The sequence below is a fragment of the Schaedlerella sp. genome, assembly GCF_056796775.1.
The window spans coordinates 57,672-173,014 of the sequence record NZ_JBQIKP010000002.1 but is presented as its reverse complement, the minus strand read 5'-3'; the positions used below and the strand labels follow the sequence as shown (position 1 = coordinate 173,014).

The following is a 115,343-nucleotide window of genomic DNA, read 5'->3' as shown; positions in this document are numbered from 1 at the left end:
GATCCTGCCGCGGAAGTACTGGCACCTTGCCAACAACAGCTTCCTGCTCCACGGATATCACAATTATCACCATCTGCTCCTGATCGAAAAGGACGGCCATTACTGGCTTGGTGTCCCAGGCATCTATGATCCCCGGGAAGCCAGAGCCGCCAGATTGTTTGGTTTTCCGCAGTTTACCGATTCCTACAATGATTCCCTGCAGCTCACGGATGACGAGTGCAGTCCACAGGAAAACTTTGGATACTGGTGCTGTTTCCTGAAATAAATGTATGCAGCATCATTCATACGATCCCATTCAGTTCCTGGTACAGCCGTTTTGCATAGCTGTCCGTCATGCCGCAGACATAATCAGTCACCAGAAGCAGGCGGAGATAGAGCTTCTCCGCTTCGCTTTTTCCCTTAGCCTGATGGTGGTAGGCATTCACATAATTATCTGATATAAAGGAAAATACTCTTGTATCCATGGAGGTCGGCTTTTTCCCGGTGTCGTAGTAAAGCACCGCCGATACCAGCTTATCCATCAGGAAATCCAGGATCACACCCTCCGCGATCTCCATCTTATAAATGTCATTGGAGCAGAATACTTTTTTATAGGCCATTTCCCCGAGCAGCTTCATCAGCTTTTCTCCGCAGGTTCCGCAAAAAAGGGTTCTGTCGTATTCGCCTGCCATGATCCTCTCATAATTAGACGTAAAACCGTCGGTAGCACAGGTAATCAGCACGCCCTGAAGCCGGACTACCCAGTTTTTGACCGCATAGCTTTCCGGGTTCCAGATCCCTTTTTCCAGCCCTCTCTGGTAGTAGACCTGCAGCTTTTCCAGCGCGTCAAATCCGGGACAACAGCAGCCTTCGCCCAGCCTTTTCAGTTCTTCCACCAGCATGTTGTAGGTAATATAGCCTTTTACAAATGCATCCTCAATATCTGCCGTGCTGTATGCCAGGTCATCCGCCGCTTCCAGGATATAGGTCAGAGGATGCCTGTTGGAGCCGGTACCCGTCTCCCGGGAAATCTCCCTGTAGATCTCCTGCTCTGCGTAATAATACCCCATCTTCCCGTCCTTGATATTTCCCGTCGTTTTATCAATTCCCGTGGACGGAACCGGATATTTGACAATGGTATCCAGCAGGGCGCAGGTCAGATTCATCCCATTTTCGTCCACCAGATAATGCAGCTTCGTGACAAGCCGCAGAGCCTGCGCGTTTCCCTCAAAATGGTAAAAATCTTCCTTCATCTGGGGTTTCAGGATATCCTCCACGGGCTTACCGTAATATTCCAGTCGTTTCAGATTCCTCTCAAACCACTCCCGGATAGCCAGCTCTCCAAAATGTCCGAAGGGCGGATTGCCGATATCGTGGATCAGGCCGGCGCACTGCAGGATATGGCAGATATCCTCCTTCATCTGCATCGTAAACCCGGGATCCATCTCCCCGGTCAAAAGCTTTTGTCCGATATTCTGTCCCAATGATTTCGCAAAGGAAGAGACCTCCAGGGAATGGGTCAGCCTGGTCCGGATGAAATCACTTTTGTCCAGTGGAAAAACCTGGGTCTTGTCCTGCAGTCTCCGAAAAGACGCGCTGCCGATGATACGGTGATAATCCTTTTCAAATTCACTTCTCAGGTCGGCCGATCGTTTCGCCGTATAATAGCCGCCCCGCATACGCTTTGCGGAAAGCAGTGTATTCCATTCCATGATCTGTCTTCTCCCTTCCTTCGTCTCCGCACGGAAAGCCTGCCGCCCGCAGACTTTCCTCATACGATGATATACAGAACATCAGCCCCATATAGAATGGGGCTGTTCTGTTTTTTCATAATTCCTGATGTTCCCGCATTTTAATCCAGATAGATCGGCGGCTCATAATCTCTGCCGAGAAGCGTCTTCTTCCGTTCCTGATACCCAAGGAATGCCCACTCCGTCATGTCTGTCCAGCCATGCTGGAAACGGTCATAGACCTGTACATAGCCGATCCTGGTAGGATGCATCCGCACGCTGTTGGTCTGGTATTCACGACCGGTATACGGATTCATCTCCCCCAGCTCCAGGTTTTCCTCTGCATCCTCATATCGGATGACCGGTTCAAAGTCTTCTGGCTCCGGGTCTTCCTCCTCTTCCACCTGCCTTACCGCAGGAACCGGCTCCGGCACTGCCGGAACCGCCGGAACGGCCTGGGCAGAAGGTGCCATGCCCGTATTCACATTCGGATGGATGCTCTCCTCCAGCTCGTCCAGTTCCTTATGGATCATGTACAGCTCTCCGATCGTCATATCCCGCTCTTCCGCAGCCGCGGTCTCCTTCGGCGTTCCCAAGTCCTGCCTCTGCTCTTCCCTGTCATAGCGCATTTCTGGACCGGCATCCGGCTTCTGCTCTTCCATGTCATAGCGCGCTCCTGTACCGGCGCTCGGCTTCTGCTCTTCTATGCCATAGCGCACTCCTGTACCGGCGCTCGGCTTCTGCTCTTCTATGCCATAGTGCGCTCCTGTACCGGCGCTCGGCTTCTGCTCTTCTATGCCATAGTGCGCTCCTGTACCGGCGCTCGGCTTCTGCTCTTCCTCGCCGCCATACATCCCTGGACTGTTCCCGGTTTCCATACCGTCCCCGGACTTGTGCTCTTCTGCGCTGCTATCCTCCTCCGCACGGTCTGCGGTTCCTGTTACGGCATCCCATTTTTCCTTCTCCGCTTTTTCCGCCGCGGCAAGGATCGCCTTCCTGTCAATCCTCTTTGTTTTGAAGCCTCCGTATAAAAGATCCGCCTCATCCAGATCCTCGGAATCCTCCGGATCCAGAATATCCAGCTCCAGCAGATCCTCGCCGTCATCATAATCTGACGTCTCTCCCGATTCATCGGCATATGCGTCTTCCATCGACGCGTCCCGGCTGCCGACAGGCGCTGCCTCCTCTTTGCCCTCAGTCATTTCCATCATTTCTCCCGCAGACGGCATCCGGTCCGCATCCTGAGGCACAGCCGCTTCCTCTTTCCTGTCCGGCTCTTCCGCCGCTGTTTCCGGCGTATCCTGGTCAAATACAAGCACCTGCTGGTAAAAACCATCGTCCTGGGTTTCTTTTTTCTTCTTCGGCTGCACCTTCGGATGCTTTACATATTTCAAGAGGAGTTCTTCCATCGGCTCTGTCTTTTCTCCTGCCTCATTTTCCACCGGGAAAATGCTCAGCTGAAAGGGGCATCCCAGGATCTTCGCAATCATACGCATATCCTTTTCCTGGAAATTATCTCTCCCAAGCCGCTGCGTCAGATTCTGCCGGGACATCTTCTTCCCCGTAGTATCCTCGATCAATTCCGCCAGTTCTTTTATTGTCATACCCTTACGGCTTAAAATGATCTTGACCTGTTCGCCAAATGACAAAACTTCCATGGTCTTCCTCCTCTTTCATTTCCGTATATTTTTACTATGAAGAACACCCTCATAGAAATTTTTCCGTTTCAACTGCACTTTTTTCATTTTATCAAATCACTTTTTAACCGTCAACAGTTCTTGTCAAAATCCGATAAATCAAAGGAAAAAAAAGACGGCGTCCCCACGGTATTCCAGTGGGAACGATCGCGCCTTTTCTCAGATCACTTTTTTCCGCGACGCGGATTTTTTACCGCAGCCGATCGGAACAGCTGTCAGGTTCCGCCGCTATAATTTTTCCAGTGTCTCATTGGAGCCTATGAGCATCAGAATCATATCCTCTGTCAGCGGCACGTCCGGATTGGGGGTGATCTCCACACGGTCCCCCTCCTTGATTCCCACCACGTTCACTTCATGGGATCTTCTCACGTCCAGCTCCTTCAAAGTCTTTCCCACCCAATAGGAGGGTGTCCGGATCTCTACCACACTGTAATCCGGCGATAAGGAGATCCAGTCTGCAAAGTTTGCGGACAGCAGGTTCTTCGCGATCCGCTTTCCCATCTCCACCTCCGGAAATACGATCGTATCCGCGCCAATCTTCCGCAGCACCGCCGCATGCCTGTCATCCCGCGCCTTGCACAGCACACGGGGAATCCCGATCTCCTTCGCTACCAGGGTCGCCATAATGCTGGCCTCCATATCCTCTGCCACGGCCACCACCACCCCGTCAAAATTGTTCAAACCCAGGGACGGGAGCAGATCCGGGTTGCCAATATCCGCCTGCATGGCATAGGTCACCAGGTCCGCCACCTCATTGACCCGCTCCATATCCATATCCACCGCCACAACATCGCATCCAAGCTGCTGCAGCGTAACCGCCACGCTTGCTCCAAATCCTCCCAGTCCCAATACAATGAATTGCTTCTTCATAATCCGTTCCTTTCACGACATTTTCCTTTATTCCTGTGAAGCAACGAGCCAAATAGCCATACTCAGAGGCCATCCGGCCGTTTCACAAGGTATATCTGCATGGATATTTGGCGGCTGCCCCGTCATCCCACCATGATCTGCTCCTCCGGCAGACTCCGGATCCGGTCCCTGGGATGTGTCTTTCCGGCAAACATCAGCGCCATCGTCAGAGGGCCCAGCCTCCCGATATACATCATCACCATCAAAACATACTGGCTGGCTCTGCACAGCCGGGGCGTCAGATCCGCGGTCAGCCCCACGGTCCCTACCGCGGATGCGGTCTCATAGATCACATTTTCCAGCAGGATGCTGTCAGGCTCCAGAAAGAGCACCGCGATCGTGCCTGCGATAAATACGGCAAAAGCGACCATCACAACCGCAAAGCCTGTCCGAAAATTCGCCACCGTGATTTTTCTTCCCATGCATTCCGTGTCATTTCCTCCCCGAACAAATGTCAGGCAGGCAAGAAACAGCATGGCAAAGGTGGTCGTCTTGACTCCGCCCGCGGTTCCTCCGGGAGACCCACCGATAAACATCAGGATCGCGCAGAACAGCTTGGACTCCGTATGCAGCGCCCCCTGGGAAACGGTACAGAATCCGGCAGTCCTCGTCGTCACAGACTGGAACATGGAGGCCATCAGCTTCTGGCCCATGCTCAGTTCCCCGATGGTATCCGGATTCCCGTATTCCGCCAGAAATACGAAAACAGTTCCGGCAAGGATCAGAAACACCGTCATCATGATAGCCAGCTTGGACTGCAGCCGCAGCCTGGTAAACCACCAGCGTTTCGGTACTTCCCCCCGGATCAGCCTGCGGTTGTTGTCGATCACGTCAAACCAGACCGTAAAGCCGATACCGCTTAAGATAATCAGCAGGATCGTCGTTACATTGATGACCGGATTGGTCACATAACTGCTCAGGCTGCCGCTCCCCAGGATGTCGATCCCCGCGTTGCAGAATGCGGAGACCGCATGAAAAACAGAGTATCCAATCCCCCGGACCAGTCCGTACTCTGGAATAAACTGGAAGGCATACAGCACTGCTCCGGCGCCCTCCACCGCAAAGGTGCCCAGGATCACCTTTCTCACCAGCCTCACGATCCCGCCGAGACGGTCCGCCCCGTAAGCTTCCTTAAGCACCACTCTTTCCTGGATGGTGATCTTTTTGTTCAGCAAAAATAAAAACAGCGTCCCGCAGGCGATCACCCCAAGCCCGCCGATCTGGATCAGCAGGAGCAGTATGACCTTGCCGAACAATGTAAACTGGGACGCCGGGACTACCGTTACCAGTCCTGTCACGCACACCGACGTTGCCGACGTAAACAGCGCATCCGTAAATGCGATCGGCTGCGTGTTGCTGACCGGAAGGTATAAAAGCACCGCTCCAAGCAGGATCACGCCCAGGAAGCCTGCCGCCGTCACACGCAGCGTATTCCATCTGGTATTTCTCTTTTTCCTCATAATTTCATCTCCTGATAGTATTCTACTAGAAGAAGCACGAACCGTCAAGAAATGAAATCATGCAGAGCATACAGAAAGCCTGTTACAGGTCACGCCTTGACCAGGCGTGCCCTGTAACTCAGGCCGCCATTTAAAACTGCCTGTGGCAATGGACGGCCTGAATCCCAGCTTTTATGTGCATCCTCCTGACCAATCAGCGTAGCGATTGGTCAGTGTGTGACATGTAACGAAAGCCTGCCGCCGGCAGTCTATTCCGCATACGTTGATATGCAAAATGCGCACCCATAAAAGAGTGCGCATCCATATCAAGCTCTATTCTACATCCTGCAGCGCCGCAAAATCTTCTTCTCCGGTTCGGATCTTCACGACCTTATCCACATTGTAGACAAAGATCTTTCCATCTCCGATATGGCCGGTATAGAGCGCCTTCTTGGCCGCTTCTATGACAGAATCCACCGGAATCTTGCTGACCACCACCTCGATCTTGACCTTCGGGAGCAGTGTCGCGTCCATCTCTACTCCACGGTACATCTCTCCGGCTCCCTTCTGGATCCCGCAGCCCATCACCTGGGTCACGGTCATGCCGGTAACGCCCAGGTCGTTCATCACCTTCTTTACCTTCTCATATCTGGACAGCTTGGAGATGATGACCACCTTGAAAATACCCGCAGCAGATGCTGCCGCCGCATCCGGCATCTTCACCACCTTGACAGCCGCGTTTTTCTGTACCGCAGATGCCGACTCGTATTCCGCATTTCCAAGATCCGTGTTTTCGTTGACCTCCATCGTCATCGTGTTGGAGATATCCATGATGCTGAAGCCTGCATACGCGGATGGCAGTCCGTGTTCGCAGGAGTCCAGCCCGACGATCTCTTCCTCTGCAGTCACACGCAGGCCGGCCGTTGCATTTATAATGAAAAACGCGATCGTGATCGTGACTGCCGTCCATGCGCAGACACTGACCACACCGACGATCTGTTTTCCCAGCAGATCAAATCCGCCGCCGTAGAACAGTCCCACGAAGGTATCATTTCCAGGAGCAGAGGTTGTGGCAAACAGGCCCACTGCCAGGGTTCCCCACACCCCGTTCATGAAATGAACCGCCACTGCGCCTACCGGGTCATCCACTGCCAGCACATAATCCAGGAACCACACGCCGAATACCACCAGAACACCTGCCACCGCGCCGATGATGATGGAGCCGAAGGCATCCGCCACGTCACAGGGCGCTGTGATCGCTACCAGCCCGGCCAGAGAAGCGTTCAGGCACATGGAAACATCCGGCTTGCCGAATCGGATCCAGGTAAATATCATACATACCACCGTGGCAACCGCCGGAGCGATGGTCGTCGTCACGAAGATCGAGCCCAGCTGCGCCACACTTGTCGCTGCCGCGCCGTTAAAGCCGTACCAGCCAAGCCAGAGGATAAACACGCCCAGACAGCCAAGCGGAAGGTTGTGTCCCGGAAATGCGTTAACCTTGGTCACCTTCCCTGACGCGTCCCTGGAAAACTTTCCGATACGGGGTCCCAGGATCTTTGCGCCGATCAGCGCGGACAGACCGCCTACCATATGGATCGCGCAGGAACCCGCAAAATCATGGAAGCCCATCTGCGCCAGCCAGCCGCCGCCCCAGATCCAGTGCGCTTCAATGGGATAGATCAGCGCAGAGATCGCACCGGAGTAGATGCAGTAGGACAAAAACTTCGTCCTCTCTGCCATGGCCCCGGACACGATCGTTGCGGTGGTCGCGCAGAATACCAGGTTGAATACAAAATTGGACCAGTCAAAATCCGCATAGCTCGTGAAAATATCGAAACCCGGCTTTCCGATCAGCCCCATCAGGTCTTCTCCCAGAAGCAGCCCGAAACCAATCAGGATAAACATCACCGTGCCGATGCAAAAGTCCATCAGATTCTTCATCAGGATATTGCCCGTATTCTTTGCCCTTGTAAATCCCGCCTCTACCATGGCAAAGCCTGCCTGCATCCAGAACACCAGCGCCGCGCCGATCAGGAACCAGACGCCGAATAATTCGCCGTCCACTGCCATCAAAATTTCTTCCGTCATAATTATTCCTCCTTCATCTTTTCTGCCGGACAGACATTTCTATCCGTCCGCAAATGCAGAACCTCTGCCGCTGGCAGCTTTTCTGCAAACAATGGTATAAAAATGGCGGGGCAAAGTCTTCCTTTACAAAAGAAGCGCCTTTGCTCCGCCATATGATACCAGCCAGGGTAAAAATACCCGTAAAACCCAAAAAAGAGGCTATGAACTGTTTCATAGCCTCTTTGCTTTACGGATAGCATCATACCACTGTATTTCCGGATTGTCAATACTTTCACACAGCGAAAATTTACATATATTTTATATTTGTAAATTTTCTATAAACCAGTACTTGAATAAATCCTGATTTTTTCTATATTTCACAATGAAAAATTCCGTCTGTACGGTTGGATTCTCTAAAGAACCTCCAGCAGACTCATTCAGATAGAAAAATCTCATTGTGCCAGGTATTCTTCCAGAGTTATGTCCTTCTCCATGATCTCCTTTGCCGCGTCCTTCCCCACATAACGATAATGCCACGGCTCGAAGACGATTCCTGTGATTTCGGATTTATCCAGAGGATAGCGAAGAATAAATCCATACTTCCAGCAGTTATTTTCCAGCCATTTAGCCTCTTCCGTCTCCGCCTGCTTCTCATCCAGCTCGCCGTACTGCCCGGAGGTAATGTCCATCGCAAGGCCGCTGGCATGCTCGCTGGTCCCCGGGACCGCCACGGACTTCTTGGTCTCCTCATAAGCTTCCAGCGGAGTGGAACCCTGTGAGATCCATTGCGTCATCGTAGTATTGAATACCTCTCTCTGCGACTCATAATCACGGTGCGCGGAAACAATGTACATGTTCAATCCTTCCTTTTCCGCGTCTTCCAGCATCTTTTTGGCATCCTCCACAATCCGCGCGTCAACAAAGGAGCCTTCCCTGACAGCCTCCAGCTCCGGTCTGTACTCTGTATCCAGGGGATGATCTTCATTGATCAAAACCAGACTCCAGGTTTCCTTTTCGGAAGAAAGCTCATCAGCGCTGGCCGCGACATCTGTATCCGTATTCTTTCCCGCGCTGCCTGACTTGATCTGGCTTGTCAGCTTTTCATTTTTTTCCGTAAGCTCCGTGATCTGTGCCTCATATTTCTTATCAATCCCGCCAAACCTGATCCTGTTTATGACCGCGTTCAGCAGAAAACAGACAAGCAGACCGGCCGCAAATCCTACGATCAGTACCTTTTTCAGCCGTTGCTCATATTTCTTAAGAAACCTCGCCCTACTATTATCTATACGCATATCGCCCTCCTGATATGAACTGTATATCTCGGTGATGTCTCCCCCGCTTTATCTCTGCAAATCCCTCAAATCCGCCTGTATGATCTCCTCAATCACTGGATCCGTGGAGCATACCGCAGCCCGGTACCTGCCGCCCACGAATGCTTCCCTGTAATGATATTCTTCTGGATATTTTTCCGGCTGCTGTATCAGGACCGGCGGGCTCCCCAGAGCAATCTCAAAGGTATCCATCCCAAGCGCCAGTCCTTCCCTTGTGGCTTTTGCAAAACTCTCCTTAAGCACCCAGTAGCGGTAAAAATACTCCTGCCGCAGCGTCCCGTTTTTTTCCCCGGCGATCTGTTCGTACTCGGCCGGACAGAAAAAGCGTCGCGCAATCTTCAGATTCGGCTCCTTCATCTCTTCGATGTCACAGCCCACCTTCGTATCCTGCCCGGTACTAACAGAACACAGCACATAGTCCCCCGAATGCGAAAGATTATATGCTGTATCCTCCTTTATCTCATATTCTCTTTTCATCCATTCATAGAGAAGCCATACGCCGATACTCTGCGCGCGAACCTGTTTCCCCTTCATACGATCCGCCTTTTCTCTGCGGAACGCGGGAGCCTGTCCATAGCACAGCCGGTAAAAGCTTTCCTCATATAATGGAGCAATACTGGCCGTCCATGTTCTGATCATATCGCGTACCTGCTCTTATCCCTTCAGATACCTGACCTCAAAGGTCTCAATGGTGATCGGTTTGTTAAAAAGCGTACCCTGAACACAGTCACAGCCCATCTCCTTTAAAATGTTCAATTGATCCTGGGTGTCTACTCCCGAAGCCGATACCGTAACCCCCAGCCGTCTGCACACGTCGATCACTGCCTGGGACACGATCTGACTGCGCCGGTTGCCCACGATGTTGTCAACCAGGCTGCTGTCCAGCTTCAACCCGTCAAATTCCATCAGCGATAGTATGGTAAAGCTGGAATTCTTCGCGCCAAAGTGATCCAGCACCACCCGGACATTGGCTTTGCGGATCTTATTGCCAGTCTCGGCCAGCATCTCCTGATTCATATCTCCCCGTGATTCTGACACTTCTATCTGAAGATACTCGCAGGACACATGATACTTTTCTACGATCGCCTGCATCTTCTCTGTAATATCAGGCTTGCGCAATGTGGAAACCGCAAAATTCACAGAAACAGGGATCATCGGAAGATCCTCCCGCTCCCACCGCTGCAGGGTCCTGCACACTTCCTCAAATACATGCAGGTCCAGGTGATAGGACAGCTTCGTCTCCTCCAGCAGCGCGATGTAACGCTCCGGATTCATGATGCCCAGATCCTTGTGATGATAACGAACCAGCGCCTCGGCCCCCACGACTTCGTTGGAATGCGCATCCATAATTGGAAGGAGACATACGATAAAATTGCCGGACTTGAGGTCATCAAGCAGATCCTGCTTGATGATCGGCTCATGATGCCCCTTGCGCAGGTTCTTATAGTACTTCTTCTTCTCTTCCCGCATCATGTCTTCCGCATCGGAAACAAGGACATCTACATCAATATTGGCTTTTTCCCAAGCATAACCCAGGGTCACAAGCCCGAGACTGATATTCTCCAGCTTGGTATGGGCCGCCTGCACGCCTTTCATAAACTTTTCGTAGGAAATATTCTCAACGATTGCCAGGTATTCATCCCCCGTCAGCCGGTATACGTTGGCGCTCCGGAAGAACTCCTCCAGGATCTCGCCTACGCGGATCACGACTTCATCGCCGTACTCCCTGCCGAACTCCTTGTTAAAATTCTTCAGGCCGTTGATATCCGCGGACAACGCGCCCACTGACTTGAGCTGCTTCTTCTTCGCCTCTGCCAGATATGCCACGAAGCTGTTCCGGTTGAGAAGCCCTGTCAGATCATCATGATAGCTCAGATACTCCTGCTGCTTCTGGGTCTTGTGCAGGATGATGGCCTGGGAAATATACGGCAGAACCGCCCGCATCAGTGAAAGGTCACAGCCGCCCCTGCGTACATTGACCACAGCCAGTATGGCTGTAATCCCTTCCTCCAGTCCCTGGAATACGCTGTAGCACTCATCCCGGGTATCCGTGATCTCATGCTGTACCCAACGCGGCAGTTGTTCCGGCTCCAGCATCTTGATCCGGTCTCTCTGCCATGGAATATTCTCCGCGCACCACTCATATATTGTCAGTATCTCGTATTCATCCTTTTCAATATAATAAGCATATTCCGAATCATAATAATCTCTTACCGTACTCAGAACATCATTCATAATCTCAAGGATAGAACGCATCTTATTGTTTTCACTCATAAAACTACTCTCCCTTACCCCTGTAGAGAACTGCTTCAAAATAATCTGTACATTTATGCGCCGCAGACTCACTGCTCCAAATAACATACAGCGCGGTAAACACGCTTTATTATTCTGGACAGTAATATAACTTTTTCCTATTGCACAGGTACATTTGTTACGATTCCCAAGCTGTCTATACATAGAATATTGTAGTATAATGGTTGTGAAATTGCAACCAGAATCACAAAAAAATATAATTTTACAATAAATTATTTTGTTTCCCGAATACGGGCCGATATATATATTATATGGAAAAACAGGATTTGAAATGAGAATGTTGTCCGCCTGTGAGCACGATACAGGCGTGGAGCATAGCACGATTTACTCAGAGGAAAGGAGGGTATTTTATGAGAGTCACTATGAGGAACTGGCAGTCAGCCGCCGACAGTTATAAGTATCAGACCCCGGCCGCGGCAGGCACCGGCAATTCCGGGAAGCTTCCCGGCGCTCCGACGCAGACAGAGACAGCGGCGGACCGCTATCACAATACAAGGGACCCGGCTGTAGATGATTTTTACGGTTCGATCCGCGGACAGGTGCAGGACCAGTCCCTATTTTTAAATTCGTTGCTGGGAGAGGATCAGGAGGATTTTTTCAGTTCCCTGCTTGGGAAGGACGAGAGGAGCTTCTTAAACTCCCTGCTGGGAGAGGACGAGAAGAGTCTATTAAGCTCCCTGCTGGAAGAGGATGAGAAGAGTCTATTAAGCTCCCTGCTGGGAAACCAGGAGGAGGAAAGCTTTCTGGATTCTTTACTGGCGCAGGTAAAGGAGAGCTCGAACTTCAAGATGTCCGTTTCCATGCCGGATGATTCTACCGGGCAGCTTGCAACCGAGCTCGCCCGTTCGGAGACAAAGATGAACGTGCTGCAGGTTTCCTCCAAGGCCATACGCGCGCTGGGCACTCTAAAAATAGCGTACGCACTCAGCAGCGGCGAAGATAAGGAGAAAATCGGGCGGATGATCCGGCGCATGCAGAAGCTGACCCGGCAGATCCAGAAAAAATTGAAGAATCTGAGTAAGGAGGAACAACTGGAGCTGCAGAGAAAGCGTGCCGAAAAACGGCAGCAGCAGGAAAAAGAGCTGGAGATCCGCAAGGAGATCACCAAACGAAAGAGAAAACGCCGCAGGGAAGAGAACCACTATGCGTCCAAGGAAGTCATGCAGGACCGGAAGGAAGCGCTGCAGGAGACCCTGGATTCCATTGCGGGCCTGGGCAGTTCTTCCGCGGCAGCGGCGGCGGCAGAAGGTCTGGTTTCCGCGGCAGCAGCGGGAGCCGGGAGCGGCGCTGTTTCCGCAGGAACCTCCGTAGCGGCGGCAGGCGGCGTAACGGCTGGAACCGTCTCCATGGATGCGGCAGCAGCAGATGCCGCAGCGGATGTCGCGGTCTGACCAATGCTGAAAAACGTACCAGAGATTTAAGACAGCCCGTCACGGTTATCCGTTGCGCGGGCTGTCTTTTTCTCTGAAGAGAAGTTCTCAAAAATGGATTATCTGGTCACAATATCAACCGGCACATTAAAGATCTTCGCCACCTTCAGGATCGTATCGATATGCCTTCCTGTCGCCGCCGCGAAGTGGTGAGTCGGTCCGCATTCGCTCCACTGGTTCACGAACTCCCTTGCCCCACAGGTGAAGCGTGTCCGCATGTTGGTATCACCGAAGGAAAGGATCTTGCCTTCCTCATTGACGCCCTCTGCCACGATGAACTTGAAGTGTCCGTCCCCATCCTGGGTGATGGCAAGGTAGGTCACCGGTCCTGTATAGGGATAGAACTGGGTCAGGTAGCCGCCGCCGGTCTTTCCGTGGAATACCTTCACGATCTTCATGGTCGGCTTCTTGTCGGAGATGTCCGCATCCCCGGAGCCGCTGTGCCCGATGATGGCGATATCGTCGTTGAAGTCGATGGAGTACATTTCCGCAAGCTGGCCTGTACCGGAGATGGTCTTTAAGATGCTCATTGCCATGGCGACCTTCATATCCCCTTCTACCGCGCAGGCTGTTCCCTGCTTGATCAGCATGGAGAATGCCGGGATCAGCATACTGTCAAGGACGCCTGCCTTGCCCTGTGCAAATCCGTCATAGTGGGAAGCAACCAGTCCGAGCTTCTCATCCTTCACCCACTGCTCGAAGGCTACCACGTATTTTGCCATTTCCCATACTTCCTCAATGCTTCCACCGCCCTCAATGTCGAAGGTATCCAGGATATCCTGTGCCTTTGCGCGTATCGCGTCCTCATCCGTAATGTCGTCGGCGATGGCCCACATCTTCTCCCAGTCAAATTGCTTGGTATACAGGTGCATTCTTCTGTACAGGTTGGACTCGTCAATATAAAGATCCATCATACCCGGATATGGTCTTCCGATCTGTGCGATGTTGGTATCCCGGAATCTCCTTCTGACCTGGGCAGCCCGGCACCATTCCTCGATCTCCGCCTGAACGCCCGGATCTCCGCCTTCTACAACGCCTGTGATCACCGCATGACGCTTGCCATATCTCTCCAGGTCCGCCACCATCTCGCCGACAGCGCCGCAGGCATAGCCTTCGCCCAGCCATGACGCGATATCCGTATGGTCGTAGTCCAGTGCTTTTAACTTCTGTACATTGACCAGCACCACCGGAACATCCAGATCCCGGACCGCCGGAAGCATGTTGTAGGATGTCGCGTAGGTCAAAAGCTGCATAAATACCAGGTCCACATCTGCCGCGCGGAACTTATCTCCCGCTTCCTGTGACTGCTCCTTGGTTGTCACCATTCCGCCGTCAATGATCTCTACCGTGTCCGGCAGAGTCTTCTTGAATGCGGCATACTGTGCTTCAAATTCCGGCACCAGTGACGGAAACTGGGGCAGATACGCACCCAAAGCGATGGAAAAAACACCTACTTTTGCTTTTGTTTCAACTAACATATGATCTCCTCCTGTTTTTTGATCTATTCGTAATATTTGATATCAAATGATTCCCCGATGCAGGTCCGCGCCTCCGGCAGATCCGCGAATACACCGTCCTGCAGCATCTGGACCGCGATATTTCCGATGGCCGTCGCCTCTGTCGGTCCGGCCGACACCTTTTTGCCGGTGTATTTTGCGGTCAGCTCGTTCAGATAGCCCGCATTGGCGCCGCCGCCTACAACATAAATGGTGTCATATGTATTGCCGGTGATGTCCTCGATCTCCTTCACCGTCTCGCCATAGCAGTATGCCAGGCTGTTGTAAACCACCGCGGAGATCTCTCCGACCGTCCGGGGCACCTGCTGGTTCGTATTTGCGCAGAAATCCTGGACCGCCTTGATCATGCTCTCAGGAGCAAAGAAACAATTGTCATTGCAGTCTACGATGGAGTCGATCTTTTCTTTGGAAGCACGCTCGCAGATCTCCCCGAAGGACAGGTCCTCTTCAAATTCCTTCTTGACTGACTGGATCATCCACAGTCCCATGATATTTTTCAGGAAACGGAACCGATGGTCATAGCCGCCTTCGTTTGTAAAGTTGGCCTGCATGCTTGCCATGGAGCAGTCGGCTTCCTTTCTCTCGATCCCCATCAGCGACCAGGTGCCGGAGCTGATGTAGATCGCGTTGTCGTCATTGGTCGGAACCGCCAGCACTGCAGAGCCGGTATCGTGTGTGGCTGGAAGCACAACCGTACAGTCGAATCCAACCTCATCCTGAATCTCCTTTGTGAAGTTCCCTACCACCGTTCCGGGCATGGACACCGGCTGGAACATTTTGGAGTGATAGCCCAGCATATCGATCAGCTCATAATCCCAGTCGTTGGTCCTGGGGTCTACTAACTGGGTGCTGGTGGCATTGGTATATTCCATCTTTTTCACGCCGGTCAGCAGGAAGTCAAAATAGTCCGGGATCATCAGTATGGACTCCGCCTGCTCCAGATATTCCGGATGGAATTCCTTCACTGCCATCAGCTGGTAAATGGTATTGAAGATCTGCTTCTGGATCCCGGTCCTGGCATATAAAGCGGAAAGTGAGATCGTCTCATAAACCTTGTCATCCATCCCGTTGGTGCGGCTGTCACGGTAGCCCGCGGTATCTCCCAGGATCTGATTCTCCTTGTCAAGCAGGACATAGTCCACTGCCCATGTGTCAATCCCCATGAAGGAAGGAATCCTTCCCAGCTCTTTACACTTTTTCAAGCCATTTTTGATCTCGGTAAACAGCCGCTTCACATCCCAGCACAGGGTTCCGTTCACATTGTCCATCCCGTTCGGGAAGCGGTAGATCTCTTCCAGCTTCATCCTGCCGTCTTCCATAGAGGCCAGCATATGGCGTCCGCTGGATGCCCCGATATCTACGGCCAAATAGTACTTCTCCATTTTGTGCCTCCTTTATATTTTTTTAACACTAATGTTATTATAATTAGTAAAAAAGCACAAAAAAAGGTCGCTATTTACTAAAAAATAGGACCTTATTTGCATTTCTATTCTGCTATGGTCGAAAATATCAGCGGATATTTCGCAATGTTCTTTAACTTGCACTCATAAACCACATCTTCCGCCTTTGACATGATCTCCTCTAGGGTAAGCTCGTTCTCTTTTCCCTGGATCTCCAGGACGCCGTAGCTGAAGCTGCACTGGTACTTTCTGTAGACCTCCTCCTGAAATTCCTTCAGGATCTCCGCCAGCTTCCGGTTGATCAGCTCTGCCATATTACCGGAAAGAATAACGCAGAACTCGTCCCCGCCGATCCGGGTAAACGTATCGCCGCCACGGAAATTCTTCTTGACGATCTCAACAAAATTCTGGATATAGACATCTCCTTCGTGATGTCCAAATGTCTCATTTACATATTCCAGCCCGTCAAGCTGCAGATAGCAGAGTGTCGCGTCCAGCTCATCCCGCAGGACGATTCCCATATATTCCTCAAAGAACCTGCGGTTCTTGGCTCCTGTCAGCGGATCGTGGTAGGCTTCGCTGTCCAGGTTGCGGGCATTGCGCTTTTCATCTGTAATATCAATCACGACATGTACAAAGGAGGAGCGCTCTTTCCATTCCATCGGAAAAGATGTGACACGGTAGGATGTACCAGCCTCGCCCTCCATCTCCCATACCTTATACTGTTCCCTGCCGTTCCAGTTCAGCAGATCGGAATGGAAAGAAAGACGGCGTTTGCATGTTTGACAGAAGGAACCGTCAATCCCTCCTAACTGCTTTCTCTTATTACAATATATGATCTCCTTGCTGTCTCTATCCACAACCAGAAGCCATTCCTTTCGCCTGCTCAGCATCTCGATCAAAAATTCATTGTAGCCCTCAATCATCTCCGCCCGGCGTTCTGCCTTCTCCGCAACTTCTTTGAGCTGTTCTTCCCTTTCCTTAAGCTGTTTGGTCATCTCGTTAAACGCATCGGAAAAGTCTCCCAAAAAGGCAACATGCTGAGAATAATCTCCCTTTGTGACCTGCTGCGCCTGCCATGTGAGATGATTCAGATTCGCATGGAGATTCTTCAGGTTCTCACACAGGAAATTATACTCCTTCGGAAATTCCACAGACAGATTGCCCTTCGAAAGCTCCGAAGAATATGTCACCAGTTCGTTTACCGCATTCTGCATGATCTGGAGCCCCCGTCCCAAATCCTTAAAAGGCTCGCTCAGCGCATTGACTTCAATGTTCTCAATCCAAGAATCATAAAGGATCCCCCGCATATATTCAAATAAAAGCTCGCAGTCTTTATTCGTGTCTGCACTCAAGACTATGTCCTCCTTATTCATCAATATCTGCCCGGAACCGGCATACCCTGTCGCCGGTCGCCCAGCAGTTTACTTCCGTCGCATTGTACGGCTTCCCCGTATACGAGGTAAGAATCCCTGCTAAAAATCCCTCGTCATAATTGCATACGGTCTCCCCGAGAAGCGGCAGTCCGGAACAATCGGCATCCTCAGAAACCGTAAGGACCATTTTCCCCGTCTCCTCATCAAACTTCTCAATCCGGAGGACACCCATCTTGAATTCTTCCAGCCGCTTCTGAAGCTGTGCGGTAAATTCGGACAGTTCCAAAGACGAGTCCAGATATTTTTCCGCAAAATATGTTCCCGCCCGATAACCGGCGCTCCGGAAAATATCAATCTGCTCTTCTTTTCCAAGCCTTGATGTCAATTCCTCGCGAATGGAATATTCCAAGAGCCTGTACACAGCAACCGGAAGCTCTGTTCCCAGATTCTCCCTGCCGTTTTCCTGTGCCTCCATATAATCCGTAAGAGAAAGCGCTTTCCTGTTTTTCAAAAAAATATTGTCTTCCATCATGTTTCCCTTTCTGTAATATCGAATAATCGGCGTATTCTTTCCTATCTGTCAGATACACCGACTTTTTTATTATAACGTATTCCCTCTGCTTTGCCAGCACTCTTTTATTGCAATTCACGGCCTGACCGGCCGTGAATTGCAATAAGCTTTTTTCTTTTCTCCTTACTGCTGCAGCTCCTGGGCAACCCGCTTCATCAATTCCTGCGGCATAAATGGCTTTTTCAGGTAATTCACCGCCCCCAGTTTGATCGCGCTCATGACGTCATCCTCGTCTCCCGACGCAGTCAGGAAGATCACAGGGATATTGATCGAGTTCTTCTTCATGCGTTCAAAGACCTCCATCCCCTTCATACCCGGCATCTCTATATCAAGAAGGACCAGATCGACCTCCTCATTCCTCAGCTTATCAAGCGCCTCTATTCCTGATTCCGCAAGAAGCACCTCATAATACTTCCCCAGGATCATCTTCGTCCTTACCAAATTCATCGAATCATCATCTACTACCAAAATACGTCTCTGCATACAGCCGCCTCCCTGTTTTTTTGTCGGGGACTTCCCCAAACTACATATTCCTTATTGTAAAGCAGAATTTCAATAAAATCAAGCCTGAAAGAACTACTGTGAACAAGCCCCTCCTTCTTTCCGGTACTCCTTCGGGCTGACTCCATATCTTTCTTTGAACTTCCGGTAAAAATAACTCGTATTGTCATACCCCACGGACTCTATGATATCCGCTACAGGCAGCCGGCTGCTGGTGAGCAGATAAGCCGCCTGGTTCATTCTCTTTGCCTGGAGAAGCTCCTTGTAAGTTCTGCCGGTACGTTTCCTGATCTCCCGGCTGAGCCAGTACAGGTCATAATTCATGCTTTCTGCCAGATCGGAAAGACTGCCGTCCTTATAGTGCTCCTCGATATAATTCAGTACATTTCCGGTCAGCTCCGTATCAAAGCGTGAGCTTCCGGTCTCCATCTTATCCATATAATTCAAAAGCTGCAGCAGAAGCAGCCCCATGGTGATCTGGTTGCAGCTGCGCTTATTTCCCATGCCGTAAAAGACCGTCCAGACCATATTTTCCACTAGGTTCTGGATCGGCAGGACATCCGCTACATGGAAATACAGATACGAGGTCTGGTCATTCTTGCCGCAGAGTGTCCCCACCAGAAATTCCCTCAGTGTATTTTCCTCTGTTCCCATCATGGAAAATGCCATATTGAAAAACTCGGGCAGGATGATGAAGTTCACCGCAATATCCGCTTCCCCGGCGGGCAGAATCTCCTGCTCCGAATTCTGGTTCAGAAACAAAAGGTCGCCTGGTTCCAGAACGACCTCATTTCCGTCAATATAATGTGTCGTAGTCCCCTGGCACATGTAGATCACTTCTACATAATTATGCCGGTGCCGGGGAAACTTTACGAAACGGGTGTGGGGTCTCACCTCGATCAGCTTTCCCCGTTTGAGCAGCTTCTCGCTATCTACGACCAGCTCCTTTTTCTCCGTGTAAAGCTGCTGGTCGATGCCCTGCCGCCCGTCCAAAATACTCTGCTCTTCTTCCGTGATGACTGATAATTCCCTGATCAAATCCTGATGCATATCTTCTGGCTCCGTTGTATCACTTTCCGTGTCCTCCCTCGAATCTTCGCGCGATCTCCTCCGTCAATTCCATATATTCCTTCGCGCTGCGGCTGTTTTTCTTATAAGCCATGATCGGCACGTGGTTGTCCTGGGACCATTCCACCCCGCTGTCCACCCGGATATAGGTGTCAAATACCTTCACCCCGTCCAGCTCTTTCAGCGTATCCAAGGTCTGACGAAAATAGCTTTTCCGGGTATCTACCTTTGTGATCACCACGCCGCCCGTCCGAAGCTCCGGAGCGATCTGCCGGACCTCGCCCAAAAATTCGAACATATTTGCCAGGCCGAACATGCCCCATGGACTGGACTCTACCGGGATGATCACCGCGTCCGAAGCGCACAGGATGTTCATCACCCATCCGCCCAGAGTGGGCGGCGCGTCGATCAGGATATAATCGTATTCCCCGGAGGACATGATATTTGCCAGACATTTTTTGAGGATATATTCCCTCTGCCATTTGGTAAACAGCTCATATTCGATGGAGCACATCAGAGTGGAGGAGGGGATCAGATCCAGGTTTTCAAAGGGGGAACGCACGATAAAATCCGTCAGGTCGGATTGTCTGCGGATCCCTTCGTAAAGGTTTTTCTCACTGCGCGCGAAGTTCAGCACCTGATCCTCCTCAAACAGGGACAACGACAGGTTCAGCTGCATATCTCCGTCCACCAGGAGCACCTTTTTCCCCAGGACCGACAGGCCGTAGCCGATGTTGGAGCATGTGGTGGACTTCCCGCTCCCGCCCTTGTTATTTGCAAAACAGATGACGTTTGTACCGCTCATTTGCCTCCCCTCCTTTTCTTTTCCTCTTTCCACTCCAAAGATGCCGGCGCGTCTCCGAAATGCTTCCTCACCAGACGGCAATATTCCTGAAATGCCGGAACATCCTGAAAGTCTTCCTGCAGCGCTTCCATGACGCCCTTATAATACCAGCCGATGGCCTGCTTGCTGTGCATCCGAAACTTCATCCACAGGCCTTCCCCCAGGACCGGATAGTCCCGGTCAATATCCCGCATGTTGGACAGCTTGTCCGCCAGGGCGATCATCTGCAGCTCTCTGGATTCTGTTTTTAAATGCCGTATCGTCGTGCTTTTGCGTTCCTCCCAGGTTTTGGATTTGTCTTCGCTTTCCCCCGCGACCAGTTCTGCCACACGTTCTCCGAAGCGGCTGCGCAGGATTTCCTCCGTTACCCCTGTGCAGTCCTCAATCGTATCATGCAGGACCGCGGCACAGAGCACCTCCTCATCCGATGTCATGGCCCTGACGATCTCCGCCACCTCGATCGGGTGGACGATATATGGTTTCCTTGTTCCTTTCCGTACCTGCCCTTCATGCGCCTTCGTCGCAAACTCCACTGCCTCCTGAAACATATCCCGGACCTCCCTTATTACTCCTCTTCCTCATGGATCTCTTCCATGTAATCCTCTAAGCTGTCTTCCATTCCTTCTTTCAGTCTTGCCTTTTCCCTCTTTCGGAACAATCCGTATATACAGGGCACCACGAACAGGGTCAAAATCGTGCCGTAGGTCAGGCCACCGATCGTGACCACCGCCATGGGCTGTACCATATCCGCGCCGGATCCCACTCCCAGCGCCATCGTAGACAATCCCAGAATCGTGGTCAGCGCCGTCATAACGATGGGCCGAAGCCTGGTCCTTCCGGCCTCCACAAGCGCCTCCGTCATCTCGTATCCCGCAGATATCAGCTGATTCGTATAATCGATAAATACGATCCCGTTGTTGACAATGATCCCGGAAAGCATAACAAATCCGATCATGGCGATCACGCTCATCAGGCTTCCGGAGACCAGCAGTCCCAGGAATCCCCCGGTAAATGCCAGCGGCACCGTAAACATGACGATGAATGGGGAGCGCAGGGACTGGAACTGCGCCACCATAATCAGGTACATGAACACCACGGCCAGGGCCAGCATTTTCAAAAGCTCGATCATCGTTTCCCGGATGGTCTCGTCTTCCCCGGTCATCTTCACCGTATAGCCCTCCGGGATCCGATATTTATTCAGCTCCTTCTGGATCCGGTTGCTGACCAGCCCCACGTTGTCGTCCTCCGCCACCTCGGCGCTGACATTGATGTACCGGCTCTGGGCATCCCTGGAAATAGCCTGCAGCCCTTCGCCGTCCTCAAATACCGCAACGTCCTTAAGCGCCAGCTTTTCCGTCGTCCCGTCTTCCTTTTTCACATCCAGCACCAGGTTTTGGATCTCCTCCCTTGTCAGCTCCTGATTCTTCTGCTCCGCCACCACGATCCCGATGGTGGCGGTATCCATCTCCAGATTGGTAGAGGAGGTCTGGTCCCGCAGCCTTGCCGCCAGATCCTGATAAACCTGAGCCACCGTCAGATTGTGGGCGATAGCCTTCGCCTTGTCCACCACGATCCGAAACTCTCTGGTCACCTCCTCCATCCCGTCGGACACGTTTTGGGTCCCTTTTACATTTGACACGATCTCCGCCACTTCTCCGGCGATCCTGCGCAGGGTATCCAGCTCATTTCCCTTGATCTGTACGGAAATGCCGGAGCTTCCCAGGGCGCTCATATCCATATTGGACATGCTTACGTTGATCTCCAGACCCTGGTCCCGCGCGGCTTTTTCCAGCTCCTTCTGCAGCTTCTGGTCGGACATGGCGCGGTCCTCGCTGACCAGAGCGTAAAACTGCACCTCATTGGTAGAGGAAGAGCCCATTCCAAGTCCCCCGGAGTCTCCTGCCATTCCGCCCACGTCCTCCACATCGGCGATCTCCCCGATCTGTTCGGCAAACGCGTCCGCGGCCCGGGCTGTTTCTGCCAGCGGAGTTCCGTCCGGCGTGGAAACGCTCATGCTGATCTCCGTGCTCTGCATGGAAGGCATGAACTGGGTCCCCCGGGCGAACAGCAGTGCACCGCTTAAGAAAAACAGGGCAAGCGCTCCTGCCAGTACGACGATCTTTCCTTTCAACGCAATCCGGAGCAGCCTCTCATATACATTCTGGATTCCCGCATACAGGCGGCTCTCCTTCTGCTGGGTCTTCCGCAGAAGCCCCGCGGACATCATAGGCACCAGACTCAGCGCCACTACTAGACTGGCCAGCAGAGAATAGCCGATGGTCAGTCCCATATCCACAAACAGCTGTCTCGCGATGCCTTCCGTAAATACAATAGGAAGGAATACGCACACCGTGGTCAGAGTGGAGGCCGCAATGGCGCCCGCCACTTCCTTTGCGCCCTGGATCGCCGCTTTTTTGGCCGATGCTCCTTCCTCATTGCGCATCCGGTAAATGTTTTCGATCACGACGATGGAGTTGTCCACCAGCATCCCCACGCCCAGAGCCAGTCCGGACAGGGAGATGACATTCATGGTCACCCCGCTGAAATACATCAGAACGATGGCTGTCAGGATACTGATCGGGATGGAGCATGCAATAACGAAGGTCGGCCGGATATCCCGCAGGAATACCAAAAGGATCAGGATCGCAAGCACCGCGCCGAACACCAGGTTCTGCAGCACGGAGCCGATCACCATGTCGATATAGACGCCCTGGTTCATCAGCACTACGGTATGGATGTCCTGATTGTTCTTCTCGATCTTTTCCAGGCGGTCCAGCACCCGGTCTGTTACGTCCCCGGTGGAGTATCCAGTCTGCTTCTGGATCTGGAACAGGATCCCGTTCTCCCCGTTGATCTTGGCGTAGGTTTCGTCCGAATTATCCTTCCGCTCCACATCCGCAATGTCGGAAAGCCGGATGGGATTGATCCCTTCCCGCTCTACCAGTACCAGCTTGCGCAGCTCTTCTATGGAAGAAAACTTATCGCCTACCCGGATCAGGTAATCAATTCCGTCCTCCTTCACATAGCCCGCGGGCATGTTGAAGTTCTGCGCCGTCAGCAGCGTCTGTACGTTCTCGGCCGTCAGCATGGCTTCCATGTCCGCGGCAGCGCTGGCCGTGTCCTTTGCTTTTTTGAGTTCCTCCTCCTGTGCCTTGATGGCCGATTCTCCCACCGCAAGCTGGGCGGATACGCTGCTCATCTCCAGGGCTGCGGTCAGCTGGGCCGCTCCCAGCTGGGCTCTTGCCTGGGCCAAAGACAACGTCCCCGCGTTCAGCTGCTCTTCCGCCTGATCCAGCATCGTCTGGGCCATATCCAGCTCGGCCTGCTTGTCCGAAATGATCTGGCGGTTTGCTCCAATCTGTCCCAGTCCTTCGTTGATCATCCCCATAGTGGAATCGTACTGGTCCAGCAGCGCAAGCTGGGAAGCCAGGGCCGCCTGGGCAAGCTGCAGCTGAGCCAGCTTCTCCAGATCGGTGCCGTCCGGTACGGAAATGTCAGGAATCCCGCCCGGCAGGTTGATATTGGGGATCGTGATGGTGGTGCCGTCCGGCAGGGTAATCTCCGTGCCGCCGATTCCCTGGGAGAAATCCGGAATATTTCCGCCCGGGACCGTCGCTCCGCTTCCGCCCGTCCCGTTTCCGCCTGTTCCCGGATTGATCGTGCCGCTTCCGCCTGCACCCGGGTTGATCGTTCCGGTCCCGTCTGCTCCCGAGCTGCCTGTCCCGCTTCCGCCTGCTCCCGGTGTCACGCTTCCGTCTCCTCCCGCTCCCGGATTCCCGGTGCCGTCCCCGGAGGCATCCCCATTTCCTGAGCCGTCAGCCGGGGGAACCTGTCCCATAGAGGCCAGCAGCTCCTGGATCTCCTTCTGCACCTGCTGGTATTCCGCTTCGATCTCACCTCTCCGGCTGTTAAAATCCTCCAGCTCCTGCTTCTGTTCATTCAGTGCCTGTTCGCTGGCATCCAGCCCCGCCGCCGCGATCTGAAGAGTCGTCCGGGCAAGCTCCAGCTGGCTTTTCTTTTCCTTGATCTCCAGCCGGCCCTGCGTCAGCTCCGCGTCTCCCTGGGCGATCTGCTGCTCTGCCGCGCCAAGCTGGCCTGCCGCCGCTCCCGCTCCGGCCTCCATCTGGTTCTTGCCGTCCTCGACCTGGGCTTTGGCCTCGGCCAGCGCATCCTCCGCTTCCTGGAACTGCCGGTCCAGCTGGTTCTGAACACTGGCGTCCACGCTGCTGACCTTGGCCTTCTTGATGGTCACCTGGATAGTCTCCTCCACATCCCCGTACATGTTGACCGAAGCCACGCCTTCCAGACTTTCCAGCTCAGGCAGGACCTCCTCCTTGATGATCCGGGTGGTCTCCGCCGCGTCCGCTCCTTCCACACTGACTGCGGGAACCATCACGGGCAGCATGGTGGGATTCAGTTTCATGATAATGGGATTTCCCACCGTATCCGGCCAGTACCCTTTGATCTGGTCCAGGCTTTCCCGCATCTCAATGGTCACGGAATCCATATTAGAGGTCTGTTCAAATTCCAATATGACTGTAGACGCGTTTTCCATGGAGGAAGAGCTCACATTCTTGATGTTGCTGATGGTCGCCATGGCCTGCTCCACCGGCCTTGTCACCGTGGCCTCCACCTCCTCCGGGCTGGCTCCCGGATAGGTCGTCATAACCACCGCATAGGGCAGGTTCATGTCCGGCAGCAGGTCTACCGTCATCTTGTCAAAGGACACATAGCCCAGGATCAGAACCAGGATCACCGCAACCACTACGGTATATGGCTTTTTAACACTGAATTTTGATAGCATGAGTTTTTCTACCTCGAATCTTCATATAGTAAATCCGTAATCGGTAACTCACGGACTCCGTTTTCCCCTCATCGGGATGGTGACTCATTCGTAACTCTCTTCTCTCTTCCTCAGACTCTCCCTGACAGATAGATTTCTTTCGGTACATATGCCTTGACGGCAATTCCTTCCGGAGTATATTCTTCTTCCAAAAGCTGTCCGCTGGCGCGGATCACCTGGACCTTTCCCGCATCCTCAAAGGGATACAGCCGTTCAATATAAACCTGGTCTTTTTGAAGAATCTCCGACAGGGCTCTTTTCAGTTCTTCCAGCCCCTGCCCCGTCCTGGCAGACGCGGATATCGTGTAATCTGCCTGAAAATCCCGGAAATGCCCCGGCTCAGCAAGCAGGTCCTGTTTGTTGAACAGCGTGATCACCGGCTTTCCTTCTACTCCGAGCTGGCGCAGGGTGTCGTAAACCACATACATCTGGGTGTCCATCTGAGGATTGGAGGCATCCACCACGTGAATGATGATGTCCGCGTACCTGGCCTCCTCCAGTGTACTCTTAAATGCCTCAATCAGGTGATGAGGCAGCTTCCGGATAAATCCTACCGTATCGGTCAGCAAAATCTTCTGCTTTCCTTCCAGCTCCAGAACCCGGGTGGTGGTGTCCAGCGTAGAAAACAGCATCGCGTCCTCCAGGATCCCTGCGTCTGTCAGGGCATTTTCCATACTGCTCTTCCCCGCGGAGGTATAACCAACCAGTGCCGCCACCTTCATGTTGGAGCGCTTCCTCTGGGCGCGGATCAGTTCCCGGTGCTGCTCCACTTCCTTCAGCTCCCGTTTTAAACGGCTGATCCTCTCCCGGATCAGCCGCCGGTCCATCTCCAGCTTTTTCTCTCCCGGGCCTCTCGTCCCGATCCCGCCGCCCAGACGTGAAAGGGAATTGCCGAGTCCGGTGAGCCGTGCTGACCGGTAACGGAGCTGGGCCAGCTCTACCTGGATCTTGCCTTCTCCGGAAACCGCATGTGCGGCAAAGATATCCAGAATCAGCAGTGTCCGATCAATGACCTTGCACTCCAGCTCCTGCTGCAGATGATTGAGCTGCGCCGCGGAAAGCTCGTCGTCGCAGATGATGCCGGATGCGTCCTCCTCCCAGATCAGGTCTTTCAGCTCTTCTATTTTTCCTTTTCCGATATAGGTTTGGGGATGCATGGCCTCCCGGTTCTGGATCAGCCGTCCCGCGGCCGCGGCCCCTGCCGTCCTGGCAAGCGCCTCCAGTTCGTCCAGAGATTCCTCCGCAAGCTCATTGTCACCCAGCTGGATCCCCACCAGGATGAAGCGCTCTTCCTCCTGTTTCAAATCATATAGTTCCATGGTTCTATTCTCCCTTATCCAAGCGGCAAGCGCTCGGCATATTTTCCTGCATTCGGCACTGATTCAGATAAGCAAGATGCGGCAATTCCTAAATTACAGCGCCTTACCTCAGAGCCGTATGATAAAAGCCGGAAGGGGCGGATCATTTCCGCGGTTGTAGTAGCTGCTGACGATGACCAGCCATTTTCCGGAATCCAGTTCCTTTAAAAACTCAAGCAGCGCGTCCCGCTCTTCATATCCGGTATCCCCGCCGCTGTAAATACACAGGCTCATGACACCACCCGGCTTTAGCAGCTCCAGACCCTGGCTGACCGCCCGGATGCTTGTCTCCGGCCGTGTGGAAATACGATGGTCGCCGCCCGGCAGATAGCCGAAATTAAATACGATCGCCGAAACGGGCTCTTTTACATAATCCTGCATGTGCTCGTGTCCGTCCCGGATCAGGACGGCGCATGGAAGCAGTCCGGCAGTCTCCAGCCGATTCCTGGTATGCTCCAGTGCTTCTTCCTGAATGTCAAATGCATAAACCTTACCGCCCGGCCCTGTCATGCGGCATAAAAACTCTGTGTCATTGCCGTTTCCTGCCGTCGCGTCCACACAACAGTCATTCTCCGCGATATAATCCTGCAGGAAACGGCGGCAGAACTCCGTGATCTGATATGATCTCTTCATATTATATTGTCCTTTTCAGCCAGTTTCGTGACCGTAATGAAAGTTATTTTGCAGAGTTCCTTAACGTGTACTAAGAAATTCCGCTTCCTTCTGCGCCTCCGCATCATCCGGATACTGGCTTGCGTACTCTGCCATGGCCGCCTTCGCATTTTCCCAGTCCAGCTTCTTTTCGAAGCAGACAACCCGATTGAATTTCATTTCCCGGATGACCTCGCTGTAATCCGCCTCCGTCTCCTGCTTCGTTCCCCGGGAAACAGTTCCGCTCTCCGGCAGCTCGATCCCTTTACTGAATGCGGCAAGCGCGCCGTCGTAATCTTCCAGCTTCATGGAACTGACTCCGATCAGATTATAGATCACAGGCGTTTCCAGGCCGCCCTCATCCAGAGCCTTCTGAAGATTCTGACGCGTCCCCTCATAATCCTCCTGAGCATAGCAGGCCATTCCGATCCCCCGGTAGGCTTCCGGTGCCCGGTCTCCCTCTTTTTCCGCGTCCTCTGCCGCCTGCTCAAAGGCGGTGACTGCTTTTTCATAGTCTCCCTGCTCCAGCTGTTCTGTCCCTTCCTTGATCAGGTTTTTGGAACAGGCTGTCAGGAGGCAGACTGACGCAATCGACAAAACCAGATATTTTATTTTTCCAGTGCTCATGTACACAACTCCTTCTATTGATACCATGATTGATCGTATCTGCTCAGTACCTCCGCAGATACTCCGCAGTCCCATAAAAACAGCCCGACGGCAATGGGAATCGCTTTTGCGGTTTATATGTTTTCGTATGGATATCCAATGATCTCCTCATCATTCCGGAAATTTCAATACCCAGAACGAATTCAGCAGGCCGATCGCCAGGACTGCCACGTCGACGATCACCGCGTCTCCCATAGTAACTCCTCCGAAAAATGCAAGTCCCAACAGGATCACTTTGATGAAAAGGGAAAAGTACAGGTTTTCTTTCACCGCCCGGACCGTCCCCCGTGAAATCCGGATGGCATTGATGATCCGCGAGGGTTCATCCTCCATCAGGATGATATCTGCCGCCTCCAGAGCCGCGTCCGATCCCAGGCCGCCCATGGCGATCCCGATATCCGCCCGCGCAAGCACCGGAGCGTCATTGATCCCGTCCCCCACAAATGCCAGCTTTTCCGATTCCAGCTGGGCGCTCATGATCTCTTCCAGCTGGGCAACCTTATCCTGGGGCATCAGATTCGCATAGACATATTCAATACCGAGTGACCTTGCCACATCATTTGCCACATGCTCGTTGTCTCCCGTCAGCATCATCACTTCCATGCGCTGCTGACGCAGCCACCGGATCGTATCGTTGACGTCTCCTCTTACCCGGTCCGAGATCAGCACATAGCCCACATATCTCCTGCCCACGGCGGCATGAACCGCTGTACCGCTGCCCTTCACCTTCTGCGTCTGAATCCCCAGCGCTTCCATGAACCTGACGTTGCCGGTATAGACCCGCATCCCGTCGATCACAGCCTCAATCCCCAGACCGGAGCGTTCCTGTATGTAGCCAATTCTGGACGTATCAATTCCTTTTTCGTAGGCATCCCGGAGAGACAGCGCGATAGGGTGGCTGGAATAGGCTTCTGCGTAGGCTGTGATCTCCAGAAGCTGGGCCGCAGTGATTCCCTTGGGACAGATTTCTTTTAAGCCAAATGTCCCTTCCGTCAGCGTCCCTGTCTTATCAAAAATAAATGTGTCTGTCTGAGACAGAGCTTCCAGATAGCTGCCGCTCTTAATCAGAACTCCCTGCCTGGACGCCGCGCCGAGGCCTCCCAGAAACGCAACGGTCACCGAGGCCAGCAGCCCGCTGGGGCAGGCAGCCGCCAGAAATATCAATCCCCGATAGAACCAGGTCTCCGGCTCCTGTCCTGAAAGCAGCACAGGCGGAAGGAGCATCACCAGGATTCCAAGTATTGTTACAATGGGGCTGTAGAATCGGGTAAACCTTTCCGCCAAACTCTGGCTTTCCCCTTTATTGCTCATTGCGTCTTCCACCATACTCAGAATCTTTGCAGCCGTAGACTCCTCATAAACCCGGGTCACCCGGGCGTCCAAAACACCGTCCATGTTGATGCTGCCGCTGTAGATCCTGCTGCCCATGCTGACGCTTCTGGGCTGAAATTCTCCTGTCAGCGCCTTTTCGTCAATATTGCCGAGGCCCCGCATGACCACCGCGTCAACCGGAATCTTCTCTCCTGGCCGGATCACGATGATCTGTCCGATCCGGAGCTCCTCCGGGCTGACTGTCTCTTCCCCCAGCCCCCGCTTCCGGTTCGCGAAGGCTGGCCGGATGTCCATAAACTTCGCGATGGACCGCTTGGTATGATCCAAAGTCTGCGACTCGATCAGCTTTCCGATATGAAAGATCAGCATCACAGCTGCTGCTTCCGTATGTTTTTCCAAGTACAGCGCACCGCCGGTTGCAAACAGCATGAGCAGATTTTCATCAAAGAGCTGCAAATGCCTGAGCTTTTTTGCTGTCTGCCAGCATGTGTCTGCCGCAAGTATCACGTATGCAGCCATAAACAGTACCGGCTCCATCTCTTTCGTGACTGCCAGATTCCAGTAATCATACCGCCCTCCGATCAGAAGGCCGAGATACAGTACGGAACCGGCGGCAAGCTCGACAAGCCTGATCTTTATTTCCTTTGACATTCCTTACTCCTGTATATGCTCCATACCCTGATTGATGATCGTCCTGATATGTCCGTCCGCCAGGGAATAGAAGACAGTCTTGCCTTCCCTCCGGTTCGTCACCAGCTTCATCTGCTTCAGCACACGGAGCTGGTGGGAAATGGCGGACTGGGTCATGTCCAGGGTCTGCGCCAGATCGCAGACACACATTTCGCCCCGGAGCAGGATGCACAGGATACGGATTCTCGTAAAATCTCCGAACACCTTGTAAAAATCCGCCAGCGCCTGCAGCTGCTCCGTATCCGGCATATGCTCCCTGACATCCTTCACAATGTCTTCATGAACATGCACAAAGTCACAATGCTCCACTTCTATCTTATCCATAGTTGTAATCTCCTTTACAAGTTTTTATTATACGTGAAATACGCAGGCGGGTCAAGAAAAGCCGCGGCTTTTTCCAACCGCGGCTTTCATATCTTTTTCACATTTCCTGTCGAGCTTACTGTTTTTGGTAGCTATGAGCACTTAGCGGATGTTCTTTATCCGCTTACGCGCGATGCGTCAAGAAACAGTTAGCGAGGTTTTAGCGAGCTTACTGTTTTTGGTAGCTATGAGCACTTAGCGGATGTTCTTTATCCGCTTACGTGCGATGCATCAAGAAACAGTTAGCGAGGTCTTAGCGAGCTTACTGTTTTTGGTAGAGGATGCGGATGGAATTTAAGATGCACAGCATCGCCACGCCTGTATCCGCAAAGACCGCCATCCACATATTTGCCAGTCCTGCCAGGCCCAGCACCATGACCGCTGCCTTGATGATCAGGGCGAATATCACATTCTGCCGCGCGATCCGTCCGGTTGCCCTGGCGATGGACAACGCCTGCGGGATCGCATTCATAGCGGAGGTCATGAACACCACATCCGCCGCTTCAATTGCCGCGTCCGCTCCGCTTCCCATAGCCGCTCCCACATCGGCCCCGGCCAGTACAGGCGCGTCGTTGATGCCGTCCCCGACAAACATCACACTGCCGTGTGTGCTGCGGATGCGGGTCAGCTCCTGAACCTTTTGTTCCGGAAGCAGCTTCGCGTGGACTTCATCGATCCCTGTCTCAGCCGCAACCGCGCGGGCTGTTTCCGCCGCGTCTCCGGTCAGCATGGCGGTCGCGATCCCCTGCCGCTTCATTGCCTGAACCGCAGGCTTCGCGTCTTCCTTCACCGTATCCGCAATGACCAGGCATCCGGCATACTTTCCATTGACTGCCAGAAGCACCTCGGTTCCATAGCTGCCTGCCTGCCCCTCTTCCAGTGTGATGCCATCCTCCACGAGAAGGGACCTGCTTCCGCAGAGAAGTGTACCGGCTTCCGTGACTGCTTCCACACCCTTTCCCGCAATTTCCTTGACAGAGTCCGGGCGGGGGCATGTGATCCCCTGTTGTTCTGCCGCCGCCATAATGCTGGCCGCGATGGGATGGGTCGAGTTCTGTTCACAGGTTCCTGCCAGCGCAAGTACCTGTTCTTCCGTAAATCCTTTTGCCGGGATCACTCTTTGAAGTTCAAAGTTCCCCTCCGTAACGGTTCCGGTCTTATCCATGACAACCGCCCTGACATCCTGCAGTGCCTCGATGGCAATGCCGCCCTTGAAGAGAATCCCCTGCTTCGAGCCAGCTCCTATCCCTGAGAAAAAGGCCAGCGGTACACTCAGGACCAACGCGCACGGACAGCTGATGACCAGGAAGGTCAAAGCCGTATAGATCCAGTACTGCCAGTTACCGGTCACCAGGGACGGCAGGATCGCCGTTGCCGCCGCCAGACCTACCACGATAGGCGTATAGATTCTGGAAAACCGTGTGATAAACCGGTCGATCTTCGGTTTGCTTGCGGCCGCGTTTTCCACGGAATCCAAAATCTTCGTTACCATGGAATCTTCCAGCGCTTTTTCTACACGAATCTTTAAAAGTCCGGAAGTGTTCACACAGCCGGAAATCACACTGTCGCCGGTTCCTGCCGCTACAGGAACCGGCTCCCCGGTCACAGGAGATGTATCAATTCGGCTCTCTCCTTCCGCGATCGTACCGTCCAACGGGATCCGGTCGCCGGGGCGTACCAGCAGAAGGTCGCCGGGCTTTGCCCGCTCTGCCGGAATCACCTGTACTTCCCCGCCATGCACCAGATTGACCACCTCAGGCCGCAGGTCTACGGCATCCATGATCTGGCTTCTGCTGCGCGCAACAGCAATGTCCTCGAACAATTCCCCGACGCGGTAAAAGAGCATGACTCCCACTGCTTCCGTATAATCCTGTATGGCAAACGCGCCGAGGGTGGCAATGCTCATCAGAAAATTTTCGTCAAACACATGGCCCTTTATGAGATTTTTTCCGGCTGTTAAAAGAACATGCCTGCCCAGTATCAGGTACGCAATGATCAAAAGAACTGCCGATGCCGTCACGGAATAACGCTCTGTCACGACTCCCGCAGCCATAAGCACCGCGCCGATACCGAGCTCCCAGATGTCCTTTTTGTTCTCTCTGGCTTTCTCCTTTTCTGCTTCCTTCCGTTCCGACGCGGCCTGCTTGGTCTCCTGCTTTGTTAGAGTCACACCGTCTTCGATGGAAGCACAGATTTCCTGGAATACGGGAAGGAGTTCCTCGCTTGTATTCGTCACGATCTGGAGCTGTTTGGTGGCATAGATCAGGTTGGCATAATCCACCTGGGGCAGCTCCTGGATCTTTCGCTCCATCTTCGCCGCGCAGTTGGCGCAGCCCAGGTTCTCGATGATGTAAATCTGCTTTTTCACACCGTCAAACGCGTGATTGACCGGGCGGCGCTCTATCGGCTCGTGGTGGTGGCCCTCGTGGTCGTGATGACCTTCATGACCGTGATCGTGGCCGCAGCCGCAATGCTCTCCGTGAACATGATGATGCTCATGGAATTCGTGAATATGTTCCTCATGATCATGGCCGCAGCCGCAATGTTCTCCATGGTCATGATGATGCTCATGGGATTCGTGAATATGTTCCTCATGGTTGTGGCCGCAGCCGCAATGTTCTCCATGGTCATGAACATGCGACTCATATATCTCATGATTGTGATTCCGATGTTTCCTGCCTTTTTTTATGATTTCTTCATTTTGAATTGCTAATTCTCCCATAGTATCCCTCCCAAATGATATCGCAATACATATGAGTAATTGCTCATATGTTCATGTAAGCACAAAAGGAGGAATTTGTCAAGAGGTATTGTGAAATAAGCCTAAATTACTGTAACACTACGTAGGATATGATGCTGCTATTTCAACTTGTTTTCACAATCCTGCAATTCATAAACTATACGGTCTGCAAAGACAGTATGACCTTCCACTCTATACAGCAGAAAATACCGCTGCCGCAAAAAATGAGTCCGCTTGTATCCGTTCTTTTTTAATGCAGGGCTTTCGCAGTCCTGTAAACTGTCCGCCGTAACAGGGCAGTCTCTGAATCGTTTCTTCAAAATCATTCAATACATTATAGTCCATATTTCGCCCTCATATCCGCAACCGCGTCTTCGGCATCTCTGTATTTTCCCTGGGCAGCATGTTTTCTTGCAGTATCAAGCCGGGATAATAATTCCTTTTCTGAAAAAGGCCGATATGGATTATCTGAAACTTCTGAGACGCGCATGATTTCAAATGGAATACCGTTTCTCATAACTGCCTGTGTCAAAAACTTTCTGATCGCAGTTGTAGTGTCAGTTCCCAAATCTTTAAATAACACATCGGCCTTCATTTTTAAATCTACTTCCTGACTTGACCCTCGCGGCAGTCGCCAAATATCCATGCAAGCATGTCTGCTTAGCTCATTGCTTCGCAGGAATAAAAAAAGGATGCATCTGCTTATCACGGCTTTTGCATCCTTTTAACTAAGGAACTCTACGGAAACAGCTTATACAGTTCCTAAACTCAAAACTTCGACAATTTCAATTTCTCTTCCAGATACTTCTCCAGCCGTTCCTGCACGAACATGGGAACCTCCAGCATCTTCAGCGGCCTTCCGTCGCCCTCAGTCTTCTTCACATATTCCGTCACCGCGTCATAGTACACGCCCAGGAACTCGGTCCCCACATTAAACTTATTGATTCCTTTTGTAAATGCAATCTCCAGCTGGTCGTGAGGGATCCCGCTTCCTCCGTGAAGCACCAGCGGCACATCCGTCGCCGCATTGATCTCCTCCAGCCGGGCAATGTCCAGATGGGGCGTTTCCACATAGACGCCGTGGGCATTTCCGATAGCAATGGTCAGGGAATCACATCCGGTCTCCCGGCAGAATCGTTCGGCGGCATCTGCCTTTGTATAAAAATCACTCTTGTCGCCGTCGCAGTCCTGAGCAAGTCCTACGTGCCCGATCTCCGCTTCCACATCCACGCCGAAAATGTGCGCCGTCTCCACTACCTTTCTGGTCACGGCGATATTTTCGTCCAGCTCATGGGCGGACGCATCGATCATCACAGAGTCAAATCCCCCGCGGATGGCCTGCATCACAGATCTGTAATCATAGCTGTGGTCCAGATGCAGTCCCACCGGAACCTTCACCGAGGCCGCCAGTTCCTTTGTCATCTGTGCAAATCCGCTGACATTCATGGTATTGTTCATTTCCACATGCTCCGGCAGCAGCATCACGATGACTGGTGTATTCGTCTTTTCCGCAGTCGTCACGACCGAATATACCATATTATAATCCGTACAGATAAATGCAATCACAGACGTATTGCACTGATCCGCAAGCTTCAAAATATTACTGACCTTCTCCAACATAATCCTTACCTCTTTCTCCTACACCTGAAATCCAACCGATGACATCGCGTCAGTTCCCCAGCACCTCCGAAAACGCCCGGAACAGATAGCTCACAGACACCGCTCCCGGATCCGGAAGCCCAATCGCCTCCTCCCGGAAGTTCTTGCTGCGTCCCACCTTGGGCAGGATGCCCTTACTCTTCTCCGCGCCTTTTGCCGCCGCCTGATACGCCGCCGCAAGCATTTCGCCTGCCTGTGTCCCCGCATGCTCCTTCAATGCACAGACAGCAGGATACAACGCATCCAGCATGGTCTTCTGCCCCGGCTTTGAGCGGCCCCTGCGTTCAATGGCCTGCTCGCCGTCATAAAAATAATCCGCCAGTTCTTCCGTTGATACCGCGTCTCCATGCGGTAGTCTGCCGATCCCGCCGAAGAACATGGTCCCGAAGATCACCCCCGAAGCTCCGCCCATGCTTTTGATCAGTTCCAGACTGACCGCCTGGCAGAGCTCATCTACATAGTGAAATTTCCTTTCGCAAAGCATCATTTTCACTGCGGAAAATCCCCGCTTCATCCCGGTTCCGTGATCTCCGTCCCCGATCACCGAATCGATTTCCGTCAGCCGCGGTTCCTTTTCGATGATCAGCTCTGCCCCATGAAAAAACATTTCCTGAAGTGTTTCTACGTTAATCTGCCCCATCCTTATCCCCTCTCTCAGACCGTAAAATCATAGCCTGATGCTTTTCCCAGGCAGGCTTTCATCTCCTCATCCACAGCCAGCAGCGAGATCATGCAGCCGTTGGAATCAAACACATCAAAATACGTGCCCACTGAGCTGCCGCACACGGCAATCCCTTTTTTCTGCAAACGCCGAACCGCCGCGCGGAGCACCACAAAGCCCTCGGTAAAGCACATCCGCCGCAATCGGTTGACGCACAGGAACACCTCCTTCGGGCCGTAAGGCTCCAGCTCCGCCAGAAGCCTGTCAACCGCCAGAGAAACCAACTGGTCCGCCGATTCAAAAGGCACGCTCTCCACCGGAGGCTCCCCGGAAAATCCCGGTCCAACCAGGAGCTTCCCCTCTTCCTCCACCTTCATCGTGACAGAGCGCAGCCGTTCATTGCCCTTTTTCGCCAGACGCCACACCTGTTCCAGAGAATCCCCCCGGCCCGCGGCTGCGGATGCCAGCTTCGCAACCTGGGCGATGCCGTGAAGTCCGCCCCTTGACTCTTTTTCCTCGCCGATACAGCTGCACACATCATCGGAAATATAACAGGCCCTTGCCCGGATTCCCTCATGCGCCAACAGCTCCAGCGCCATGTCATTATTCAGATAATCTCCCATGAAATGATTGCACAAAAACAGTACTCCTTTCCCCGCGTCAATTGTTTTTGCCATCTCATAGAGCACATAGGCATTCGGAGCGCAGTTGAACTCACCATGCACCGCCGCGTCCGCCAGCCCCTGCCGGGCGAAACCGGCCCACATGGGGCCATAGCCGCCTCCTCCGTCTACAATGACCCGCACCTGATCCTCCGGCAGATGTTTCCGGAACAGGCCGCAGCCATATTTTGTATCCAGCTTCTCATATATTCCGGGCTCCGCATACAGGATCCCTTCCAGCGCTTCTCTAAGCGCTGTTTCTTCACTGTTCCATATCCACATACGCTTCTCACTTATCCCTTCACCGCGCCGGATGTCATACCCTTCACAAACTGCTTCTGCACAATGGAATAGAAGATGATCATCGGGATCGTGATAATGATCAGAATCGCAAACAGGACTCCTGGCTGGCTGTTGTATACGCCCTTGTACTGCTGCGCGATCAGCGGGAGGGTCTTTGTCGTGGCCTTCGTCATCGTACACAGCGCCAGGAAAAACTCATTCCAGCAGGTCAGGAAGGTCCAAATGGAAACCACCACGATACCGGATTTCAGCAGCGGCAGCACGATCCGCACATACAGTCCCGGCGTGGAACAGCCGTCGATGATGGCCGCCTCCTCCAGCTCCTTTGGAATTCCCGACATAAACCCCTGCAGGATCGTCACCGCATAGGGGATATTCAGCGCAATGTACGGAAAGATCAGCCCGAAATAATTGTCCAGAAGTCCGAACCTGCTGTTGAGCTGCGTGATTGGAATCACCAGCGCGCTGATCGGAACCATCAGGGCACACATGATCATGTTATACATGAGCAGCTTCCCCTTCACATTTTCCCTGGAAAACCCGAACACGGCCATGGACGCGAACAGCACCGTCGCAACCGTGGAAACCGTAGAGATCACAAAGCTGGCCAGGAAATTATAAGGAATGGTTGGATTATCTTTCATTGCCTTGATATAATTGCCGTTGGTCAGTTCCGTCACAAACAGGCGCGGATCATAGATAGAATTCTGCGTCCGAAAGGACAGGCTGAGCGTAAAGATCAAAGGCAGCAATGTCATGACCGTCGCAATAATCAGCAGCAGAATCCATCCTGCCTGCCCCATCTGCGGACGAGACCCGGATTTTTGATTTGAATTTGCCATGGTCAGTCTCCTTTCTTCATAAAATCACCGGAACCAAGGAACCGAACCTGTATAAAGGTCAGGATCAACGCGACTAACAGGATCGCAACCGAAATGGTACATGCATAGCCCATCTGGTTCTGGGTAAAGCCCTTGAGGAAGATGTAGGTTCCCGGCATCTCCGTCGCATGGTTCGGTCCGCCGTTGGTCATCACGCCCACCAGCGCGTAAGTCTGCAATGAACCGATCACACCCAGCATCAGCAGCGACTTGTGCACCGATGCCAGAGAGGGCAGGTATACATACCTGAGCTCCTGCCATACTGTCGCTCCGTCGATCCGCGCTGCTTCCTTGATATCATCGGAAATCTGCGACAGGCCGCCTACATATATGATCATGGACCATCCCGTCCACTCCCAGATATTGGCCAGCATCACTCCGAACAGGGCTACTTTTGCGTTGCCCAGAACGTTGATGGTCGGGGACATATTGAACCACTGGTTCAGATAATACCCCAGGATCCCCTGATAGGGCTGAAAAATCTTGCTCCACACGATCGCTACGACCGTAACAGAGGTAACGACCGGTATAAAAAAAATGGTACGGAATACCATCTTCGAGATTCCTTTTCCATTGCGTTTTTTCCGTCCGAGCCGCTCCTCAATGATGTACGCAAGGATAAATCCGAGACAGGCCTGTATCGGTACTGTGACCAGAATCCAGACCGCCGAGTTTTTGATGGTCGTCCAGAACGTAGAATCCTTTAAGAGACTGAAATAATTGGCCAGTCCGACGAATTCCATTTTTGACAGGGTTGACCATTTATAAACACTGTGTGTCGAAACGAACAAAATGGGGTACAAAATATACATACAGAAGAAGAACATCGCCGGAGCGATAAACAGATATGCGATCCAGTTGATCTTCTGCTTTTTCTTGATCTTTGTATTCTCCACTCCACACCCTCCTCTCCGATGATTTTTAATGGTGTACAAAACGCCTGACGCTTTTTTGCGTCCCCAGGAATAGAAATGAGGGGAACCCTCAAAGGCTCCCCTCCGATCCAGGCACTCAATCAATGATTTTTTCATACTTATATAATTTAGTACAGAAACATTTTTTACTTTTCTTTTATAAGAGCATTCTGCCCTTTCAGATACATTTACTGTTTTTTACAGAGTATTCTGCCCTTCCAGACGAATTTCCTGTTTTTTACAGAGCATCCTGCGCTTCCTGAATGTGAGCCGCTGCCGCGTCTACATCATATTCTCCGCCGACCAGTCCCTGCATTGCTTCCTGAACCGCCGTCTCGATGGTGGATTCCGCGATACGCTGGTTTACCAGTCCGCCCGCGATATCCTTACCGGATCTGTTGAACTCGTCAACCGCATTCTGCAGGCCGTCTCTCTCGATCATCGCGCTGGTATCCGGCTCCATATTCGGATAGGACAGATGGTTGTTCATATCGTTCGCAATCTCCTGTCCGCCCGCGCCTGCCGCAAAGCTGGCCAGAGCTTTCCATGCCGCTTCAGGATTCTTGCAGTTCTTTGTGATGCCGTATCCGAAGTCTACGCCGCCGATGGGTTTGGAGTCTTCCACATCGTCAGAGATTGCCGGGAGATAGAAGTAGTCATAATCCCAGTTCGCAACCGCATCCGCCACATCTTCTGCCGTATATTCCTGCGCCCACCAGGAACCCAGAGCCATCATTCCCGCCTGGCCTGCGAGGAACAAAGTCGTTCCGTCGCTGTAGCTTGTGGAGGAAAGCGCGCCGTCCTGGATCACGCCGTCGTCAAACAGTTTCTTGTAGTTGGTCATTGCTTTCTTCATCTCGTCGCAGGTCCATTCCTTCTCGCCGTTCTGGCATGCGTCGAAGAGATCTTTGTCGATCTGTGAGGTACACATAATCAGCAGGTTTACATGCTGCCATCCGTCAGCGCCGCCGAAGAATAACGGAGCATAGCCGCCGTCCCTGAGTTTCTTTGAGCAGTCTACCAGCTCTGCGTATGTGGTCGGAGCCTTCAGGCCGAGACTGTCAAAGAGGGTCTTGTTGTACTCGATATAGATTACCTGCGTCTCAATAGGGAGAATGTAGTAACTGTCGTCCCCCTCCTCATTTCCTAACTGGAGCTGACTCTGGGTTACATTGTCGTATACGGATGTCCAGTCATCGCCCCACTCTTTTTTCGCATATTCTCCGAGATCGATCAGATAATCGGAATAAGTCTGAGTCAGAGAACCCGGCTGCAGTCCCATGATATCCGGAAGATTGTCCGCAGATGAAGCCGCGGAGATCGCCTCTAAGTATTCGGGATTATAGTTGTAGTTCGTATAGTCAATCTTGATATCGGAATTTTCCTTTTCAAATGCCGCGATCATCTTTTCCGCAGTACGTGTCACCGGTGACCAGGTCCACAGGGAAATGGATCCGCCCGCTTCACTGCTGCCGCCCTCATTGCCGCTTTCTTCACCTTCCGCCTCGCTGCCGCTGTCTGCCCCGCTCTGGCTGCCGCTCTCTCCGCCCGCGTTGCCTCCGCCGCAGGCCGCAAGACTGATCACCATAGCGCCTGCAAGCATTACACTTACCATTTTCTTAAACATGTTTTTCCTCCTTTATTTTTTGATTGATTGACTGGACTCCAATATTTGATACCTTGCAAATTCCTCTCTCCACCGCGCCCCCTGCTCCGGCTCATACACCTTCAATTCAAAGGACTCCTTTGAGAGCTGCCGCATCTGCTCCACCGACGTCACCTCGCCCTGGGCATACAGCTGTGTCAGCAGATTGCCGGAGATCGTGGCATAGGTCATTCCCGCATGGATCTCCATATCCAGGGCGTTGCTGATGAACTGCATCAAAAGCCCGTTTCTGGAACCTCCGTTGATCACATAGACCCTTGAAAAATGCTCTCCCAGCTCCCGGAACGCACAGGCATAATGCCGCGCCTTCATTGCAATGCTTTCATAGATACACCGGATAAACTCGCCGTCCTTTTCCAGCAGCGGCTGACCTGTACGCCGCAGATAGTCATTGATCTTCGCGCACGTATCGCCTCCCGCGGTGCCGAGCAGCGCGTCCTCCACATCAATGTAAACACGAGGGGACGGCGTATTCTGGGCAAGCCAGATCAGATCCGGGTGGGTATAATCCTTTCCCTCTTCACGCTTTGTCCGCAAAAATTCATTGATATGCCAGCTTGCCGAGAAATCCCGGTAAATGATCTTTCTCCGGTCGATTCCTCCGGTATTCTTGAAGCCCTTTTCATAGGCCTCCCTGGTCAGCAGGCAGTCCTCTCTCTCAATGCCCATACTGATGCTGGTTCCCACGCTGATGTACAGATCTTCTTTTCCGAAATCCGGAATAGCCGCCACTGCCGCGGCACTGTCATGGCTCACCGCCGCAATGATCTGGGTCTTCTGCATCCCGGTCTTCTCGGTCACCCAGGCCCCGAAGCTTCCTTTCGTGTTGCCCGGCTCCACGATGGGCGGCAGCATTTTTTCCGGAAGGGCGAAGCGCTTCATCACCTGGCGGCTCCAGTCCTCCTGCCGGTTCTCCAGAAGGCAGGAGGTTCCGGCGATGGTCATCTCGCAGCTGATCTCCCCTCCCAGGAAATAGGACAACAGATCCGGCAGGAACAGCATGTCCTCCGCTGATTCCAGGATCCGGCTCTTCTGTACCACATACGAATAGAGCTGCGGAAGCGTATACGTCCTGTTGCACTGGCATCCGGTGAGTTGAAACAGCTCCCACTCGTCCATCACCTGCTTCATGTCCTCCATCGTTCCCGAGGTCCGTTCATCCCGGTAATGGTAGACTGGCTCCAGAAGCCGTCCGAAGCCGTCCAGCAGTCCGTAGCTGGCGCCCCATGTGTCTATGGCAAATGTATCTGCCTGTCCGTATTTTCCCCGAAAGAGGGCAAGCCCGTCCAGAACGGAATGATAGAGTCCAAACACATCCCAGTAAAGCGCCGTTCCGATATCCGCCGGGCGGTTCGGGAAATCCCAATATTCATTTATGTGCATCTGCCTGCCGTCAAACACGGCGGCGGCCATCTTTCCGCCGCTTGCGCCGATATCGGCGGCAATCATCAATCTTTCCTTCATAGCATATATTCTTTCATGTGAATCATACTCTTATGTATCCTGATCCGGTAAGTGTAACTGCTCTATTATATGGTCTCTTCCAAAAATTCAAATGCTTCCTGCAGCACCAGCGCCGCGGCGCCCATGGCACCCAGATCCGGGCCAAATTCGGAAACTTCTATATTTAATATATCCGTATTTTCCGGAATGGCATCCCGTTCCACACAGGCTCTCAGACGTTCCAGGAAGGGCGTTCCGATAGAAGCAAGTTCTCCGTACATAACGATCCTGCTGGGGGCGAAGATATTGACCAGGATGCCCAGAGCTTTCCCCAGATACTGGCTGGCCTGCTGCAAGAGCCCCAGCGAATCCTCATCTCCGGCCAGTACGGCTTCCCGAAATACTGCCATCGTGATTTTCTCCGTATCTCCATGGATCATATCTGCGATCCCCTTAAATCTTCCGGCCAGCACACCGTCCCGGATCTTGCCCATAATGGCCACATCCGACACCTCGGAATTCAGGCAGCCATAGCGTCCGCAGGAACACATCCTGCTCCCGGTGCCGACCCGGATATGGCCCAGCTCTCCTGGAAAACCGTATCTGCTGCTCACCGCCTGGTTGTTGATGACCGGCATGACCCTGGCGCCGGTTCTGACAGATATGAACAGCATATCGTCACAGGAGCCATGGAACACCAGCCATTTATAGGCGTAGATCATCACATCTACGTTATTTCCCATATAACAGGGAATCTGAAATTCCTCTTCTATGATCTGTCTCACCGGGATATTCTTCCACCCCTCAAAGTAGGTGTAGGACAGCGCGATCCCCTTCGTCTTGTCGCTGTAGCCGGGTACGCCAAGCCCGATCCCGATGATCTTCTCTTTCCCGCCCTCGGGTACCCGGATCGCCTCCCGGACCATGTCCTTGATCAGACCGAGCAGCCCGTCCGTGCACCGATGCGCGTCATCGAGCGCCTTTCTCTGCCGATGAACCGGCTGTCCTGTAAAATCGAGAACAACACAATGCATCCATGTGCGGTTCCACTCTACTCCCACGAAATATCCTCCATGAGGATTCAGACGGAGCCAGACCGGTTTTCTTCCGACCCTTGCCTCCTCACATTCCTCCTCGTAGATCAGGCCGTCCCGAATCATGTCCTCCACGGTATTCATCACGGTGGTCATGCTGTAGGCCGTCATCTTCCGAATGTCGTTGCGGGAAACGTCCGTGTTTGTCCGGATCACACTTAGCATCTTGTTGCGTTGGTAGTATTTTCTGCTTTCCAGAATTGATTCATTTTCCATAAGTCCTGTCCGCCTTTCCTGAAACACATGCAGCATGTCTGCATTCTGCTGGATAAAATTGCCCTTACGATTAGGCTTGCCTTTTGTACCTCCTGCATTTTCGCATGGATCCTGCAGTAAATACGCACACTCTTATCAGACAATTATAAGCGTTCACAGGGGAACGAATCAATCATTAAATCGAAAACGGGATTATTTTTTTACCCGTTTTGCACGGTTCTCCTTGTAGATCTCATAGAATCTTGCGATCTCCAGTTGATCAAGCGCTTTTTCCCCGCCCAGAATGTAACTCGTGATCAGGATCTGCTCCGCGATGGCCTCGCTTGCCTCCACGATGTTCATGGCATCCTCCACCGTCTTACCCACCGCCAGGCTTCCGTGGTTCCCCAGCAGTACGATCCGATAGCCTTCCGCCAGATAGGGCTCTGCCATGGTGAGGATGTATTTTGTTCCCGGCGCGCCGTAGGGAGCGCATGGAATCTTGTGGAAATTGCCCATCATCTCCGGAAGCGCCCCGGTCTCAATGTCCCGGCAGGCCATGGAAAACGCGGTCAATACTTTGGAATGGCTGTGCACCACGCCGCCTACATCCCATCCGTTCTCCTCGCAGATATCGTATGCCATGGTATGCATGATGATCTCGGAAGTCTCCTTCATGCCCCAGATCCGCTCTCCCGCTTCATTGATGACCGCGATCTTCTCCGGGGTCAGCATCCCCTTGTTCTGTCCGGTGGGGGTGATGTAGATCTTGCCGTCCCGCTTTGTCGAAATATTGCCTGCAAAGGAATTTACAAGTCCTTTGTCATCCATCCGCTTTGCCACAAACAATACTTCTTCGATAGCCTCCTTTGAAATACCAAGCTCTCTCATCTTTGTACTTGTGTCTGTCATGTCCTGCCTCTCCCTTTCCCTCGTAAGTTTATTATTTTTTCGATTATATTTGTAGGCATAATTTACCATTTTTTGAAATTTTATCAAATTTTTTGTGCTTTTTCCTGATTGTTTTGTCTTTATTTATTATTTTTTCGATATAATTAATTATAGACATTTTATCTCATTTGTCAATAGGTTTTTGGAAAATTATTTCGAAAAAAGAAAAATCTTGTTACAGGGCACGCCTGGTCAAGGTGTGTGACCTGCGGCAAAATCTTATCCGCACATCTAAATAAAAACATTTACGGGTGATGTATGAGTTGTCAGGAGTAAATAGATATGGTAAAATTTTAAGGCAGAGTGATCGTTTTATAAGGGAGGCATAATACAGTGAAAAAAACAAAAAAGCTTCCAATCGGAATTGAATTTTTTAGGGATTTCAAGAGAGATCATTTTTACTATGTCGATAAAACAGGCTTTATTCGCAATCTGATAGATACCAGGGGGAGCGTAAACTTATTTACAAGGCCCCGTCGGTTCGGGAAGAGCCTTAATATGGATATGCTCAAAACATTCTTCGAGATTGGTACGGATCCTTCCCTTTTTGATGATTTGGAGATCGCACATGAGACTGCGTTCTGTGAGCAGCACATGGGGAAGTATCCTGTGATTTCCATCAGTCTGAAGGATGTGGAAGGAAAGACTTTTCAGACGGCGTATGATATGTTGGGGATTGAAATCAGCAGGGAAGCCAGACGATTTAAGTCTCTCTTAGAAAGCGGCAGATTGATGCCATTTGAAAAGGAACAGATGATTCGCTTAATGAAAGGTAAGTTTGAAAAAGAAGCTTATCTTCACACCAGTCTTCGGCTTTTAACAGAATTACTTTTTGAGCATTATGGGATTCCGGTGATCGTTTTGATCGATGAATACGATGTGCCTTTAGATAAAGCGTATCAAAACGGCTATTATCCGGATATGGTCAGTCTAATCCGTTCTTTATTCAGCCAGGTGCTTAAAACAAACAGTAATTTATATTTTGCCGTGATTACCGGATGCCTCCGGATTGCAAAAGAAAGTATTTTTACAGGGCTTAATAACTTTAAAGTCCGGACAATCTCAGATATCCGCTTTGCAGAGTATTTTGGATTTACAGAAGATGAAGTAAAAGCGTTGCTTGAATATTATAATCTGGAAGAAAAATTTGATATACTAAAGGAATGGTATGACGGTTACCGCTTTGGTCAGACGGATGTATATTGTCCATGGGATGTGATCAATCAATGTGATAAGTTTCTGGAGGCAAAAGATGCCCCCATGGAAGCGCATTGGGAGAACAGCAGCAGCAACGCGATTGTACAGGACATTCTTGAGACAGCGACAGAAACAACGAAAAGCCAAATCGAAGCACTGATTTCCGGCGAAGCAGTGGAAAAGATACTGATTCCGGAATTGACCTATACGGATCTTGGCAGTAAAAATAAAAGTATACGTGAAACCTATCTATGGAGTGTCCTTTTCGCGGCAGGATACCTGACGGATGCCGGCAAACCTGAAAATGGAATTCACAGGCTGGTGATTCCCAACAGAGAAATATTAGGAATTTATGAAAAACGGATTCTTTCCTGTTTTCAGGCAGAAATCACAAGCGATACGACCAGATGGGAAAAATTTTGTGAGGCATTAAAAACAGGAGATGCTGTGGAACTCCAGAATATATTTAATGAATTTATGGCTGTTTCCATCAGTATCCGAGATACATTCACGCGAAAAGAAATGAAAGAAAATTTTTATCATGGCATGATATTAGGGCTTTTGCAGGCAGAAGGAAGCTGGAGCCTGAAGTCAAACGCGAAATCCGGGGTAGGATACACGGATATTCGATTGGAAATCCCTTCGGCAAAAATCGGCTGTGTAATTGAAGTTAAATACGCTGAGCATGGACAATATGAGCAGTCCTGTGCCAAAGCAATGAAGCAGATTGAGGAGGATGGATATGCCGAGATACTCCGGCAGGATGGTATGCAGACAATCCATAAGTATGGGATTGCATGTTATAAGAAAAGCTGCAGAATAGCGTACTGCCGGGAAGAGTGAAACAAGAGTATAGCCTATCGATAGAGTCGTCACTATTCCTCGGTAGTGACGGCTTTTTCTGTTCCTGATATTCGTTTCCTGATGTTACGCAGTAACGCGCCTGCTATTTCAGTAATTCCAGCACCACATAAGTCCTTCTCCCCAGATCCTCCTCCAGCGGCACCCGCCAGGTCTGATCCTTGACCTCCTTCGGGAGGTTATATAGATTGATCACTTCCAACCCTTTGGCTTCATAATATTTCTGCAAATAATCTTTTTCCGCGTGCACACTGCTGGATACGAAATAATTCTTGTGCATTCCGTCCTTGAACCGCATTTCCTGGGCAATATACTCAATCCAGCTTACAAAGGTTTTTAGATTGTAGTCGTTCAGCGAATACCCCACGAACAGAAATACATGGTCGATGAGCAGGGATTTTAAAAACACTTCCATCAGGCGGTGAGTCTCGGAGTAATAGAGGTAGTCTTCCTCTTTAAAGACCAGCTTTTCTACCTGGTCAATGTCTCCGTGCATCTTAATCAGGTATTGATTCGCTGTACCCTTGAGCAGCTCCCGGTCCTCGCGGATCACCTCATAATTGTCCGCGATCTGATCCAGCAGTTTGTCATAGTTGGTGGTCACGAGATGCCTGGGATTCAGGGATACGATCAATTCGTCCAGGATATTGGACTTCGCGTCGACAGCGATCAGATCTCGAAGGAGCTGGTAATAGTTCTTATGGCCTTCACTTTCATCCATACAGTAATAGTATTGCGGAATCCGTATGTATTCCTCCATCGCAAGCCGCTCTATGGATGGATAGCCGATCCGCTCCGCAAATGTCTGCACCATCTGCCCCCAGGTCGGCAGTCCGGAATTTCTGGATACTCCGGCTCCGACGAATATGACCAGCTTTTGCCTGGCAAGCGCCTGTTTTAAGTCTTCGATTCTTTTATAAAATTCATTCATGATCCATCGCTCCCTCTGCAGCCTTATGATATGTAGTATACCTTATATCAACGGCTTTTAACACCCCTATTTTTTGTGTACCGCTTTATCGGAAAGAAAAAAAGACGGCCGCAGCCATCTTTTCCTCTCCGCCACGATTTCCTGTGCCGGTCGCATTTCATGTCTCTATAATATACTCCTTATTCCTCTGTCACAAATACGAACTTCACTTCCCCGTCCATATCATCGGAGATTCCTGAGAAATTCTTATATGCTCTGGAAGCGTCCAGCATCTCGTTCATCTTATCCAGCAAGTCTTCAACATCCCCGCCGAACGCGTCTACCAGCTTCTGGATTCCATCCCTGTCGAACCGGATCATACCATCGTTGAGTTCGGCCGCTCCGTCATCCAGCTGCTGCACGCCGTCAATCAGGGCACCGGAGCCAGACTGCAGGGTGTTCAGACCATCTTTTAATGTCAAGGCGCCATCGTTGAGCCGGGAGGCTCCGGAGGCCAGTTCGGAAGCTCCAGAGTTCAACTCGGAGGCTCCGGAAGCTAATTCCGCCGCACCGGAGGCTGCGGATCTGGCACCCTCGTTGGCTTCGCCCATTTTTTCGGAAAGTTCGGCGCTTCCGGCATCCAGTTTCTGAGCGCCTGCGGATAACTGAGCCAGGCCGCTGGCCAGGCCGTCTTTGCCGTCTACTCCGTTGCGGAGAGCAGTTGTTCCGTTCTTCAGCTGATTCACTCCCTCTGTCACCTTGCTGACCATACCGCTCTGGTTTACTTGCTGATCCAATTCCGCCAGCCCGCCAGCCACCTGATTGATTCCGGCATTCAAGGTGTCTGCTCCTGTTTGTAATTTCCCCATTCCGGACTGCAGCTCTTTTGCCCCCACTGCAAGCAGCTCAATTTCGGAAGCCTGGCTCTCTATCTTCTGCACTTCTCCAAGCATCTGCGCGGTTACTTCCTGGAGAATTGTAATCTGATCTGCAGCGGCCGTATTTGTGTACGATGAGGTATTGCTTTCCGCAATGATCGCATTTGCATCATTGGCAATTGCCTGCGCCGTTGCCATTGCCGCTTCGGCATATGCAATCGTTTCGGCGGACGTATCATTCTGTACCACGCTTTGGCCTCCCCCCGCATAGAGGTTTGCGCGCGCACTCTCCACATAACTCAATGCACTTTGCACAGCGCCGTTTACAGACTCATCTTCTGAAACGATTCCGCTGAGCACAGAGGCGATCGCATTCAGATCAGATTCTGCAGCTGCATTTCCACCGCCCGATTCAGAAATAACTACAGGTGTATTCGCACTGCTTTCAATCGCTGCCAACTGTGCTTCCAACGCGCTTGCGTTTGCTGCTATATTCTCTGCTGTCTGCGCGGACGCCGTATCTGCACTGGTCGTAGTTCCTGACGCAAGGCTGTCTGCCGCCGTTTTTAATTGCGTCAGTCCCTGTTCCAACTGGCTGATCGCTCCCAGCTTTTCCTGCAATTGTCCAATACCGGCCGCTAATTGATCCGCCCCTGCTTTTAATGAGTCTGTGCCTGCCTTCAGACTTGCAGCCCCGTCCCGAAGGCCGCCCTGACTATTCACTCCTGTACTTAGCTGCGCAATCGCTCCGCTAAGAGCCGGCAGCGCCTCCCCAAGCTGACTCTGCAGGCTTCCGATCCCGTCATCCAACGCGTTCACCCCAGGAAGCAGTACCCCCTGTGTCTTCTCCGCCGCCGTCTTCAACCCCAGATTCAATTCCCCGGCCCCGGAAGCCAGCGTCTTCGTTCCGTCATAGAGCTGCCCGGTGCCGTCTGCCAGCTTTGCGTTTCCATCCGCAAGCTCCTGGCTTCCGTCTGCCAGCTTATGGCTTCCGTCCAGCAGTTCGCTGCTTCCATCCGCCAGTTCGCTGGTTCCGGACTGCAGCTCCCCGCCTCCGTTTACAAGCTGATTGATTCCGTCTGTCAGCGTGCCCGAGGATGCCAGCAGCGTGTCGATCCCGTTTTTCAGTTCCCCGCTTCCGCTGACAAGCTGGCTGGAAGCGTCCTGCAGTTCGCCCATGGAATCATTCAATTCATCCAGGCTGTCAAACCCGTTTGTATCCAGGTCATTGAAAATGCTGTTGGTCGCGATGGTCATTCCCTCCACCGGTTCATACTCTGTCACATCCGCTTCCATCTCAAAATAATCCGGAATGTCCAGATCCTTCTCCTCGATTCCAAGAAGGTGTTTCATGGACGGGAAACCGTAACCAATCACCATATTCCGTTCCCCGTCAGAGATCAGCCTGCCGTTCTCCACGGTCACATTTTTAAAGTTCTCCCCATCCAGGATCAGTCCCGTTGCCATCATAAACGGGGTCGAAGCCTTGCCGCTGCCTCCGCTCTTATTTTCATATGTGTAGCGGATCACCACATGACCGCTCTTTCCTTTCAAGTCTGCGGCGGAAATCTCCTTTCCGTCCAGCTTATAGGAAATCCGAACCCCTACCGGCAGTTCTTTTGACGTGGTGCCCTGGTAGCAGATATCCGCGTCCGACGTATCCCATACGACTCGTTTGCCCATTGCGGAAAATGCCTCGTCGCCCTTGACATTTACAATATCCTGGAGATCCGAGATATCTTCCAGCTTTGACTGGTCGGAAATGTTTCTGAGCTGGTCGGACACGGTCACAGATTTTACGGAGCCGCTCCCATCAATTTTTGCATATACAGTTTCTTCCTTTGTCGGCTTTGCGGAAGTTTTGGAGGCGGACGCATCTGTCTCGGATGACTTCTCTTTCGAAGACTTCTTTTCCGCCGGCTTTTTCTCCGATGATTTCTTCTCCGAGCCGCTTTTTGCCGTTTCTTTATTTTCCGCCCCCGCAAATTCTACTTCTGTAACTGTCACATTCCCTTTTTCCGGTGCGTGAAGCAAAGCCCCGTCCAGGCTTCCCGCTACCAGACTTACCAACATCATACTTGCTATGAATACCCTTACTTCTCTGTTTTTCATAAAGCACAACCTCCTGTTCAATCCATTTATAACTCTGATTTTCATCTATAAATCCGATTTTCGTTTATGAATCCGATTTTCATTTATAAATTCAATTTTTCTATTATAAATCCAATTTTTGTTTATAAATTCATTTTTTGTTTACGTATCCATTTTTTATTCCATGCTCTGACTTCCACTTATGAAGTAGCCGCTGTTTTCAGCTTCTCCTTTTTCTGATGCATTTCCCTCGTCGTCACGCAGATCACCTTGTCAAATACCATCAGCATGGATGGCAGGACGAAGATGACTACGAACATACTCACGATCGCTCCCCGTGCCATCAGGGTACACAACGCAGAGATCATATCGATATCCGAATACAGTCCCACCCCGAAGGTTGCGGCGAAAAATCCCAGCGCCGATACAATGACGGAATTGATTGAGGATGACAGCGCAATCCGGATCGCTTCCTGTCTTTCCCTGCCGTTTCCCCGTTCCTTCTTGTACCGGGTCGTCATCAGGATCGCGTAGTCCACGGTAGCTCCAAGCTGGATCGTCCCGATAACGATGGATGCGATAAACGGCATCTTCGTCCCCGTATAATAGGGGATTCCCAGGTTGATGAAGATGGCAAATTCAATCACGGCCACCAGGATCACCGGTAGGGAAACGGACTGGAATACCACAGTGATGATCAGGAAAATCGCAACTATGGATACCGCGCTTACTACCTTAAAGTCTTTATCCGTGATGGTGATCAGATCCTTGGTGCAGGGCGCTTCCCCGATCAGCATCCCGGAGCTGTCATATTTTTTGATGATGGAATTCAGGATTTCACACTGCTCATTGACCTCATCGGTGGCCACCTTATATTCTGACTGGACCAGAATCAACTGCCAGTCGCCCTGTTTGAGTTTCTCCGTCACCTCCGCCGGGATGAAATCCCTTGGAACCGCGGATCCCAGAATGCTGTCCAAGCCCAGAGCAAACTTGACGCCCGCCACATCCGACATTTCATTCAACATGGCTTTGGCGTCTTTCGAGGGAAGCTTTGCGTCTGCCAGAACCATGTGCGTGGCATTCATGTCAAATTCATCCGCCAGCTTTTCATTGGCCTGAATACTCTGCAGGTATTTTGGAAGGGTGGCATCCAGGTTGTAGTAGACTTCTGCTCTCCTGTAACCCAAAAGCGCAGGCGCCAGCAGGATCAGGAACGCCAGCACAAACGCTTTATAATGCCTGGTGATCAGCGCCGCCGTTTTATCCATCTTCGGGATCATAGACTTATGGGTGGTCTTTTGAATCACTTTGTCAAACACCAGAAGCAGGGAGGGCAGAATGGTTACGCAGCTAATCACCCCGCAGATCACGCCCTTTGCCATGACGATTCCCAGATCCCGGCCCAGCGTAAAGCTCATGAAGCACAATGCGATAAATCCTGCCACTGTGGTAACGGAGCTTCCGACCACCGAAGAAAATGTATTTGCAATTGCGTGCGCCATAGCCCTTTCCTTGTCTCCGTCATACCGCTGCTGGTTCTCCTGATAGCTGTGCCAGAGAAAAATGGAATAGTCCATGGTTACCCCCAGCTGCAGCACCGCGCTGAGCGCTTTTGTGATATAAGAAATCTCCCCTAAAAAATAATTGGTACCCATATTGTAAATAATGGCCATTCCGATACTCAGCATGAAGAAGATGGGAAGCACCCAGCAGTCCATAAATATCGAAAGCACGATGCAGGTCAGGATCACGGCGATCAATACGTAGATCGGTGTCTCCTTCTCCGAAAGATCCTTGATATCCGTCACCACAGCAGACATGCTGCTGAGATAGCACTGCTTGTTCGTTACACTGCGGATCTCATGAATGGCATCCATGGTGCTGTCGGCCGATGTAGAATCTTCAAAAAAGATTGCCATCAGAGTGGCGTTGTCCGTATTAAATATTTCCCGAAACTTATTCGGCAGAACGGACATGGGAACCGACGTATCCATCAGGGAATCGTACCAGATCACATCCGCTACGCCTTCCACCTCTTCAATCCGTACTTTCAGGTCCGCGCTTTCCTTCGTAGTCATGCCCTCCACGACCTCCATCGCAAAGGCGCCTTTTCCAAAGTCGTCCATCAAAATGTCCTGCCCGATCATCGTGTCGATGTTGTCCGGCAGATAATACAGGATGTCGTAATTGACCCTGGTTTTAAAGTATCCCAACGCAGAAGGGATCAACAGCAGAAGGCCAAGTATCAGAATCACAATCCTGTACTTCACAATCTTTTTACCTGCTTTCACCATGTTAAATGCCTCCTTCTTTCAGAATGACCTTTGGTCATTTTCTATCACAAAAGTACTATATAACAGAAATGACCAAAAGTCAATATCATTTTTAAAAATTGTTGACTTTTGGTCATTTTTATTTTTGTACCGCTTTTAAAAAATCTGTCAGGGGAACTTGCAGACCAGAAATATCCAAACACATATTTTATAACATATACACAAAAACAATCTGAATTTTTCGTGAAAAACATGTATGGATAATCCTTTTCAAAAAGTATATAATAAAATGGAATACAGGTGTTCGGTACATCTGCGGAGATAGAATTAAATACAGTGATCGCTGATATGTATATCCTGGGGATTGGCCCAGAGTTTCTACCGACTGCCGTAAGAGTTGACTACATAGACATTCGTTTGTTGTAGTTAATTCTTTTTTTATCGGTTTATATGCGATATTGGCAGTCGCAGGCCGCCCGTTGCCCCAGGCAATTCAAAATGGCAGCCCGCAGCAAAAGCAGAAGGAGGAGATGCATATGCGCGAACATTCATTTATTTTAAAAGGTAATATCTGTTATTCAGAGATGAAGAACCGCCTGTCGGTGACTGAGCAGGGCTATCTGGTCTGCCGCGAAGGAATTTCCCGGGGCGTTTATCCGGTGATCCCGGACGAATATCGGAATCTGCCGGTGAAGGACTATGGAGACCGGCTCATCATTCCCGGCATGACCGATCTGCATATCCACGCCCCCCAATACCCTTTCCGGGGCATCGGGATGGATCTGGAACTGCTGGAATGGCTGAATACCCATACCTTTCCGGAGGAGAGCCGGTACTCGGATCTGGAATATGCCGAAAAAGCTTATCGGATTTTTGTCGAAGATCTGAAAAAAAGCGGGTCCACAAGAGCTGTGATTTTCGGCACCATCCATCTTCCGGCCACGGAATTTTTGATGAAGGAGCTGGATGCTTCCGGCCTGTCCACTTATGTGGGCAAGGTCAATATGGATCAGAACTGTACCGACGACCTGCGGGAAACGGATGCCCGGGAATCCCTGGAAAGCACCGCCGCATGGCTTCGTGAGACCTCCGGAAAATATCCCAATGCCCGTCCCATCCTTACCCCCCGGTTTGCGCCTACATGCAGCGGACCCCTGTTGGAAGGGCTGGGTAAGCTGCAGAAGGAATATGGTCTTCCGGTGCAGTCCCATCTGTCGGAAAATCTGTCGGAGATCCAATGGGTGCAGGAGTTGTTCCCCTGGTCTGCCTGCTATGGAAATGTCTATGAGCATTACGGCCTGTTCGGCAAAGAGGCGAAAACGGTCATGGCACATTGTGTACATTCTTCGGATCTGGAAGTGGAACTGATGAAGAACAACGGCGTGTACGTGGCCCATTGCCCCCAGTCCAACACCAACCTTTCTTCCGGGATCGCCCCCATCCGCAGATATCTGGATGCGGGAATCCCTGTCGGACTTGGAACCGATATCGCCGGCGGGACAAATATGTCCATGTTCCGCTGCATAGCCGACGCGGTGGGCGTTTCCAAACTTTACTGGCGGCTCATCGACCAGGAGAAAAAGCCCCTGACCATGGAGGAAGCCTTCTACCTGGCCACCAGAGGGGGCGGATCGTTCTTCGGGAAAGTGGGAAGCTTTGAAGACGGCTATGAACTGGACGCGCTGGTGCTTGACGATTCAGGCATCCGCACGGCAAAAGAACTGAATACAAAGGAACGTCTGGAACGGTATATTTATCTGGCAGAGGAAGGCGGACGGCTGGCCGGAAAGTATGTAAACGGCAGGGAGATCCTCCTTTCCTGACAGAAATCCAAACATCAAATGTTACAGTTCTCGGCCTAACCGGCCGTGAACTGTAACCAGTAAATGACCGGAAGTCGAATTTTAGCGATAAAATTATTGACTTTTGGTCATTTTTTGTTTATAATGATGTGCATCATCAAAATGGATTCTATACAGACCAGACGGCAGGGGGCCGGATGCCCGCAGCCGCTGCAGCGCACATTGTCTGTGATCAGGAGGAACACACTATGGGAAAAGTCGAAGAAAACAAACAACTAAAGCTGGACGCGCTTTTTTCCAGTGCGTATGATTTATTTTTATCACAGGGAATTGTGAAAACGTCCATCCACGATATCGTCCAGAAGGCCGGCGTGGCAAAGGGCACGTTCTATCTTTACTTTAAGGATAAGTATGAGATCCGGGACAGGCTCATCGCGGAAACCGCCAGGAAACTGTTCCTGGCGGCCCACGAGGAGCTTCAGAAAGCCGACATCCCGTCCTTTGAGGACAAGATGATCTTTATCGTGGATTATGTGATCGGCAAGCTGGAAAAGAATAAGCCCATCCTCCGGTTCGTCTCGAAAAATCTGAGCTGGGGCGTCTTTAAGCAGGCTATGACAAAAAGCGAAGACGATGCGGAGCTGAATGCAGAGCTGAGCAGCATGGACTATTTCCAGCAATTGATCCAGGCGGACCCCGCCCTCCGGCTGCGTGCCCCGGAGACCATGCTCTTTCTGATCGCGGAGCTGGCAAGTTCCGCCTGCTACAGCACCATATTGGAAAATGAACCGGTCAGTTTCGAGGAATTGAAGCCGGATCTCTACAATGCTATCCGGGCGATCATACGGGCCCATGCGCTGCCTGCGCCCAGTCTTCCATGAAAACGGCCTTTTTCAGGAAGGCCGCTGCCGAAAAGCGTTCTTTCTGAAATGCTCCCTTCCAGGCCACAGGTCTTTTTATTTCACTTGCCTGAAAGGGAGCATCTCGTTTCCCGACAATTCTTTTGTAATAAGCGGTTTTTATTGATCTTCGCCTGACATATTTTCCAGAGCAATCCCTTTTTTCTCCAGTCTTTTATACACGTCCCCACGGAACAGGATATACACCACAGACACCAGCGGGATGAATACGAGCATTCCCACAACGCCCATCAGGCTGCCGCCGATGCTGACCGCAGCCAGCACCCATATAGAGGGAAGCCCCACGGAATTGCCTACCACCTTGGGGTAGATCAGGTTGCCTTCCACCTGCTGCAGCACCAGGAACATGGCCACAAAGGTTAATGCTTTCACCGGATCCACCATCAGGATCAGAAATGCCCCCACGACGCATCCGATAAATGCCCCGAAGATCGGGATCAGCGCCGTAAACGCGATCAGGACTCCCACCAGCAGGGCGTAGGGCAGCCGCAGTATCCACATTGCCACCAGGAACATCATCCCAAGGATCAGCGCCTCCACGCACTGTCCGGCCAGGAAGCTGGAAAAGGTCCGGTAGGTCAGGGAGCAGATATCCAGTATCTTCTCCACGATCTTCCCGGGCAGATAAGCATAAAAGATTTTCTGCACCTGGACGCGAAGCTTTTCCTTCTGCAGCAGGATGTAGCAGGAAAATACGAATGCGATGAAAAATGTAGTCACACTGCTGATGATGCTTTTTGCCGCAGACATAGTCGTATCCAGCACGCTTCCCGCGCCGTTTTTAAAGAAGGCCGCAACCCCGTCCAGGATCTTGTCCCAGTCCATGTTCAAATCCTCCAGCAGCGCCATGATCTCCTGGTTGTTGTGGAATATTTCCTCAACCCACGCCATGGCCACCGGGGTAAAATCCTGGATCGTCTTGCCCAGGCCCATAAAGGTGGAACCGAGCTCCGGGATCACCACAAACATCACCAGGACAATCACGCCGATCACACACAGGATTGTCAGCGTCAGGCTGCAGGGCCTGGCATATTTGAAACCTGGCCTGCCGTCTTTGCCGTCATTTCCGAATATTTTGCTTTCCAGAAAGCTCATGGGCACGTTCAGGATAAAGGCGATCGCGCCGCCCAGCAAAAACGGAAAGATGATATTTAAGATGAATCCCAGGAAATCCGCGATCAGGGTGTATTTCCACAGCCCGATCAGAATGACAATCGTAAAGACGATCAGTTCCCTTATTTTCCGCATGTTTTCTTTATTTAAGTCCATAGATCCTCCTTCGGGTTTCAGTGCTTTGTTATATTTATATCAATTCATGCATAATTCAGAATACATTGTATGTTCTGATTCTCTTCCACGGCGGTGCAGATGACTTTTTTAATGGCCCCGGCATAATTTCCCAGATGCTCCGCCAATGCCTGTTCGTTCCGAAACCGGATCTCCGTCTCCTCCGCCAGATCGGTCAGGCAGTCATACAGAGCGTCCAGGTTCCTGCCGTACCAGTCGGGAAAATCCAGAGCCGCAGCCAGTGTGTCGTGCAGCATGTCTTTATCCAGGATGGTTTCCCCGTCTAATATACATATACGCATATTTATTCCTCTCCATACAAAAGTTCAAAAGATTCATAGTGGTCTTCCGTATAATAAATCAGTCCGTCGTTGGAAAAAACGATCCGCTTGGCGCCGCGCCTGTCAGCCCCCAGCGTGTCGATGTCGCACTCCGTATAAACACGTCCTTCCTTCTCCGGCAGCAGTCCTTCGTAATTGCCGAAACGGCTTCCGCCGATGCATTTGCCCGGCGCGTAGGGTTCCAGACCCCCGCCTTCCCACCCCAGGGCTTTGGCCTCTTTTTTGGTGATAAAGTTGGACGGGAGATGGCCGTACGTAAAGATGTATTGCGCCACCTCATCCCTGGATGTGTAAACGCCGTCCTCCTGCAGTTCGGAGTCTTCGTCTGATGTAGTCTGATGCGGAATATCATCGGATTCCTGGGAAGATTCATCTATCTTCGGATTTTCTTCATCTTCGGACCGGGCTGCATCTAAAGTTTTACCTGACGACGCAGTATTGCCGGTTTTTTCGGCAGATTCCGGCGAAGCGCCGCAGCCTGACAAAGTAAATGCCAATAAAAATACAAGGAAATACTGCAGCCATTTTTTCATTGTTGCATGCTTCCATAAAATTCGGTTCATATACATTCATCCTCCATACTGCAAAATTCCAATCATAGACCGGAAATTGATAAAGGTATTGTAGCATGTTGGAAATGTGGTGTAAACAGCGATGTGACGGTTAAGAAAACATTTAGGAAATATTTAGTTATTTGTTATGATTCATGCGGCAGCTTGTACTGTGCTTCTCGATGTTCGGCCGGCAGGATGGGCGAAAAAGAGGGAAGAACGATTTTAAGTACGCTCTTCCCAGTCTTTTAATCCGCTTTCTTTTCTCTTGGTTTTGGTTTGTATTGTTCTTCACCTGATTCGATATAAAGCATAAAATCATTAATTTCTTTTTCTGACCATCCGGCAGCCCTCAAACCCAAGATAAATCTGGCAACTTCCGTCATATTCATCCTTGTCCTACTTCCTTTACCAAAACTTTCTATACGTCAGATCGTCTGTGTGTATGGAATCAATTTTTTATAGTTCTCGCTGCAGTTCCTATTACATCTAAGCTTATTTATATCATATAGCAATTAGACAACAATATCAAGAAAAACATTTCCACGATTCATTCATATATATAATCATTTAGTATCACATTCCTGCGGCAACATAATTCACCTCTCTGCATGTATACCCAAAGACGCTCCATCACGGAATTGGCCGTATTTTAAGCCTGGATACCAGCTTTTATGCGCATCCTCCCGACCAATCAGCGTAGTGATTGGTCGGGGCGTAACCAGTAACTACTATTCACAGTAAATTCTAAAAAATCAGCCTCAACTGCTCCACCCTGTAAGCCCTCTTATACTGGCTGATAATATCCTCCATCCGGTACGCAATCCCCCGCTTCTCACACTCCCCCGCGAAATACTCCCACAGCCGTTTCGCCTGCGGGCTCCGGCATTCATAATAATTGCCGTACCGTTTCGAGTACTTGTCTGCCAGACCTTTCCCCGGAAACAATTCCTCCAGTTTCGCAAAATACCAGTCCCGCTGGTTTCCCCGAAGAGTCATGCCGAAGGCCGGATAGATAAACCTGGCTCCTGAGGCTTCTGCACGGCGGATGATCTCCCCGATGTTCTTCGTACTGTCCTCCAAAAAGGGCAGCACCGGCATCAGCAGGATACCTGTATAAAGCCCGTTTTTACTCAGCTTCTCAATCATTCGAAACCTTGCATCCGGCCGGGAAACATGAGGTTCAATCTTCCCGGCCAGATCATCGTCCGCCGTTGTCACCGTCACTTTTAAGAGTACCGGGGAGTGCTCCGCTATGCTCTGCAATATGTCGATATCCCGCTCCATCAGCCCGCTTTTCGTTGCGACCGCCGCGCCAAATTCGAAAGCGTCGCATAGCTCCAGGGCATGGCGTGTCAGTTCCAGCTTTTTTTCGAAGGGATTATAAGGGTCGCTCATGGCGCCTGTGCCGACTACACCGCTTTTCGTCTTACGTCGGAGGTCGTCCCGAATGATCTGCAGCGCGTTTTCCTTGGCCCGCACACGGTCAAAATCGTCGATCTGATAACAGTCGGATCGGCTGTCGCAGTAGATGCAGCCGTGACAGCAGCCTTTGTAAATGTTCATATTATAGTCAATCCCAAACCACTGGGACGGGGCTTTCGTCTTTGTTACGATTGTTTTGGCAGGAATGTATTCCATCCGTGCTCCTCCTCATTACAGCCGATCTATAAAGTAATTTTTTCCACCTGTACGGTTGGATGCTCAAAGAGCATCCAACCGTACAGGTGGAATTTTTTGCCATCGTATGCGGAAAAACTGCCGGCAGCAGATTTTCTGAAAGCGGGCAATTCCCGTTTCGCCCCGATTTTTCTTATGCACTGATAGCATTTCCTGTGTATAGCTGATAGTATTTTCCCTGCTCCTCGATGAGCTGGTCGTGTGTTCCCCGTTCGATGATCCTGCCCTGCTCCAATACCATGATGCAGTCCGAATTGCGTACCGTTGACAGCCGATGGGCGATCACAAATGTGGTCCGTCCGCTCATCAGGCGGTCCATGCCTTCCTGGATGATCCGCTCCGTCCTGGTGTCGATGGAACTTGTGGCCTCATCCAGGATCAGTACCGGCGGGTCTGCCACTGCCGCCCTGGCAATGGCAAGAAGCTGCCGCTGTCCCTGGCTTAAGTTCGCCCCGTCCCCGGTGAGCATGGTATCATACCCATTGGGCAGCCTTCGGATAAATCCGTCCGCATTGGCCAGCTTTGCCGCCGCCACAATCTCTTCCTCGGTAGCGTCCAGCTTGCCGAAACGGATATTTTCCTTCACCGTCCCGGTAAACAGATGGGTGTCCTGCAGCACGATCCCCAGAGAACGGCGCAGATCAGCTTTTTTAATCTTGTTGACATTGATGCCGTCGTACCGGATCTTCCCGTCCTGAATGTCATAAAATCGGTTGATCAGGTTGGTGATGGTGGTCTTACCTGCCCCGGTGGAACCGACAAAGGCGATCTTCTGTCCCGGCTCTGCAAATAATTTTACATCGTGGAGCACGATCTTCTCATCGTTATATCCAAAATCCACACCGTCAAAGACAACATTTCCCGTAAGCTCCACATAATCCACGGACTGATCCGCCTGGTGGACATGCTTCCAGGCCCATCTTCCGGTGCGCTTCCTGCTCTCTTTCAGTTCCCCATTTTCCTCGGTCACATTGACCAGGGTCACATAGCCTGCGTCGGCCTCCTCCGGTTCATCCATGAGCTGGAAGATCCTCTCCGCCCCTGCCATAGCCATGACGATGGCATTCAACTGCTGGCTGACCTGGTTGATGGGCATGCTGAAGCTCTTGTTGAAAGTCAGAAAACTGGCCAGCCCGCCCAACGTGAAGCCGCCCACCCTGTTGAGGGCCAGGATGCCGCCGACGATGGCGCAGATCACGTAGCTGATATTTCCAAGCTGGGCATTGATGGGGCCGAGGAAATTGGCAAATGTATTGGCCCGGTCCGCGCTTACGAAAAGCCGGTCATTGAGCTTCTTAAACTCCTTCTTGCTCTCCTCCTCATGGCAGAAGACCTTGACCACCTTCTGGCCGTTCATCATTTCCTCAATAAATCCGTTCACCGCCCCTAAGTTCCTCTGCTGTTCCAGAAAATATTTTCCGCTGTTTGCGGCCGACTTCTGAGAACAGAACAGCATCAATCCTACCATGATCAAGGTGACGATGGTCAATGGGATATTCAGGATCACCATGCTGACAAAGACGCTCACCACGGTAAACGCACTGTTGATGATCTGCGGAATGCTCTGGCTGATCATCTGCCGCAGCGTGTCGATATCATTGGTATAAACCGACATGATATCGCCGTGCGCATGGGTGTCAAAATATTTCACCGGAAGCTTCTGCATATGGGCAAACAGTTCATTCCGCATATCCCGGAGGGTACCCTGGGTCACCGTGACCATGATCCGGTTGTACGCATAGGTGGAAACAATCCCCACCCCATAAAATACAGCCACCCTGCCGATGGCATGGGCAAGGGGTGAAAAATCCGGCGAATCCGTCAGCAGAAACGGAGTGATATAATCGTCGATTAGATTTTTTGTAAACATGGTTCCCTGTACATTGGCGATCACGCCCAGGAAAATAAAGATAAATACGAAAATACAATGAATCTTATAGTCCCGGAAAACATAGTTCATCAGCCGTGCCAGAAGTTTTCCCGGGTTCTTTACCTGGGGCTTCATACCTCTGGGGCCTCTGTTCATCGGTCCTGGCATCAGGCTTCACCTCTCTTTCTTTCAATACGTCCCTTTTCGTCCAAAGCTTCCCCGGATCTTTCACGGGCCTTTTCCTCCGAAGCCTCTCCGGATGGTTCATCAAAGTCCCCGCCGCCCTGGGTCTGGGATTCGAAGACTTCCCGGTAAATTTCATTTTGCGCCAGGAGCTCTTCGTGGGTTCCGAAGCCGTCAATCCGGCCTTCCTCCATAACGATGATCCTGTCCGCATCCTGCACGCTGGAAATCCTCTGCGCGATAATAAGCTTCGTGGTATCCGGGATCTCTTCCCGGAAAGCCCGGCGGATCTTGCCGTCCGTGGCCGTATCCACAGCGCTGGTGCTGTCGTCCAAAATCAAGATCTTCGGTTTTTTCAGCAGGGCGCGGGCGATGCAGAGCCTTTGCTTCTGCCCTCCGGACACGTTGCTTCCGCCTTGTTCAATATGGGTATAATACCCGTCCGGAAATCTCTGGATAAATTCATCCGCGCAGGCCAGCCGGCAGGCCGCCTCGCATTCCTCGTCCGACGCGTCTGGATCGCCCCACCGGAGATTTTCCAAAATACTTCCTGAAAAGAGCACGTTGTTCTGCAGCACCACCGACACCTGGTTCCGCAGCGACTCCATATCATACTCTTTAACATTTCTTCCGCCGACCAGCACTTCCCCGTCCGTCACATCGTACAGGCGACTCACCAGGTTGACCAGGCTTGTCTTGGCGCTGCCGGTGCCCCCGATGATCCCGATGGTCTCACCGGAGCGGATCTCCAGATTGATGTCCTTGAGAACCGGCTCGGCGCTGTCCTTTTTATAGGCGAAATCCACATGGCGGAAGGTGATGCTCCCGTCCTTCACCTCATAGACCGGCTCTGCCGGATTGTCCAGGTCGCTGGTCTCATGAAGCACCTCGGAAATACGCCGGATACTGGCCATACTCATGGAAATCATGACAAATACCATGGACAGCATCATCAGGCTCATTAAAATATTCATACAGTAAGCCAGCAGGCTCATCAATTCGCCTGTAGTCAGTGCCGAGCTGACGATCATTTTCGCCCCCAGCCAACTGATCAGGATGATGCAGGTATACACCGTAAACATCATCAGCGGCGCATTTACGATCACGTTGCATTCCGCTTTTACGAAAATATTGTAAATGTTCTGGCTTGCCCGCTGAAATTTACTTGTTTCCTGCTCTTCCCTCACATATGCCTTCACCACCCGGACCGCGGATACATTTTCCTGGACAGAGGCATTTAACTCATCGTACTTTGGAAATGCCTGCTGAAAAAATCCGGTGGCATGGCGGATGATGAAAAACAGGATTACACCCAGGATAATAACTGCCGCCAGATAAATGCTGGAAAGCCTTGCGTTGATATTGAATGCCATAACCATTGCGCAGATCATGCTGGCCGGCGCTCTGGTGAACATCCGCAGGATCATCTGGTACGCGTTCTGCAGATTGGTCACATCTGTGGTCAGACGGGTCACCAGCCCGGCTGTACTGAATTTGTCAATATTTGCAAATGAAAATGTCTGGATGTGGTTGAACATGGATTCCCGCAGATTTTTTGCAAATCCGGCGGAAGCCTTTGCCCCGTACCGCCCGCCTGCCATTCCGGCAAACAGGCCCACCGCGGCAGCAGCCACCATGAGGCCGCCCACCCTGTAAATGTGCCCGATATCTCCCGCGTTAACGCCGTCATCAATGATGGATGCCATCAGAAACGGAATCAGTGTTTCCATCAAAACCTCCAGGAGCATGAACAAAGGTGTCACGATGGACGCTCTCTTATACTCTTTTACTTCGCTTAATAAAGTCCTGATCATTAGGCTCCTCCTTCTTGCTGCTCTTGTTATTGCTCTTATTATTGCTCATGTTATTACTTTTGCTGTTCTATATTTTCCTTGATCCTGCGGATGACTTTAAGAAACGTCCCTACGTCTTTTTCGTCAATTCCGTCCAGCAGTCCGCAGTTCATCTCCGCGATCATTGCCTCGATGGTCTCATGGGCGCGGATTCCCTTTTCCGTCAGAAGCACTTTTTTCAGCCTTGCGTCGCACTCTACAAATTCCCGGCGCACCAGCCCTTTCTTCTCCATGAGCTGTATACTGTTTGTCACTGTAGATCTGCCCACCAGAAAATACTTCTCAATATCCTTCTGAAAAATCTCCTTCGCCCGGTTCTCATAGAGGAAACGGATGATCCATCCATGGGTCAGCGTCACCTCATCGACACCCTCCGCCTTCACCCGAGCCTCCAACCTCCGGGACATCATATGCCCCGTCCGGTGAATCTCAAATCCAACCTGATCGTTGATACTGCATGATTTACACATTCTACTCACCTCCTGGTTTGCAGCGTAATCCTTCTTCGTTGGGATATGGCTGCTGTCTTTTTGATCTGTTCCTTTACAAAATCATGTACTTGCGGTTTTGCCGCACTGATTGGATACGATTTCAATTGTTCACGTCGCTGATTGTTTGATTTAGCAATTGTTTGCACAACAAATTGTTCGTATATAAAACTTTTTTCACAAAATGTATTTTATCACTTCACTCAAAAAAATGTCAAGACTTTTTTTCAAAACGAAATTCCATAACGTTACTATTCACAGTAACTCCATAACAAAATCGAACCAAATTTTATTTTTCTTTTCTATTGGAGGACAATCTGCATGCGTATGCATAAACAACATGTGCCTGATCCCGATCCATCTGTATGATGATTGACCAGGATCAGACACATGCTGTTCTCCCTTGTCTGACCAATTATGCTTCTGTCATTCCTCTTTTTTCCCGGCAGCAAGTATCCTGTCCGCAACCGCCTCATCCGTTTCCTCAGGATATTTCCATATGTAGGCAAGGATTTTTTCAATATACTTCTGATCCAGCCCGGAGGATTCTGAAATCTTATCCGGCTTCATAGACTTTGACATATTTCGAATAAATTTCATTTCTCCCAGTATCTCACCTTTGATCTTACCTTTTGCTTCTCCCCTTGCTTCTCCACGGCTCTCAATCATCCGCTCTCTTTCATATACCTTCATATACTCTAAAGACACCTCCTTGTCGTGCCGGACCGTCTCTACCATTTTGTGGATATCCTCAAGCAGGGCGCTATCCGCATTGTCTCCGCGGGAATCCTCCATATATCGGAGAAGCTTCCGCGCCTCTTCTGACAGTTCCCCCTTTTTTCCCTTTGTATAAAAGAAATAGGTTGCCGCCCCGTCATCGTAATCCATATCCGGCTCCTCTTCACATGTTCTGCGGATCGTGTATAAAATCCGGTTTTTATCAAACGGATCGTAGGGCATAATCATCAAAACAATCACCTGCTTTAGCTTTGAGTAATCGTTCCCCGCTTTCAGACTCCCTCCGTCGATCTTGGAATGATAAAACCTGACCCGCCTGGGTAATGCGCGTTTCAGCTCAACGCTGTCATTTTTGTCCGGTTCTACATCGTAAACGGTCCCTGCCCCTCCGGTCTCTTCAATATACACATCCAGCCTTGTGCCGTGCTGATCCGTATCCGAGCCATAATAGACCTTTTGAGGGACTACATGCAGTCTGTCCATATCCACATTGAGCAGGATTTTCAAAATCCTTCTGCAGAACTCTTCCCCGATTTCCGGATAAGACAATACGCTGCCGAACAAAAAATCGTCCAGTAAATTTAGTTGTTCCAGTTTTCTTTTCATCTTGTCTCCTTTCCATTGTATGACATTGGAGAGAAAATGCAAGTGTTTTCTGACTAAAGATCTCATTGTAAACAAAAGTGCTCTTCCGCTTACTTAGCAGCCACGCCGTCTCTTCCAATGTAATACGAAACATTTATTTCATTGTGACTTCCATACTGGGGATTCCATTGATAAATTTTAGATTTGTATCTTTGAATAAATGGATGAATAAAGATTTTTCCCTGATATGTAGGTGTATTATAGCAGCGATTTAAGGAATGTGTCAAGTAAAAAATGGGCTTGTTCGGGAGCCCCCGGCCAGGCGGTTATTGTTCAGCCCCTGACCGGGTGCTCACAGCAGCGGGAAATCATGCGGCAAGGCCCGCACAGCTGGCATTTTTTATAACAAATAGTTGTTGTCCTTGTCGGCCACCTGCAAAGCTGCCAGAATATAGGACGCATACCCCTCGGCAACAAGCGGTTCCTGCTTGCACAGCGCTTCGGCCTCCTCATAGCTCTGGGTCTTAAAAATGACCATGCCGGCAACTCCGGGATACCCCTTGAAAGGGCCGCAAAGCTCAATTTTCCCTTCGGCATCCAGTTTTCTCAGATTCTCTACATGCCTTGCTCTGTTATGTTCAGCTTTGTCAGCAGTCTAACTATTCAAATTTGAGTACCAAATATAGTACTATTTTATAATTATGTATCTATTGATCAGTCTAAAACGTATTGACCTTATCATACTCGTTACACAAAAGACGGTATGGTTTCTCGTCCTCTTCAATCTCTGGAAATCTTCCGACCGACTCATAAAAATAATTGTCATTGTCATCATCATTACACATAGAAACCTCACCGATCAATACAAATCCTCCGGTATTCGGAACATGAAATTCATGGTACATATAAGGATAAATAGTGAGACTCTGCCCCGGCTTCAGCAATACAGAAGTCCCTGCCGGCACTCTATAGCAGCATCCATCCACATGAACCTCAACATCCGTTTCCAGTTTATTTCCGTCCGCGTCTCCATTATACACTTTCAAATACAGGTCATTACCTCCGCGGTTAATTATATCTTCCATTTTATTCCAATGATAGTGCATTGCGGCAGACTGGCCTTCATACATCATCAGCAGTTTTTCAGCATATGGCTTCGGATATTTATCCGGAATCTGGATATTTCCATTTCTGATAGTAAAAAGAGCAAAACCAACCTTGTCAAAATCACCTAAGCCAAAATCCGTAATATCCCATCCAAGCTTATTGTCTTTGATTTCTTTACATTCTTCTCCTTTCTTTTTCCAAGTATCAATATCCCATTGGGCAAATTCCGGCACTGCAAAACGATATTGATGCACTCTCTGATCGTTGCTGTAGCCAATAGCTATGATCCAGATATCCTTATACTGGGAGATATTGATTCTACGTTCATCAACCGTTTTATTCCTGAGCTGGAAGAATATATGAATTCACATATGCTGAACCATGGATACAAACACATTAAAATCCTGCCTTCCGCAATCGGCAATGCTGCTCCCCTGTACGGAGCAGGCAGCATTGTTTTCCAGCGTGTCTTTGGCGGGGAGCTCTCATTAACCTCACCGTACACTTTATTATATTAACCGATACATACTAATTTTATACCGCCTTCCAAAGGCAGTGGAAAGTACTGCTAAAAGAAAGAAACAGTCCGGTAAAAATCCAGGGCCTTGAGAAAGCCTGAATTTTTACCGGACTATTTTTTTCTTACCTATAAGGGGTATAAGTCGTTATTTCCCGACAGCCCCTCCGCCTTGACTATGTATTCGGTTTTATTTTTTTGCAAATGTAAACCGGTCTACCAGCTGCTTCAAGCCCACAGCCTCTGCCGAAAGCTCTTCGCTGGCCGCCGCGCTTTCCTCCGCCGTAGCGCTGTTGCTCTGTACGACCGTAGCAATCTGGTTGATCCCGTCGTTGACCTGCTGAACCGCGTCTGACTGGTCGTTGGACACTGACGCGATCTGGTCAATGGATTCTACCATGGACTGGATGCTTGCTACAACTTCTCCAAGGGCTTCCGCCGTATTCTTCGCGATCTCGGCCCCTGTCTGCACTGCCTCTGTAGAATGGGCAATGAGCACGGACGTATTCTTGGAAGCCTCCGCGGATTTGCTCGCCAGGTTGCGCACCTCGTCTGCCACAACCGCAAAGCCCTTGCCCGCTTCGCCTGCCCTGGCCGCCTCTACTGCCGCGTTCAATGCCAGGATATTGGTCTGGAACGCAATGTCCTCAATGGTCTTGATGATCTTTCCGATCTCATCTGAACTGGAGTGGATCCGCGTCATGGCATTCATCAGCTCCTGCATCTGGCTGTTACAGGTAGATACAGCCTCTCCCACATGATGAGTCTGCTGACGGACATCCAGCGCGCCCGCCGCTGTGTTCTTCACCTGACCGGATATCTCACTCATCTGCGCCGCCAGCTGCTGTACAGAGCTGGCCTGCTCCACGGATCCCTGGCTCAGATTCTGAGCGCTGGAGGACACCTGGCCGCTGGCATTGGATACCTCGTCTGCGGACTCATTAATCTGCCGCAGGATATCGCTCAGCTCTACCTTCAGGTTACGCATGGAAACCAGAATACTCTGGAAATCCCCCACGTATGCCTCCCTGTTCCGGGATTGGATATTCAGATTCTGATTTGCCATCTCTTTCAGCAGATAGCCGATGTCATGGATAATGGCAGATAAGCCGTTTACCAGCTCTGCCGTGGATTCCGTCAGCAAGCCGGTCTCATCCCTGCTGACCACTTCCGGAACCGGAGATTCCAGATCTCCTTCTACCAGCAGGCGCATACGCTCCGCGCATGCTTTCATAGGCCGTCCGATGCTGTTCGCCAGCCGCAGGGCCACGAAGATGGAAGCCAGGATAGCAAGCACCATCATCACCAGATTGACCGCAATGTCAAAATACATGGAAGAAAGATAATCCGACTTCGGGGCAACCACTGCCACGCTCCACCCGGATGTACCGTTTACCGGAGCATAAGCCGCAAACATCCCTTTCTTTCCACTCTTGTAGCTTCCGAAGCCATTCTTGCCCTCCCGCATGGCCGCGTGGATCTCTGCCAATTCCTTTAAGGAAGAATCGCTCTGCGCCTCATTTTCAATATTCTGGACTGTAATGGTCTCCAGTGTGGTGTCTGCAATGGTATCCCCGGTGCTGTTGATCATATAGGCCCGGCTGTTCTCACTGACACTGATCGAGGAAACAATGTCATTCAGAAATGTTTCGTTAGGCACGAAGTAAACGACTCCCGCGATCCCGGCACTCTTCTCTCCTCCTTCATAGATCGGCGCCGCCACCATGATCGACAGTTCACCCGTCACCTTGCTGATCAGCGGCTCGGATACGTAGACATTGCCCTGCATGGCCTGCCTGACATATTCGCGGTCGGAATAATCATTTCCATCGAAGATACTGATGCCGTCCGCGCCCACAATATTCCCCCTCTGGAAATTGTGCATGCTGGCTCTTTCATCAATGATGGAGCGCTTTTCATCCAATGGAACCTCTTCGTCAAGCAGCTGCGCGATGCAGCCTGTGTCCATAGCGACATTCTTGTAGGCAGACAGCTCCTGTTCAATACGCTCTGCCGCCAGAGTTGCAGTCTCACTCATCATTTGGTCCACAGTCGAAATGGTGCTGTTGTAATTGAGGGTAATGCTGGACGCGCCTACAGCGAGCTGTGTAGCCAGAACCGTCACCATCAAACAGAGGGTGATTTTTGTCCGAATGCTTTTCATTTCTTTTTTACCTCCTGTTTTTGCTTGTTCCTTAGTGAACCACAAATCATATCACCAATGATATTATATGGATTCTACTATCGGTTTGTCAACTGGATTCTGACAGTTCTTTCCATATTTTTCGCCTGTTTGTTACAGGTCTCACATAGACCAGGCGCGCCCTGTAGCACCTGTTTTCATCCTGACTTTCACATGCGCCTGAATGCTGCGTTTTTTCTCTTCAATGCAGGTATTTCTCTGCAATCTTCCGCAGCTTCTCCGGATCGGAGGCAAACCATTTTTCATAGGTGGTCCGCTCTGCCTCTACCGCCTGTCCCAGCTCTGCGAAAAATGCAGGCATGTCCTTCTGCAGCATCATTCCCCACTGCTCTCCGAACCGTTCCCTTCCTTCTGTATCTGAACCGTTGACATGGAAGGTAAACGCCGGTTCCGCCGCGCCGTCGATCCTCTTGACACCGCCGTGGAATCCCAGAGTTCCGATCTGATGGGTGCCGCAGGAGGAGGTGCAGCCGGAAATGTGGATCCGCGGCAGTACGCCGTCCCTGAAATGGTATTTTTCCACTTCGTCGAGAACTGCTTTTAACGCCCCCTGTGAATCCCGCAGTCCGATCTGACAGACGGTGCTTCCGATACAGGCTACGGAGGTCTCGAACAGGTTTCGCGCGCTGTCGGAGGTGACTGCCAGAATCTTCTCCGCTTCCTCTCCGGTCAGGTTGATGATATAGATCTCCTCATCCGGTCCAATCCGCAGCTCCACATCCTCCATCGGTTCCACCGCGGCATACAATTCCGCAAATTTTTCCGGACGGGGTACGCCGCCCACCGGATGATAGCGGACTGCATACAGGCCGTTCTGCTTCTGAGCGATGATCCGGTTTCCGGAAACCCTCGTGCCATCCGCGGATTTCTCCACCGGGGTTTCCTGCACGGCGAGTTTTAAGTCCTCCTCCCCGGCTTTTTCCAGCATTTCCAGAAAGGCCGCCTTATAACCCTCCGCCCCCAGCTCCGCCTGCATATAGCGGGTCCGGGACTTGGCTCTGCTTTCATAGTTACCGTGGGCAAGGAAGGTATCCACCATTGCCTTGATGTAATACAAAATTTCTGACGGCTGTACCTGCTCCGCTACCTTTACTCCCATCAAAGGGTTATTTCCAAGGCCGCCTGCGCTGTATACGTCAAATGTGCCGTCCTCTCTGGCCGCGAAGCCCAGGTCGCGGAAGGTCACATGGGTTTCATTGGCCGGGGAATTGGAAAATCCCACTTTCAGCTTCCTGGGCAGCTTCACCTTCTTGATGAAGCCCAGCAGATAATCGGATGCCGCCATCGCGTAGGGCATCACGTCGAAGCACTCTCCCCTCTCTACGCCGGAAAGCGGAGAGGCCATGACATTTCGCGGGAAGTCCCCTCCGCCGCCCCTTGTGATGATCCCTGCGTCAAATGCTTTTTCCATGATCTCACAGACATCCCGCTCGCTCAGATCGTGGAGCTGGATGGTCTGGCATGTGGTAAAATGAACCCGTTTCACCTGATATTGCGCAATAATATCCGCCACAAATTTCAACTTTTCCTTTGGGAGCCTCCCGCCCGGCAGGCGGAGACGGAGCATGCTCACCTTGCCGCCCCTCTGGGCATAGCTTCCGAAGCCGCCGGAGAATCCCTTGTAATCCTTCTGGCTGACTTCGCCCGCATAAAATTTTTTCGTCATCTCACGGAAGTCGGTGAGATCATTTTTAAATTCCTGTAACAGCTGTTCCATTTTTTATCCTCCTTTTTATATATAGTATACCCGAACGTCCGCCCAAACAAGTCAAAAAAAGTTAGTTTTTCCACAAATTTTCTGTTAGAATAAAGTATAGCAAAAAGACAAGGAGGAAATATAGCAATGGCACTGATACAAGTAAATTTTCTGTCAAAATCACTGATGCGGACAGTTCCGCTCCATGTCATCCTTCCGGTGGACAAGCTCACGTTTCCGGGGATGCCGCGGCGGGAAGAGAAGCCCTTCAAGACCTTATATCTCCTGCACGGCATTTTCGGGAATTATACGGACTGGGTATCTGGTACGAATATCCAGAGATGGGCGGAGGAAAAGGATCTGGCTGTGGTCATGCCGTCCGGCGACAATATGTTCTATGTGGACCAGGAGGCTTCCCACAATTACTACGGGGAATTGATCGGACAGGAACTGGTGGAGATCACCCGGAAGATGTTCCCGCTCTCCCACAGGAGGGAGGATACCTTTATCGCCGGACTGTCCATGGGCGGATACGGCGCGATCCGAAACGGTCTGAAATACCACGATACCTTCGGCTGTATCGCGGGTCTCTCTTCGGCCATGCTCATCGACGGGCTGGAAGAGCGTACCAATGACGCGCCGTTCTTTATCGAAAGAAGGGACTTTGCGGAAAGCTTTTTCGGGGATCTGTCCAAAGTAAAGGACAGCGATAAAGATCCGAAATGGCTGGTGAAGAAGCTTCTGGAAGAAAAGGCTGATCTTCCGAAAATATATATGGCATGCGCCGTAGAGGATTCCCTGCTGGAACCCAACCGGGACTTCCGTGACTGGCTGCAGGCATCCGGGGTGGATGTGACTTATGAGGAAGGGCCTGGTGCCCATGAGTGGGATTTCTGGAACCGGTATATCAAGAAGGTGATCGACTGGCTACCGCTGGAAGAAGATGCGGGAGCAGGGGTGAACAGCGGAAATGTTGGAATCTGACTGTAACGCGGAGGCCAAATAGCTGCCTGAGTTTTTTCCAACTGTACGGTTGCAATCCGAAATCTCAGTTTTATGCAATTTATTGCAATAAAACTGAGATTTTGGATTAGCAACCTACTCATAAATGAGCAAAAAGCGGCTGCGTTAGCAGACGTTAGAGTGCGTAAGCTCGGTTTTTGCGAATGGATGAGTAGGTTGGAGGCTCTTTAGAGCATCCAACCGTACAGTTGGAATTTATTCAGCCCGTCTGTATCTAATAGCAGGGTAAAAGACTTCAGGTTTCTTATACAGTCTTTCCTTTTTCTACAAATACCTGGAATGTATCTGTCCCTTTGAGTTCCTTCCCTTCGGAGATCACTACATTTTTATCGGAGATCACAAACTGGATATCTGCCCCTGCTTCAACCACGGTATCCTGCATGAGCACACAGTTCTTCACCTTCGCTCCCTTGCCGACCTTCACGCCTCTGAACAGGATGCTGTTCTCCACTTCACCCTCGATCACACAGCCGTCAGCCGCCATGATATTTTTCACCTTGGAGCCCGGTATGTATCTGGTCGGGTTGTCATCACGGATCTTGGTGTAGATCGGATCTGCAAACAGCGCGTCCACATTTGCGTCATCCAGCATCTTCATATTCTCTTTGAAATAACTTCCCATGTCGCTGATCCGCGCGGTGTAGCCTTCGTACTTGTAGCCCTGCACGTTCAGGGTGACAAGGTGAGGTGAAAGGATATCCCGCTCGTAATATACATAGCCGCGCACGGAAGCCTGTCTGATCTGGTCGATCAGCAGTTCTCTCTCAATCGCGTAAATGTTCATCGAGAAATTCTGGATTCCGCTGGACCGGGAATTAATCTTGATATTGTTGACACGGTTCTTTTCCAGATCCAATGTATAATACAAAGCCTTGTTATCCGTCTCAGCCTTCAGCGCGCTTTCCGGAAGCTCCTCCTCCGTATAGGCAACCGTCACGTCCGCGCCGCTCTGGATATGGGCATCCAGAAATGCGGAGAAATCAAAGTTCACCGCGATATTGGCATCTGACATGACCACGTATTTTTCCTTCTGGTGCTGCAGGAAGCTTAACACGCTTGCCAGCGCTTCCACGCGTCCGTTATAGATCTTTACATTCTTCTCAGCAAACGGAGGTACAATATTGAGACCGCCGTTCTTGCGGGTCAGATCCCACTCACGCCCAGAACCCAGGTGGTCCATGAGGGAATGATAATTCTGGCGCACGATGATGGAAACATTGTCGATCCCGCTGTTCACCATACTGGATAAAATGAAGTCGATCATGCGGTAACGTCCCGCAAACGGAATGGAAGCCATCAGACGGTCCGTCACCAGCTCCGGTACTAAAGCGTCATAACTATTTGGGAAAATGATGCCCAATACATCTGCATTTGAATTTACCATTGCTCTTCACCGTCCTTTACATTATGATTGACCATGGCATTGGGGCCGATCTTCGCATTGTCCCCGATCACTACGCCCGAGCCAACGGTCGCTACTCCGTTCTCACCGCCGCTCGGCATAGCTCCGACTCTGGCGTTCTCACCAATCACGACGTTCTCCGCTACGATACAGTGCTCTACCACCGCGCCGGATTTGATCACACTGCCGCCCATGATCACGGCGTCTTCTACCTTCGCGCCCGGCTCTACCTTAACGCCCGCGAACAGGATGGAGTGCTTCACATCTCCCGCAACCCGGCATCCGTCAGTGATCATGGAATCCTCTACCACCGCGTCCGCGCCGATCTTGTGGCCGGTCATACCGCTGTTCCGACTGTAGATCTTCCAGTTCTCGTCAAACAGGTCGATGCCGCTGTGCTCCGGATCCAGAACCTCCATATTGGCCTCCCACAGTGAGGAAATAGTTCCTACATCCTTCCAGTATCCGCTGAAACGATATGCATACATGGTACGCTCGTCGCGCAGAAGATTCGGAATGATGTTGTTTCCAAAGTCATTTTCGGAATTGGGATCTGCTTCATCCTCTACCAGATACTTTTTAAGTACATCCCAGTTGAAAATATAGATACCCATGGAAGCCAGGTTGGACTTCGGATTCTTGGGCTTCTCCTGGAACTCCGTGATCTTGTCGTTCTCGTCCGTTACCATTAGGCCGAAACGAGGAGCCTCCTCCCACGGCACTTCCATAACAGCGACACTGAATTCCGCGCCTTTTTCCTTGTGGAACTTCAGAAAATCGCTGTAATCCTGCTTGCAGATCTGGTCTCCTGACAGAATGATGACGTACTTCGGATCGTAACGCTCAATGAAGGAAATGTTCTGGTATATCGCATTTGCGGTTCCCTTGTACCAGTCAGAGCCGGATGCCTGCTGATACGGCGGAAGCACATGGACTCCTCCGTGCAGACGGTCCAGATCCCACGGCTGGCCGTTGCCGATATACTCATTCAGAACGAGCGGCTGATACTGGGTCAGAATGCCGACAGTATCAATGCCGGAGTTTACACAGTTCGACAGCGGAAAGTCGATGATACGATATTTTCCGCCGAAAGGAACTGCAGGTTTTGCCAGATTCTGCGTCAGGGCATACAAACGTGAACCCTGACCGCCGGCAAGAAGCATTGCAATCATTTCTTTTGCCATATCTTATCCCCTATTCTTTTTTAATATTATGCAGCGGCTCGGGACAGCAGGCTCCAGACAGGTCTGCCGTTCCGGATCGTTACAAAATTGTAAATAAATTGTAGCACAAATTTCGGAGAATAGGTAGTCCTTTTCCGTTCTTTTTCTGTTCTTTTTTCAATACCTTTGCCACGCCAATTTTTCTATCTCGCACTGATGCTTTTTAAGGGAATACTACTAAAAATATCCAGTTCTAATTTTGTATCATAGTAACTTTATTATCGACTGAATATAGACTTTACACCAAAATTTCCTTTTGATATAATACAGCAAAGGCATCCTGCAATTGCAATATGAACGAATTTTAAGAAAAAGGCGGTGATTAGATGACACGATTAGAACTTTTAACGGTATTGCTTTCCATAAAAGCACTGTTGGAAAGCGACAACAAGGATAAGGCTTTAGAGCTTATCAATGAAGTAATCGCAGAAGCCAAGCAAAAAGATGCAAAGTAAATGCAGCAAGGTGTAAAGTTTTTCACGAATCAGATGGAACTTTACACCTTTTTGAAATTATATAGCTCTCCACTTTGAAACACGGTTTTTATCGTCAGCCGCACGCATTGCATTGGCGGATTGTTGTCTGCTCCATTTCCACTCATAATGCCGTCTTCTATTCCGCCGTACCGCGTCTGATCTTCTCCGGATATATCACCGTCCATTTTCCCGCATTCCGCTGTCATGCTTCCGCCCATCTGCTCTGCCAGCCGGCGTGAGATCGCCAGCCCCAGTCCCGTTCCGCCCTGGCTTCTGGCACGGTCTCCGGTGTAAAACCGATCGAACATCCGGCGTACATCCTCTCCGGTCAGGTTCTCCGCGTCATTCCTGCAGATCAGTACAGGACTTTCTGCTTCCCTGACCTCCACTGTCAGCTGATCCTTTGCATAGCGGACCGCATTCTGCAGCAGGTTGCCGATGATCCTGGACAGTGCGTTTTCGTCTGCCTGAATGAAAACCGGTTTTTCCGGGATGTGGATCTGCGCCTCAATGCCTGCGTCCTCGAACTGCTGATAATACCCCAGCACCTGCTCCCGGCACATGCGGGCCAGGTCCACCTGCTGCAGTTCCATTTTTATATTGCCGGAAACCAGTGTGGAAAATTCATAAAACTGGTTGATCAAATGCTGGAGATGCGCAGACCTGCGCCGAACCACTTCCAGATATTCCTGCTCTTCGCTGTCCAGGCTTTCCCGGTCGATGAGCTTTAAGTAACCCTGAATGGCGGTCAGCGGGGTACGCAGGTCATGGCTGATATCCTCCAGCTGCCTTTGAAATTCCCGCTCCCGCTTTTCACAGGAAATGCGTTCCGCCCGGATCTGTTCCAGAGTCTGGTTGAGCGTGACCAGCAGTTCTTCCATTTCACGCTGGGAAGCATGCAGCTTCAGGATCCGGTTTTCTTCGATCTGCCGCGTGATATCCGCAAGGTCTTTATTGATTTCCCGTATGCTCCGTTTCAGCCGTGTATAACGTATACCGCAGTAAAACGCGGCGTAGACCGCGATTGCCAGAACAATTCCAAACATTTCTTGCATTCACCTCGGATCAAAGCAATTTTGCATATTCCTTCAATAGCATTTGAGCAAAACATTTACACCTGTACGGATGGATGCTCCAAGGAGCAGCCGTACAGATGGACAAATCTTGCATACAAAACTCACACCCCACGGCCGTCACATTGCATTTCAATCAGGAAATATCTTTCTTGCGGATCCCACAGATTCCAACCGCGCCGAACAGAAGGATTCCAACCGCGCCTACGATCATTTCTTTCAGAAATCCTTCCGGATGCATCCAGAGGGCATCCATCTGCATACTGCCAAATGCCACGCTCACTTCTGTACTCAGAAAATTCCATGGCAGCCAGCTGGCGATCCGGGCGCACGGCTGAATCTGCATTCCCAACAGGCGAACGGCCAGCGGAATCAGGTACGTCACGGAGGCCCAGCCGATGCTCACCTGGATCTCCTTCTGAAAGATCTGGTTCAGCGCCACGGTCAGAACCACAGAAGCCAATGAAAACGGTAAATTTGCCGCCGCGCCTGTGAGCAGCACTTTTAATGGAAGTGTGGATTCCAGAGGCACGGAAAAATCCGCTTCCAGAAGAGCATACGTGGTTAAAATATAGACTGCAAGGATCACGGCCGCGCTGATCATGGCAACGATTCCGTATACGATGCATTTCCCGATGAAAATGTGGATCCGGTTCATTCCGCCCGCGACCGCGTTTTTCATGACTCCGTTTTTATATTCATCGGAGGACAAAAGCATCACGACCAGAAAACCGCCGATATAGAATGCCTGCATATCTGAGATCGGCCAGATAAGGGAAAAGCGCACGGTTCCATAATAAAATCCGGGCGCATAAGTCATAAACAGAAACAGCACCACATTCATGAGAACCAGGAGCGATGTCAACGCTAGGGTCAGTAAGTAGATCGTCCTTCCATGCAGGATCCGGTAAAATTCGCTTTTCATATAATTTGCCATTATAATTTCCCCCTGTTCTTGATATTGACGTAATAATCCTCCAGGGACATGTGATGCTTATCCAGTCCCTGCACGCCGATCCCGTGCTCATATGCCAGGCGTCCGTACCGGGCTGGCTCCTCCGTGGGATTGGTGATCCGTACGGTTCCATCCTGCAGAATCCGGTATGTTGTATCCGGAGACTCCTTTTCCAGGACGGCTGCATATTTATCTGATTCTGACAGGCGAAGGTCAATGTAGTTTGCGCATTTTTCATAGAGCGCATTTGCGGAAATCTCTTCCAGCATAATGCCATGGCTCATGAATCCGTATACTGTCGCGATCTGCTCCAGCTCCGACAGGATGTGGCTGGACAGGATGATGGTAATCCGTTTTTCCTGGTTCAGCCTCTGCAGAAGCGCGCGTGTCTCGATGATGCCGCTTGGGTCCAGACCGTTGATCGGTTCGTCTAACACCAGCAGCTCCGGTTCCCCTAAGAGGGCAAGGGCAAGGCCGAAGCGCTGCTTCATCCCCATGGACAGCTTTTCGCATTTTACCCTTCTTTTTTCCAGAAGATTGACCGTGTGAAGCACCGACTCCACCCTGTCCTTTCCCGGAATCCCGCGCTGAATCCGGTAATATTCCAGATTCTTTTCCACGCTCATTTTCGGGAAAAATCCGGCATTTTCCACAAGAGCGCCCATGCGGGAACGGCTTTTTTGCATTGCTTTTTCGTCCTCCTTTCCAAAGAGGCGGATATAGCCGCCTGTGGGAAAGATCTGTCCTGTGACCAGCTTTAAAAATGTGGATTTTCCGGCGCCGTTGTCCCCGATCAATCCGTAGATATCGCCCCGGTGGACGGTAAGATCCACATGATCCAGGGCCGTCAGATCATTGTATTGTTTGGTAATGTCTCTGGCTTCAATGACTGCTTCGTTCATGTCTCTCGACTCCTTTCTGTTTTCCTGAACATCTTCCGTCTACATATGGAATCATAGCAGCCGGAGGATTAATTTGTCCTCAAGAAAGATTAAAGAAATCGTAAAGGAGCTTTTAAACATCATACTATACAATCACTTCCAAAATCTGTTTTCCGTCATATACATTCTCCGTTACTCCGATCCGCTTATGCTTATTGAGCAAGCTATTCCTTATATACCGCGTTTCATCTTGAACCCGATTCCCCAAACCGTCTGGATATATTCCTCATCCGGATCTGCCTTGGCCAGCTTTTTACGGATGTTGCTGACATGGACATTGACCGTATTGTCTTCCCCGTAGTATCCGCCCTTCCACACCTGTTCGTACAGGTTTTCCCGGGAATAAACCTTGTCCGGATTCTGGATGAGCAGAAGTAATATGTCAAATTCATGGGCAGTCAGAGGGATCTCTGTATCCTTTACTAAAACCTGACGCGCCTCCGGATATACGGCCAGGCTCTTGAAGGTATACGATTTTGTTTTCTTGTCTGACACTGTATTCAGCTGTTCCGTCCCGCATCTGCGCAGAACCGCGCAGACACGGGCCAGGACCTCTTCTGGTTCGAAAGGTTTGGTAAGGTAATCATCCGCTCCGTCCATAAGCAGCTCTACCCGGTCATGAAGGCTTCCCTTGGCGGATAAGATCACGACCGGAATGGAAAGCCTGCGTTCCCTGCGGATATAATCCAGCAGCTCCTCCCCGGTCATTCCCGGAAGCATTAAGTCCAAAAGAAGAAGGTCATAGACTCCGGCCTGGAGCAGCAGCCTGGCCTCCGTCCCGGAAAATGCCTGCTCCGGGACATAGCCGTTTTTCTTTAAGATTTTATAGAGCAGACGGTTGATGTCCGCATCGTCTTCCACGATCAAAACACGGGGGGTTTTCCCGGTATCCCGCATTGTAAGCACCTCCTGAATCAGTTTCGATATCCGCAGCTTTAGAATATATTATAAATGACTTTAGAAAAAAGTACAATTCTGATTTAAAGCGCAGGTTATTTCAGCTCCATGATCTCTGCCACATCTGCAATCTGTTCCAGCGTGTAGCCTTTTTTATGCATACTCATGATAGATAGGCACGCAGCGCCTTCGTATACTGCAGCGTTTTCTCCCCCGCCAGCTTCGCCGCGCCCAACGGATAGGCGTCCGGCAGGATCGCCGCAGTCACCTCCGGCTCCCAGTAAAAGACGCCGCATTCTTCCTGTCCTTCCTGCTCCCGCATTGCCCCGATGCAGTCCGACACGATCTTGTAGGTTCCCTCTTCGTCATGATCCAGGCCGCCGACCTCTGCGATCATCACCGGTTTATGATATTTCCGCGTATACTCTTTCAGCTTAGTCGACAGCACGTCCTTGTCACTCTCGAACTGCTCCCAGTACGGATAATAAGAAAATCCCAGGATATCTGTCTTTCCCTTTTCCGCAAAAAAATTTTCCAGAAAGGGCATACACAGATCGTCATTCAACACTGATGCCAGATGGGTAATCACCTGGCTTTCCGGGCACACTTCCTTGACCGCGTCATAGCCGGCGTTCAGAAAACGTACCAGCTGCCTTGGCGCTTCTTTCAGGCTTCCCCTTGGCCACAGGATCCCGTTGTTGATCTCATTGCCCACCTGAACCCAGTCCGGGGCGGCATCGTGCTCCACGAGCAGGAGCATCACCTCTCTGGTGCGCTCATAGATCCGCTTTTCCAGCTGCGGATCGCTGTCATCCAGCCATTCCTCCGGAATGTCCTGATGCTCCGGGTCAGCAAAGTGGTCGCTGTAGTGAAAGCCCACCATCAGCTTCATGCCGCTCTTCTTAATCCGTTCAGCCATCTGAACGACATGCGCCGCGTCGCAGAATCCCAGCATGCAGGTCTCATCCTCCTGCTTCTGCCAGAAGGCCTCCCTGGGAGGATTGACAAAGATACGCAGCCGAACCGCATTTGCGCCCAGCTCCTTAGTGGCTTCCAGGAGATCCGTCTCCTTTCCGGATTCATCCAGCCACCGGTAGCCCATGGATTCTAACTGGCTCGCCCAGCCCAAGTCTACACCGTAAATCATTTTTTTCATATTGCATATTTCCTTTCTCTCACTGTTTTGTGTTTCCTGTCCTTTCATAAGCTGCCGCCGGTTTTGTTCTATCATCGGCAAATGACATTCATTACTTTTTTCTTGCTATTTCATACTTAATTTCCTTTTCTGTTATTATAGATAATTCCCAAGTAAATGGCAATAAAGACGGCACAATTATCGTCAATAACGGGAATCATGGGTTACATGTCACACACTGACAGCCTGCTATTACGTTTGACTAACCGCAGCTCCGCCACATATAATGTGAAAGAATAAAATCTGACAGAAAGAATGAGGTGAAACACATGAAGCAGCACAGGTTCTGGGCATGGGCAGCCGTTTTCTGTATGGTCATGGTATTTTATACCGGCTATGAGCATAAGTAAATGAAATGATGTGGGAAGCTTGCCGCCGGTACTCTTTCCGCATACAGCGAAATCTCAAGGACAAAATAATCTACTTACAGCAGGAGGAAAATTATGAGCGATATTTTGAAGATGAAAAACGTATTTTTATTTGCAGGTGGAGTTTTATTTGGAACGGCAGGGATCAAGGCGCTCTCCGGGAGAGACGCAAAAAAAGTATATACAAACTGTACCGCGGCCGTACTGCGGGCGAAGGACTGTATCCTGGATACGGTAACTACGGTACAGGAAAACGCAGAGGATATCCTGGCCGAAGCGAAGCAGATCAATGAGGAGCGCGCCGATGAGGAGGCGTCCTGTATCGTGAACGATGAGCACAGAAAAGATGCCGGTTCTGCGGAAAGTGTTGTAAAAGCGGCGGAAGCGGCAATGAATTATAAGGAAGAGGCGGAATAAGTGAAATTTATAATCAAGCATGAAATCTCCGGAAGGCTCCGCATCCATCTTCATGCCGCCCGGCTGACCTGCCGTGAAGCGGACTGTCTGCTGGCCTATCTGGAAGCCATCCCGTCCATCACCCGCGTAAAGGTCTATGAGCGCACTGCGGACGCGGCCATCTATTATACCGGTGACCGGGACGCGCTGCTCCATATCCTGCGCCTCTATCAAATGGAAAATGCCCGAGTATCCGGGACGGCACCCATTCATTCCGGGCGGGAGCTGAATGCGGCCTATCAGGAAAAACTGGTCAGCCAGATACTCTGTCGTATATGTACGAAACTGTTCCTGCCCTCCCCGGCGCGCGCGGTATGGACTGCCGTCAGAGCCTGGCGGTATATCCGTAAGGGGATCCGCAGTCTTTTCAGAGGCAGCCTGGATGTATCCGTACTGGATGCCGCGGCCATCATGGTCTCACTGCTGCGCCGGGATACCGAGACTGCCGGATCGGTGATGTTCCTGCTGGGCATCGGCGAGATCCTGGAGGAGTGGACCCACAAAAAGTCCGTGAACGACCTGGCCCGGAGCATGTCCCTCAACGTCCGGAAGGTCTGGCTGAAAACCGATGGTCAAGAGGTGCTGGTTGACCCGAAAGAGATTTCCCCAGGCTGTCAGGTCGTAGTACATATGGGAAATGTGATCCCATTTGACGGAAGTGTAACGGAAGGAGAGGGAATGGTCAACCAGTCCTCTCTGACCGGAGAAGCTCTGCCTGTGCACAAAGGGATTTCCAGCTATGTGTACGCAGGCACGGTTTTGGAAGAGGGCGAATTTACAATAGAGGTTCGCCATACCTCGGGCGCGACCCGTTATGAAAAAATCATCGCCATGATCGAAGAATCGGAAAAGCTAAAGTCCTCCCTGGAAGGCAAGGCGGCCCGGCTGGCCGACAGACTGGTTCCTTATACCCTTGCCGGAACCGGGCTTACCTGGCTTGTCACGGGAAATACGACGAAGGCATTGGCTGTATTGATGGTCGATTTTTCCTGCGCGCTCAAGCTTGCCATACCAATCGCCGTTTTATCCGCCATCCGGGAAGCAGGAACCCACCGGATCACCGTAAAAGGCGGCAAATACCTGGAGGCCATCGCAGAGGCCGAGACCATTGTATTTGATAAAACAGGAACGCTGACAAAAGCCCGGCCTACCCTGAAAATGGTAGTTCCCTTCTGCGAATGGGATGAAAATGAACTGCTCAGAACCGCGGCCTGCCTGGAAGAGCATTTTCCGCATTCCATGGCAAAGGCGGTGATCCGGGCCGCGCAGGAACGCGGGCTGGACCACGAGGAAATGCATTCCCATGTAGAATATATTGTAGCGCATGGGATCTCATCACAGATTGACGGGAAAAAAGTGGTCATCGGCAGCGCGCATTTCGTATTTGAAGATGAAAAATGCCGGATCCCCGAAGGATATGAAGCGCGTTTTGCAGATCTGCCGAAGGAGTATTCTCATCTGTATCTCGCCGTTGAGAATCGGCTGGCCGCAGTCCTCTGCATCGAAGATCCACTGCGTGAGGAAGCCCCATCGGTCATACGGGCCCTGAAACAGGCCGGCTTTAAAAAGGCCGTCATGATGACCGGCGACAGTGAACGAACGGCGGCAGCGGCAGCGGAAAAAGTGGGTGTCGATACATATGACTCAGAGGTGCTTCCGGAGGATAAGGCACGCTTTATTGAAACAGAAAAAGCTGCCGGAAGAAAAGTGGTGATGGTCGGCGACGGTATCAATGATTCTCCCGCACTTTCTGCGGCGGACGTAGGGATCGCTGTCAGCGACGGAGCGGAAATCGCGAGGGAGATTGCGGACATTACCATATCCGCCGATAAGCTGGATGATCTGGTGACCTTAAAACTCCTCAGCAATGCTCTGGTTCGGCGTATCCGGCATAATTACCGGCAGATTGTTGGAATCAATACCGTATTGATCCTGCTGGGAATCAGCGGAATCCTGCAGCCTGCAGTTTCCGCGACCCTGCATAATCTGTCCACTCTGGGGATCAGTCTGCAGAGCATGCAGAACCTGCTGGCGGAAAACAGACCCTGACAGCATTGTGTAATTAGCAATGGATTTTGTACCAGCTTCTGTATTGCCGTTCAGAACAGAAATGTTACTTTTTGTTCCTGATCAGCGCCTTAAATGCCTCATAGCTTTCCGCGCTGATCAGGTGCTCTATCTCGCAGGCATCCGCGCTTGCCGTCTCCTCATCTACTCCGAACCCGGTCAAAAGCTTCCGGACCGTATCGTGCCGTTCATAGATCTCCCCGGCAATCTCTTTTCCCCTGTCTGTCAAATGCACCTCACGCGTTTTATCATCCAGAAACAGATATCCTTCTTCTGACAGTGCCCTCAGCGCAACCGAAACCGTTGGGCGGGAAACCTTCAGCTGATCGGCTATGTCGGCGCCGTGCACTTTCTTCCGTTTTGAAATCGTATAAATTGCTTTCAGATAATCTTCTACGGTCTTTTTTTGTTTCATTTTCCATCGCCCCGTGATGTCATTGCTAATTTTTATTAGCTTCGCCTAACTTCTATTCAGAAAAGAGGCGGTCACATTTCGTTAGTGACCGCTAACTATTTTTACTATACTTGATACCGACCGTTTTTGTCAAGAATATTTTATATCGAGTATGCTTTTCAATGGGCTGGATGCGTTATCCCACTCCATATCCTCAAACCGGATGAGCAGCACATTCCCCCACTTCTCTGCCAGCTCCCGGCATCCGACCGTAAAACCGCTTTTCGAAAACAAGATCAGCACATTTTTCTTATAATGGAACAATGCGCTCTGGTGCTGCAGTTCTTTCAGCTCCGCTTCCGAGGTCAGCTCATTTCTCCACTTGCACTCTGCAAAGATGGCTTCGCCCTCCTCATTATCCGCAAGGATATCAATCTCTGTCTGCCGCTTCTCCACCGGATCATTGCCCCACCATCGGCCCATATCCTGAAAGTCAACCGGCAGGTTTCCTTTGAGATTCTCCTGCCACAGATACTGCTTGCAGATCTCCTCGAACACGAACCCCATGTATGCTGGGATCTGCTTCTCTACCCGCTGGTACGCCCTGTCCCCGGCCCCCTGTCCGATCAGAGACAGGTTCGCCGGAACAAAACGATACCAGAACTGAAACATGCTGTCTGACAGCTTATAGATTGTCTTTCTGGAGTGCTCCGCCTTATATGGAAATTCCTTCTCAATGATGCCGATCGACATCAGCTTGGAAATATAATTGCTGGTCGCCCCCGTGTCGTTCAATCCGGAAGCACCGGATATCTCGCTGATCTTGCTGGATCCGGTGGCAATGGCTTTGATGATCGCGTTATACTGCATCGGCTCTCGGCATTCCTGCTTGATCAGGTTCCCCGGCTCCTCAAACAAATACGCCGACATTTCAAAAAAATTGCTTTTGATATTGTCCTCCATTGACCTTCTGTCATCCAGCTTCGACATATACAGCGGAATCCCCCCTGTAATCCCATAAGCCAGAGCCAGATCCTCCTTATCAAAATACTGGTAGTATCTGCCGCACTCGGCAAATGTGAACGGCCGGAGCTTCATCTGCGCGGTTCTTCTCCCGTACAGCGGGCTCTGGTAACCCAGTACCTGGTTCTCCATGAAAGAAAGGGAGGATCCGCACAGAATGAGCATCAATTTGGATTTCAAAAACTTGTGATCAATAAAGGATGCCAGCAGTGAGGAAATCCCGCCGTAGCAATTCGCCAGGTACGGATATTCATCAATCACAAGTATGACCCGCTCATCCTTCGACATCCGGTAGATCAGCTCCAGTGCCTCATTGAAATCCCGGAACACGGTCCCAATCTCCACTCCCGTAAAGACAGACATGATACTGGCGCTCAGGATCTCCAGGTTCTGCTTCTCATTGGAATCAATCCCCGGGTAAAAAACAGCCTTTTTGTCCTTGATAAACTCACTGATCAGAGTTGTCTTGCCGACCCGTCTTCTTCCATAGATCACAACAAACTCAAAGGCGTCACTCTGATACAGCCTCTCCAGCGTCCCCATTTCCCGTTCTCTTCCGATAAACATCCTGCCACCTCACCTTTTATATTATTCAGTTTTAAAATTGCTGTATTATGATTAACTAAATTACAAATAAGTAAATTACATCTAACTTTATTATGGTATACTATAGTAAAAAAGTCAAGAAACTATTCTTGTATTTTTGCTTATTGAGTGACTGTGAATAGTAACCTTATTGACCTTGTAAATAAAACAGTACATTGTCATCTTCTTTTTTCTGATCGTTATTCTGTGTGCTTATTTTATAATTTCGGGTAAATTGAATGAAAGCCGCAAATTAGCCGATGAGCGCAATACCGATAATATTACATATGCGCAATATATGGCAGGACAGCAGGCAGAAATGGATGATGCAGACAAGGAAAAAGTTAAACAGGCCGACTTAGAAAGGAGTTTGCAGGAAGTGATCCAGTCCATCGTTGAAGGCAGCGATTCACTGGTCAGTATCCATGACTTCAACAGTGCTGACTTTTCCGCTTCTGCTGTTTCCGTAACCTTATATACCGAACAGGGAAATGACATCTCACAAGAGCAGAGGGACGGAATTGTAAGGACGATGGCAGCATGGAGGATCTGCCCCAGGATAACATTACCATCAATATCAGTGCCCACGAAGCTTAAGCAGAGACAGTGATTGAAATTGTATATGATACGGAGCGTCGGATAAATCTGCCGCTCCGTTTCTATTTCCGAGAAGTAACGAGCCTTTCTTACACAGATATTTGACGGCCGCCGTGAGAGTCAAAGCCCCGCGTCTGTCTGCGGCAGCCTGTACTGATATTCGGTGATTTTTTCCAGCCCGTCCTCAAGCACTTGGTTTCCCAGATACCTAGCGCTTCCATCCTCCCGGATCTGCAGCGTAAGCACATGGCTCATCACGCGGTCTTCCCCCATGGCTTCGCAGACCGCGTCGATCGTAAGCGACGTTGTTCCGTCCGAATTTTCCTGAATCTCTCTCACCTCCGGGATGGAATTGCTGAACCAGTTGGCCATGTAGGTCAGCGGCCCCAACCGTTTCCATCCATAGGTCTGTTTTTCCCCGTCATATACCGCATACCTGGCAAGCTCTTCCACGGTTACAGGCAGATATTCTGTCATCAGCGTTTCAAATTCTTCTTTCGGAATCCCGTCCGCATAGGTTCCCAGCCCCATTGACTTTTCATATTTTAAAGCAAACAAGTACTCGTACAGGCCGTTGTAGTCCAGTTCTTCCAGATGCCCGGCATCCCAGTTCGAACGAAGCAGGTTGTTGCCCAGATACCCGATGGGAAGCAGATATTCTTCCGCGATTCTTATGTACTCTTCCTCCATGGGCTTTACCCGGAGCAGGTTGTGTCCGTTCGCAAGCTCTGTCACATCCGGGTATTCGGGCATGCAGTATTCATAGGCAAACCAGCCTTTCTCCGTGTATTTCCAGTCTTTGATCCTGTTGAGCGAGCTGCCTGCGATCGCCGGATCGTCTTTCGCGTTCCATGTGGATATCGTGTCGATCACATACAGTTGCGTACCATCAAAAAGGAACCGGCTCCTGTTGATTCCTCCGCCTGCAGTGATATAGTAGAGCGTCAGTTCACCTTCGCTTCCATCCAGGCATTCTTCCAGGAACTGTTCCATTTTTTCATAGTTTCCCATGGTGTAGTGAAAACCCGCAGCAGTCACAGGGCAGCCGGTCTCCTGCAGGGCTTCATACATTTTAGAAATGGATTCCCCGTCCGGTGTGGGATTGAGTGAGTCCCCTTTGTCTGATCCCGCATAAATACCGCGGATCCTCTCCATGGCTTTTTTGCAGTCGGCTTCCGCTTCTTCCTCTGCGGATTGCGAGAGCGGGAGGTTATAGCCCTTTTCCAGCGCTTCTTCCATTCCGGGCTGCTCCCGCTCCATGAATGCTTCTGTAAAATCTTCATCTGCATTGATATCTTCCTGAGCGTTCGTTACTATCGATTGCATTTTCTTACCCTGCGCCGGATCCGCTTTATGAGCATCACTGCATCCGGTCGTTACAGACAGGGTCATTGTCAATATGATAAAAAGGATCATTTTGTTTTTCTTTTTGATCGTCATGCTGCCTGACCTCCTTTTGTTTCTGCCTCTGTATTTTTCATATTGCTGCTGTTCTATCTCGTTACAGGCCACACCCTGACCAGGCATGACCTGTAACTCTATATCTACTTAAAAACTGTGTTTGCAGTATTTCTAAATTTTACAGCAGCAGAAAGTGGAAGTCAATATGGCAGCAAAAAACCGCACGGTTCCCCACGTCCGATGGCGAGCCAGTTTAAGCTCACGCTCCCTGTACTTAATCGGACTGCTGCCATGGAGCTTGTGTAAAAAAAGTGCGTCCTGTTGTGTTTCTTTCGGAAGTATAATATAATAAACAAAAAAATGAACATCCGAACTATTTCAGATGATAGGGCTGGAAAGGAGTCGGAGCTTATGGAAAAACGGCAGGAATATTTCCTGATGAACAGAGATGAAAAAGTAATGCTGTTTACATCTGCGAAAAACGAATATGGAGAGGTATTGCTGGAAGAGCAGGAGGTTGTCGACATTTTGCTCCCGCCGGGATTCGAGGATATCCAGAGTTTTATCGCGCATCGGCAGGCTCCGAAGCACAGGAAGCACATCCTGAAGCTTCTGCGCCGGGCTGGATGCGAGGATCTGGAAGGATTTCTCCGGGTGTCAAAGGCGTTAAGCCTGAATGATACTTTCTGGGTCAAACCCGCCAAGAGCCGATTGTGCTGGAAAGAAGTATCGCTTTACCAAAATGATTTCAATGAAGTGATCGCGCAGATTGCGTTTGACGGTGGAGATTATGAAACCGATTTTTCCTCCACATCGCCGGAATACGGGACAGACGGATTCTATGCAAAATGCTGGATCCGCCGGAAAGAGCCACAGAATGGGCCGGATTCGTCACAGAGCGCGCCAAGTCCATCTGCGGCCAGTAACATATACTTGCTGAAAACCGGATCCGACACCTGCGGGATCGAGCCTTTTTCCGATTTTTATGCTTCGCAGCTCGCGGAGGTGATCTGTCCGGAGGCGGTACATTATGAGATCGGAGAATGGCATGGAAAGATTGTTTCCTTTTGTCCATTGTTTACATCCGAAGCAAAAGGATATGTTCCGGCAATAAAAATGTTAGATGGGCGGAAACATAATAAAATCTCCTATCTGATGGAATATTTTTCTGAATTAGGGCTTGAGGATGCGTTCCGCAGAATGATCGTGCTGGACGCACTGGTCATAAATGAAGACCGCCATGCGGGAAATTATGGCTTCACGGTGGACAACCGTACACAGGAAATTCTTGGTATGGCGCCGATGTTTGATCACAACCGCAGTCTTTTGTACGGCTGCAGATCGCTGGAGGAAGTACCGGAGTATCTAAAGCAGCAGCTTCCAAGAATTGGGACGGACTTTAATACCGCGGCTCACAGCCTGCTGACCCCGCAGCTTAGACAGGAATTGCTGAACCTGAAAGGATTTCATTTTCGGCGGGATGGGGAATTTGATCTTCCGGAGGAACGGATGCTCATGCTGGAACAGGTTGTGAACCGCCAGATCTGCAATATTCTAAAGGGAACAAGCTTGTATCATTACAGGGCGTAGAATGATTGCTTGTCAATGGACTTGCAAAGGATGCAGCAAAAAACAGCAAAATTACCTGCCAATCTATAGATTGGCAGGCATACGTTAAGGCTTGTTCCTCCGGATTTAACCATTGAATTTCTGCTTTCAATCATTCTATTTTAGATGCATTGCCGCATTTCTATATTTCAAAAATCTTTCTCTGAAATTCCAGGGCCTTTTTCGCATCTTCATCCAGGGCATTCTCACTGATGTCCGGCACGATCTCCCGCCATACCTTAATGTCCTTTCCAACCTGGCCGCCCGGCATTACAAATGGTTCCATAACGACTGTGCCGTCATAATGGATTTCCTTAAGGGCATCACCGATCACTTTCCATGGCATACGTCCTGCCCCGGGTACCATACGGTTGCATTCTCCTGTGTGAAAATGTCCCAGCAGTTCACCTGCCGTACGGATTGCATTACTGATGCTTTCTTCCTCAATATTCATATGAAAGGTATCCAGCATCACCTTCACATTTCCTGCTTCCTTTTCCAGTTCCCGCACACTTTTTACAAACCTCGTTCCTTCCTCAGAAGTATTAATCACATGATTTTCAAAACGGTTCAGACATTCCAATCCCAGCGTCTTGATCCCATATTGGGCCGCCGCTTTTCCCATCCTGGCAATCCCTTCGATTCCTCGTTCCCAGTCCCCCTTTTTATCGATCGTACCACGATAGTCAACCGGCCAGCAGGAGTATAAAGCGCCTCCGAGAAGGTCCGAACCGATTTCCTCCATACGTTCAAAAAGGTCTTTGTAAAATTCCAGTGCATGCGTCCGAACCGAGGCATCCGGAGATGCTATATTGTTTTCTGGAGCCGGTCCATATCCAACTGTCAGTCTTATTCTGTTTTCCTCCGCACATTTTCTCAATTCTCTCAGCTGATTTTTTGTATATCCAGGCAACGGACCTGCCGCAATCTCTAAAATGTCAAATCCCAGTGCGGCCGCTTTCTTTATATAATACTTATAATCTCCATCCCACTCATGCTCCCAGTAGGCATAATAAATACCATGCTGCATTTTTTCAGTTCCTCCTTTATGTCAAGACTTTTTTCTGCCGGCTCTTCGCAAAATCTCCACATTGAACACAAGAACCAGAAGCAATGCCGCCCCCCAGATCAAATCTCTGTAATAATTGCTGATAGCCGGAAACTGATTCAGGTAGGAGGAAAGCAGCTGCAATATAATAACCGCAAACGCAATCCCGGACATTTTGCCGGCTCCTCCGTTGGGATTGATGCCGCCAAGGACCGCAACTAAAATTGTCTGCATTGTATAGCTGGTTCCAAAATCCGCTTTTGCGGAATTGAGCCGTGACAAACTGATCAGCCCGGCGATCCCTGCCAGAAGTCCTGACATCATATAACATTTTATAATAGTAGCATTCACATGGATTCCCGCAAACCTGGCTGCCTTATCACTTGTCCCGACTAGATAGGCTCTCATTCCGAACTTTGTCTGTCCCATTATGAACGCCAGCACCGCCGTACATAATATGAAAATGATAAAAGGAAGCGGTATATTTAAAATCGTAAGGCCCGACAGCAATTCGATCTCTCCATTTACAGATACGGTACTTCCGCCGGATAATACCACAGAAATCCCCATAAACAGTTCATAACTCCCCAGCGTTGCAAGCATAGGCGGAATATGGAAACGACTGATCAGGATACCGTTAAAGGTTCCGCAGAGTGCACCTGCACAAAGAGCCGCCAGACATCCAAGCGCAACATTGCCCGGCATATTTGTCTGGAAAATGAGCCCGGCACAGATTCCGCTCAGATTTGCTACATATACGGTAGAAAGATCAATTCCGCCGCTCAGCATGCAGATTCCCATTCCCAGTGACATCAATCCGTATTCTGTCAGCTGCTTTCCAATAGACTGAAAGTTGCTTAAATTCACAAATGCGGTTGATTTTGTAACACCTGTTATGATCAACAGCACGATCAGAATGACCATCAAGCGTCTTACATTTTCATCAAAAGGAAGTTCTCTTTTCTTTTGTTTCAATATCTTTTCCATGTTATGCCTCCTTTTTCCTGCGTACTGCAAATGGATTGCCGGCTCTTTGCGCCTGCATCGCTGAAATTGCTGTCCCGACGATAATAATTGCTCCGATCACAACCTTTTCCCAATATACCGAGATACCAAACATGATCAGGCTGTTGCTTACCATAGTAATCAGAAATGTTCCCAAAAGACATCCTCGCAGCGTCCCTACTCCTCCGGACATCCTGGTTCCTCCCAGAATGACTGCTGCAATCACCAGCATCTCTGCCCCCGCATATTCATTCGGCATATAAAAATAAGACATCATTGCATAACACAATCCTGCGATTGCCGCAATCCCTCCATTGACTACAAACACACCGAAACGTACCTTTCTGACATTGATGCCTGCCCGCTCCGCGCTGACCTCGTCTCCTCCCAATGCGTATACGCTTCTTCCGACCATTGTATAATTCAAAATAAAATATGCGATCACATAAAGCACGATCATAATGATAAATGTCCCCGGTAATGCGGAACCCAGGCCGGATTCCTGATTTTTCACCGTCGCAATATTGATCTTGCTCAGCGCATACAGCTTCTCCGGCAACTCCGTGCGGCCTGCTTCAAATGCGCCAAATAATATTCCGCTGCAGATCGAGGAGGTTCCCAGCGTTACGATCAGGCTGTTAAAGCGGTACTTTACTATAAAGAAGCCATTGATGCATCCGATCAGGCATCCAGTGAGGACGGCGATCAAAAAAACCGGTACAACTCCAAGATTCCATGCATTTCCAGCCATAACCGATATATATGCGGACAATGCCGCAATCAACGGAAACGATACGTCCGCCCCGGTACTTACAAAGCTTAAAAGCGCACAGACCGCATAAATTCCCGGTACGATCATGGACCTTACAAGATCCATAATATTATTGCTGGTAAAAAACTGTCCGGATCGAATCTGAATGATTGCTGCAAATACAATGATGATACAAAGGATATAAAACTCTGTCTGCCTGACTGCCCTCTTAATCTTTTTATCCATTTTTCCTTCCTCCTAAGCGGTCACTCCGTACAAATTCTCGTTATTCAGATCTTCTCCCGTCAGCTCTCCGGAAAATTGTCCTGCTTTCATAACGATTGCCCTGTCACAGAGTGCCGAGACTTCCGCCACATCATCTGAAACGACCAAAATTGCCATCCCGGTTGTTGCAAGTTCCCTCAAAAGCTTATGGATATCATATTTTGCCCCGATATCCACGCCTACTGTCGGCCCGTTCAGGATCAAAACCTTTGGTTTTGTTGCCAGGCATCTGGCCAATACTACCTTTTGCTGATTACCGCCGGACAATGTAGATACCGGAAGCGTATGATCCTTCGTAGCAACTCCGATATCATCCACCCAGGATTGTGACAATGCCTTTTCGTCCTCCTCCTTTAAAAAGCCTGCTAATCCGGCAAGTTCGTCCAGACATGTGACCGCAATATTTTTATAGATGGGCTGAGGCAAAAACAAACCTTCCGTAAGCCTGTCCTCCGATACTAAAGCAATTCCACATTTCTGAGCATCTGCTACGGAATCCAAATGAACCTCTTTTCCTTCCACAAAAATGCTTCCTGAAAATGGCCTGAGCATCCCAAACAATGCCAGACTCAACTCTGTACGGCCGCTTCCCAGCTGTCCGACAATCCCCAGGATCTCCCCTGCCCGCAGATCAAAACTGATATCCTCAAATCCAGGAGCTGACAGGCTGCTGATCCGCAGCAATGAGTCTTTATCCTCAAAACTCTGGAGCTTCTTCTCCGGAATTGCGTCAAAATTTCTTCCTGTCATATAATATGTAAATTTTTCTTCATTCATCTCCTGGATCGGACAGCTATGCACATTTTCTCCGCTTCTCAAAATAGTGATACTGTCGGAAATCTCAAATACTTCATCCAGCTTATGTGAAACAAACAGGATCGTAATCCCCTCTTCTTTCAATTCGTTGATGATCGCAAACAGACGTTTTACTTCCTTACTTGTCAAAGCAGTCGTCGGCTCGTCCATGATGATTAATTTCGCATTATGCAAAAGCGCCCGGGAAATCGCAATCAGCTGTTTATCTGCAACCGGCAGAGACTCGACTCTTGCATCCAGGTCCACATCAAAATTTATTTTTCTCACTGCCTCTTCCGCAATTTTTCTGTACTCTTTCTTGTTTACAAATTTCTTCTTTTCCGCAAGAACCTGGTTAAATGCCAGGTTTTCCATCACTGTCAGATTGGGAAATATGGAAAAATCCTGATAAATCACCTGAATTCCTGCCGCAATCGCATCTGCCGGTTTCAGATTCGTATATTCCCTGCCGTCAATCTCAATGGTTCCCCCATCCGGCTGATAAAATCCGGAGACCACCTTGATAATCGTAGACTTTCCGCATCCGTTCTCCCCTGCCAGACAATGTATTTCTCCCTTTTTTATGGTCAGATCCACTCCCTTGAGCGCATGGACACCGCCAAAGGATTTTCTAATCCCCTTTACGCACAGTACATTCTCATTCATATCATCGCCACTTCCTTTCAAAATAGCTTTTCAGACCGGGCGGCCTGTATATGGCCCGTCTCCCATGTACCAGGCCGCCCAAAGACGATACAGAAACCCTTGCCGCCGGCAGATTTTCTGTATACAACGAGATCCAAATGTTTAAAAATCGTATTCTTCAATATTGTCTTTTGTTAAGATCAGGGGAGCATCTCCCAGGAGGCACCTGTTCTTTCCTTCTACCATCTTAACACTTTGATACCCCTCGCATCCGAGATCGGATCCCTCGCCTACTTCTTCACCGCTCAGCACCTGGTATGCCACATTGCACATCGCATAGCCGGCCAGTGCCGGATCCCACAGGCATACCGAATCAATGGTTCCGTTATTTACATAATCCTTACATGCATTCGGCGTCCCAACGCCTACGATGGATACCTGTTCTGAAAGTCCTAATTCCTCCACAGCCTGTGCCTCTCCCAAAATATCAACCGATGCAGCGCCGGTAAATCCTGCAAGAGCGTTATTTGCCTTTAACAGCTCTTTTGCTTTCTGATACGCCGTGTCTACCTTTTCAGAGGATTCCGCCGATGGTACGGTATCGTTGATCAGCTGCATATCCGGATAGTTCTCTTTCTGATATTCATATTCCGCATTGGAATATTCCATGTGGGTCGTAGATGTCGTATATGCAACCATCTGCGCATAATCTCCCGTTTCCCCCATTGCCTTCGCAAGCTCCTGCATCATGGTCTGCCCAAAGGACTCCGCCGTAAATGCCTCCACATCGAAAAGCGTGTTGTTCAGGTCAGAGGCTTCGTGACTGATCACTACGATTCCTTTTTCCATTGCGCTTTTCAGCACGGATTCTAACGCACCGGGATCTGTTGGAACGACACAGATTGCATCTACCCCCTGGTTGATCATATCCTCAACCAGCTGAACCTGTGAGGCCGCATCCGCATTTGCCGGTCCTTTTTGTATTACATTCACAGCCATCTTTTCCCCAAACTCATTCACCCCTGTTTCCATACGTTTAAACCAATCTGAGGTTCCGTCTTTTACTACCACGGCAATGGTGTATTCCGAAGAATCTTTTTCTGATTTATACTGAGCTGTGTCAAATAAATCTGCCGATACTTCCGTATTTCCATCATCCGATGATGTCCCTGAAGTAGTACCGCAGGCCGCCAGACCAATGATCATAGATACTGATAACATAATTGCAAATAATTTCTTTTTCATAAGATACCTCCTCTTTTTATTCCACATTTCTGTGTCTCTTTTCCATGTCCTCATTTGTAAGTCCCATTTCATTTTTTAACATCATTACGATCACATCAAAAAATATCAAAAGTGCCTGTTCAAACTGATTTCCCATCATCTGGGCAGTCGGTACATATTCCTCTTCCAAATGATATACAGCTTTGTATGCCATCGCCGGAATTTTAACTACCGCATCCGCAATCGACAGCAGGAAGCCTTCTGATGAGGGAGTTACCAGTAAAAGGTACGCGCCTTCCCTCTTCGCATTTCCGCAGATTGTATTCTCATGCGATACGTCCGCACTGCCGCAGGCGCAGATAAATAAATCGCCTTTTTGAACCGCCGGAGTCGTATCATCCCATATCCAATGCGCATTTTTTCCCAGATGCATCAGACGCATTGCAAATGCCTTTGTAGAAATGCCTTCTCTTCCCGCACCTAATAAAAAAATACGGTCTGCCGATTTGATCTTATCGAGCAGGATTCGGATCCCTTTTTCATCGACCCTCTCAAATACTTTTGTAAGTTCATCAAGCGCACCTTTTGACAATTCCTGAAATCCCTGCATCATCTCACCTCATATTTTTTATCATCCAAACGTTTCAGTGCTGCCATTCCATCCTCGTGCGTGCCGGTATAACTGCTGAACAGCCATGCTTTGATCATGGACATGGTAAACTCAATCCCCTGTTTTTCCATCATCCACGCACCGGTACATAGAATATTTCCATTGTTATCATTTTTGCTCAGAACAGCAGGCAGGACATCATAGCACAGCACCGCCCTGATCCCCGGCACCTTATTTGCAGCCATTGCCATTCCCTGTCCGGTACCGCACATCAGAAAGCCATAATCGCCCTCTCCGGAGATTACTTTTTCCGCAACGGCTTCCGCGATCTCGGCAAATTTTCCTCCGTCTGGTTCTTCCGAAGATGTACATCCTACATCTTCGATTTCGTATCCTTCTTTTTTCATAGCAGCGACCAGCCTCTTATAGAAGTGAAACGCTGCCGGATCACATCCAAAAATCAGCTTCATAAATTTCCTCCTCTGAATGTAACCGGTTTCATATAAGTCAAAAAAAATTTGCAGAAGCCGGCGGGAAATTCCCGCCGTTTCTTTTTAGAAAGTCTCCCGGATAAGCGGAGCTTCCAGCAATATATTCTGTATCCGTTTTTCCGGAAATGCGATTCTGCTGATCAGAAGCTCTGCCGCTCTTTTTCCAAGCTCATATGAATCCCGCTCAATATAGTTATGAGGAATGCCTAAAAGATCGAGCATTTCTATTTTATCCAGACTTACGTGTGTATAGGAATCTGTTTTTCCATTCTCTCTGACAGCCTGCAGATATCCTTTCCCAAGGCTGTTGTTGCAGGTGATCACTGCGGTTGGCTGGTCCTGTTTCTGAAAGATTTCCTTTGCAGCCAAATACGCATAGGACTGTTTATATGTACCCTGGTATATCAGTTCTTCCCTGATTTCCAGCCCCGCCTCTCTCAAACCGTCGAGATAGCCCTTATATCGTTCTGACGCCAAAATATTGCTTTCATGATTTCCATTGATCACTGCGATTTTTTGATGTCCTGCTTTTGCCAGTGCAATCACAGCATTTTTCACAGCTGTCCTGTCGTCAAAATGGATGGTATCAAAGGGAAGTGCGATATCCCTGTCTATGCAGATTACCGGGCAGCTCAAATTTTCTAATTCCTTTTGAACCTTTTTCTTTTTTCCCATCGCCGGATAATTATCCGCCGGGACATAAAGCACACCCCTGACCCTCTGCGTCCTCATCAAGTCTAATGCCATACTGTCCTTCTTTTCATTGTCCTCGTTACTGCAGTAAAGTAACGACAGTCCGTTCTTATTCGTAATCTCCTCAATTCCGGAAAACAGTGTCCCAAAAAAACTGTTGCTGATCTCCGGGACAATCACGCCCACCGTAGAAGATACTCTTTTTGACAGGTTTTGTGCTGTTGCAGATGGTGTATAATTGTACTCTTTCATAATAGATTCAATTCTTTCTCTTGTACTGCCTTCTACCATTTCCGGAGAATTCAGCACCCTTGATACCGTCGCCTTCGACACTCCGGCTTTCACCGCAATATCTGATATTGTTATATTCTTCATGACATTCCTCATTGCGCCTCATGATGTAACCGGTTTCATCATGAGAGCATTATAAATCTCTTTTTCTGGTTTCGTCAATAGTTTTTTTGCTTTTCTATCTTTTGCACAATTTTAAATAAAATTCTCTTACTTTTGGGACTGTTTTTTTATGAAAATGCGCCAAATTTAAAACCGGTTTCAATCCAAAATAGAATTCTCATTTTTCTTTTTCAAATTTCATATACTATTTATGTTCAATATTTTCATTCAAAGATTCGCGTAATTTCCCGATACCTATTGACCATGCGATAAATCTCTACAAACTCATTTCCAAATTTATATATGATCACATAATCTTCCCATATCGCATATTTATAATCTGTCCGAAAGCTGACTCTTTTGGACAGATCCGAACCCATTCCTGGAAACATCTGAAGATTCTCAAACTTGCCGTAAATTTCCTTTATGGTCTTTGCAGCATATTCTTCATTATCCTCAGCAATACGATCTCGGATGTCCTTCAAATCCTTTGCAACAATCGGATTAATCCTCAGTTTTAACATTCTATTCCCCCATAAGTGATTTCAATTCATCCAGATCAAGCCAGCCTTCACCGTCTTTCACTGCCTCTTCGACTTCCTGCAGCTTCATCAGAAGCTTTTTCTCTGCACGATCACTCTCATAATCTTCAATATCCATGACTACAAAACGGCCTCTTCCATTCTTGGTCAAATATACCGGTTCTCCTTTATGACAATTCTTCAGGACTTCATTATAATTTCTCAAATCAGATACTGGTAAAATATTTGCCATATTCTTTTAGCTCCTTCCTTAATTTCATATTATTTCTGCTGCTTTTATTATACCTAAAAAGTCATAATATTCAACGTAAATTTTTACAGCTTCTATTGAACATTTTTTAGCGGTTCTATAATTTACTAAATTCACACCGGTATACTACCCTCACGCACAGCGCCCCATACCCCGCATATGCAACTGGTATCCGTCTTTTCCGCTTGATATTCCGCATAGCTCTTTCCCTTGCTGCCCTTGCCGTGGACGACAACGGACAAGCCCAGTTCCATGGGAACCGGAACCCCTGCATGCATCAGGGCATTTCCGTCAAATATCCGGCCTTCCATACCTTTGTGATCTGCCCGGGGCTCCACACCGGTATAAGGCTTCACGTCCCGCGCCTCCGCTTCACACCGATACACGCCATCCGGCAGAATCCCTCTGCACCGGATATATGTAAGAGGCGCGTTTCCATGGGCATCCAATGACACCACGTTCAGCAGCATCTTGGTCTGATCTTTGGAAACAAAGCACCATGCCGTGGCCTCCCTGTCTGTCTCAGGATCGTGGAGACGGTAATAGATTCCCTGGTTGATCAGCTCCCCGTACTTTTTGTAATCCCGGATCTGCTGCCTGATCTCTTCCTTCTCTGCTTCCGTGAGCAGTTCCAGATCCAGTTCATAATCGAAGGTGCCTGCCATGGCAACGACACCCCTTGTCCGAAACTTCGTCGTCCTTCCTGTCTGGTGGTTGGGCACTGCGGATACATGGGAACCTACCGCGGAAATGGGATAGCCGAAGGAGGTTCCATGCTGGATCCGGATCCGCTCGATGGCATCCGTATCGTCGCTGCACCAGATCTGCGGGGTATAGTACAGCATTCCCGCGTCGAATCTGCCGCCGCCCCCGCTGCAGCCCTCGATCAGAATGCGGGGATATCGTTTTATCAGGCGTTCCAGAAAATCATAGACGCCCAGCACATACCCGTGCATCACCTTTGCGTAATTCTGGTATGCCGGGTTCCGGACACCATCACAGATCCGCTCCGGCCGTCCAGACGCATTTCCCGATTCTGCCAGGCTGGTGTATACATCACAGATACTCCGGTTCATATCCATTTTGATATACTCCACATTGGCCGAATCCATGACCTACGCGATCTGCTGGAACACATGATCCACCACCTCTTTTCTGGAAAAATCCAGTACAAGCTGGTTCCGGCATCTGACCGGACTGCGTCCCGGAATCCGGAAGGCCCAGTCCGGATGTGCCCGGAAAAGGTCACTGTCCTCATTCACCATTTCCGGCTCGATCCAGATTCCGAATTTTAAGCCCCGGGCGTTGATCTTTTCCACAAGCTCAGGCAGTGTGCCGCCCAGCTTCTTTTCATTGACCGCCCAGTCGCCCAAGCCGCTGTTGTCGTCGTCCCGCCTGCCAAACCAGCCATCATCCAGAACCAGCATTTCCACCCCCAGCTCCGCCGCCTGCTCTGCAAGCTTCAGAATTTTTTCCCCGGTGAAGTGAAAATACGTGGCCTCCCAGTTATTGATCAGCACCGGCCTTCTTGTATTTTTATAAATCCCTCTGCATACATGGTTTCGGATCATCTCGTGGTAAATGTGGGACAATGCCGCCAGCCCGTCCACTGAATAGGCCATCACCGCCTCGGGCGTGTACAGACATTCCCCGGGCGTCAGCGGATAATCCATCATTTCGTCCAGCATTCCGATCCGCAAGGGTGATCTCCACCGTATACGCCCCCCGGGCTCAGCCGCAAGGATTCTGATCCGAAGACGATTCTTCATTTTCACAGAAATACCGTTCCTCAAAAAAACTATGTTTTGTACTGCGGCCCTTCGCCTCGCACATGTCCTGCTCCGGGCCGGAATCCTGCACTCCATATAGGCCCTGCTGTTCAAAGCCGCACTGCCCTCCGCAGTATTCCAGTTCTTCCTGCAACGCTTCCTCCGTATCATACACCGCAGGCAGTCCCGGGATGGCATACTTTCCTGTACGTACCGCATGGCTCTGATAGCGCAGGTCCGCCCCGAAGATGCCTTCCTCATTCCGCAGGCTGAACGCCGCGCTCCGGAAATCTCCGGTTCCATAGCAGGGGAACTCCTGGGGGAGAAAGTCCAGGGACATGCCCCGGTCGCCTCCCGCGTCATATGGATTTCCCGCGAACCCGCAGTCATAGTACTGGAGCAGATAGCTCATATCATTTTCTACTCTCGCGCCGTAATACAAATGCAGTAAAAAGCCAAGCGGATGGATGCCGATCTGATAAGTCGTATGCTTTGTCTGTATCGTGATTGTTTTCATGAGCTGCTTCCTCCTTGTTATTGTTCACTTGCCAGCCAATCACCACGCCGGCCGACAAGTGAACCGGAACTTCTCCTTTCCCCCACAGGCTTTATTTTCCTCCGGTCATGGCCACGCCTTCGATGAACTGCTTCTGGAATACCAGATACAGCGCCACCATCGGCAGCATTGCCAGAAGAGAGCCTGCCATCAGCACCGGATAATTGGTGCTGAACTGTCCGTTCAGACTGGAAAGTCCGGCAGACAATGTGGTTGCGTTGATATCCGTATTGACGATCAGGGGCCACATCAGGTCCGTGTACGCAAACACGGCGGTAAATACGGTCAGGGCCGCAACGGAAGACCGGGTCAGCGGGAACATAACCTTATAGAAGGTCTGCCCCGGGATCATCTGCTGGACGATGATCAGCGTAAACAACACATTTTTTCCTTTAAAATTTAATTTTGCAAATGCATATCCTGCCATGGAGCAGAAAGCCACCGCGCAGACTACGCGGATCACGATCATCAGAATCGTGTTCAGATACAGCTTTCCGAAGGGCAGAAGGTCGGTGGCCTTTGCAAAGGAAGCCATATTCCAGTTCGACGGCAGGATCGTCGGCGGGATCTGCATGACCTCCGCATTGGTCTTAAACGCGGTGAGCAGCATCCAGATAAATGGAAAGATCATGATGACTGCTCCGATGATCAATGCCACATAGGTAAGCAATGTGGACATTCCCTGTTTTTTCTTCATCCTGTATACCTCCAATTTGCGCAGCAAATGGATTGCCTACTTGCCCGCCATCTGCGAAGCAGATTTTTAATGCGGGCAATTCCCGTACTTGTAACCAATTTGCACAGCAAATGGATTGCCTGAATCAATACTCCTCGATCGCCTCGGTCACGGAATCCTGCATTTTCTGGATTCCTTCATCCACATTCAGCGTTCCCGCATAGATATCCAGCATGATCTGCTCTACCCTCGGTTCCCAGTCCGGACGGGACGGGTTGTTGACATATTTTACACTGTAATCAAATGCATTGATCAGATTCCCCACACTGAGTTCAAATCCGTTATCTTCAAATGTCTTTACCCAGGTTTCTTCCAGTCCATTGTATGCCGGGATCGCAACACCAGATTCCCCCTGGATCCTCTGCCCTTCCTCGGAGCCCAGGAATGCCAGGAAATCCATTGCCAGCTCCTTGTTCTTGCCTTCCGCTGCCGTTGCATAGGAAACACTGTTGGAGATGACTGCACGTCCGTCGCCGTCTGCCGGATCCGGACATTTCGGAAGCACTGCCACATCCCATTTTCCATTCATATCCGTATAGGTATTGCACAGGTTCGCCAGATCCCAGTTGCCTGCATAGTACATTGCGCCCTCGCCGGAGAAAAACAACTCGGATGCGCCCGTATTCGCGAACTGTGCTTGGGTCGGACACCAGTCGTTGTTCTGGATATTTACAAAATACTCGATCGCGTCCGCAGTCGCCGGATCCGTATAGTTTGCTTTCGTGCCGTCCTCATTTAAAATCGTTCCGCTTATTGTAGAGAAACGCAATCGTATCCTTATCCTTCGGCACGCCGTATACCTTGCCGTCGCTTCCCTTCGCATTTGCTACGGCGATCTCGGAATAATCGGACTCATTGATGATCTCGGAGCAGTCCGCCAGGATCCCGTTATCCGCATACTTGAACATCTGATTGGAATGCATCCAGAAAATGTCAGGCAGGGTATTGCTTGTCGCCGCGCCCTCCAGCTTGGTCCAGTACTCATCCCATCCGGTCGCCTGCACTTCGATGCTCACATCCGGATTCTTCTCTGTGTATGCGTCTGCGATGGCTTCCATACCTGCCTTCTGTCCCGAATCCCAAATCAGGAAGATCAGCTTTCCGCTCTTCGCTCCTCCGTCGCTTCCGCCTGAACCGCCTGAACCACAGCCTGCCAGGCATCCCATTACCATCGACGCCGCGAAGAATACAGAAACTCCTTTTTTTACCCATTTGTTCATTTTTACGTTCCTCCCATCCGTATTTGCAACTCATCCGCTTGCGCAGATTGAAAATGCGGGCAATGCCGCATCCTAAAATGGCATCAACAAATATACCCAAATCAAATATTTTTCATTTGAGGCCAAAAATACATATTAAATTTTCTTATAACTGAATTTCTTTCGAACCGGCCGGTTCTTCTTGACTTTACGCCCATCTCTGTTGGACTGTGTTTATTATATTTTAAGAAATGACTTTTTGGAATATCCGGCGCAATCTAGTTATATACCCTGGTGCACACTTTCTTGTCAAAAATGCATATTCATGTGCTTTATGGTATATCTTGAAAATCATACCAGTGAATGATTGAATAATCCGATGCTTCATGATAAAATAAATTTCAGTTGTACAATTGGATGATACAGAGATCATCCAACTGTAAGAATGGGGTGATTCATGTATGAATGACATTTTTTATGTTTTACAGAATCAGACTTTTATTGACCTGTGCATTTACCAGTTCGGTTATGCGCAGAATGACCCTTTGTCTTCTTACGGCCCGCATATCCGCTCTCATTATCTATTTCATTATGTCATCTCAGGCTGCGGGACCCTACAGGCTACGGATGAGAACGGAACGGACCATACATACCATATCCGCAGCAACCAGGGCTTCCTGATCGTGCCGGGGCAGATCACCACCTATACTGCAGACAAGAAGCATCCCTGGGAATATACCTGGATCGAATTTGACGGCATGCACGCAAAGGAAGCGCTCATGCTGTCCGGGCTTTCGATCAATAATCCGGTATATCGGTCCTCGGAAAAGATTTATTCCGCCAAGCTGAAGGAATCCATGCTGTATATCGCGCATCATCCCACGGAAACGCCTTTTAACCTGCTGTCCCACCTGTACATGTTCATGGACTGCCTGATGCGTTCCTCCGCATCCAGGACCACGCCGTCCACCAGCGGGATGAGTACCTATTATCTGGAATGGGCGTTCAGCTATATTGCACAGAATTTTCAGAATGATATCACCATTGCGGGGATTGCGGAGTCCTGCAAGATCCATCGGAACTACCTGTGCAAGATCTTCCGGGAGCATGTGGGCGTCAGCCCCCAGGAATTTCTGATCACTTACCGGATGAACAAGGCAGCGCAGCTTCTGAAAACGACCAGTCTGTCGATTAAGGATATCGGCAGTGCGGTTGGGTATCCGAACCAGCTGCATTTCTCCAGGGCATTTAAAAATACTTACGGGGTATCGCCGAGCCAGTGGCGGAAAGCGCAGCAGGGCAGGGAGAAAGAGAGAGAGTCTAATTGAAAAAATACCAACTGTACGGTTGGATGCTCTAAAGAGCCTCCAACCTACTCATCCATTCGCAAAAACCGTGCTTACACACTCTAACGTCTGCTAACGCCGCCGCTTTTTTATAAAAGCGAGGCAAACGCAACCGCCCCCGCAACGGTACAGAGCCCGCTGACCACGATCGCCAGGCTGCTCATGGCTCCTTCGATCTTCCCCATTTCCATCGCCTTCGCTGTCCCCACCGCATGGGAAGCGGTTCCGATCGCGAGCCCCCTGGAAATAGAATGCCTGATCCGGAATACTCTGCACAGGGTCTCTGCGGCCATATTTCCAAACACACCTGTAATGATGATCACAGCCGTAGTGATCACCGCATATCCCCCCAGCTCCTCCGATACGCCCATCCCGATAGCGGTGGTAATGGACTTGGGCAGTAATGTCACATACTCCTCATGGGTCAGCCGGAAAAGGACGGCCAGAACGAGGACCGACACCAGGCTTGTCAGCACGCCGGAGAGAATTCCAATGCAGATAGCCGCCGCATGCTTCTTCAAAAGCTCGATCTGCTGATACAATGGGATCGCCAGGCTGACCGTGGCCGGGGTCAGCAGGTAGCTGAGATATTTTGCGCTGCTGTTGTAGGCGTCATAATCTACTTTGAATGCGGCAAGAAACGCGACTACCAGCACAATGGCAATCAGCAGCGGATTCAGGATGGGCAGCTTCCATTTCTTTTTTACCGCCGTTCCGATAAAATACCCCGCCAGGCTGAGAACGACTCCCAATGTGGCGGATTCCAGAAAAAACTCATTCATTTTTATTTTCCTTTCCTGGGAAATTCAATTACCTGCTGCTTTGCGCAGGACAAAATTTCCACCCGTACGGTTGATGATACATGGAAATTCGTATCACTTAAATGATCTGCTCCCGCGCCTACTAATCTTTGTGCTTCAGCATAAAATCTGTCACCTTTCCGGTCACAAGCATGACCAGACAGGTAGTTGCGGGAATGATCACGCACAGCGGAACCACCATTCCCCGCATCTGCTCCCAGGATACCAGAAGCCCTGCTGCCGGAGGGATAAACATCAGCGGCATGATCTCGATCAGAAATTCCCCCGCCTCCTTCACCTGGTCCAGTCTCACCACTTTGAAAAACAGCAGGGCGAACAACAGCAGCAGTCCGTAAATACTGGCCGGGATCGGAAGCGGAATAAGATATTTTAACAGCTCGCCGACGCAGGTCACCGAAAGGATGATCGCAGATTGTCTGATATATTTCATGAGATTAATTCCCTTCTTTCGCATCATTTTGGTAACTGTTCAAAACCGTATTTTCGGAAATATACTGTACAGCATCTTTGTGAAGGTATTGAACAGGTACTATTTTGCTTTCTTAATATACCAGAAAATGCGCTTACAGGCAATCTGATTTTTAAAGATGTGCTTCTTCCTGCCCAGTCAGTGTTACTGTTCACACCCTTTGGGTGCTCCAGTAACAGTGTACGGCCAAGGTGTCACATGCAGCTTTGCAAATTTACTGTGCAGGTCAAACGCATGGTTCATGGGGCCGCAGCCTGCACCCAGATCGAGCATATCCGCAAGCGCTCCGGAAATATATCGCTTGGCGTTTTGGACTGCCTCTTCCATTCCCTGCCCCTTGGCAAGATTCGCGGCAATGGCGCTGGACAGAGTGCAGCCGGTCCCATGTGTATTTGGATTGTCAATGCGTTCACCCATGATCCATGTGCCTTTTCCCTCTGCGAACAGCAGGTCATTGGCGTCATTGACACTGTGGCCGCCTTTGCACAGTACGGTGCATCCGTATGTCCTGCTGATTTTTTCCGCAGCCGCTTCCATATCCGTTTCATTGCAGATGGGCAGACCGGAAAGGATCTCCGCCTCCGGAATGTTGGGAGTCACGACCGATGCCAGAGGCAGCAGCATTTTTTCCAGTGTTTGCACTGCTTCCTCCTCGATCAGCCGGGAACCGCTGGTAGTGACCATGACCGGATCCACTACGATATGTTCCGCTTGATACGCTTTGAGCCGATCCGCAATGGTTTCGATCAGGCCGGCGGATGATACCATGCCGATCTTGACCGCATCCGGACGAATGTCCTCAAATACCGCGTCAATTTGTTTCTGCAAAAATTCCGGAGTCACCTCCATGATCCCGATTACTCCGGTGGTGTTCTGTGCGACCAGCGCAGTGACCGCGCTCATGGCAAATACCCCGTTCAAGGTCATTGTCTTCAAGTCTGCCTGAATACCGGCTCCTCCGGTGGGATCGGTTCCGGCGATGGATAATGCTGTCCTCATTTGTTTTCCTCCTACTTATTTTGAAAAAGTCTGTTCCGCCAGTCTGCGCAGTTCCCTGCATTCCTCCTCGATATCTTCTGCAGAAAATATGGCCGATACCAGCGCCGCCCCGTCTGCCCCGGAGCCGGAAAGCTCCTGCATATTTTTCTTCGAGATACCGCCGATGGCTACAACAGGGATTGATACTGTCTCACAGATTTCTTTCAAAGTCTCGTAAGATACCTCGCTGGCATCCAATTTTGTGGTGGTATTGAATACCGCTCCTACTCCCAGATAGTCCGCTCCCGCTTCCTGGGCCGCGGCTGCCTGCTCCGCAGTCTGGACGGAGACTCCGATCATCATCTCCTCCCCTACGAGCGCCCTCACATTTCCGGCTTCCATGTCCTTCTGCCCCACGTGGATACCGTCCGCACCGCATTTTACCGCAATCTCTACGTTGTCATTGATAAAAAACGGGATCCCGTATACCCCGCAGAGCTTCTTCATTTCCAGGGCTTCTTTCAGAAAATTTTCCTCATCCAGTTCCTTTTCCCGGAGCTGCACACAGGTCACGCCGCCTTTCAGAGCGGCCTTTGTCTGCTCCATCAGAGATTGCTTTCCTGTCCACGCGCGGTCCGTAACAGCGTACAGGCGCATGGTTTCTTTTCTGCATTTCATTTTTTTCTCCTTTCGCTTTCAAATAGTCGGCAGTTGTTCCAAACGGCAGGCCGCAGACTTGTCTGCTTACGCCGCGGTTCCGGATATCGCTTATAATACTTTATATCTCGCTTTTTGCTCCAGTTCCTCTCCTGTAAGATGGCACATCGCGTCGATGATATGATTGCGGTAGGATGCATTTCCGTCCTGCTCTGTCATGCGCTGCCGTGCTTTTTCCCCGCAGATTCCCATGGCGCAGACCGCGGCGGCAGCGGCTTCCAGCGTGTGCTCCTGATTCGCTGTGACATAAGCCGCTGTCAGGGCGGTAAGCTGGCATCCGGTTCCTGTGATGCTGCTCATCATAGGATGTCCGTTGAAAATGCAATAGGCCGTCTTTTCATCGGCCACGATATCAATGGCTCCCGTGACCGCGATCACCGCCCCTGTTTTCCCGGAAAATTCTTTTGCGAATGCTGCTGCCTCCGCAAGATTTTCTTCTGTCACCGCATCCGCAAGATCCGCGTCCACGCCTCTGGTGCTGCCGCTCCCCAGCGCCAATGTCTTGATCTCGGAAATATTTCCGCGGATGACCGAAAATCTCACATGCTCCAGCAGATCCATGGCTGTGCCGGTACGAAGCCTGGACGCGCCGGCCCCCACCGGATCCAATACCACCGGGTGCCCCAGCTCGTTTGCCTTGATCCCGGCCTTTCGCATGGCGGGAATGGTTCTCTGATTCAGTGTACCGATATTGATGTTCAGCCCGCCGCAGATGGACGTGATCTCCTCCGCTTCCTCCACATCATCCGCCATGATCGGCGAGCCGCCGCAGGCCAGCAGGATATTGGCGCAGTCGTTGACGGTCACATAATTGGTGATATTGTGGATCAGCGGGTGTGAATTTCTGACATTTTCAAGCAGTTCCTTTCGCATCTGATTACCTCCTCGTACAGTTGTGCTACGGGCAAAATGATTTCCACCTGTGCGGTTGGAATGATTTTGACCCTGTTGAGTTACAATTTTGATACCGTTTCGTATCTATGCGCAAAAAAACAGGAGATACCTGGTACGGTATCTCCGAAAAAAATCAGCTCAGACTTCCTACGGCGGCATTATCCGCATCAGGTATAAGGGTCGAAGTTGATTACTTCCTCTCAGCCTGCCGATACAAGCTCCCCTGAGTATTTATTTTGCTTTTTCAGTGTAACACTGGTGCTGGGGTTTGTCAATCATCAAAACCTTTATCGGCCGGACACCGTGCAGCAAGTGCACGACACCGTGTGAACAGTAACTGCATCCAGACAGCACACTTCAGCATTACTTCTCCACCATATCCGCATACATCGGCGTTCCGCAGCCGAACCCGCCTGCCACTTCCAGGATCTGTCCTGACACCCATGCAGAATCATCGCTGGCAAAAAACAGTACTGCATTGGCGATATCTTCCACCTCGCCCAGACGTTTGATCGGAAGGTGGCGGACATATCCGTCGATAAACTGCTGAGGCAGAGAGAGCGCGGCATCAGTCCTGATGAAGCCCGGAGCCACGGCATTGCACCTTATATTGGCCCTGCCGTACTGCATGGCAATATTCTGAGTCAGCTTATCCAGTCCTGCCTTGGATACCCCATACCCGGTCCGGACCATGTCTGCAAATTCTCCATTCATAGAAGCAATATTGACGATCACACCGCCGCCGTTCTCGATCATGTTGGGGATGACTTTCTGGCAGCATGTATATGTAGAAGTCAAATTAAAATTTAATTGTTTTTCAAATGTTTCAGCCGGTGTATTCACGACATCCAGATCTGCCTTCACACCCTTTCCATTGCCGCCCTGATTGTTTACAAGGATATCAATCCTTCCGGCCTGCCTGATCACTTCTTCCACCATAGGGCCCACAGTTTCCAGTGAATAACCGTCATAGTTTACCACCTTAACCTGACGTCCATCCGCATTCAGTCTGTCGGCAATTTCCCGCGCGGCATCCGGCCTGCGGACCGCCATATATACGGCAGCCCCCTCTCCGGAAAGCTTTTCAACGATCGCTTTTCCAATTCCCCGGGTACATGCTGTCACAAGCGCTGTTTTTCCTTCTAATTTTCCCATACTATGATTCCTCTCCTTTTCAAATATTCCGTCCGCAGTAATATCCCTGTGATACCGCTGCCGCTATCGAATCAGGACATGCGCTGTCGCCCACATTATACAGTTCTTCTACCTTACCCCGCAGCTCCTGATACAGAGAATCATTGGGTCTGTCTCCGACCGCCGCGATCACTGTCTCTGCCGGAATACGGAGTTCCCTGCCGTCCAGCTCACAGACCACCGTGTCCTCCGTGATCTCTTTACAGTTACAGGAAGTCAGAAGTTTTACGCCGAGCCCTTTCAAATGTCCTATCAGAATGGTCCGGGCAACGTTGGTCATTTTATCAGCCATCGTATCCAGCATTTCGATCACAGTAACCTTCTTTCCCTGTTCTGCCAGGTATTCCGCTGTCTCACATCCCACGGAGCCGCCCCCGATGATCACTGCATTCTCCTTGCATTCCCCGCCGTCCAGTATGTCTTTTGCATGGACCGCCCTGTCAAAGCCCGGAATCGGCAGCACAGACGGGCGCACTCCTGTCGCGCAGACCACCGCGTCCGGCTTCCGGCTTATGATCTCCTCTGCCGTAATCTCCGCATTCAGATGCACTTCCACATTGTGGATGCTCAGCTGTTTTTCCAGGTAAGCGATCAATGGCTTCATGTTTTCTTTGTGGGGCGGCGCCATTGCCTGGAAAATCTGTCCGCCGATCTGTCCTGATCTTTCATACAGGGAAACCCGATGACCGCGGATGGCCGCGATCCTGGCCGCCTCTACTCCCGCAACGCCTCCTCCGACTACGATCACCTGCTTTTCCTTCTCTGCTTTCCCGATGGTATAATCATTGTCCTTATTTCCCAATACGGCATTCCCTGAGCAGCGTCCCCTTGCCCCTTCCTGGAGCTGGGAGTCGATACAGACTCCGCATCCGATACAGGGGCGGATCTCCTCCTCTCTTCCCTCTGAAATCAGGTTTACCAGGTTCGGCTGTACCAGCACGCCCTTTCCGATAAATATGTAGTCACACTGTCCAGACGCAAGTGCATTTTCCGCGACTTCTGGATCCTGCGCGCGGCCTCCTCCGATCATTTTAATCGTTGCCGGCGCTCCGGTCATTTTTTCAATTCCCATTTTCAATGCCATACAAAGTCCAATGGCCGTTCCTTTTGGCGACGCGGAATCCGGCATATCCTCCATGCCCGCTTCCTTTTTCCATGTACCTGCCAGCACCTCGATCGCATCTGCTCCTGCATCCTGGAAACGCTTTGCATAATACATACCGTCCTGCATGGTAATTCCGGCGTCTTCCCCCTGCTCAACCGCGCTGAGCTTCACAACGATGGGAAAATCCTCTCCGCAGAGCTTCTTGATCTTTCCGATAATATTCAGATGGAAACGCACTCGATTCTCCGGATTGCCGCCATATTCATCTGTTCTGACATTTGCGGTGGAGGAAAGGAACTGCTGGCCCATATAATATCCCACGCTGTGGATCTCAACCCCGTCAAAGCCTGCCTTTTTTGCCCGCAGAGCAGCTTGCGCGTATTTGTCCTCAATCTCTTGGATCTCCTCAATCGTCAGAGCCCTTGGCTCTTCATTCCCCAGTCCCATCATAAAGGAATAAGGCATGGCAACCGCGCTTGGAGCTACCGGCTGATGTCCCGTGATCTTCCTGCGGGAACCGCGTCCCGTGTGGCTGAGCTGGAGCATGCACTTTGCCCCGTGCACATGGATCGCGTCCGTCAGCTTTGTCAGTCCCGGGATGTATTTGTCGTCGTCAGCCACCAGCATATTGGACGTATTCAATCCGACCGGTGCGTCGACACAGGTCACTTCGATCATGATCAGTCCGATCCCGCCCTTTGCCCGCTCCGCATAATGATTGATCACCGCGTCATTGACAAACCCCTTGTCCGACTGGTTGATCCCCATTGCGCACATTACCGTCTTGTTCCTTGTCTCCAGAGTTCCGATCGTTCCTTTTGATAATAGATTCGGATACTTATCTGTCATTCTTCGTACCTCCTTGTGAATCGAGATCATTTAATGAATCAGATTCATTTTTTTAATCATAATTCATTTTACATGAAATGTCAACGATGTTTTTAGAGGTTCAAAGACTTTACGCCCAAAATCTCTTTTGTTATAAATTTCGATGGTTTCTGTTTTGCCGGGAATAGGCGGGCCTATTATGCTATATGGTTTGGAAGGTTTAGAAGAAAATAAGAAGGGAAATAATAATCCGGATTCGGGAAGCTTTTACTATGGCATGCTGAAGGGAGATCTGGATGAAGGAGTCAATACAGTATGTAATGTTGCCAGTCTGATTAAAAGTATTGATTCCTGCAAAGAAATTGTAGAGGAACTGGCAAAAGGCTATGAATAAACTGGCAAGTAAATACATTTCCATGGCAGTCATCTGCTTTGACCTGAAACAATTATCATAGCAAAATGCAGGCCATCACAAAATTGCGTAAGATGGCCTGCATTCTCTGTGTCTGTCAAATATCCATAGAAAGCATGCCCATGTGGGCACGCCATAACACATGTCTGTCATTAATGCTCTGTATCTACGATCGCAATACTGGAATCTCCCATGCGGGCCTGTTCCAGTACAGCCTGGGACAGAATCTGAAATGACCCATGAGAAGAGGTCGCTCCTGAGAGCGCGTCGATGCCTTCCTCTCCCTGTCCCTCCAGAAGCTGGTTTGCGTAATATCGGGTATACTCGTTGGGATAGGTCCCGGAGACTTGAAGCATGTTCTGCATATATGTGTTATCCCAGCTCTTGATGAATCCGCTGGCATTCTCCGCGTTGTATTCTACGGAGACAATGCTCCCGCCTTTCACCAAAATAGTGATATATTCCTTCCAGCCATGGCTAAATTCAGATGCCTGAGCAGTATAATATCCGTCCTGAAGCCCTTCCTGATCCCCGCACGCTGTCAGCAGCGGCATCATCAGCAGCAGGCTTATAAGCATGACAAAAATCCGTTTCATCTGCCGCTTTTCTCCTTTAAAATAAATTTTCGCACGTGGGACTGAAGCTCCTCCGCTTCTTTCGCCAGCGATCCGCTGGACTGCTCCGTTTCCCCTGCGTTTTGCAGATTGCGGTCTGCGATGGAAGAGATCGTGGCAATCCGCTCCTCCATTACGCTCAGTGCAAGCTCCTGTCCCTGTACCGCCGCTGCAAGCTGATCCGAAATTGTGCTGATCTGCGCAGAAACATCGGAGATCGCGCGGAGAGAGCCAGCAGTATCCGCTGTCAGCACCACCCCGTTCTGGATGATCGCTTTGGTATTGTCGACCATCTTCGTAGCTCTCTGTGCGGCCTCGGCACTCTTGGCTGCCAGCTGCTTTACCTCATCGGCTACAACCGCAAAGCCTTTTCCGGCTTCTCCGGAACGGGCTGCCTCCACAGAGGCATTGAGAGACAAAATATTGGTCTGGAACGCAATGTCCTCAATGTCCTTTGCGATCTTTGTGATCTGCTGCGCGTTATCGCTGATGTCATCCATGGCGTTAGACAGGGAGGACATCTGTTCATTGGCGCTTCGAACGCGCCGGGTGATCTCTTCCGTCTGGGAACGGGTCTGACCGCTGCTCTTTGCAACATCGGCCAGCTGCTCTTTCACATGGGTCACCTCATGGACCAGTTCTTCGGTAGACTGGTTCTGTTCTAGGGATGCATGGTGCAGCTGCGCGGACTGCCCGCTCAGCTGCTCTGCCATTGCGGTGAGCCGGTCTGCGGCGGCACGGAATCCCAGGAGTGTTTCGTTCATCGACCGGGTAATGGTACTCAAACTGCCGCGGATCAGCACAAAATCGCCTTTGTAGTCCACCTGCGGCCCGGTCCGAAGATCGCCGTCCGCGACACGGGTCAATACCTGCTCGATATCGGATATGTATCGGTTTACGCTTTCCAGCGTAGCATCCAGAGTCTGTGTCATGACCTCCAGCTCATCTCCTGTACTGACGGGGATCACTTCCGTATGCAGGTCTCCATTGGACAGAGCCACCATCCGGTCCGTTACGCACTTCACCGGATGGGAAATGGAACGCGCAAACCGCAGGATCAACACTATGGAGATCACGAGCCCCGCCAGGGTGGCCAAAATTGATACCAGCATGGCCCCATTAATGAACTGACCGTAATCCGACTTTGGAATCTGTATGACCAGTGACCACTGAGTTCCCCGGATGGGAGAAAAGGCCACCAGCATCTTTTCTCCGTCGATGGGAAATTCTGCCGCCCCTGTTTCTCCGGTAGTGACCCGCTCCACCGCATCCCCGTTGCCGCCGCTTAACTGAACCAGCGAACTTTGATCAAGGACAAGAGACTGATCCGGGTGGCCGGTCACGATTCCCTCCCTGTTGACCATATAGGCCATGCCGCTTCTGCCCAGGTTGATGCTGCTGATCACATCGTTTAGCAAGTCATATTTGTAGGTACCCATCACATAAAGAACGGTCTCACCATCTTCTTTCACCGGCATTCCCATAGTAATGCCCAGACTGCCCTGGAAGATCGTGGATGCATCGATCGTCAGATTATCTGTTTCTTTTAAAAGCGCAAAAAAATCACTGTCCAGATTTTCCGGCGCATCGTCAATCCCCTGTTCCAGCCGCCCGTCCAAGTCATACAGGGCGATCGTGTAAAGTTCATAAGTCTCTGCAGCTTCTTCCAGCAGCGCCGCCCGGTTTTCCCTCGTTGCCGCAGTGTCCGGGGAAGCCGTCCCACCTTCGTCTGGTTCAGCACCGGCGGTTACACTGCTCATTCGGGGATCACCGGCAATGCCCATCATACGGTCGGCAAGCATATGGATGTTGGCCTCTACCGTCTTAGCCGACTGCCGGGCCATCGGCTGAAGGCTGTCCAACAATATGTTGTTGGCAAGCGACTGCAAGGAAAGCGCCATGATCACACAGCATACGACCACCAAGATCAGGATATTAAATGTAGTGTTTCTCAATATCCGCCTGTTCAGGCTCCGTTTTGTTCCTCGGCCGGCGAGGAAGCCCGCTTCTTTTCCTGTCACGTTTCTGCCACTCCTTTTCTGAGTAATTTTTGTGTCAATAGACAGAATAAAAAGCCGCTCAATCCGCCAGTCGTATATTGTGTGTTGTATCGACTGACAGGCGATAGACTTTTGCTTAGTATAGCACAGATTATCCGTGAAGGAAAGTGCTTTCTATAGTTTTGTTAGGGTTGTTTCACGAAGGCTGTTACTGGTTCTTCAGTAGTCATTGTTATGAAAAAGCGCGCAAAGTCCCCCTACAAAGGCTTTACACCAAAAATCTCTTTTGTTATAATTAGAGCATTATTGGTTAACAGTGTAAATCATAGAATGGAGAATTTATGGGAAGCAGACAGCAGGAAAAATCTCTGATGACGAAAACAGAGCTAAAGGAAGCCGCAAGACAGCTTTTCTTAGAAAATGGTTATGAGGAAACTTCTATACAGGATATCGCCGGCCGGGCCGGTTACAGTGTCGGCTCTGTTTACCGCCAATGGAAAGGAAAAAAGGAGCTTTTCATGGATATCTGGAATGATTATGTATCGGATTTTATCCGGACCAGTATTCTCCAGGCGCCTCCTTCTCCGAATCAGGAGACGATGATCGATTACCTGCTGGCCCGTTCCCAGGAATACAAAAAGAATGAAATGACCCGGAAGCTTCATCAGACCAGCCTGCTCGTATCAGCGACATATGATTATGAGGGACTGTTAAGCTGGGCTGACAAATACAAGCAGATGCTTTATTTATTTTTAAAGGGACTGAATCCGGATCAGCCGGACCGGCTTTTGAAATCCACTGCCAGTATCATGCACTGTGTCCTGAACACGGATGCACAGCAGGAGGCCGATGCAAGTTCACCTAAGTATGAGTTTGATCTGCAGACATTACGAATCTGCCTTCTCGCAATTGTTGAGAAGGTTACCGGATAGTCAAATATCCTCTCAGGCACGACTATTTCGCACGCTGCTTTGCGTGAATGAATCCGCCGAAAAAGAGCCTCCGCTGTCACAAGCAGCGGCGGCTCCTTTTTTATCTGTAGGAAATATTGGTCACAGTCATTTCAGATATCCAGTTCCGGCGGCTCGTCCAGACGCTCTGAAACATATTTTCCATTCTTCTTCCTCTGTCTTACACACTCGGTCAGCAGATATTCAATCTGCCCGTTCACAGAGCGGAAATCATCCTCCGCCCATGCGGCGATGGCATTGTACAGCTTTTCCGACAGGCGCAGAGGAACCTGCTTCTTTTTCGATTCAGCCATATTTTAATACAGGCTTCCCGCGTTTACGATGGGCTGCGCGTCATGATTGCCGCAGAGCACCACCAGCATATTAGAAACCATAGCCGCCTTTCTTTCCTCATCCAGTTCCACCATATGGTTCTCATTCAGACGGCACAATGCCATCTCCACCATACCGACCGCGCCGTCCACGATCATCTTCCTTGCGTCCACAACCGCGGAAGCCTGCTGCCTCTGGAGCATCACGGACGCGATCTCCGGCGCGTAGGCCAGGTGGGTGATGCGTGCCTCTATGATCTCCAGGCCGGCATCCATAACCTTCTGCTGGATCTGCTCCCGGATCCGGTTCGCCACCACCTCGCTGGAGCCCCGCAGGCTGCCTTCGTCCGCCACGCCGTCCCCTGTGGTGTCTACATTGGGCGATACATCATAGGGATAGATCCGGACGATATCACGCAGCGCGCTGTCGCACTGCAGGGAAAGGTATTCTTTATAATTGTCTACATTGAAGACTGCCTTCGCAGTATCCGTCACTTTCCACATCACCGCGATCCCGATCTCCACCGGATTGCCCAGGCAGTCGTTGATCTTCTGGCGGCTGTTGTTCAAAGTCATGACCTTGAGGGAAATCTTATTGCTCGCCGGCGTTTCTGCCTGCACGTTTGCGCCTTCCATGGAAATCGCAAATGATTTTCTCACGCCTCTGTCTACGTCCCCGCTCTGGCTCAGCTTTGTCTTGGCCGCAGGATTGACGCTGGCACAGAATGGATTCACATAATAGAAGCCTTCTTCCTTCAAGGTTCCTACATACTTTCCAAACAGAGTCAGCACAAGGGCCTCCTGGGGCTTCAGAACCTTCAGGCCGCAGAACGGGATCCAGCCCAGAGCCACCCAGATACAGCTGATGATCAGCAGGATGGGAAGTCCCTTCCGTGAAATGATGATCCCGCCCACAACGGTGCCCGCGATCGCCGCCAGGTACAGCAGTAAAAAGAGCATCAGCATGGCAATGCCGTTTTTCTTGTTCATCAGTACGTTTTCTTTCATGTCTCATGTCCTCCTTATAGAATACAATTTTCAGAAATATTGTTGAGTAGTTTTGATAGCTATATGATATCATTTTAATATCATTTTGTCAATATCTCAGAAAAGATTTTTAGAAATGATGGCTGAACTTGTATTTTCCAAGTAAGAGCAGGAAGAACTTGAAAGAGCACGAAACATGATTTTTCCAGCTGTGCGGTTCGATGATCTACACAGCTGGAATTTTTTTCAGATCTCCTGTCTAAGCACAACCCGCGAAGCGTATTCCCCGCCCCGGTGGATCCGGTTCTCGGCAGTTTTCATCTCCACGCTGTTGAACCCGTCTCGTGTATTCCGGTTGGGAAAGATAAAGTTCTCCGCGCCGGAGGTCACCGTCACCCGCAGCTTATGTCCCTTCTGAAACGTATGGGACAGCTTGGTCGTCCGGATCTCCACCGGATAGACCTTTCCCGGCTCCATAAATTCCGGATAGGTAAACTGATTCCGATACCGGACGCTGAGTACGCCGTCCGCCAGCTTCATGGATCTTCCGTTTTCATCCACGTCCGTGATCCGCACTACCAGATCCGTATCCTCGCAGTCCGAGGAAATGTAGATCTTCGCCAGGGCATCCCCGGTGATGGTCAGGTCCTGTTCCAGAACCTCCGTAGAGTAGCACAGAATATCCTTCCGCTTCTCTTCCTCCGTATAATCCTCCGGCACCTCCAGCTCATTTTCCGACAGGTCAATGATATGGACCGGCGGGTCCTTCGGGTCGTAGCGATAGACATCCGCGCCTGCCGCAAAAGCCTTTTCCGTGGTCAGACGGCCGCGGTTCTCTGCTCCATCCCCATCCAGATACAGCACCAATTCCTTTGTTCCCGGAACGGGCCAGTTTTCCGCGCTCTTCCACTCATTGCTCCCCATGGTATAATACTCCACCTTCGGGGTCTTTTCAATCCCATTGTCCACGCCGTTGACATAATGCTCCAGCCATGCGAAGCAGATCAGATCCATATCATAGCGCAGGGCATTATTTCCCAGGGCAAACCCGTGGATGTCATAATTGGCATTGCCGCTGTGCATCCAGGGGCCGAGGATGACCTTCTTCTCATCATAATCCGCATACAGATCCAGGGCTTCCGTGGTCCCCATCCCGTTGTCGTCAAACCAGCCGGACATGATCAGCGCCGGCACCCGGCGCTCCCCGAAGCGGTCCTTCCAGCTTCCCCGCTGCCACAGCTCGTCACAGTCCATATGGGAGATCCATTTGCGCAGGAAGGGTACGTCATACCCCAGGGCTTTCGGCGCCAGTTCTTCCAGGGGACGGATGCTCAGCACTTCATCCCAGTCGTCCCGCGCCATTTTCTCCGCGTCCATGCGCTGTCCGGATACGGCAAATGCCCACGCCAGCATACCGGAATTAAAACACCCGCCCCTTCTCGGCACGTCCACAAAAGGACTTCCGGAGCAGACGCTGCTGAGCATGGCTTTCAGATGCGGATTGCCGCTGGCCGCAGCCGCCCACTGGACATATCCCAGGTAAGACCCTCCGGTCATGGCCGCGTCTCCGTTGCTCCAGGGCTGTCCGGCGATCCAGTTCAGCGTATCGTCCCCGTCCTCCACCTCATAGTACATGGGCAGCCATTCGCCTTCGCTGTCCTCCCGGCCCCGGACATCCTGGATCACCACGCCGAAGCCTCTCTGTACGAAGCGGTAATAAGGCTCCGCGTCTTTTGATT

100 protein-coding genes, 2 pseudogenes and 2 riboswitches (2 of these 104 cut by a window edge) are annotated in these 115,343 nt (G+C 50.5%); of the genes and pseudogenes, 15 read left to right on the top strand and 87 right to left on the bottom strand.

The features are described from left to right. A protein-coding gene (locus ACTOY7_RS01870) for a DUF6128 domain-containing protein (protein ID WP_394684009.1) crosses the window boundary here: on the top strand, positions 1-265 show its final stretch. 878 nt of this gene lie to the left of the window's left edge; the window shows 265 of its 1,143 coding nt (coding positions 879-1,143); the start codon falls outside the window, past its left edge; it ends in the stop codon at positions 263-265. A gap of 16 nt (positions 266-281) precedes the next feature. Here the strand turns inward: ACTOY7_RS01870 and ACTOY7_RS01865 are convergent, their stop codons facing one another. From ACTOY7_RS01865 to ACTOY7_RS01830, 8 genes are all read right to left on the bottom strand, one after another. Further along, positions 282-1,691 carry a deoxyguanosinetriphosphate triphosphohydrolase gene (locus tag ACTOY7_RS01865; RefSeq protein ID WP_482670353.1) on the bottom strand — a complete coding sequence of 470 codons (1,410 nt, stop codon included), beginning with the start codon at positions 1,689-1,691 and terminating at the stop codon, positions 282-284. A 140-nt stretch (positions 1,692-1,831) separates the two neighbouring features. Beyond that, positions 1,832-3,367, bottom strand: a complete 1,536-nt coding sequence (locus tag ACTOY7_RS01860) for a helix-turn-helix domain-containing protein (protein ID WP_482670352.1) — start codon at positions 3,365-3,367, stop codon at positions 1,832-1,834. A 267-nt stretch (positions 3,368-3,634) separates the two neighbouring features. Then, positions 3,635-4,276, bottom strand: a complete 642-nt coding sequence (locus ACTOY7_RS01855) for a potassium channel family protein (RefSeq protein WP_160282139.1) — start codon at positions 4,274-4,276, stop codon at positions 3,635-3,637. Between the two features lie 122 nt (positions 4,277-4,398). After that, positions 4,399-5,775, bottom strand: coding sequence for a TrkH family potassium uptake protein (locus ACTOY7_RS01850; RefSeq protein ID WP_482670351.1), 1,377 nt, complete (start codon positions 5,773-5,775; stop codon positions 4,399-4,401). 312 nt (positions 5,776-6,087) lie between these two features. After that, positions 6,088-7,845, bottom strand: coding sequence for an ammonium transporter (locus tag ACTOY7_RS01845; RefSeq protein ID WP_482670350.1), 1,758 nt, complete (start codon positions 7,843-7,845; stop codon positions 6,088-6,090). 431 nt (positions 7,846-8,276) lie between these two features. Further along, on the bottom strand, positions 8,277-9,116 hold the full coding sequence (locus tag ACTOY7_RS01840; protein WP_300884567.1) for a M15 family metallopeptidase: 840 nt from the start codon (positions 9,114-9,116) through the stop codon (positions 8,277-8,279). A gap of 48 nt (positions 9,117-9,164) precedes the next feature. Continuing rightward, positions 9,165-9,794 carry a 4'-phosphopantetheinyl transferase family protein gene (locus ACTOY7_RS01835; RefSeq protein ID WP_300884566.1) on the bottom strand — a complete coding sequence of 210 codons (630 nt, stop codon included), beginning with the start codon at positions 9,792-9,794 and terminating at the stop codon, positions 9,165-9,167. 15 nt (positions 9,795-9,809) lie between these two features. Next, positions 9,810-11,429 carry a bifunctional diguanylate cyclase/phosphodiesterase gene (locus ACTOY7_RS01830; protein WP_160282135.1) on the bottom strand — a complete coding sequence of 540 codons (1,620 nt, stop codon included), beginning with the start codon at positions 11,427-11,429 and terminating at the stop codon, positions 9,810-9,812. A 389-nt stretch (positions 11,430-11,818) separates the two neighbouring features. On the opposite strand from ACTOY7_RS01830, the gene ACTOY7_RS01825 reads away from it, so the two are divergent. Then, positions 11,819-12,859 (top strand): hypothetical protein, encoded by a 1,041-nt coding sequence (locus ACTOY7_RS01825; RefSeq protein ID WP_482670349.1) that lies wholly within the window; start codon positions 11,819-11,821, stop codon positions 12,857-12,859. Positions 12,860-12,957: 98 nt separating this feature from the next. On the opposite strand, the gene ACTOY7_RS01820 is transcribed toward ACTOY7_RS01825, so the two are convergent. From ACTOY7_RS01820 to ACTOY7_RS01695, 26 genes are all read right to left on the bottom strand, one after another. Continuing rightward, positions 12,958-14,376, bottom strand: a complete 1,419-nt coding sequence (locus ACTOY7_RS01820) for an arabinose isomerase (RefSeq protein WP_300884564.1) — start codon at positions 14,374-14,376, stop codon at positions 12,958-12,960. A 23-nt stretch (positions 14,377-14,399) separates the two neighbouring features. Beyond that, positions 14,400-15,797, bottom strand: coding sequence for a rhamnulokinase (gene rhaB / locus ACTOY7_RS01815; protein WP_482670348.1), 1,398 nt, complete (start codon positions 15,795-15,797; stop codon positions 14,400-14,402). A 104-nt stretch (positions 15,798-15,901) separates the two neighbouring features. Then, the gene (locus ACTOY7_RS01810) at positions 15,902-17,170 is read right to left on the bottom strand and encodes a sensor domain-containing diguanylate cyclase (protein WP_160282131.1); all 1,269 of its coding nucleotides are present in this window, start codon (positions 17,168-17,170) and stop codon (positions 15,902-15,904) included. A 13-nt stretch (positions 17,171-17,183) separates the two neighbouring features. Continuing rightward, complete coding sequence (locus ACTOY7_RS01805; protein WP_160282130.1) at positions 17,184-17,723, bottom strand: V4R domain-containing protein; 540 nt, start codon at positions 17,721-17,723, stop codon at positions 17,184-17,186. 162 nt (positions 17,724-17,885) lie between these two features. Next, positions 17,886-18,245, bottom strand: a complete 360-nt coding sequence (locus tag ACTOY7_RS01800; protein ID WP_160282599.1) for a response regulator — start codon at positions 18,243-18,245, stop codon at positions 17,886-17,888. A 93-nt stretch (positions 18,246-18,338) separates the two neighbouring features. Further along, the gene (locus tag ACTOY7_RS01795) at positions 18,339-19,313 is read right to left on the bottom strand and encodes an AraC family transcriptional regulator (RefSeq protein ID WP_394683134.1); all 975 of its coding nucleotides are present in this window, start codon (positions 19,311-19,313) and stop codon (positions 18,339-18,341) included. A 19-nt stretch (positions 19,314-19,332) separates the two neighbouring features. Then, entirely contained in the window at positions 19,333-20,136 is an 804-nt protein-coding gene (locus tag ACTOY7_RS01790; protein ID WP_160282597.1) for a ParA family protein, read from the bottom strand. After that, positions 20,133-20,723 (bottom strand): HD domain-containing protein, encoded by a 591-nt coding sequence (locus ACTOY7_RS01785; protein WP_160282596.1) that lies wholly within the window; start codon positions 20,721-20,723, stop codon positions 20,133-20,135. Before ACTOY7_RS01785 ends, ACTOY7_RS01790 begins: the two co-directional genes overlap by 4 nt. A gap of 17 nt (positions 20,724-20,740) precedes the next feature. Then, positions 20,741-24,979 (bottom strand): efflux RND transporter permease subunit, encoded by a 4,239-nt coding sequence (locus tag ACTOY7_RS01780; RefSeq protein WP_482670347.1) that lies wholly within the window; start codon positions 24,977-24,979, stop codon positions 20,741-20,743. Between the two features lie 110 nt (positions 24,980-25,089). Beyond that, a complete protein-coding gene (hflX, locus tag ACTOY7_RS01775; RefSeq protein WP_300884560.1) occupies positions 25,090-26,337 on the bottom strand; it encodes a GTPase HflX in 1,248 nt (415 codons plus the stop codon). 108 nt (positions 26,338-26,445) lie between these two features. Then, the gene (gene mnmM, locus ACTOY7_RS01770; protein WP_160282593.1) at positions 26,446-27,009 is read right to left on the bottom strand and encodes a tRNA 5-(aminomethyl)-2-thiouridylate-methyltransferase MnmM; all 564 of its coding nucleotides are present in this window, start codon (positions 27,007-27,009) and stop codon (positions 26,446-26,448) included. Between the two features lie 60 nt (positions 27,010-27,069). Further along, positions 27,070-27,654 carry a tetratricopeptide repeat protein gene (locus ACTOY7_RS01765; protein ID WP_160282592.1) on the bottom strand — a complete coding sequence of 195 codons (585 nt, stop codon included), beginning with the start codon at positions 27,652-27,654 and terminating at the stop codon, positions 27,070-27,072. Positions 27,655-27,804: 150 nt separating this feature from the next. Then, positions 27,805-29,676, bottom strand: a complete 1,872-nt coding sequence (locus tag ACTOY7_RS01760; RefSeq protein ID WP_482670346.1) for a heavy metal translocating P-type ATPase — start codon at positions 29,674-29,676, stop codon at positions 27,805-27,807. Positions 29,677-29,679: 3 nt separating this feature from the next. After that, the gene (locus ACTOY7_RS01755) at positions 29,680-30,039 is read right to left on the bottom strand and encodes an ArsR/SmtB family transcription factor (protein ID WP_160282590.1); all 360 of its coding nucleotides are present in this window, start codon (positions 30,037-30,039) and stop codon (positions 29,680-29,682) included. Between the two features lie 301 nt (positions 30,040-30,340). Further along, positions 30,341-32,446 (bottom strand): heavy metal translocating P-type ATPase, encoded by a 2,106-nt coding sequence (locus tag ACTOY7_RS01750; protein WP_394683127.1) that lies wholly within the window; start codon positions 32,444-32,446, stop codon positions 30,341-30,343. A gap of 32 nt (positions 32,447-32,478) precedes the next feature. Continuing rightward, a complete protein-coding gene (locus tag ACTOY7_RS01745; RefSeq protein ID WP_482670345.1) occupies positions 32,479-32,733 on the bottom strand; it encodes a hypothetical protein in 255 nt (84 codons plus the stop codon). Positions 32,734-33,152: 419 nt separating this feature from the next. Continuing rightward, entirely contained in the window at positions 33,153-33,464 is a 312-nt protein-coding gene (locus ACTOY7_RS01740; RefSeq protein WP_160282588.1) for a type II toxin-antitoxin system RelB/DinJ family antitoxin, read from the bottom strand. 122 nt (positions 33,465-33,586) lie between these two features. Beyond that, positions 33,587-34,438, bottom strand: coding sequence for a class II fructose-bisphosphate aldolase (locus ACTOY7_RS01735; RefSeq protein ID WP_394683129.1), 852 nt, complete (start codon positions 34,436-34,438; stop codon positions 33,587-33,589). Between the two features lie 49 nt (positions 34,439-34,487). Beyond that, positions 34,488-35,117, bottom strand: a complete 630-nt coding sequence (dhaL, locus tag ACTOY7_RS01730; RefSeq protein WP_160282586.1) for a dihydroxyacetone kinase subunit DhaL — start codon at positions 35,115-35,117, stop codon at positions 34,488-34,490. A 14-nt stretch (positions 35,118-35,131) separates the two neighbouring features. Then, entirely contained in the window at positions 35,132-36,082 is a 951-nt protein-coding gene (locus ACTOY7_RS01725) for a dihydroxyacetone kinase subunit DhaK (RefSeq protein WP_160282585.1), read from the bottom strand. Positions 36,083-36,093: 11 nt separating this feature from the next. After that, positions 36,094-36,945 carry a carbohydrate ABC transporter permease gene (locus tag ACTOY7_RS01720; RefSeq protein WP_160282584.1) on the bottom strand — a complete coding sequence of 284 codons (852 nt, stop codon included), beginning with the start codon at positions 36,943-36,945 and terminating at the stop codon, positions 36,094-36,096. 2 nt (positions 36,946-36,947) lie between these two features. Further along, positions 36,948-37,880, bottom strand: coding sequence for a carbohydrate ABC transporter permease (locus ACTOY7_RS01715; protein WP_482670344.1), 933 nt, complete (start codon positions 37,878-37,880; stop codon positions 36,948-36,950). A 256-nt stretch (positions 37,881-38,136) separates the two neighbouring features. Beyond that, positions 38,137-39,525, bottom strand: a complete 1,389-nt coding sequence (locus ACTOY7_RS01710) for an ABC transporter substrate-binding protein (protein WP_160282582.1) — start codon at positions 39,523-39,525, stop codon at positions 38,137-38,139. 12 nt (positions 39,526-39,537) lie between these two features. Further along, positions 39,538-41,028, bottom strand: coding sequence for a rhamnulokinase (locus ACTOY7_RS01705; protein WP_482670343.1), 1,491 nt, complete (start codon positions 41,026-41,028; stop codon positions 39,538-39,540). Positions 41,029-41,093: 65 nt separating this feature from the next. Beyond that, positions 41,094-42,317 (bottom strand): ROK family protein, encoded by a 1,224-nt coding sequence (locus tag ACTOY7_RS01700; RefSeq protein WP_394683132.1) that lies wholly within the window; start codon positions 42,315-42,317, stop codon positions 41,094-41,096. Positions 42,318-42,509: 192 nt separating this feature from the next. Then, positions 42,510-43,208 (bottom strand): class II aldolase/adducin family protein, encoded by a 699-nt coding sequence (locus tag ACTOY7_RS01695; RefSeq protein WP_482670342.1) that lies wholly within the window; start codon positions 43,206-43,208, stop codon positions 42,510-42,512. Positions 43,209-43,580: 372 nt separating this feature from the next. Here ACTOY7_RS01695 and ACTOY7_RS01690 point away from each other — a divergent pair, with 372 nt between their 5' ends. Next, complete coding sequence (locus ACTOY7_RS01690) at positions 43,581-45,287, top strand: AAA family ATPase (RefSeq protein WP_482670341.1); 1,707 nt, start codon at positions 43,581-43,583, stop codon at positions 45,285-45,287. 103 nt (positions 45,288-45,390) lie between these two features. Here ACTOY7_RS01690 and ACTOY7_RS01685 read toward each other — a convergent pair whose 3' ends face one another. The 3 genes from ACTOY7_RS01685 to ACTOY7_RS01675 all read right to left on the bottom strand — a co-directional run bounded on the left by ACTOY7_RS01685 (position 45,391) and on the right by ACTOY7_RS01675 (position 51,481). After that, a complete protein-coding gene (locus ACTOY7_RS01685; RefSeq protein WP_300885093.1) occupies positions 45,391-46,236 on the bottom strand; it encodes an SIR2 family protein in 846 nt (281 codons plus the stop codon). 179 nt (positions 46,237-46,415) lie between these two features. Further along, entirely contained in the window at positions 46,416-49,205 is a 2,790-nt protein-coding gene (locus tag ACTOY7_RS01680; RefSeq protein WP_482670340.1) for a hypothetical protein, read from the bottom strand. Between the two features lie 179 nt (positions 49,206-49,384). Further along, complete coding sequence (locus ACTOY7_RS01675; protein WP_482670339.1) at positions 49,385-51,481, bottom strand: efflux RND transporter permease subunit; 2,097 nt, start codon at positions 51,479-51,481, stop codon at positions 49,385-49,387. A 307-nt stretch (positions 51,482-51,788) separates the two neighbouring features. Continuing rightward, a riboswitch (purine riboswitch) is annotated at positions 51,789-51,884 on the top strand. A 112-nt stretch (positions 51,885-51,996) separates the two neighbouring features. Between ACTOY7_RS01675 and ACTOY7_RS01670 the strand changes: the two genes are divergently transcribed. Further along, complete coding sequence (locus tag ACTOY7_RS01670; RefSeq protein WP_160282577.1) at positions 51,997-53,283, top strand: amidohydrolase family protein; 1,287 nt, start codon at positions 51,997-51,999, stop codon at positions 53,281-53,283. A gap of 227 nt (positions 53,284-53,510) precedes the next feature. After that, on the top strand, positions 53,511-54,143 hold the full coding sequence (locus ACTOY7_RS01665; protein WP_004080404.1) for a TetR/AcrR family transcriptional regulator: 633 nt from the start codon (positions 53,511-53,513) through the stop codon (positions 54,141-54,143). Between the two features lie 138 nt (positions 54,144-54,281). Here ACTOY7_RS01665 and ACTOY7_RS01660 read toward each other — a convergent pair whose 3' ends face one another. The 13 genes and pseudogenes from ACTOY7_RS01660 to ACTOY7_RS01600 form a co-directional block, all read right to left on the bottom strand. After that, the gene (locus ACTOY7_RS01660) at positions 54,282-55,451 is read right to left on the bottom strand and encodes an AI-2E family transporter (protein ID WP_482670338.1); all 1,170 of its coding nucleotides are present in this window, start codon (positions 55,449-55,451) and stop codon (positions 54,282-54,284) included. 44 nt (positions 55,452-55,495) lie between these two features. Then, complete coding sequence (locus ACTOY7_RS01655) at positions 55,496-55,771, bottom strand: barstar family protein (protein ID WP_004080398.1); 276 nt, start codon at positions 55,769-55,771, stop codon at positions 55,496-55,498. Between the two features lie 2 nt (positions 55,772-55,773). Continuing rightward, complete coding sequence (locus ACTOY7_RS01650) at positions 55,774-56,373, bottom strand: ribonuclease domain-containing protein (RefSeq protein ID WP_004080397.1); 600 nt, start codon at positions 56,371-56,373, stop codon at positions 55,774-55,776. Positions 56,374-56,609: 236 nt separating this feature from the next. Further along, entirely contained in the window at positions 56,610-56,753 is a 144-nt protein-coding gene (locus ACTOY7_RS01645) for a hypothetical protein (RefSeq protein ID WP_004080395.1), read from the bottom strand. 355 nt (positions 56,754-57,108) lie between these two features. Beyond that, the gene (locus tag ACTOY7_RS01640; protein ID WP_285824342.1) at positions 57,109-58,002 is read right to left on the bottom strand and encodes an SPL family radical SAM protein; all 894 of its coding nucleotides are present in this window, start codon (positions 58,000-58,002) and stop codon (positions 57,109-57,111) included. 172 nt (positions 58,003-58,174) lie between these two features. After that, positions 58,175-60,079, bottom strand: a complete 1,905-nt coding sequence (locus tag ACTOY7_RS01635) for an ABC transporter ATP-binding protein (protein WP_482670337.1) — start codon at positions 60,077-60,079, stop codon at positions 58,175-58,177. Further along, positions 60,079-61,908 (bottom strand): ABC transporter ATP-binding protein, encoded by a 1,830-nt coding sequence (locus ACTOY7_RS01630; RefSeq protein WP_482670336.1) that lies wholly within the window; start codon positions 61,906-61,908, stop codon positions 60,079-60,081. Before ACTOY7_RS01630 ends, ACTOY7_RS01635 begins: the two co-directional genes overlap by 1 nt. Before the next feature lie 53 nt (positions 61,909-61,961). Continuing rightward, positions 61,962-62,417: a MarR family winged helix-turn-helix transcriptional regulator gene (locus ACTOY7_RS01625; RefSeq protein WP_160282570.1), complete on the bottom strand. Its 456-nt coding sequence runs from the start codon at positions 62,415-62,417 to the stop codon at positions 61,962-61,964. A gap of 444 nt (positions 62,418-62,861) precedes the next feature. Beyond that, positions 62,862-63,779, bottom strand: a complete 918-nt coding sequence (locus ACTOY7_RS01620) for an Rpn family recombination-promoting nuclease/putative transposase (protein ID WP_300885086.1) — start codon at positions 63,777-63,779, stop codon at positions 62,862-62,864. A gap of 379 nt (positions 63,780-64,158) precedes the next feature. Next, positions 64,159-64,395: pseudogene (locus ACTOY7_RS01615) on the bottom strand (YciI family protein); the annotation flags it as partial. Between the two features lie 82 nt (positions 64,396-64,477). After that, positions 64,478-65,119 (bottom strand): D-lyxose/D-mannose family sugar isomerase, encoded by a 642-nt coding sequence (locus ACTOY7_RS01610; RefSeq protein WP_300885085.1) that lies wholly within the window; start codon positions 65,117-65,119, stop codon positions 64,478-64,480. Between the two features lie 453 nt (positions 65,120-65,572). After that, the gene (locus ACTOY7_RS01605; RefSeq protein WP_160282568.1) at positions 65,573-67,546 is read right to left on the bottom strand and encodes a methyl-accepting chemotaxis protein; all 1,974 of its coding nucleotides are present in this window, start codon (positions 67,544-67,546) and stop codon (positions 65,573-65,575) included. A 220-nt stretch (positions 67,547-67,766) separates the two neighbouring features. Further along, complete coding sequence (locus tag ACTOY7_RS01600) at positions 67,767-69,302, bottom strand: nitrite/sulfite reductase (protein WP_482670335.1); 1,536 nt, start codon at positions 69,300-69,302, stop codon at positions 67,767-67,769. A 126-nt stretch (positions 69,303-69,428) separates the two neighbouring features. On the opposite strand from ACTOY7_RS01600, the gene ACTOY7_RS01595 reads away from it, so the two are divergent. Then, positions 69,429-70,265 carry an alpha/beta hydrolase gene (locus tag ACTOY7_RS01595; RefSeq protein WP_482670334.1) on the top strand — a complete coding sequence of 279 codons (837 nt, stop codon included), beginning with the start codon at positions 69,429-69,431 and terminating at the stop codon, positions 70,263-70,265. A 283-nt stretch (positions 70,266-70,548) separates the two neighbouring features. On the opposite strand, the gene glgD is transcribed toward ACTOY7_RS01595, so the two are convergent. Then, complete coding sequence (glgD, locus tag ACTOY7_RS01590) at positions 70,549-71,688, bottom strand: glucose-1-phosphate adenylyltransferase subunit GlgD (protein WP_160282449.1); 1,140 nt, start codon at positions 71,686-71,688, stop codon at positions 70,549-70,551. Next, complete coding sequence (locus ACTOY7_RS01585; protein ID WP_160282448.1) at positions 71,682-72,890, bottom strand: glucose-1-phosphate adenylyltransferase; 1,209 nt, start codon at positions 72,888-72,890, stop codon at positions 71,682-71,684. Before ACTOY7_RS01585 ends, glgD begins: the two co-directional genes overlap by 7 nt. Positions 72,891-73,255: 365 nt before the next feature. Here ACTOY7_RS01585 and ACTOY7_RS01580 point away from each other — a divergent pair, with 365 nt between their 5' ends. After that, positions 73,256-73,384 carry a hypothetical protein gene (locus tag ACTOY7_RS01580; RefSeq protein WP_300886359.1) on the top strand — a complete coding sequence of 43 codons (129 nt, stop codon included), beginning with the start codon at positions 73,256-73,258 and terminating at the stop codon, positions 73,382-73,384. 41 nt (positions 73,385-73,425) lie between these two features. Here the strand turns inward: ACTOY7_RS01580 and ACTOY7_RS01575 are convergent, their stop codons facing one another. The 5 genes from ACTOY7_RS01575 to ACTOY7_RS01555 all read right to left on the bottom strand — a co-directional run bounded on the left by ACTOY7_RS01575 (position 73,426) and on the right by ACTOY7_RS01555 (position 78,427). Then, the gene (locus tag ACTOY7_RS01575; RefSeq protein ID WP_482670333.1) at positions 73,426-74,451 is read right to left on the bottom strand and encodes a sensor histidine kinase; all 1,026 of its coding nucleotides are present in this window, start codon (positions 74,449-74,451) and stop codon (positions 73,426-73,428) included. 163 nt (positions 74,452-74,614) lie between these two features. After that, positions 74,615-75,415, bottom strand: a complete 801-nt coding sequence (locus ACTOY7_RS01570) for a hypothetical protein (RefSeq protein WP_482670332.1) — start codon at positions 75,413-75,415, stop codon at positions 74,615-74,617. Then, the gene (locus tag ACTOY7_RS01565) at positions 75,415-76,335 is read right to left on the bottom strand and encodes an ABC transporter ATP-binding protein (protein ID WP_482670331.1); all 921 of its coding nucleotides are present in this window, start codon (positions 76,333-76,335) and stop codon (positions 75,415-75,417) included. Before ACTOY7_RS01565 ends, ACTOY7_RS01570 begins: the two co-directional genes overlap by 1 nt. 210 nt (positions 76,336-76,545) lie before the next feature. Further along, a complete protein-coding gene (locus ACTOY7_RS01560) occupies positions 76,546-77,271 on the bottom strand; it encodes a response regulator transcription factor (protein ID WP_160282444.1) in 726 nt (241 codons plus the stop codon). A 163-nt stretch (positions 77,272-77,434) separates the two neighbouring features. Beyond that, a complete protein-coding gene (locus tag ACTOY7_RS01555) occupies positions 77,435-78,427 on the bottom strand; it encodes a glycosyl hydrolase 53 family protein (RefSeq protein ID WP_160282443.1) in 993 nt (330 codons plus the stop codon). Between the two features lie 308 nt (positions 78,428-78,735). On the opposite strand from ACTOY7_RS01555, the gene ACTOY7_RS21495 reads away from it, so the two are divergent. The 3 genes from ACTOY7_RS21495 to ACTOY7_RS01545 all read left to right on the top strand — a co-directional run bounded on the left by ACTOY7_RS21495 (position 78,736) and on the right by ACTOY7_RS01545 (position 81,339). Further along, the gene (locus ACTOY7_RS21495; protein ID WP_489744052.1) at positions 78,736-78,816 is read left to right on the top strand and encodes a DUF6219 family protein; all 81 of its coding nucleotides are present in this window, start codon (positions 78,736-78,738) and stop codon (positions 78,814-78,816) included. 93 nt (positions 78,817-78,909) lie between these two features. Next, positions 78,910-79,251 carry a DUF6110 family protein gene (locus tag ACTOY7_RS01550; RefSeq protein WP_394683638.1) on the top strand — a complete coding sequence of 114 codons (342 nt, stop codon included), beginning with the start codon at positions 78,910-78,912 and terminating at the stop codon, positions 79,249-79,251. Next, a complete protein-coding gene (locus ACTOY7_RS01545) occupies positions 79,252-81,339 on the top strand; it encodes a heavy metal translocating P-type ATPase (RefSeq protein ID WP_160282441.1) in 2,088 nt (695 codons plus the stop codon). A gap of 64 nt (positions 81,340-81,403) precedes the next feature. On the opposite strand, the gene ACTOY7_RS01540 is transcribed toward ACTOY7_RS01545, so the two are convergent. Together ACTOY7_RS01540 and ACTOY7_RS01535 are read right to left on the bottom strand one after the other, a co-directional pair. After that, positions 81,404-81,772, bottom strand: coding sequence for a metal-dependent transcriptional regulator (locus ACTOY7_RS01540; RefSeq protein ID WP_160282440.1), 369 nt, complete (start codon positions 81,770-81,772; stop codon positions 81,404-81,406). A 129-nt stretch (positions 81,773-81,901) separates the two neighbouring features. Next, on the bottom strand, positions 81,902-83,341 hold the full coding sequence (locus ACTOY7_RS01535; protein ID WP_160282439.1) for a DUF234 domain-containing protein: 1,440 nt from the start codon (positions 83,339-83,341) through the stop codon (positions 81,902-81,904). 337 nt (positions 83,342-83,678) lie between these two features. On the opposite strand from ACTOY7_RS01535, the gene ACTOY7_RS01530 reads away from it, so the two are divergent. Beyond that, positions 83,679-83,969, top strand: coding sequence for a hypothetical protein (locus ACTOY7_RS01530; protein ID WP_160282438.1), 291 nt, complete (start codon positions 83,679-83,681; stop codon positions 83,967-83,969). 107 nt (positions 83,970-84,076) lie between these two features. Here the strand turns inward: ACTOY7_RS01530 and ACTOY7_RS01525 are convergent, their stop codons facing one another. Further along, a complete protein-coding gene (locus ACTOY7_RS01525; protein ID WP_482671996.1) occupies positions 84,077-85,396 on the bottom strand; it encodes a DUF6070 family protein in 1,320 nt (439 codons plus the stop codon). Positions 85,397-85,768: 372 nt separating this feature from the next. Between ACTOY7_RS01525 and ACTOY7_RS01520 the strand changes: the two genes are divergently transcribed. Further along, a complete protein-coding gene (locus ACTOY7_RS01520; protein ID WP_482671995.1) occupies positions 85,769-86,947 on the top strand; it encodes a HipA domain-containing protein in 1,179 nt (392 codons plus the stop codon). Between the two features lie 160 nt (positions 86,948-87,107). On the opposite strand, the gene ACTOY7_RS01515 is transcribed toward ACTOY7_RS01520, so the two are convergent. The 15 genes and pseudogenes from ACTOY7_RS01515 to ACTOY7_RS01445 all read right to left on the bottom strand — a co-directional run bounded on the left by ACTOY7_RS01515 (position 87,108) and on the right by ACTOY7_RS01445 (position 99,978). Continuing rightward, entirely contained in the window at positions 87,108-87,995 is an 888-nt protein-coding gene (locus ACTOY7_RS01515) for a D-psicose 3-epimerase (RefSeq protein WP_482671994.1), read from the bottom strand. A 21-nt stretch (positions 87,996-88,016) separates the two neighbouring features. Further along, entirely contained in the window at positions 88,017-89,000 is a 984-nt protein-coding gene (locus ACTOY7_RS01510; protein ID WP_482671993.1) for an ABC transporter permease, read from the bottom strand. A gap of 1 nt (position 89,001) precedes the next feature. Next, positions 89,002-90,015: an ABC transporter permease gene (locus ACTOY7_RS01505; protein WP_482672453.1), complete on the bottom strand. Its 1,014-nt coding sequence runs from the start codon at positions 90,013-90,015 to the stop codon at positions 89,002-89,004. A 12-nt stretch (positions 90,016-90,027) separates the two neighbouring features. Further along, complete coding sequence (locus ACTOY7_RS01500; RefSeq protein WP_482672113.1) at positions 90,028-91,515, bottom strand: sugar ABC transporter ATP-binding protein; 1,488 nt, start codon at positions 91,513-91,515, stop codon at positions 90,028-90,030. A 141-nt stretch (positions 91,516-91,656) separates the two neighbouring features. Further along, entirely contained in the window at positions 91,657-92,739 is a 1,083-nt protein-coding gene (locus tag ACTOY7_RS01495; RefSeq protein WP_482670487.1) for an autoinducer 2 ABC transporter substrate-binding protein, read from the bottom strand. 16 nt (positions 92,740-92,755) lie between these two features. Beyond that, a complete protein-coding gene (locus ACTOY7_RS01490; protein WP_482670488.1) occupies positions 92,756-93,331 on the bottom strand; it encodes an SIS domain-containing protein in 576 nt (191 codons plus the stop codon). Continuing rightward, positions 93,328-93,798 (bottom strand): RpiB/LacA/LacB family sugar-phosphate isomerase, encoded by a 471-nt coding sequence (locus ACTOY7_RS01485; RefSeq protein ID WP_482670489.1) that lies wholly within the window; start codon positions 93,796-93,798, stop codon positions 93,328-93,330. The genes ACTOY7_RS01490 and ACTOY7_RS01485 overlap by 4 nt, the downstream gene beginning before the upstream one ends. Positions 93,799-93,882: 84 nt before the next feature. Further along, positions 93,883-94,887 carry a LacI family DNA-binding transcriptional regulator gene (locus tag ACTOY7_RS01480; RefSeq protein ID WP_482670490.1) on the bottom strand — a complete coding sequence of 335 codons (1,005 nt, stop codon included), beginning with the start codon at positions 94,885-94,887 and terminating at the stop codon, positions 93,883-93,885. A gap of 242 nt (positions 94,888-95,129) precedes the next feature. Beyond that, a complete protein-coding gene (locus ACTOY7_RS01475; RefSeq protein WP_482670491.1) occupies positions 95,130-95,429 on the bottom strand; it encodes a type II toxin-antitoxin system RelE/ParE family toxin in 300 nt (99 codons plus the stop codon). 1 nt (position 95,430) lies between these two features. Next, positions 95,431-95,679 carry a type II toxin-antitoxin system prevent-host-death family antitoxin gene (locus ACTOY7_RS01470; protein WP_394682645.1) on the bottom strand — a complete coding sequence of 83 codons (249 nt, stop codon included), beginning with the start codon at positions 95,677-95,679 and terminating at the stop codon, positions 95,431-95,433. A 131-nt stretch (positions 95,680-95,810) separates the two neighbouring features. Continuing rightward, positions 95,811-97,397 (bottom strand): annotated as a pseudogene (locus tag ACTOY7_RS01465) (alpha-galactosidase); the annotation flags it as partial. 31 nt (positions 97,398-97,428) lie between these two features. Beyond that, positions 97,429-97,983, bottom strand: a complete 555-nt coding sequence (locus ACTOY7_RS01460) for a glycoside hydrolase family 36 N-terminal domain-containing protein (RefSeq protein ID WP_482670492.1) — start codon at positions 97,981-97,983, stop codon at positions 97,429-97,431. A 91-nt stretch (positions 97,984-98,074) separates the two neighbouring features. Continuing rightward, positions 98,075-98,719: a carbohydrate ABC transporter permease gene (locus ACTOY7_RS01455; RefSeq protein WP_482670493.1), complete on the bottom strand. Its 645-nt coding sequence runs from the start codon at positions 98,717-98,719 to the stop codon at positions 98,075-98,077. Positions 98,720-98,843: 124 nt separating this feature from the next. After that, complete coding sequence (locus tag ACTOY7_RS01450; protein ID WP_394682648.1) at positions 98,844-99,527, bottom strand: extracellular solute-binding protein; 684 nt, start codon at positions 99,525-99,527, stop codon at positions 98,844-98,846. Next, entirely contained in the window at positions 99,490-99,978 is a 489-nt protein-coding gene (locus ACTOY7_RS01445) for an ABC transporter substrate-binding protein (RefSeq protein WP_394682649.1), read from the bottom strand. The genes ACTOY7_RS01450 and ACTOY7_RS01445 overlap by 38 nt, the downstream gene beginning before the upstream one ends. Positions 99,979-100,418: 440 nt before the next feature. Between ACTOY7_RS01445 and ACTOY7_RS01440 the strand changes: the two genes are divergently transcribed. After that, the gene (locus tag ACTOY7_RS01440; protein WP_394682650.1) at positions 100,419-101,285 is read left to right on the top strand and encodes an AraC family transcriptional regulator; all 867 of its coding nucleotides are present in this window, start codon (positions 100,419-100,421) and stop codon (positions 101,283-101,285) included. A gap of 107 nt (positions 101,286-101,392) precedes the next feature. Here ACTOY7_RS01440 and ACTOY7_RS01435 read toward each other — a convergent pair whose 3' ends face one another. The 7 genes from ACTOY7_RS01435 to ACTOY7_RS01405 form a co-directional block, all read right to left on the bottom strand. After that, a complete protein-coding gene (locus ACTOY7_RS01435; RefSeq protein ID WP_482670494.1) occupies positions 101,393-102,085 on the bottom strand; it encodes an LrgB family protein in 693 nt (230 codons plus the stop codon). 121 nt (positions 102,086-102,206) lie between these two features. Continuing rightward, entirely contained in the window at positions 102,207-102,554 is a 348-nt protein-coding gene (locus tag ACTOY7_RS01430) for a CidA/LrgA family protein (RefSeq protein WP_160282435.1), read from the bottom strand. A 183-nt stretch (positions 102,555-102,737) separates the two neighbouring features. Next, on the bottom strand, positions 102,738-103,592 hold the full coding sequence (gene thiD, locus ACTOY7_RS01425) for a bifunctional hydroxymethylpyrimidine kinase/phosphomethylpyrimidine kinase (protein WP_482670495.1): 855 nt from the start codon (positions 103,590-103,592) through the stop codon (positions 102,738-102,740). Between the two features lie 15 nt (positions 103,593-103,607). Next, the gene (thiE, locus tag ACTOY7_RS01420; protein ID WP_300884410.1) at positions 103,608-104,249 is read right to left on the bottom strand and encodes a thiamine phosphate synthase; all 642 of its coding nucleotides are present in this window, start codon (positions 104,247-104,249) and stop codon (positions 103,608-103,610) included. A gap of 90 nt (positions 104,250-104,339) precedes the next feature. Beyond that, positions 104,340-105,161, bottom strand: coding sequence for a hydroxyethylthiazole kinase (gene thiM / locus ACTOY7_RS01415; protein ID WP_160282432.1), 822 nt, complete (start codon positions 105,159-105,161; stop codon positions 104,340-104,342). 148 nt (positions 105,162-105,309) lie between these two features. Beyond that, a riboswitch (TPP riboswitch) is annotated at positions 105,310-105,417 on the bottom strand. A 128-nt stretch (positions 105,418-105,545) separates the two neighbouring features. After that, positions 105,546-106,337, bottom strand: a complete 792-nt coding sequence (locus ACTOY7_RS01410; protein ID WP_300884408.1) for an SDR family NAD(P)-dependent oxidoreductase — start codon at positions 106,335-106,337, stop codon at positions 105,546-105,548. 19 nt (positions 106,338-106,356) lie between these two features. Further along, entirely contained in the window at positions 106,357-108,330 is a 1,974-nt protein-coding gene (locus ACTOY7_RS01405; RefSeq protein WP_482670496.1) for an oxidoreductase, read from the bottom strand. Between the two features lie 178 nt (positions 108,331-108,508). Here ACTOY7_RS01405 and ACTOY7_RS01400 point away from each other — a divergent pair, with 178 nt between their 5' ends. Then, positions 108,509-108,703, top strand: a complete 195-nt coding sequence (locus tag ACTOY7_RS01400; protein ID WP_300884406.1) for a hypothetical protein — start codon at positions 108,509-108,511, stop codon at positions 108,701-108,703. Between the two features lie 170 nt (positions 108,704-108,873). Here the strand turns inward: ACTOY7_RS01400 and ACTOY7_RS01395 are convergent, their stop codons facing one another. Both ACTOY7_RS01395 and ACTOY7_RS01390 read right to left on the bottom strand, forming a co-directional pair. Next, positions 108,874-109,317 (bottom strand): FMN-binding protein, encoded by a 444-nt coding sequence (locus tag ACTOY7_RS01395; protein WP_160282429.1) that lies wholly within the window; start codon positions 109,315-109,317, stop codon positions 108,874-108,876. Continuing rightward, complete coding sequence (locus tag ACTOY7_RS01390; protein WP_482670497.1) at positions 109,314-111,356, bottom strand: methyl-accepting chemotaxis protein; 2,043 nt, start codon at positions 111,354-111,356, stop codon at positions 109,314-109,316. Before ACTOY7_RS01390 ends, ACTOY7_RS01395 begins: the two co-directional genes overlap by 4 nt. Before the next feature lie 320 nt (positions 111,357-111,676). Here ACTOY7_RS01390 and ACTOY7_RS01385 point away from each other — a divergent pair, with 320 nt between their 5' ends. Then, entirely contained in the window at positions 111,677-112,267 is a 591-nt protein-coding gene (locus ACTOY7_RS01385; RefSeq protein WP_482670498.1) for a TetR/AcrR family transcriptional regulator, read from the top strand. A 131-nt stretch (positions 112,268-112,398) separates the two neighbouring features. Here the strand turns inward: ACTOY7_RS01385 and ACTOY7_RS01380 are convergent, their stop codons facing one another. The 3 genes from ACTOY7_RS01380 to ACTOY7_RS01370 form a co-directional block, all read right to left on the bottom strand. Next, positions 112,399-112,599, bottom strand: coding sequence for a type II toxin-antitoxin system antitoxin (locus ACTOY7_RS01380; RefSeq protein WP_160282426.1), 201 nt, complete (start codon positions 112,597-112,599; stop codon positions 112,399-112,401). Between the two features lie 3 nt (positions 112,600-112,602). Further along, complete coding sequence (locus ACTOY7_RS01375) at positions 112,603-113,625, bottom strand: SPFH domain-containing protein (protein ID WP_160282425.1); 1,023 nt, start codon at positions 113,623-113,625, stop codon at positions 112,603-112,605. A 225-nt stretch (positions 113,626-113,850) separates the two neighbouring features. After that, positions 113,851-115,343 carry the 3' portion of a CocE/NonD family hydrolase gene (locus tag ACTOY7_RS01370; RefSeq protein ID WP_482670499.1) on the bottom strand. It continues 568 nt past the right edge of the window, so 1,493 of the gene's 2,061 nt are visible here — the last part of the coding sequence; its start codon lies off the right edge, out of view; the stop codon is at positions 113,851-113,853.

Coding starts and splice junctions, on each gene's coding strand:
- ACTOY7_RS01735 (WP_394683129.1), bottom strand. CDS start 34,438: ATGTTGGAGAAGGTCAGTAATATTTTGAAGCTTGCGGATCAGTGCAAT.
- ACTOY7_RS01565 (WP_482670331.1), bottom strand. CDS start 76,335: ATGAACGAAGCAGTCATTGAAGCCAGAGACATTACCAAACAATACAAT.
- ACTOY7_RS01595 (WP_482670334.1), top strand. CDS start 69,429: ATGGCACTGATACAAGTAAATTTTCTGTCAAAATCACTGATGCGGACA.
- ACTOY7_RS01385 (WP_482670498.1), top strand. CDS start 111,677: ATGGGAAGCAGACAGCAGGAAAAATCTCTGATGACGAAAACAGAGCTA.
- ACTOY7_RS01430 (WP_160282435.1), bottom strand. CDS start 102,554: ATGAAATATATCAGACAATCTGCGATCATCCTTTCGGTGACCTGCGTC.
- rhaB (WP_482670348.1), bottom strand. CDS start 15,797: ATGGAGAAGTACTATTTGGCCGTAGATATCGGGGCATCCAGCGGACGC.
- ACTOY7_RS01670 (WP_160282577.1), top strand. CDS start 51,997: ATGCGCGAACATTCATTTATTTTAAAAGGTAATATCTGTTATTCAGAG.
- ACTOY7_RS01535 (WP_160282439.1), bottom strand. CDS start 83,341: ATGTTTATCGGAAGAGAACGGGAAATGGGGACGCTGGAGAGGCTGTAT.
- ACTOY7_RS01780 (WP_482670347.1), bottom strand. CDS start 24,979: ATGCTATCAAAATTCAGTGTTAAAAAGCCATATACCGTAGTGGTTGCG.
- ACTOY7_RS01405 (WP_482670496.1), bottom strand. CDS start 108,330: ATGACAGATAAGTATCCGAATCTATTATCAAAAGGAACGATCGGAACT.
- ACTOY7_RS01790 (WP_160282597.1), bottom strand. CDS start 20,136: ATGAGCGGTACAAACGTCATCTGTTTTGCAAATAACAAGGGCGGGAGC.
- ACTOY7_RS01720 (WP_160282584.1), bottom strand. CDS start 36,945: ATGGCAAATTCAAATCAAAAATCCGGGTCTCGTCCGCAGATGGGGCAG.
- ACTOY7_RS01785 (WP_160282596.1), bottom strand. CDS start 20,723: ATGTTTCAGGAGGCAGTGGAGTTTGCGACGAAGGCGCATGAAGGGCAG.
- ACTOY7_RS01380 (WP_160282426.1), bottom strand. CDS start 112,599: ATGGCTGAATCGAAAAAGAAGCAGGTTCCTCTGCGCCTGTCGGAAAAG.
- ACTOY7_RS01645 (WP_004080395.1), bottom strand. CDS start 56,753: ATGAATATGACGGAAGTTGCCAGATTTATCTTGGGTTTGAGGGCTGCC.
- ACTOY7_RS01395 (WP_160282429.1), bottom strand. CDS start 109,317: ATGAAACGGATTTTTGTCATGCTTATAAGCCTGCTGCTGATGATGCCG.
- ACTOY7_RS01825 (WP_482670349.1), top strand. CDS start 11,819: ATGAGAGTCACTATGAGGAACTGGCAGTCAGCCGCCGACAGTTATAAG.
- ACTOY7_RS01375 (WP_160282425.1), bottom strand. CDS start 113,625: ATGAAAGAAAACGTACTGATGAACAAGAAAAACGGCATTGCCATGCTG.
- ACTOY7_RS01760 (WP_482670346.1), bottom strand. CDS start 29,676: ATGTCAAAGGAAATAAAGATCAGGCTTGTCGAGCTTGCCGCCGGTTCC.
- ACTOY7_RS01755 (WP_160282590.1), bottom strand. CDS start 30,039: ATGGATAAGATAGAAGTGGAGCATTGTGACTTTGTGCATGTTCATGAA.
- ACTOY7_RS01710 (WP_160282582.1), bottom strand. CDS start 39,525: ATGTTTAAGAAAATGGTAAGTGTAATGCTTGCAGGCGCTATGGTGATC.
- ACTOY7_RS01860 (WP_482670352.1), bottom strand. CDS start 3,367: ATGGAAGTTTTGTCATTTGGCGAACAGGTCAAGATCATTTTAAGCCGT.
- ACTOY7_RS01460 (WP_482670492.1), bottom strand. CDS start 97,983: ATGAAAACAATCACGATACAGACAAAGCATACGACTTATCAGATCGGC.
- glgD (WP_160282449.1), bottom strand. CDS start 71,688: ATGGTAAATTCAAATGCAGATGTATTGGGCATCATTTTCCCAAATAGT.
- ACTOY7_RS01625 (WP_160282570.1), bottom strand. CDS start 62,417: ATGTGTAAATCATGCAGTATCAACGATCAGGTTGGATTTGAGATTCAC.
- ACTOY7_RS01445 (WP_394682649.1), bottom strand. CDS start 99,978: ATGAACAAATGGGTAAAAAAAGGAGTTTCTGTATTCTTCGCGGCGTCG.
- ACTOY7_RS01515 (WP_482671994.1), bottom strand. CDS start 87,995: ATGCAGCATGGTATTTATTATGCCTACTGGGAGCATGAGTGGGATGGA.
- ACTOY7_RS01830 (WP_160282135.1), bottom strand. CDS start 11,429: ATGAGTGAAAACAATAAGATGCGTTCTATCCTTGAGATTATGAATGAT.
- ACTOY7_RS01640 (WP_285824342.1), bottom strand. CDS start 58,002: ATGGAATACATTCCTGCCAAAACAATCGTAACAAAGACGAAAGCCCCG.
- ACTOY7_RS01700 (WP_394683132.1), bottom strand. CDS start 42,317: ATGGAAAATGAATCAATTCTGGAAAGCAGAAAATACTACCAACGCAAC.
- ACTOY7_RS01550 (WP_394683638.1), top strand. CDS start 78,910: ATGAGCGATATTTTGAAGATGAAAAACGTATTTTTATTTGCAGGTGGA.
- ACTOY7_RS01580 (WP_300886359.1), top strand. CDS start 73,256: ATGACACGATTAGAACTTTTAACGGTATTGCTTTCCATAAAAGCACTG.
- ACTOY7_RS01505 (WP_482672453.1), bottom strand. CDS start 90,015: ATGGATAAAAAGATTAAGAGGGCAGTCAGGCAGACAGAGTTTTATATC.
- hflX (WP_300884560.1), bottom strand. CDS start 26,337: ATGGAACTATATGATTTGAAACAGGAGGAAGAGCGCTTCATCCTGGTG.
- mnmM (WP_160282593.1), bottom strand. CDS start 27,009: ATGAAGAGATCATATCAGATCACGGAGTTCTGCCGCCGTTTCCTGCAG.
- ACTOY7_RS01570 (WP_482670332.1), bottom strand. CDS start 75,415: ATGGCAAATTATATGAAAAGCGAATTTTACCGGATCCTGCATGGAAGG.
- ACTOY7_RS01480 (WP_482670490.1), bottom strand. CDS start 94,887: ATGAAGAATATAACAATATCAGATATTGCGGTGAAAGCCGGAGTGTCG.
- ACTOY7_RS01705 (WP_482670343.1), bottom strand. CDS start 41,028: ATGAAGGAAAGATTGATGATTGCCGCCGATATCGGCGCAAGCGGCGGA.
- ACTOY7_RS01635 (WP_482670337.1), bottom strand. CDS start 60,079: ATGCCAGGACCGATGAACAGAGGCCCCAGAGGTATGAAGCCCCAGGTA.
- ACTOY7_RS01655 (WP_004080398.1), bottom strand. CDS start 55,771: ATGCGTATATGTATATTAGACGGGGAAACCATCCTGGATAAAGACATG.
- ACTOY7_RS01800 (WP_160282599.1), bottom strand. CDS start 18,245: ATGCAGAGACGTATTTTGGTAGTAGATGATGATTCGATGAATTTGGTA.
- ACTOY7_RS01410 (WP_300884408.1), bottom strand. CDS start 106,337: ATGGGAAAATTAGAAGGAAAAACAGCGCTTGTGACAGCATGTACCCGG.
- ACTOY7_RS01695 (WP_482670342.1), bottom strand. CDS start 43,208: ATGACAGACACAAGTACAAAGATGAGAGAGCTTGGTATTTCAAAGGAG.
- ACTOY7_RS01805 (WP_160282130.1), bottom strand. CDS start 17,723: ATGATGGAAGACAATATTTTTTTGAAAAACAGGAAAGCGCTTTCTCTT.
- ACTOY7_RS01660 (WP_482670338.1), bottom strand. CDS start 55,451: ATGGACTTAAATAAAGAAAACATGCGGAAAATAAGGGAACTGATCGTC.
- ACTOY7_RS01575 (WP_482670333.1), bottom strand. CDS start 74,451: ATGTTTGGAATTGTTCTGGCAATCGCGGTCTACGCCGCGTTTTACTGC.
- ACTOY7_RS01470 (WP_394682645.1), bottom strand. CDS start 95,679: ATGGCAAATATTTTACCAGTATCTGATTTGAGAAATTATAATGAAGTC.
- thiE (WP_300884410.1), bottom strand. CDS start 104,249: ATGAAATGCAGAAAAGAAACCATGCGCCTGTACGCTGTTACGGACCGC.
- ACTOY7_RS01675 (WP_482670339.1), bottom strand. CDS start 51,481: ATGGTGAAAGCAGGTAAAAAGATTGTGAAGTACAGGATTGTGATTCTG.
- thiM (WP_160282432.1), bottom strand. CDS start 105,161: ATGCGAAAGGAACTGCTTGAAAATGTCAGAAATTCACACCCGCTGATC.
- ACTOY7_RS01840 (WP_300884567.1), bottom strand. CDS start 9,116: ATGCGTATAGATAATAGTAGGGCGAGGTTTCTTAAGAAATATGAGCAA.
- ACTOY7_RS01440 (WP_394682650.1), top strand. CDS start 100,419: ATGAATGACATTTTTTATGTTTTACAGAATCAGACTTTTATTGACCTG.
- ACTOY7_RS01725 (WP_160282585.1), bottom strand. CDS start 36,082: ATGTGGATATGGAACAGTGAAGAAACAGCGCTTAGAGAAGCGCTGGAA.
- ACTOY7_RS01665 (WP_004080404.1), top strand. CDS start 53,511: ATGGGAAAAGTCGAAGAAAACAAACAACTAAAGCTGGACGCGCTTTTT.
- ACTOY7_RS01490 (WP_482670488.1), bottom strand. CDS start 93,331: ATGATGCAGGGATTTCAGGAATTGTCAAAAGGTGCGCTTGATGAACTT.
- ACTOY7_RS01850 (WP_482670351.1), bottom strand. CDS start 5,775: ATGAGGAAAAAGAGAAATACCAGATGGAATACGCTGCGTGTGACGGCG.
- ACTOY7_RS01845 (WP_482670350.1), bottom strand. CDS start 7,845: ATGACGGAAGAAATTTTGATGGCAGTGGACGGCGAATTATTCGGCGTC.
- ACTOY7_RS01745 (WP_482670345.1), bottom strand. CDS start 32,733: ATGAGATATATGAGTCGCATGTTCATGACCATGGAGAACATTGCGGCT.
- ACTOY7_RS01795 (WP_394683134.1), bottom strand. CDS start 19,313: ATGCATCAGGATTTGATCAGGGAATTATCAGTCATCACGGAAGAAGAG.
- ACTOY7_RS01620 (WP_300885086.1), bottom strand. CDS start 63,779: ATGAAAAGAAAACTGGAACAACTAAATTTACTGGACGATTTTTTGTTC.
- ACTOY7_RS01530 (WP_160282438.1), top strand. CDS start 83,679: ATGGATGATGCAGACAAGGAAAAAGTTAAACAGGCCGACTTAGAAAGG.
- ACTOY7_RS01585 (WP_160282448.1), bottom strand. CDS start 72,890: ATGGCAAAAGAAATGATTGCAATGCTTCTTGCCGGCGGTCAGGGTTCA.
- ACTOY7_RS01560 (WP_160282444.1), bottom strand. CDS start 77,271: ATGCGGGATACCGGGAAAACCCCCCGTGTTTTGATCGTGGAAGACGAT.
- ACTOY7_RS01865 (WP_482670353.1), bottom strand. CDS start 1,691: ATGGAATGGAATACACTGCTTTCCGCAAAGCGTATGCGGGGCGGCTAT.
- dhaL (WP_160282586.1), bottom strand. CDS start 35,117: ATGGGGCAGATTAACGTAGAAACACTTCAGGAAATGTTTTTTCATGGG.
- ACTOY7_RS01600 (WP_482670335.1), bottom strand. CDS start 69,302: ATGGAACAGCTGTTACAGGAATTTAAAAATGATCTCACCGACTTCCGT.
- ACTOY7_RS21495 (WP_489744052.1), top strand. CDS start 78,736: ATGAAGCAGCACAGGTTCTGGGCATGGGCAGCCGTTTTCTGTATGGTC.
- ACTOY7_RS01510 (WP_482671993.1), bottom strand. CDS start 89,000: ATGGAAAAGATATTGAAACAAAAGAAAAGAGAACTTCCTTTTGATGAA.
- ACTOY7_RS01495 (WP_482670487.1), bottom strand. CDS start 92,739: ATGAAAAAGAAATTATTTGCAATTATGTTATCAGTATCTATGATCATT.
- thiD (WP_482670495.1), bottom strand. CDS start 103,592: ATGAGGACAGCATTATCCATCGCCGGAACCGATCCCACCGGAGGAGCC.
- ACTOY7_RS01540 (WP_160282440.1), bottom strand. CDS start 81,772: ATGAAACAAAAAAAGACCGTAGAAGATTATCTGAAAGCAATTTATACG.
- ACTOY7_RS01555 (WP_160282443.1), bottom strand. CDS start 78,427: ATGAAAAAAATGATTTACGGTGTAGACTTGGGCTGGGCGAGCCAGTTA.
- ACTOY7_RS01650 (WP_004080397.1), bottom strand. CDS start 56,373: ATGAACCGAATTTTATGGAAGCATGCAACAATGAAAAAATGGCTGCAG.
- ACTOY7_RS01525 (WP_482671996.1), bottom strand. CDS start 85,396: ATGACGATCAAAAAGAAAAACAAAATGATCCTTTTTATCATATTGACA.
- ACTOY7_RS01400 (WP_300884406.1), top strand. CDS start 108,509: ATGCTATATGGTTTGGAAGGTTTAGAAGAAAATAAGAAGGGAAATAAT.
- ACTOY7_RS01500 (WP_482672113.1), bottom strand. CDS start 91,515: ATGAATGAGAATGTACTGTGCGTAAAGGGGATTAGAAAATCCTTTGGC.
- ACTOY7_RS01605 (WP_160282568.1), bottom strand. CDS start 67,546: ATGAAAAGCATTCGGACAAAAATCACCCTCTGTTTGATGGTGACGGTT.
- ACTOY7_RS01740 (WP_160282588.1), bottom strand. CDS start 33,464: ATGGATATTTGGCGACTGCCGCGAGGGTCAAGTCAGGAAGTAGATTTA.
- ACTOY7_RS01475 (WP_482670491.1), bottom strand. CDS start 95,429: ATGTTAAAACTGAGGATTAATCCGATTGTTGCAAAGGATTTGAAGGAC.
- ACTOY7_RS01765 (WP_160282592.1), bottom strand. CDS start 27,654: ATGAGCACTGGAAAAATAAAATATCTGGTTTTGTCGATTGCGTCAGTC.
- ACTOY7_RS01855 (WP_160282139.1), bottom strand. CDS start 4,276: ATGAAGAAGCAATTCATTGTATTGGGACTGGGAGGATTTGGAGCAAGC.
- ACTOY7_RS01685 (WP_300885093.1), bottom strand. CDS start 46,236: ATGAATGAATTTTATAAAAGAATCGAAGACTTAAAACAGGCGCTTGCC.
- ACTOY7_RS01455 (WP_482670493.1), bottom strand. CDS start 98,719: ATGAAGAAAAAACAGGGAATGTCCACATTGCTTACCTATGTGGCATTG.
- ACTOY7_RS01630 (WP_482670336.1), bottom strand. CDS start 61,908: ATGATCAGGACTTTATTAAGCGAAGTAAAAGAGTATAAGAGAGCGTCC.
- ACTOY7_RS01835 (WP_300884566.1), bottom strand. CDS start 9,794: ATGATCAGAACATGGACGGCCAGTATTGCTCCATTATATGAGGAAAGC.
- ACTOY7_RS01680 (WP_482670340.1), bottom strand. CDS start 49,205: ATGAAAAACAGAGAAGTAAGGGTATTCATAGCAAGTATGATGTTGGTA.
- ACTOY7_RS01820 (WP_300884564.1), bottom strand. CDS start 14,376: ATGTTAGTTGAAACAAAAGCAAAAGTAGGTGTTTTTTCCATCGCTTTG.
- ACTOY7_RS01520 (WP_482671995.1), top strand. CDS start 85,769: ATGGAAAAACGGCAGGAATATTTCCTGATGAACAGAGATGAAAAAGTA.
- ACTOY7_RS01485 (WP_482670489.1), bottom strand. CDS start 93,798: ATGAAGCTGATTTTTGGATGTGATCCGGCAGCGTTTCACTTCTATAAG.
- ACTOY7_RS01435 (WP_482670494.1), bottom strand. CDS start 102,085: ATGAATGAGTTTTTTCTGGAATCCGCCACATTGGGAGTCGTTCTCAGC.